Annotated in this window: 98 protein-coding genes and 4 pseudogenes (2 of these 102 running past the window's edge); 15 read left to right on the forward strand and 87 right to left on the reverse strand. The window is 38.9% G+C overall.

The features are described 5' to 3' along the window. The 23 genes from mutM to OZ002_RS02450 form a co-directional block, all read right to left on the reverse strand. Nucleotides 1–581 carry the 5' portion of a DNA-formamidopyrimidine glycosylase gene (gene mutM / locus OZ002_RS02340; protein ID WP_002300666.1) on the reverse strand. It extends 256 nt beyond the left edge of the window, so 581 of the gene's 837 nt are visible here — the first part of the coding sequence; its start codon is at nucleotides 579–581; its stop codon lies beyond the left edge, outside the window. Nucleotides 582–625: 44 nt separating this feature from the next. Next, nucleotides 626–3,271, reverse strand: a complete 2,646-nt coding sequence (gene polA / locus OZ002_RS02345) for a DNA polymerase I (protein ID WP_002331404.1) — start codon at nucleotides 3,269–3,271, stop codon at nucleotides 626–628. Between the two features lie 125 nt (nucleotides 3,272–3,396). Continuing rightward, on the reverse strand, nucleotides 3,397–4,080 hold the full coding sequence (locus tag OZ002_RS02350; protein WP_002324016.1) for a Bax inhibitor-1/YccA family protein: 684 nt from the start codon (nucleotides 4,078–4,080) through the stop codon (nucleotides 3,397–3,399). Further along, nucleotides 4,073–4,558 (reverse strand): MaoC/PaaZ C-terminal domain-containing protein, encoded by a 486-nt coding sequence (locus OZ002_RS02355; RefSeq protein WP_002296398.1) that lies wholly within the window; start codon nucleotides 4,556–4,558, stop codon nucleotides 4,073–4,075. Before OZ002_RS02355 ends, OZ002_RS02350 begins: the two co-directional genes overlap by 8 nt. Before the next feature lie 427 nt (nucleotides 4,559–4,985). Next, nucleotides 4,986–6,320: a UDP-N-acetylmuramate--L-alanine ligase gene (gene murC / locus OZ002_RS02360; RefSeq protein WP_002291978.1), complete on the reverse strand. Its 1,335-nt coding sequence runs from the start codon at nucleotides 6,318–6,320 to the stop codon at nucleotides 4,986–4,988. 130 nt (nucleotides 6,321–6,450) lie between these two features. After that, on the reverse strand, nucleotides 6,451–7,212 hold the full coding sequence (locus tag OZ002_RS02365; protein ID WP_156248978.1) for a YdcF family protein: 762 nt from the start codon (nucleotides 7,210–7,212) through the stop codon (nucleotides 6,451–6,453). 15 nt (nucleotides 7,213–7,227) lie between these two features. Then, on the reverse strand, nucleotides 7,228–7,710 hold the full coding sequence (locus OZ002_RS02370) for a SprT family protein (RefSeq protein ID WP_002331406.1): 483 nt from the start codon (nucleotides 7,708–7,710) through the stop codon (nucleotides 7,228–7,230). A gap of 19 nt (nucleotides 7,711–7,729) precedes the next feature. After that, the gene (locus OZ002_RS02375; protein WP_325082836.1) at nucleotides 7,730–9,910 is read right to left on the reverse strand and encodes a Tex family protein; all 2,181 of its coding nucleotides are present in this window, start codon (nucleotides 9,908–9,910) and stop codon (nucleotides 7,730–7,732) included. A 143-nt stretch (nucleotides 9,911–10,053) separates the two neighbouring features. Beyond that, nucleotides 10,054–10,785 carry a metallophosphoesterase family protein gene (locus OZ002_RS02380; RefSeq protein WP_002331408.1) on the reverse strand — a complete coding sequence of 244 codons (732 nt, stop codon included), beginning with the start codon at nucleotides 10,783–10,785 and terminating at the stop codon, nucleotides 10,054–10,056. A gap of 68 nt (nucleotides 10,786–10,853) precedes the next feature. Next, complete coding sequence (gene trhO / locus OZ002_RS02385) at nucleotides 10,854–11,795, reverse strand: oxygen-dependent tRNA uridine(34) hydroxylase TrhO (RefSeq protein WP_002331409.1); 942 nt, start codon at nucleotides 11,793–11,795, stop codon at nucleotides 10,854–10,856. 180 nt (nucleotides 11,796–11,975) lie between these two features. Further along, nucleotides 11,976–12,344, reverse strand: coding sequence for a VOC family protein (locus tag OZ002_RS02390; protein WP_002331411.1), 369 nt, complete (start codon nucleotides 12,342–12,344; stop codon nucleotides 11,976–11,978). A gap of 610 nt (nucleotides 12,345–12,954) precedes the next feature. Beyond that, nucleotides 12,955–14,346: an L-cystine transporter gene (locus OZ002_RS02395; RefSeq protein WP_002295194.1), complete on the reverse strand. Its 1,392-nt coding sequence runs from the start codon at nucleotides 14,344–14,346 to the stop codon at nucleotides 12,955–12,957. Between the two features lie 212 nt (nucleotides 14,347–14,558). Beyond that, complete coding sequence (locus tag OZ002_RS02400) at nucleotides 14,559–14,945, reverse strand: DUF1149 family protein (protein ID WP_002291995.1); 387 nt, start codon at nucleotides 14,943–14,945, stop codon at nucleotides 14,559–14,561. Between the two features lie 55 nt (nucleotides 14,946–15,000). Beyond that, complete coding sequence (locus OZ002_RS02405; protein ID WP_002331413.1) at nucleotides 15,001–15,624, reverse strand: HAD-IA family hydrolase; 624 nt, start codon at nucleotides 15,622–15,624, stop codon at nucleotides 15,001–15,003. Between the two features lie 62 nt (nucleotides 15,625–15,686). After that, nucleotides 15,687–16,355, reverse strand: a complete 669-nt coding sequence (locus OZ002_RS02410; RefSeq protein ID WP_002331414.1) for a 2,3-bisphosphoglycerate-dependent phosphoglycerate mutase — start codon at nucleotides 16,353–16,355, stop codon at nucleotides 15,687–15,689. Between the two features lie 11 nt (nucleotides 16,356–16,366). After that, nucleotides 16,367–16,807 carry a hypothetical protein gene (locus tag OZ002_RS02415; RefSeq protein WP_002324957.1) on the reverse strand — a complete coding sequence of 147 codons (441 nt, stop codon included), beginning with the start codon at nucleotides 16,805–16,807 and terminating at the stop codon, nucleotides 16,367–16,369. Nucleotides 16,808–16,865: 58 nt separating this feature from the next. Beyond that, the gene (locus OZ002_RS02420; RefSeq protein ID WP_002331416.1) at nucleotides 16,866–17,537 is read right to left on the reverse strand and encodes a hypothetical protein; all 672 of its coding nucleotides are present in this window, start codon (nucleotides 17,535–17,537) and stop codon (nucleotides 16,866–16,868) included. A gap of 184 nt (nucleotides 17,538–17,721) precedes the next feature. Beyond that, entirely contained in the window at nucleotides 17,722–18,120 is a 399-nt protein-coding gene (locus tag OZ002_RS02425) for a P-II family nitrogen regulator (RefSeq protein WP_002331417.1), read from the reverse strand. Beyond that, nucleotides 18,117–18,890 (reverse strand): DUF1538 domain-containing protein, encoded by a 774-nt coding sequence (locus OZ002_RS02430; RefSeq protein WP_016628238.1) that lies wholly within the window; start codon nucleotides 18,888–18,890, stop codon nucleotides 18,117–18,119. Before OZ002_RS02430 ends, OZ002_RS02425 begins: the two co-directional genes overlap by 4 nt. Beyond that, the gene (locus OZ002_RS02435) at nucleotides 18,887–19,570 is read right to left on the reverse strand and encodes a DUF1538 domain-containing protein (protein ID WP_002292009.1); all 684 of its coding nucleotides are present in this window, start codon (nucleotides 19,568–19,570) and stop codon (nucleotides 18,887–18,889) included. Before OZ002_RS02435 ends, OZ002_RS02430 begins: the two co-directional genes overlap by 4 nt. A 166-nt stretch (nucleotides 19,571–19,736) precedes the next feature. Continuing rightward, the gene (locus tag OZ002_RS02440; protein WP_002289130.1) at nucleotides 19,737–20,624 is read right to left on the reverse strand and encodes a carbohydrate ABC transporter permease; all 888 of its coding nucleotides are present in this window, start codon (nucleotides 20,622–20,624) and stop codon (nucleotides 19,737–19,739) included. Next, on the reverse strand, nucleotides 20,621–21,490 hold the full coding sequence (locus tag OZ002_RS02445) for a carbohydrate ABC transporter permease (RefSeq protein ID WP_086294114.1): 870 nt from the start codon (nucleotides 21,488–21,490) through the stop codon (nucleotides 20,621–20,623). The genes OZ002_RS02440 and OZ002_RS02445 overlap by 4 nt, the downstream gene beginning before the upstream one ends. Before the next feature lie 137 nt (nucleotides 21,491–21,627). Continuing rightward, nucleotides 21,628–22,914, reverse strand: coding sequence for an ABC transporter substrate-binding protein (locus OZ002_RS02450; protein ID WP_061605185.1), 1,287 nt, complete (start codon nucleotides 22,912–22,914; stop codon nucleotides 21,628–21,630). A 273-nt stretch (nucleotides 22,915–23,187) separates the two neighbouring features. On the opposite strand from OZ002_RS02450, the gene OZ002_RS02455 reads away from it, so the two are divergent. Both OZ002_RS02455 and OZ002_RS02460 read left to right on the forward strand, forming a co-directional pair. After that, entirely contained in the window at nucleotides 23,188–24,696 is a 1,509-nt protein-coding gene (locus OZ002_RS02455; RefSeq protein ID WP_002331422.1) for a response regulator transcription factor, read from the forward strand. After that, nucleotides 24,693–26,429, forward strand: coding sequence for a cache domain-containing sensor histidine kinase (locus tag OZ002_RS02460; protein ID WP_058140184.1), 1,737 nt, complete (start codon nucleotides 24,693–24,695; stop codon nucleotides 26,427–26,429). Before OZ002_RS02455 ends, OZ002_RS02460 begins: the two co-directional genes overlap by 4 nt. Nucleotides 26,430–26,491: 62 nt before the next feature. Here OZ002_RS02460 and pheA read toward each other — a convergent pair whose 3' ends face one another. The 10 genes from pheA to OZ002_RS02510 all read right to left on the reverse strand — a co-directional run bounded on the left by pheA (nucleotide 26,492) and on the right by OZ002_RS02510 (nucleotide 39,270). Further along, the gene (gene pheA / locus OZ002_RS02465) at nucleotides 26,492–27,328 is read right to left on the reverse strand and encodes a prephenate dehydratase (protein WP_081156643.1); all 837 of its coding nucleotides are present in this window, start codon (nucleotides 27,326–27,328) and stop codon (nucleotides 26,492–26,494) included. After that, nucleotides 27,325–27,834, reverse strand: coding sequence for a shikimate kinase (locus OZ002_RS02470; RefSeq protein ID WP_156248977.1), 510 nt, complete (start codon nucleotides 27,832–27,834; stop codon nucleotides 27,325–27,327). The genes pheA and OZ002_RS02470 overlap by 4 nt, the downstream gene beginning before the upstream one ends. Then, nucleotides 27,827–29,122, reverse strand: coding sequence for a 3-phosphoshikimate 1-carboxyvinyltransferase (aroA, locus tag OZ002_RS02475; protein ID WP_220723360.1), 1,296 nt, complete (start codon nucleotides 29,120–29,122; stop codon nucleotides 27,827–27,829). Before aroA ends, OZ002_RS02470 begins: the two co-directional genes overlap by 8 nt. Before the next feature lie 12 nt (nucleotides 29,123–29,134). Next, on the reverse strand, nucleotides 29,135–30,226 hold the full coding sequence (locus OZ002_RS02480; RefSeq protein WP_002338786.1) for a prephenate dehydrogenase: 1,092 nt from the start codon (nucleotides 30,224–30,226) through the stop codon (nucleotides 29,135–29,137). A gap of 16 nt (nucleotides 30,227–30,242) precedes the next feature. Next, nucleotides 30,243–31,409 carry a chorismate synthase gene (gene aroC / locus OZ002_RS02485; protein ID WP_049141764.1) on the reverse strand — a complete coding sequence of 389 codons (1,167 nt, stop codon included), beginning with the start codon at nucleotides 31,407–31,409 and terminating at the stop codon, nucleotides 30,243–30,245. 1 nt (nucleotide 31,410) lies between these two features. Next, the gene (gene aroB, locus OZ002_RS02490) at nucleotides 31,411–32,475 is read right to left on the reverse strand and encodes a 3-dehydroquinate synthase (protein WP_002331428.1); all 1,065 of its coding nucleotides are present in this window, start codon (nucleotides 32,473–32,475) and stop codon (nucleotides 31,411–31,413) included. Between the two features lie 32 nt (nucleotides 32,476–32,507). Then, entirely contained in the window at nucleotides 32,508–33,530 is a 1,023-nt protein-coding gene (aroF, locus tag OZ002_RS02495; protein ID WP_002331429.1) for a 3-deoxy-7-phosphoheptulonate synthase, read from the reverse strand. A 658-nt stretch (nucleotides 33,531–34,188) separates the two neighbouring features. Next, entirely contained in the window at nucleotides 34,189–35,163 is a 975-nt protein-coding gene (locus OZ002_RS02500) for a beta-galactosidase small subunit (RefSeq protein WP_002289516.1), read from the reverse strand. Next, nucleotides 35,144–37,027: a glycoside hydrolase family 2 TIM barrel-domain containing protein gene (locus tag OZ002_RS02505; RefSeq protein WP_002331430.1), complete on the reverse strand. Its 1,884-nt coding sequence runs from the start codon at nucleotides 37,025–37,027 to the stop codon at nucleotides 35,144–35,146. The genes OZ002_RS02500 and OZ002_RS02505 overlap by 20 nt, the downstream gene beginning before the upstream one ends. Before the next feature lie 17 nt (nucleotides 37,028–37,044). Further along, nucleotides 37,045–39,270 carry an alpha-galactosidase gene (locus OZ002_RS02510; protein ID WP_156248974.1) on the reverse strand — a complete coding sequence of 742 codons (2,226 nt, stop codon included), beginning with the start codon at nucleotides 39,268–39,270 and terminating at the stop codon, nucleotides 37,045–37,047. 113 nt (nucleotides 39,271–39,383) lie between these two features. On the opposite strand from OZ002_RS02510, the gene OZ002_RS02515 reads away from it, so the two are divergent. Beyond that, entirely contained in the window at nucleotides 39,384–40,418 is a 1,035-nt protein-coding gene (locus OZ002_RS02515; protein ID WP_002331432.1) for a LacI family DNA-binding transcriptional regulator, read from the forward strand. A 67-nt stretch (nucleotides 40,419–40,485) separates the two neighbouring features. On the opposite strand, the gene OZ002_RS02520 is transcribed toward OZ002_RS02515, so the two are convergent. From OZ002_RS02520 to pcrA, 10 genes are all read right to left on the reverse strand, one after another. After that, entirely contained in the window at nucleotides 40,486–41,499 is a 1,014-nt protein-coding gene (locus OZ002_RS02520; RefSeq protein ID WP_002331433.1) for an alpha/beta hydrolase, read from the reverse strand. A gap of 77 nt (nucleotides 41,500–41,576) precedes the next feature. After that, nucleotides 41,577–41,765 carry a hypothetical protein gene (locus OZ002_RS02525; protein WP_002288466.1) on the reverse strand — a complete coding sequence of 63 codons (189 nt, stop codon included), beginning with the start codon at nucleotides 41,763–41,765 and terminating at the stop codon, nucleotides 41,577–41,579. A 440-nt stretch (nucleotides 41,766–42,205) separates the two neighbouring features. Further along, nucleotides 42,206–42,334: a 30S ribosomal protein S9 gene (locus OZ002_RS02530; protein WP_002295229.1), complete on the reverse strand. Its 129-nt coding sequence runs from the start codon at nucleotides 42,332–42,334 to the stop codon at nucleotides 42,206–42,208. 2 nt (nucleotides 42,335–42,336) lie between these two features. Continuing rightward, the gene (gene rlmD / locus OZ002_RS02535) at nucleotides 42,337–43,710 is read right to left on the reverse strand and encodes a 23S rRNA (uracil(1939)-C(5))-methyltransferase RlmD (protein WP_002331434.1); all 1,374 of its coding nucleotides are present in this window, start codon (nucleotides 43,708–43,710) and stop codon (nucleotides 42,337–42,339) included. A gap of 110 nt (nucleotides 43,711–43,820) precedes the next feature. Then, nucleotides 43,821–44,876, reverse strand: a complete 1,056-nt coding sequence (locus OZ002_RS02540; RefSeq protein ID WP_002331435.1) for a diacylglycerol kinase — start codon at nucleotides 44,874–44,876, stop codon at nucleotides 43,821–43,823. 9 nt (nucleotides 44,877–44,885) lie between these two features. Continuing rightward, the gene (gene gatB / locus OZ002_RS02545; RefSeq protein WP_002288473.1) at nucleotides 44,886–46,316 is read right to left on the reverse strand and encodes an Asp-tRNA(Asn)/Glu-tRNA(Gln) amidotransferase subunit GatB; all 1,431 of its coding nucleotides are present in this window, start codon (nucleotides 46,314–46,316) and stop codon (nucleotides 44,886–44,888) included. Continuing rightward, complete coding sequence (gene gatA / locus OZ002_RS02550; RefSeq protein WP_002331436.1) at nucleotides 46,313–47,785, reverse strand: Asp-tRNA(Asn)/Glu-tRNA(Gln) amidotransferase subunit GatA; 1,473 nt, start codon at nucleotides 47,783–47,785, stop codon at nucleotides 46,313–46,315. The genes gatB and gatA overlap by 4 nt, the downstream gene beginning before the upstream one ends. Beyond that, on the reverse strand, nucleotides 47,785–48,090 hold the full coding sequence (gene gatC, locus OZ002_RS02555) for an Asp-tRNA(Asn)/Glu-tRNA(Gln) amidotransferase subunit GatC (RefSeq protein ID WP_002288477.1): 306 nt from the start codon (nucleotides 48,088–48,090) through the stop codon (nucleotides 47,785–47,787). The genes gatA and gatC overlap by 1 nt, the downstream gene beginning before the upstream one ends. A gap of 105 nt (nucleotides 48,091–48,195) precedes the next feature. After that, nucleotides 48,196–50,232 (reverse strand): NAD-dependent DNA ligase LigA, encoded by a 2,037-nt coding sequence (gene ligA / locus OZ002_RS02560; RefSeq protein ID WP_002323115.1) that lies wholly within the window; start codon nucleotides 50,230–50,232, stop codon nucleotides 48,196–48,198. A 16-nt stretch (nucleotides 50,233–50,248) separates the two neighbouring features. Next, the gene (pcrA, locus tag OZ002_RS02565) at nucleotides 50,249–52,483 is read right to left on the reverse strand and encodes a DNA helicase PcrA (protein WP_002319708.1); all 2,235 of its coding nucleotides are present in this window, start codon (nucleotides 52,481–52,483) and stop codon (nucleotides 50,249–50,251) included. 154 nt (nucleotides 52,484–52,637) lie between these two features. Between pcrA and OZ002_RS02570 the strand changes: the two genes are divergently transcribed. Beyond that, on the forward strand, nucleotides 52,638–54,197 hold the full coding sequence (locus OZ002_RS02570; protein ID WP_002331437.1) for a ClC family H(+)/Cl(-) exchange transporter: 1,560 nt from the start codon (nucleotides 52,638–52,640) through the stop codon (nucleotides 54,195–54,197). A gap of 110 nt (nucleotides 54,198–54,307) precedes the next feature. Here the strand turns inward: OZ002_RS02570 and OZ002_RS02575 are convergent, their stop codons facing one another. The 5 genes from OZ002_RS02575 to OZ002_RS02595 all read right to left on the reverse strand — a co-directional run bounded on the left by OZ002_RS02575 (nucleotide 54,308) and on the right by OZ002_RS02595 (nucleotide 59,627). Continuing rightward, complete coding sequence (locus tag OZ002_RS02575) at nucleotides 54,308–56,239, reverse strand: PTS fructose transporter subunit IIABC (protein ID WP_002323114.1); 1,932 nt, start codon at nucleotides 56,237–56,239, stop codon at nucleotides 54,308–54,310. Between the two features lie 17 nt (nucleotides 56,240–56,256). Then, nucleotides 56,257–57,171, reverse strand: coding sequence for a 1-phosphofructokinase (gene pfkB / locus OZ002_RS02580; protein ID WP_002288484.1), 915 nt, complete (start codon nucleotides 57,169–57,171; stop codon nucleotides 56,257–56,259). Beyond that, entirely contained in the window at nucleotides 57,168–57,920 is a 753-nt protein-coding gene (locus tag OZ002_RS02585; RefSeq protein WP_002288485.1) for a DeoR/GlpR family DNA-binding transcription regulator, read from the reverse strand. The genes pfkB and OZ002_RS02585 overlap by 4 nt, the downstream gene beginning before the upstream one ends. A 158-nt stretch (nucleotides 57,921–58,078) precedes the next feature. Beyond that, nucleotides 58,079–58,288, reverse strand: a complete 210-nt coding sequence (locus tag OZ002_RS02590) for a hypothetical protein (protein WP_002294422.1) — start codon at nucleotides 58,286–58,288, stop codon at nucleotides 58,079–58,081. 10 nt (nucleotides 58,289–58,298) lie between these two features. Beyond that, nucleotides 58,299–59,627 carry a hypothetical protein gene (locus OZ002_RS02595; protein WP_325082842.1) on the reverse strand — a complete coding sequence of 443 codons (1,329 nt, stop codon included), beginning with the start codon at nucleotides 59,625–59,627 and terminating at the stop codon, nucleotides 58,299–58,301. A 135-nt stretch (nucleotides 59,628–59,762) separates the two neighbouring features. Here OZ002_RS02595 and OZ002_RS02600 point away from each other — a divergent pair, with 135 nt between their 5' ends. After that, nucleotides 59,763–59,918 carry an SPJ_0845 family protein gene (locus OZ002_RS02600; RefSeq protein ID WP_049141742.1) on the forward strand — a complete coding sequence of 52 codons (156 nt, stop codon included), beginning with the start codon at nucleotides 59,763–59,765 and terminating at the stop codon, nucleotides 59,916–59,918. A 73-nt stretch (nucleotides 59,919–59,991) separates the two neighbouring features. Here the strand turns inward: OZ002_RS02600 and yihA are convergent, their stop codons facing one another. The 7 genes from yihA to OZ002_RS02635 form a co-directional block, all read right to left on the reverse strand. After that, the gene (gene yihA / locus OZ002_RS02605) at nucleotides 59,992–60,579 is read right to left on the reverse strand and encodes a ribosome biogenesis GTP-binding protein YihA/YsxC (protein ID WP_002288491.1); all 588 of its coding nucleotides are present in this window, start codon (nucleotides 60,577–60,579) and stop codon (nucleotides 59,992–59,994) included. Nucleotides 60,580–60,661: 82 nt separating this feature from the next. Beyond that, a complete protein-coding gene (gene clpX, locus OZ002_RS02610) occupies nucleotides 60,662–61,912 on the reverse strand; it encodes an ATP-dependent Clp protease ATP-binding subunit ClpX (protein WP_002294425.1) in 1,251 nt (416 codons plus the stop codon). Nucleotides 61,913–62,158: 246 nt separating this feature from the next. Next, nucleotides 62,159–63,448: a trigger factor gene (gene tig, locus OZ002_RS02615; protein ID WP_002292069.1), complete on the reverse strand. Its 1,290-nt coding sequence runs from the start codon at nucleotides 63,446–63,448 to the stop codon at nucleotides 62,159–62,161. A gap of 153 nt (nucleotides 63,449–63,601) precedes the next feature. Beyond that, the gene (locus OZ002_RS02620; RefSeq protein WP_220723365.1) at nucleotides 63,602–64,534 is read right to left on the reverse strand and encodes a hypothetical protein; all 933 of its coding nucleotides are present in this window, start codon (nucleotides 64,532–64,534) and stop codon (nucleotides 63,602–63,604) included. Nucleotides 64,535–64,689: 155 nt separating this feature from the next. Continuing rightward, nucleotides 64,690–65,349, reverse strand: coding sequence for an RDD family protein (locus OZ002_RS02625; RefSeq protein WP_002294427.1), 660 nt, complete (start codon nucleotides 65,347–65,349; stop codon nucleotides 64,690–64,692). A 2-nt stretch (nucleotides 65,350–65,351) separates the two neighbouring features. After that, entirely contained in the window at nucleotides 65,352–66,377 is a 1,026-nt protein-coding gene (gene sppA / locus OZ002_RS02630; RefSeq protein ID WP_002324980.1) for a signal peptide peptidase SppA, read from the reverse strand. 12 nt (nucleotides 66,378–66,389) lie between these two features. Then, entirely contained in the window at nucleotides 66,390–66,680 is a 291-nt protein-coding gene (locus tag OZ002_RS02635; protein ID WP_002287827.1) for a hypothetical protein, read from the reverse strand. A 408-nt stretch (nucleotides 66,681–67,088) separates the two neighbouring features. Here OZ002_RS02635 and glmS point away from each other — a divergent pair, with 408 nt between their 5' ends. Continuing rightward, nucleotides 67,089–68,894, forward strand: coding sequence for a glutamine--fructose-6-phosphate transaminase (isomerizing) (gene glmS / locus OZ002_RS02640; protein WP_156248973.1), 1,806 nt, complete (start codon nucleotides 67,089–67,091; stop codon nucleotides 68,892–68,894). A 71-nt stretch (nucleotides 68,895–68,965) separates the two neighbouring features. On the opposite strand, the gene glmM is transcribed toward glmS, so the two are convergent. The 4 genes from glmM to nifJ form a co-directional block, all read right to left on the reverse strand. Further along, a complete protein-coding gene (gene glmM, locus OZ002_RS02645) occupies nucleotides 68,966–70,321 on the reverse strand; it encodes a phosphoglucosamine mutase (protein WP_002287824.1) in 1,356 nt (451 codons plus the stop codon). A 23-nt stretch (nucleotides 70,322–70,344) separates the two neighbouring features. Further along, nucleotides 70,345–71,514 (reverse strand): CdaR family protein, encoded by a 1,170-nt coding sequence (locus tag OZ002_RS02650; protein ID WP_058140210.1) that lies wholly within the window; start codon nucleotides 71,512–71,514, stop codon nucleotides 70,345–70,347. After that, on the reverse strand, nucleotides 71,511–72,398 hold the full coding sequence (gene cdaA, locus OZ002_RS02655) for a diadenylate cyclase CdaA (RefSeq protein ID WP_002287821.1): 888 nt from the start codon (nucleotides 72,396–72,398) through the stop codon (nucleotides 71,511–71,513). The genes OZ002_RS02650 and cdaA overlap by 4 nt, the downstream gene beginning before the upstream one ends. Nucleotides 72,399–72,586: 188 nt before the next feature. Beyond that, nucleotides 72,587–76,279, reverse strand: a complete 3,693-nt coding sequence (gene nifJ / locus OZ002_RS02660; RefSeq protein WP_156248972.1) for a pyruvate:ferredoxin (flavodoxin) oxidoreductase — start codon at nucleotides 76,277–76,279, stop codon at nucleotides 72,587–72,589. A 198-nt stretch (nucleotides 76,280–76,477) separates the two neighbouring features. Between nifJ and OZ002_RS02665 the strand changes: the two genes are divergently transcribed. After that, a complete protein-coding gene (locus OZ002_RS02665) occupies nucleotides 76,478–76,999 on the forward strand; it encodes a DsbA family protein (RefSeq protein ID WP_002306480.1) in 522 nt (173 codons plus the stop codon). 698 nt (nucleotides 77,000–77,697) lie between these two features. On the opposite strand, the gene OZ002_RS02670 is transcribed toward OZ002_RS02665, so the two are convergent. The 14 genes and pseudogenes from OZ002_RS02670 to uvrB all read right to left on the reverse strand — a co-directional run bounded on the left by OZ002_RS02670 (nucleotide 77,698) and on the right by uvrB (nucleotide 93,165). Then, a complete protein-coding gene (locus OZ002_RS02670; protein WP_010728316.1) occupies nucleotides 77,698–78,255 on the reverse strand; it encodes a hypothetical protein in 558 nt (185 codons plus the stop codon). A gap of 178 nt (nucleotides 78,256–78,433) precedes the next feature. Next, complete coding sequence (locus tag OZ002_RS02675; RefSeq protein WP_049142552.1) at nucleotides 78,434–79,045, reverse strand: hypothetical protein; 612 nt, start codon at nucleotides 79,043–79,045, stop codon at nucleotides 78,434–78,436. 112 nt (nucleotides 79,046–79,157) lie between these two features. Then, nucleotides 79,158–79,415 (reverse strand): annotated as a pseudogene (locus OZ002_RS02680) (hypothetical protein). A gap of 595 nt (nucleotides 79,416–80,010) precedes the next feature. Beyond that, nucleotides 80,011–80,289: a hypothetical protein gene (locus OZ002_RS02685; RefSeq protein WP_025476782.1), complete on the reverse strand. Its 279-nt coding sequence runs from the start codon at nucleotides 80,287–80,289 to the stop codon at nucleotides 80,011–80,013. Between the two features lie 36 nt (nucleotides 80,290–80,325). After that, a pseudogene (locus OZ002_RS02690) lies at nucleotides 80,326–80,574 on the reverse strand (hypothetical protein); the annotation flags it as partial. A 470-nt stretch (nucleotides 80,575–81,044) separates the two neighbouring features. Then, a complete protein-coding gene (locus OZ002_RS02695) occupies nucleotides 81,045–81,719 on the reverse strand; it encodes a DUF443 family protein (RefSeq protein WP_096573300.1) in 675 nt (224 codons plus the stop codon). A gap of 186 nt (nucleotides 81,720–81,905) precedes the next feature. Further along, nucleotides 81,906–82,556 (reverse strand): hypothetical protein, encoded by a 651-nt coding sequence (locus tag OZ002_RS02700; protein WP_049142550.1) that lies wholly within the window; start codon nucleotides 82,554–82,556, stop codon nucleotides 81,906–81,908. 542 nt (nucleotides 82,557–83,098) lie between these two features. Continuing rightward, entirely contained in the window at nucleotides 83,099–84,034 is a 936-nt protein-coding gene (gene whiA / locus OZ002_RS02705) for a DNA-binding protein WhiA (RefSeq protein WP_002289698.1), read from the reverse strand. 33 nt (nucleotides 84,035–84,067) lie between these two features. Continuing rightward, on the reverse strand, nucleotides 84,068–85,066 hold the full coding sequence (locus OZ002_RS02710) for a gluconeogenesis factor YvcK family protein (protein WP_002306471.1): 999 nt from the start codon (nucleotides 85,064–85,066) through the stop codon (nucleotides 84,068–84,070). Then, on the reverse strand, nucleotides 85,063–85,947 hold the full coding sequence (rapZ, locus tag OZ002_RS02715) for an RNase adapter RapZ (RefSeq protein WP_002289695.1): 885 nt from the start codon (nucleotides 85,945–85,947) through the stop codon (nucleotides 85,063–85,065). The genes OZ002_RS02710 and rapZ overlap by 4 nt, the downstream gene beginning before the upstream one ends. A 134-nt stretch (nucleotides 85,948–86,081) precedes the next feature. Continuing rightward, entirely contained in the window at nucleotides 86,082–86,813 is a 732-nt protein-coding gene (locus tag OZ002_RS02720) for an aspartate racemase (RefSeq protein WP_156248969.1), read from the reverse strand. 3 nt (nucleotides 86,814–86,816) lie between these two features. After that, entirely contained in the window at nucleotides 86,817–88,082 is a 1,266-nt protein-coding gene (locus OZ002_RS02725; protein WP_002331455.1) for a D-aspartate ligase, read from the reverse strand. Nucleotides 88,083–88,344: 262 nt separating this feature from the next. Continuing rightward, the gene (gene uvrA, locus OZ002_RS02730; protein ID WP_002331456.1) at nucleotides 88,345–91,161 is read right to left on the reverse strand and encodes an excinuclease ABC subunit UvrA; all 2,817 of its coding nucleotides are present in this window, start codon (nucleotides 91,159–91,161) and stop codon (nucleotides 88,345–88,347) included. Between the two features lie 9 nt (nucleotides 91,162–91,170). Beyond that, complete coding sequence (gene uvrB / locus OZ002_RS02735) at nucleotides 91,171–93,165, reverse strand: excinuclease ABC subunit UvrB (RefSeq protein ID WP_325082844.1); 1,995 nt, start codon at nucleotides 93,163–93,165, stop codon at nucleotides 91,171–91,173. A 258-nt stretch (nucleotides 93,166–93,423) separates the two neighbouring features. Between uvrB and OZ002_RS02740 the strand changes: the two genes are divergently transcribed. Continuing rightward, complete coding sequence (locus tag OZ002_RS02740) at nucleotides 93,424–94,926, forward strand: amino acid ABC transporter substrate-binding protein/permease (RefSeq protein ID WP_002331457.1); 1,503 nt, start codon at nucleotides 93,424–93,426, stop codon at nucleotides 94,924–94,926. 1 nt (nucleotide 94,927) lies between these two features. Then, complete coding sequence (locus tag OZ002_RS02745) at nucleotides 94,928–95,665, forward strand: amino acid ABC transporter ATP-binding protein (RefSeq protein WP_002292113.1); 738 nt, start codon at nucleotides 94,928–94,930, stop codon at nucleotides 95,663–95,665. A 44-nt stretch (nucleotides 95,666–95,709) separates the two neighbouring features. On the opposite strand, the gene OZ002_RS02750 is transcribed toward OZ002_RS02745, so the two are convergent. Then, entirely contained in the window at nucleotides 95,710–95,883 is a 174-nt protein-coding gene (locus OZ002_RS02750; RefSeq protein WP_002296523.1) for a hypothetical protein, read from the reverse strand. Between the two features lie 11 nt (nucleotides 95,884–95,894). Here OZ002_RS02750 and OZ002_RS02755 point away from each other — a divergent pair. Next, a pseudogene (locus OZ002_RS02755) lies at nucleotides 95,895–96,523 on the forward strand (PucR family transcriptional regulator). Between the two features lie 81 nt (nucleotides 96,524–96,604). Here the strand turns inward: OZ002_RS02755 and dnaJ are convergent. The 6 genes from dnaJ to OZ002_RS02785 all read right to left on the reverse strand — a co-directional run bounded on the left by dnaJ (nucleotide 96,605) and on the right by OZ002_RS02785 (nucleotide 103,145). Next, on the reverse strand, nucleotides 96,605–97,771 hold the full coding sequence (gene dnaJ / locus OZ002_RS02760; RefSeq protein ID WP_002289374.1) for a molecular chaperone DnaJ: 1,167 nt from the start codon (nucleotides 97,769–97,771) through the stop codon (nucleotides 96,605–96,607). Nucleotides 97,772–97,921: 150 nt separating this feature from the next. Beyond that, nucleotides 97,922–99,751 carry a molecular chaperone DnaK gene (gene dnaK, locus OZ002_RS02765; RefSeq protein WP_002292134.1) on the reverse strand — a complete coding sequence of 610 codons (1,830 nt, stop codon included), beginning with the start codon at nucleotides 99,749–99,751 and terminating at the stop codon, nucleotides 97,922–97,924. A 50-nt stretch (nucleotides 99,752–99,801) separates the two neighbouring features. Further along, nucleotides 99,802–100,365: a nucleotide exchange factor GrpE gene (gene grpE, locus OZ002_RS02770; protein WP_002296525.1), complete on the reverse strand. Its 564-nt coding sequence runs from the start codon at nucleotides 100,363–100,365 to the stop codon at nucleotides 99,802–99,804. A gap of 93 nt (nucleotides 100,366–100,458) precedes the next feature. After that, on the reverse strand, nucleotides 100,459–101,502 hold the full coding sequence (hrcA, locus tag OZ002_RS02775; protein WP_002289532.1) for a heat-inducible transcriptional repressor HrcA: 1,044 nt from the start codon (nucleotides 101,500–101,502) through the stop codon (nucleotides 100,459–100,461). 233 nt (nucleotides 101,503–101,735) lie between these two features. Next, complete coding sequence (gene hemW, locus OZ002_RS02780; RefSeq protein WP_325082845.1) at nucleotides 101,736–102,902, reverse strand: radical SAM family heme chaperone HemW; 1,167 nt, start codon at nucleotides 102,900–102,902, stop codon at nucleotides 101,736–101,738. A 15-nt stretch (nucleotides 102,903–102,917) separates the two neighbouring features. Next, the gene (locus OZ002_RS02785) at nucleotides 102,918–103,145 is read right to left on the reverse strand and encodes a hypothetical protein (RefSeq protein WP_002331459.1); all 228 of its coding nucleotides are present in this window, start codon (nucleotides 103,143–103,145) and stop codon (nucleotides 102,918–102,920) included. A gap of 483 nt (nucleotides 103,146–103,628) precedes the next feature. On the opposite strand from OZ002_RS02785, the gene OZ002_RS02790 reads away from it, so the two are divergent. Together OZ002_RS02790 and OZ002_RS02795 are read left to right on the forward strand one after the other, a co-directional pair. Beyond that, nucleotides 103,629–104,219, forward strand: a complete 591-nt coding sequence (locus OZ002_RS02790; protein ID WP_156248968.1) for a type 1 glutamine amidotransferase family protein — start codon at nucleotides 103,629–103,631, stop codon at nucleotides 104,217–104,219. Between the two features lie 189 nt (nucleotides 104,220–104,408). Beyond that, nucleotides 104,409–105,122, forward strand: a complete 714-nt coding sequence (locus tag OZ002_RS02795) for a hypothetical protein (protein WP_002323966.1) — start codon at nucleotides 104,409–104,411, stop codon at nucleotides 105,120–105,122. A 114-nt stretch (nucleotides 105,123–105,236) separates the two neighbouring features. On the opposite strand, the gene OZ002_RS02800 is transcribed toward OZ002_RS02795, so the two are convergent. Both OZ002_RS02800 and OZ002_RS02805 read right to left on the reverse strand, forming a co-directional pair. Beyond that, on the reverse strand, nucleotides 105,237–106,247 hold the full coding sequence (locus OZ002_RS02800; protein WP_125179151.1) for a S66 family peptidase: 1,011 nt from the start codon (nucleotides 106,245–106,247) through the stop codon (nucleotides 105,237–105,239). A gap of 36 nt (nucleotides 106,248–106,283) precedes the next feature. After that, nucleotides 106,284–106,766, reverse strand: a complete 483-nt coding sequence (locus OZ002_RS02805) for a YbaK/EbsC family protein (protein WP_002294466.1) — start codon at nucleotides 106,764–106,766, stop codon at nucleotides 106,284–106,286. A gap of 149 nt (nucleotides 106,767–106,915) precedes the next feature. On the opposite strand from OZ002_RS02805, the gene OZ002_RS02810 reads away from it, so the two are divergent. Beyond that, complete coding sequence (locus OZ002_RS02810) at nucleotides 106,916–107,284, forward strand: iron chaperone (RefSeq protein WP_002294467.1); 369 nt, start codon at nucleotides 106,916–106,918, stop codon at nucleotides 107,282–107,284. Between the two features lie 464 nt (nucleotides 107,285–107,748). Beyond that, nucleotides 107,749–108,201, forward strand: a complete 453-nt coding sequence (locus tag OZ002_RS02815; RefSeq protein ID WP_002296526.1) for a helix-turn-helix domain-containing protein — start codon at nucleotides 107,749–107,751, stop codon at nucleotides 108,199–108,201. Between the two features lie 123 nt (nucleotides 108,202–108,324). Here OZ002_RS02815 and OZ002_RS02820 read toward each other — a convergent pair whose 3' ends face one another. The 5 genes from OZ002_RS02820 to OZ002_RS02840 all read right to left on the reverse strand — a co-directional run bounded on the left by OZ002_RS02820 (nucleotide 108,325) and on the right by OZ002_RS02840 (nucleotide 114,925). After that, on the reverse strand, nucleotides 108,325–109,176 hold the full coding sequence (locus OZ002_RS02820; RefSeq protein ID WP_104844527.1) for a GRP family sugar transporter: 852 nt from the start codon (nucleotides 109,174–109,176) through the stop codon (nucleotides 108,325–108,327). A gap of 12 nt (nucleotides 109,177–109,188) precedes the next feature. Beyond that, on the reverse strand, nucleotides 109,189–109,974 hold the full coding sequence (locus OZ002_RS02825) for a glucose-1-dehydrogenase (protein ID WP_002331464.1): 786 nt from the start codon (nucleotides 109,972–109,974) through the stop codon (nucleotides 109,189–109,191). A gap of 351 nt (nucleotides 109,975–110,325) precedes the next feature. Further along, nucleotides 110,326–111,267 carry a riboflavin biosynthesis protein RibF gene (gene ribF / locus OZ002_RS02830; protein WP_002288521.1) on the reverse strand — a complete coding sequence of 314 codons (942 nt, stop codon included), beginning with the start codon at nucleotides 111,265–111,267 and terminating at the stop codon, nucleotides 110,326–110,328. A gap of 3 nt (nucleotides 111,268–111,270) precedes the next feature. Further along, nucleotides 111,271–112,194, reverse strand: coding sequence for a tRNA pseudouridine(55) synthase TruB (gene truB, locus OZ002_RS02835; protein ID WP_002331466.1), 924 nt, complete (start codon nucleotides 112,192–112,194; stop codon nucleotides 111,271–111,273). Nucleotides 112,195–112,561: 367 nt separating this feature from the next. Then, nucleotides 112,562–114,925, reverse strand: coding sequence for a phosphoketolase family protein (locus OZ002_RS02840; protein ID WP_220723255.1), 2,364 nt, complete (start codon nucleotides 114,923–114,925; stop codon nucleotides 112,562–112,564). Nucleotides 114,926–115,089: 164 nt separating this feature from the next. Here OZ002_RS02840 and OZ002_RS02845 point away from each other — a divergent pair. Further along, nucleotides 115,090–115,343: pseudogene (locus OZ002_RS02845) on the forward strand (carbohydrate ABC transporter permease) (its annotated part continues 203 nt past the right edge of the window); the annotation flags it as partial.

Here is a 115,343-nt window from a genome sequence, read left to right on the forward strand (position 1 = left end):
AGTGTGTTCGCCGGTTGTTCTGGATGGATCTTCGCTTCCCATAATGCTTCATCTACATAAATATTACCTAGACCAGTCACTAGACGTTGGTCTAGCAGCAATGGCTTGATTGCTTTGTGGGACTTTTTCAGTCCATTTGCAAAATCTGCTAATAAGAAGCTATCTGGCAAAGGCTCAGGTCCCAATTTCATGATTCCTCGGTAAGTTGCACTTGCTCCTTTTTCGACGATTGTCATACGACCAAATTTTCGTACATCGTTGTAGCGAAGTTGGCTTCCATCCTCAAAAAAGAAAAGTACATGCGTATGTTTATCGATTGGTGTATTTTCTTTCGTAAATTGATATTTTCCTTCCATTCGCAAGTGTGAGATCAGTTCATAATGATCGAGATGAAAAATTAAAAACTTCCCTCTACGTCCAATGGATTGGATGGTTTCGCCAACAAGAGAAGCCTCAAAGATGGGCGTCTCTGGTTGCTCGATGATCTTAGGCCACAAGACTTGCACTTTCTGAATCGTTTTTCCTACTACTAACCGTTCCAATCCTTTACGAACGGTTTCTACTTCTGGTAATTCTGGCATTTTTTCTTTTCACCTTCATTATATTGCTCTGTCTTAAACAATGTTTATTTTGCTTCGTACCACGTTTTTCCCCAACTGCTGTCAGTGATCAGTGGTACATGAAGAGAAACAGCTTGTTCCATAACTTCCTTCACCAATTTATCTAATGATTCAAGTTCTTTTTCAGGTACCTCGAAGACAAGTTCATCATGAACTTGTAACAGCATCGTAGCTTGAAGACCTGTTTCTTTTAATCGTTTATCCAATTCGATCATCGCGATTTTCAAAACATCAGCAGCACTTCCTTGAATTGGTGTATTGATAGCTGTTCGTTCCGCAAAAGAACGGATATTGTAATTTCTTGAATTGATGTCTGGCAAATATCGACGGCGGTGATACAGTGTTTCAACGTAGCCTTGATCTTTTGCTTCGCGTACGATTCTTTCCATATATTCTTTGACACCTGGGTATTTTTCAAAGTACGTATCGATGTATTGCTGTGCTGCTTTTCGGCTGATGCCTAAATTTTGTGAAAGTCCGTAATCAGAGATGCCATACACGATACCAAAATTCACTGCTTTTGCCTGCCGACGCATATTTGGTGTGACATCCTCTGCCTTTTCGATTCCAAATACGCGCATCGCTGTGCTGGCATGGATATCTTGACCTTCTAGGAAGGCAGCTTTCAAATGTTCATCATTTGAGATATGCGCAAGTACGCGTAACTCGATTTGTGAATAGTCAGAAGAATAAATCAACCAGTCTTTTTCTCTAGGAACAAATGCCTGACGTATCTTTCTCCCTTCATCTAATCGAATCGGGATGTTCTGCAAATTAGGATCAACAGAGCTTAATCGTCCTGTTTGGGTCAATGTCTGGACATAACGGGTATGCACTTTTCCATCTGATTGGATCACTTTCAGCAGTCCCTCGACATAGGTAGATTGAATTTTTGCAATTTGACGATAGGTGAGGATATCCTCTACGATTGGTGCTTGTTCACGAAGCTGTTCCAGTACATCTACAGCTGTGGAATATCCAGTTTTTGTTTTTTTGATAACGGGTAATCCCATTTTTTCAAATAAGATCACTCCTAATTGCTTTGGTGAATTCAAATTGAATTCTTCGCCGGCTTCTTCGTAGATTTTTTGTTCGATCTCTCTTAAGCGAGCAGAGAACTCGCCCTTCATTTCTTGTAAGCGAGTCGCATCTACTTTGATCCCGCTTATTTCCATCTCTGCCAAAATGATAGACAATGGCAGTTCCATTTTCCGGAAAAGATCTTCTTGGTTTTTATCTGCCAGTTCTTGGCTCAATTTTGGTGTCAACGCATTGATTGCAGCTACTTTTCGCGCTAAATGAGCAAAAAAGAGTTCCTCTTCTTCTGGTAAACCTTTTTTCGCCCCTTTGCCGTATACAGCTTCATCTGATTGGATATCGTTGTATCCGTAATGAGCAGCTATTCCTTCGATATCTGTGCTTTTTTCATTCGTATCGAGAAGGTATGCACCTAGCAAGACATCAAAATCGATTCCTTTCGTTTTTCCAGTATAGCGGTTTAAAGCAACATAAGTTCGTTTCGCATCATATACTTTTTTCAGCCGAGTCGGATCAGTGATCCAAGAATGGAACGCTCGGTTTTCGAATACAGATAGATCGTTCGTGACATAAATTTTCTTTTCTGTCCCCCACGCTACTCCGACGATTTCCTCTGTATGATAATTGTCGCCCATCATTTCCACGTACAACGCCATATCCGTAGTAAACATTTCCTCTTTGAATTCATGAATGACTTCAAACAAAATATCATCCATTTTTACTTCTTCTTCTACGATATTCAATTTAGAAAGGAACTGATTGAAATCCATTTCTTTATAAAACGGAACGAGTTTATCGAGATTTTTCCCTTCATACTTCAATGAGTCGATAGAGACATCCACAGGGGCTGAAGTATTGATGGTCGCCAATTTTTTCGATAAGAAAGCCTGCTCTTTGTCATTTATCAGATTTTCTTTCATTTTACTTTGCTTCATTTCATCGATATGTTCATAAATTCCTTCGACTGAGCCATATTGTTTCAATAGCTTGATAGCTGTTTTTTCACCGATTTTAGTCACACCGGGGATATTGTCAGAGGCATCTCCGGCTAGTCCCTTCATGTCAATAATCTGTTTTGGCGTCAACCCATCATATTTTTCCGCTACATGTTCTGGTGTATAGCTTTCGATATCGCTGACACCTTTTACAGTGATATCCACTTTTACTTCTTTACTAGCTAATTGAGTCAAATCCCGATCACCTGAAAGCACGACGACATCAAATTGATCTTTGTCTACTTTTTCTGCCAAAGTACCGATAATATCATCTGCTTCATAATTGGGCAATTCGTAATACTGTACCCCTAGTCCTGTCAACAAATCACGTATATATGGCATTTGTTCTTTGAATTCGCCAGGTGTTTTGGATCTTCCACCTTTGTACTCCGCATACATTTCTGTCCGAAAAGTCGTTTTTCCTGCATCGAACGCAACCAGAACATGAGTCGGTTGCTCTTTTTGCATAACATTTTCAAACATCGTATTGAATGCATAGATTGCATTTGTATGAAGACCGTTTCTATTTTTGAAACGTTCAAGAGAATTGTGAAGCGCAAAGAATGCGCGAAAAGCCACACTGTTCCCATCAACGAGTAATAATTTATTTTTTGTCATCTTCTTAACTCCTTACTGTAAAGTTCTTATTCATTCTAACAAAGAATCCTGCGGAATGCGAAAAGAAAAAGCGGGACCATACCAAATAATTCGGTATAGCCCCAACTGATGAATTTTTTTCTTTTTTAGTTGTTCCGTCCAAAGATTCTCAGAAACGCCAAGAACAAGTTGATAAAGTCCAAATACAGCTTCAATGCCATGAATACAGCAATTCCACTATGTGCTGTTCCGTTTGTCTGGACATAGATATTACGGATGCTTTGGTTATCATAAGCTGTAATCCCTGCAAAGATGACGACTAACAGTAGGGAGATGAACAGCTCAACTGCGCTACTTCTCAAAATGAAGATGTTCAAGACTAGTGCAATGATTACTCCGATTAAAGCTGCCTGTCCTGCTCTTCCAACCCCGCTAAGATCTCTTTTTGTTGTTACTCCGACAACAGACATCCCCATGAACATCAAGGTAGCTGTCAAGAAAGCTTGCGTTACTGTTCCAATATCGTAGTATGCAAGAGTAACTGCTAATGTTATGCCATTCAAAAGAGAGTAGGCAATAAATCCACCGATTGCTAAGCTCGGATTCTTTTGTGCTTTTACGCCTAGAACCATTACTAAAATCAGTTCAACGATCCACAGACCCACAAAGCCTAATGGAAAATTATTGATAAAAGTTGCTAATTGCAAAGGGAATACCCAAAGAGCCAAGTAAGAAGTGGCTGCACTAAGGGCAAGTCCCATACCTAAAAATCCATAAACTTTTGCATAAAAACGATTGATACCTGACATTGATGTACTTGGATTATTCATTCAATTCACCTTCACTTTCGATTGCTATTTCCAATTCAGGAACTTGTGGCGGTTGGACCATAACGACAGCATCCAACACACGATCTTCGTTCGTATTTTCCGCTTCTACAGAAATCGTCACCACATCCTTCATCTTATCTACTTTTATGACCTCAAACTGAAAAGTCAGTGTTTCATAATGGAAAACCGGTTCAATAAAATTGACAGAAAAATTGACAACATGTGATCCTGGTCCAGGAAGATGCTTTGAAATTGCACTTGTGATGATCCCCATCAGCATCACTGATGGAACGATTGGCTGTTGATATTCTGTTTTTTGTGCAAAGTCATGTTGGATATACAAAGGATTTGCATCATTCGTCAATCCCAAATACAGCAAAAGCTGGTTATCTTCAATAGATTCTGTTAAGGATAACGAGTCGCCTTCCTCGATTTCATTTATTGTTTTTCCTAGTTTTCTCGGCTTACCTATGTTCAAGATAGAAACCCTCCAGTTTATTTTTAATCATACATTATTGTACCAAAAGTAGCGTAAAAGGCAAGTTCTGCTCCCTTGATTTAACAGATTCCTATAGTTTACAGAGGTCGTGAAAAAGCTGTCCTGCATCAAGTAATAAGAACAGCCAAGAAAAAACAGCTTCTCATGTTTTTGATTTGGTTGGGCTTATTACCGCAGATGCAAGCTTTTGAACACCGTTTATCTGAGGTCGTGAAAAAGCTGCCCTGCATCAAGTAATAAGAACAGCCAAGAAAAACAGCTTCTCATGTTTTTGATTTGATTGGGCTTATTACCGCAGATGCAAGCTTTTGAACACCGTTTATCATAAGTTGCAAAAAAGGGAGCTTGGCAAGATTTTTGCCACTCCCCCTCTTTCTATTTTTATAAGGACACTGCAGTAATTGTATTACAGTACATTTTTCGTCGTGCTGCTTAAAAGTTTTTCATACGCTTGTTCAAATTTTTGAACATCTCCAGCACCCATGAAGATTACTACTGCATCATGATAATCTAACAATGGAGATACATTATTTTCTTTGATGACTTCTCCACCTTTTTTGATTTTCGCTCCAAGGTCTTCGATCTTAACATTTCCTTGTTCTTCCCGAGCCGAACCAAAAATATCGCATAAGTAAACTTTATCAGCTAAATCAAGTGCTTCTGCAAATTCATCCATCAATGCAATCGTACGCGTAAACGTATGGGGTTGGAAAACTGCAATTATTTCTTTATCTGGATATTTTTGGCGTGCGCCATCAATCGTTGCTTTGATCTCTGCAGGGTGATGCGCATAATCATCGACTACGGTCATGTCTGCTACGATCTTTTCACTGAATCGACGTTTTACTCCTGGGAAAGTCAGCATTTCTTCTGCCACTTCTTTCAGATCCAGTTTTTCGAAATAAGCTACTGCAATAACACCTAAAGCATTTAAGATATTGTGTTTACCGAATGCTGGTACAGTGAAGTGCCCAACAAATTCATCCCCATGATAGACATCAAAAGCAGAACCAGAAGTTGTGCGTTCGATGTTTCGTGCTTGGATATCATCGTTTTCTGTGACACCATAATAATAAATCGGCACATCTGCTTCTAATTTGCGTAAATAAGCATCGTCACCATACGCAAAAATAGCTTTTTTCACTTGTCCAGCCATTGTTTGGAAAGCTGTAAATACATCGTCGATACTTGTATAATAATCCGGATGATCAAAATCGATATTGGTCATGATTGCATAGTCTGGTGAATAGGCAAGGAAATGACGGCGATATTCACAGGCCTCAAATGAAAAGAATTCCGCTTGCGGATCACCATGTCCTGTTCCATCTCCAATTAGATAACTTGTTGGACGGACACCACTCAATACATGAGAGAGCAGTCCAGTCGTACTTGTTTTTCCGTGAGAGCCTGTTACAGCGATACTCGTATAGTTTTGGATAAAATGACCAATAAAGTCGTGATAGCGAATCACTTCCAAACCTAATTCTTTTGCTCGCTGGATTTCTTCATGTGAATCAGGAAATGCATTTCCTGCAATGATCGTCATCCCTGGTTTTACATTATCTGCGTTAAATGGCAGAATCGTGATATTTGCTTTTTCTAAATCTCTTTGTGTAAAGAAATATTTTTCAATGTCTGATCCTTGGACATTTAGACCTTGTTCATGTAAAACAAGAGCCAAGGAGCTCATTCCTGAACCTTTGATACCAACAAAATGATACAATTTATTTTGATTTTCCATTTGAATCCTCTTCTCTTATCTAGCGTCCATTCTTTTAGCTATTACATTCAACACGCTCCTCATTATCTTATAAACGATTGAAAATTTCAACCAAATTTATTTGGAAAGGAGGATTCGCTGGCTAAAATGGTCAAGTACGGGAAAAATCCGTTTTTATTGACTCTTTAATTCTGGTGTAAGAAGACCAAACTTCCTCTGATATATCAATGTGAGGAATAAAATCTTTTCCTTTCGGACCATAGCCGTTCTCATCGTCATGGAGTCGTTCCATTTCTCCTAATACTAGCGCATGGAAATATTCCTTAGGCCATTGATGATTCAGTTCTTTTGCTGTAAAGATGATCTCTTCAGAAAAGTGAAGGATTTCCGGCACAAATGGCACAGCATTCGCGAAAATAGTTTGTTCATTTTGCCATACTTTCTCAAAAGTTGCTCGAGTCCTGCGTTGCAGTGTCGGATCATTCATCAATAGGACTTTTTCTGGTACAGCATCTAAGGAATGAAGAATCTCCAGTGAAAAAGTGGCGTTCTCTCCAGAATTTGTAGACTTCGATTCTATCAGGAAAGCCTTATCGGGCAAATCATAGACTTCTTTTAGATACTGACGACAGATTTCACTTTCACTCATGCCTTCTTCAAAATGAAATCCTTGCTTTTCAAAATTCTCATAAAGGATCCTAGTCGCATGCCCCACACCGCCGACCAAAAATAAACGTTCTACTTGACCATTTACATACATTCGTGCTGCTTTATCAGCTAAGATAGGAAGACAGTTTCCAGCTAAAATAAGTGTAGGTGCCGTCAGTTCCTCAAAATTTCCCTCTTCAGGTGCGACTAAAAAATTTAATAGCTGATTCCAGTCTTTTAGATTCCTCTGCTCACTTTTTTCCAAAGGCCTTCCATCCTTTCATCTGATTTTTTGTGCTTCATTAAAGTCTTCTCTTTTTGTCTCAATCCATTTGATTTCCCCATGACATCTTCCACAACGATATTTGCGTACATCGATTCTTCTCTTGCGGTAGATCGTGGCAGAACAATCTTGGCATCGATAATACTCCATCTTTATCTGTTTCTTCGTCAAGGCTGGTGCATAGCGCAACCCTCCTGTTTTTTTCAAAAGATACTTGAAATCCATATCTTTATGCTGATACCCTCTTCCAGCTAGATGAAGATGATAATGGCAAAGTTCATGCTTGATGATTCCTGCAATCGTCTCTTCGTCTGACTCTTCAAATAGCTTCGCATTAAAATCTAAATGATGATCATTTAAATGATAGCGCCCGCCAGTTGTACGTAAGCGTGGATTGAACATTGCTTGGTGCTTGAAAGGAAGCTGGAAGCTTTTTAATGATATCTCTTCTACTAACTGCTGCAGTTCTTCTTGTGTCAATTTTTGTTACTCCTCATTGTTACTCTTCATAAGGGGAAAGCATCGTCAAACTGATTCTGCCTTTTTTCGTATCGACTTGTTCTATCCAAACTGTTACGATATCTCCTACTGACACGACATCTGTAGGATGCTTGACGAATTTTTTGCTGAGTTTCGATATATGGACAAGTCCGTCTTGCTTCACACCGATATCAACAAATGCGCCGAAGTCAATGACATTACGGACCGTTCCAGTCAATTCCATCCCTGGTTTCAAGTCTTCCATACTCAATACATCTGTACGTAATAAGGGCGCTGGCATCTCATCACGCATATCTCGTCCAGGTTGTGTCAGCCCAGCTAAAATATCGGTTAACGTTTCTTCTCCGACTGATAGGCTTTCAGCCAGTTTCTCTACGGATAATCGTGTCAATTTTTCTACTGCTTCTTCTGTACCAAGCTCTTTTTCTGAAAGTTGGACTGAAGTTAATATTTCTTTTGCGATAGAATAACTTTCGGGATGGATACCTGTGTTGTCCAAAATGTTTTTCCCACCAGGGACTCGCAAGAATCCGATTGCTTGTTCATATGCTTTTGGTCCTAAGCGTGGCACTTTTTTCAATTGAGTTCGTGCGGTGAATTCTCCGTTTTCTTCACGATAAATGACAATGTTTTGGGCAGTTGTTTTATTCAATCCTGATATATGCTGCAAGAGCTGCGGGCTTGCTGTATTCACATCCACACCTACTTGGTTAACCGCTGTTTCCACAACAAAATCCAATTGTTCAGCCAAACGTTTTTGAGAAACGTCATGTTGGTACTGGCCTACTCCGACAGCTTTAGGATCGATTTTGACTAATTCAGCTAAAGGATCTTGCAGGCGACGGGCAATAGAAACAGCACTTCTTTCTTCAACTTGTAGATGCGGAAATTCTTTTCGTGCAATTTCGCTAGCGGAGTAAACAGAAGCGCCTGCTTCGTTGACGATAGCGTAATAGGTTTTATGGTCGGCGTATTTCAACTGCTCAGCCACAAAAAGTTCAGATTCCCGACTGGCTGTACCATTTCCGATAGCTACCATATCTACTTGATATTTATTAATTAATTGGATAAAAGCTGGTCCAGCAGCTTCTCTTTTTGCTTTCGCTGCAGGTTTATGAGGATAAATAACTTCGATTGCTAAAACTTTCCCTGTCGCATCTACGACTGCTAGTTTACATCCAGTACGATAAGCCGGATCAAATCCCAGGACAACTTTACCTTTTAGTGGCGGTTGCAACAAAAGATTACGGAGGTTTTCGCCGAAAATAGCGATTGCTTGCTCATCTGCCTTTTCAGTCAATTCATTGCGCAGTTCTCGCTCGATTGCTGGCTGAATAAAGCGTTTATAACTATCCTGATAGGCTTCTCTGACGAATGAAGAAGAAGGAGAGGCAGGATTTTTGACTATTTGGCGATCCAAGTAAGCTAAAATTGCTGCTTCATCTACTTGAAGGAATACTTTCAGAATATCTTCTTTTTCTCCACGATTAGTAGCTAATATTCGATGAGAAACCATTTTATGGACGGGTTCTGCAAAGTCATAATACATTTCATATACGCCTTTTTCATCTGCTTGCTCATCCTTGACATTGCTGACATACATACCTTTGTTATACGTATAAGACCGAATCCAAGTCCGAAATTTTGCATTATCGCTGACTTGTTCAGCAATAATCTCATGAGCACCGTGCAACGCTTCTTCGGCAGAAGAGACTTCTTTTTCTTTGTCAATATATTTTTCTGCTTCAGATTGCACCTCTCCATCTGTAAGCTGCATCAGCCACTTCGCGAGTGGTTCAAGTCCTTTTTCTTTAGCAATCGTTGCTTTTGTCCGTCGTTTTTGTTTGTATGGACGATACAAATCTTCCACTTGTTGCATTTTCACGGCTTGGGTGATTTCTGCTTCTAACTCGGGGGTCAGTTTCCCTTGTTCATCGATTAGCCGAATCACTTCAGTTTTACGTTTTTCTAAGTTTTCAAGATATGCATACCGCTCTTCGATTTCACGAATCTGGACTTCATCAAGACTTCCAGTCATTTCTTTTCGGTAACGCGCGATAAAAGGAACAGTGTTTCCTTCATTTAACAAATTAAGTACAGTAGTCAACTGCTTAGGACGATAGTCTGAAAGCTCTTTTTGTACAAGCTGAATGATCGTCTGGTTCAAATTTTCCGTCATTAAAATGCCTCTTTTCTGCTAAAAATTGCTTCTTTATTCTATCATACTTTTTATCGTGGGTTAAACTACTGAAAGAAACAATATTCTCTATACAAATAAAAAGAGCCGCAACAAAGTCACAGCTCCTTCATTCTTTCCATTAGTCAGATTCCATGCCATGGTCCTTCGTTGTTCTGATATTCAATGTCTTGAAGAATACCTTCCTTGTCAAAAACAACCCCATGCAATGACCCTCCAAATACAGCTCCACCATCCATGCCGATTTTATGATCATGGATCCAGAGGTCTGTTGTCTGCATATCTCCATGGAGCATTGGTGTAATCGTATGTCCAAATACGATTGTCTTACCTGTATTGTTTTTCCCTTCATGAAATGGTTCCCTTATCCAAATAAAGTCTCTTGGACTTGTCTTACGCCAGTCTTTCTTTGTCAAATCCACACCGGCATGGACAAAAAGATAATTTTCCCATTCATAATACAAGGGGCGCTGGACTAAAAATTTAATCAGTTCTGAATATCTCGATTGGATCATCATCGAGATTTCAGTTGGGGAGTATTCCTCCGATGCCCCTGGGTGAAGCAGGCTTTCAAACGTTTCTTTTCCACCATTTCTCATATAAGGCGCATACCAGTCCTCCGGTGATTGCAGAAATTGCAAAAAATATTCTTCATGGTTTCCCCGGAGGTAAATGGCTCCTGTTTCTTCGACTAATTGCTTTCCTAATAAAAAACATTCTTTTGTACGAGGACCTCGATCATTAAGATCCCCTAATAAAACAAGCTGATGGATCTTTGGATCATAATAGTGAATAAGTTTTTCAAAAAGCTCATATTTGCCATGGACATCCCCAATAGCATAAATCAATGATTTCATGTGGATCACCATCCTCAACGCTAGTATAGCGCATATTGGAAATGGTCGACAATCAAAACTATTGTTTTCTATTTAATTAAAGCTGTAAACCGCAGTTCTGCTTCTTCTGGAGAGATTCCATGGTCTTGAACATAGCGATTGCGCGGATGTTTCGCACACTCTATGCTACATGCTCCTAAATGTTTTTCTTCATTTTCAATGGAAGCAAGAATCTGACGATTGCACTCAGGATTGCTACAATTGATATATCGTTCACATGGTGTTCCGTCAAACCAGTCGCGACCGACGATTTGTTTATCTACTTGGTTGATATCGACAGCGATCCGTTCATCAAACACATACATCTTGCCATCCCATAATTCCCCTTTAACTTCAGGATCCTTACCATAAGTAGCAATACCGCCATGAAGCTGTCCGACATCTTTGAATCCTTCACGGACAAGCCAACCAGAAAACTTCTCGCAACGAATGCCACCAGTACAGTAGGTCACTACCCGTTTTTCCATAAATTCTTCTTTGTGCTCGCGGATCCAGTCTGGAAGCTCTCGAAAACTGCGTATATCTGGGCGTACAGCCCCTCGAAAATGTCCCAAGTCATATTCATAATCATTTCGTGCATCAATCACCACTGTCTGTTCATCTAAAATAGCTTCTTTAAATTCTTGCGGTGAAAGATAGGCACCTGTCACTTGGTTTGGATCAATGTCCTCTTCTAGCTTTAAACTTACAAGCTCTGGACGGTATCTTACAAACATCTTCTTAAAGGCATGTCCTTCGCTTGGATCGATCTTGAACATCGTATCAGCAAATCGAGGATCAGCTTTCATTGCTTCCATATAGGCAGTCGTGTTTTCAATAGTTCCAGACACGGTACCATTTATTCCTTCTTCAGCTACTAGAATACGACCTTTAAGATCCAAAGATTTGCAAAAGGCTAAATGATTTTTGGCAAATTCCTCTGGTTCTTCTATTTTTGTATAATTGTAATAAAGCAGTACTTGATAATCCATGTATTTCTTCCTTCCTTCTTTTCGTTCCTAAACAGTATAAAGAAGGCGTTCGCATTTGACGATTTATTTGCTTGTGTATAATTACGCATGGAAAGTTTTTTTGTTTACATAATATTATTATCTGAATTAAAAAGACTTCGCTTTCCTGTTTCGCACAGAAAAACAAAGTCTTTATTTCTATTATTTACCTGTAACCGCAAAGTAGTTGCCATCGGGATCAGCAAAGTTAAAGACATATTCTTCTCCAAGCTGTACCATATCACCTAATGTGACTGATTGCGTCTGCATTTTTTTATATAGTCCAAAGATATCTTTACTGTAAAACATCAAAGATGGGGCACTAGTAGCTGTGCCAGGTGAATGGGACTCAACAAATGCTCGATCATATAACAGAAATGAGGTTTGACTATCTTCAACTCCTACTTCAATTACAAGCGTCCCATCCATTTCTTGACGATCTTTTTCTGCAAAGCCAATTGCTCTCCAAAACGTTGCATTTTTTTCTACATCGTCCACATAAAGCATGATTTTTATTTCATTCGTAAACATCTGTTTCCTCCTAATCGATCTGTTCTAACATTCTCAACTTTGTCAGTTTACCATAGGAAAATGGGAAAATCTACGAAAGCTCTCAACAGAATCGTCCTACTTAAATACGCTTTTCTTTAATAATAAATAAGTTGGTTGTTTTTGTTATTCACGCTTTCACTTTTCGGAATAAATAATATGTGTTTATATGGAATAAATAAAAAAAGAGGTCGTGACTAAAAACAAGTCACAACCTCTGGTAAACGGTGTTCTCCTGACAACTCCTCGGTCACAAGACACAATATTCAACAAACATGAGAAGCTATTTTTTGAAATTGCTCTTTGTGACTCAGAGTGAAACGGCAGGCTCACGACCTCTTTCTTAAACGGTGTTCAAAAGCTTGCATCTGCGGTAATAAGCTCAACCAAACGTAAAATATGAGGAACTATTTTTGTTTGGCTGTTCTTATTACTTGATGCAGGGCAGCTTTTTCACAACCTCTTATTCACGGTGTTTCAGAAGTAGCTTCTCGGAAATAAGCCGAAATTTCACAAAAATTTGAGAAGCTATTTTTAGGAAACTTCTTCTTATTTCTTAAAGCTGACCACTTCTATCACAACCTCTTTTTGACTATGCATTCACATCGATCACTTTAGAATCATCATTGATGACATCGCGATCTAAATCTTTGATGCGTGCACTTGTCACGATACCAGCTACCATGCTACCGCTGACGTTTACTGCTGTGCGTGCCATATCGATTAATGGTTCAACAGAGATAACTAACCCAACGATTGCTACTGGCAAGTTCATTGCCCCTAAAACGATCAGTGAAGCAAATGTTGCGCCCCCACCGACTCCAGCTACACCAAAAGAACTGATTGTTACAATTGCCACAAGCATCAAAATAAATTCCAAACTAAAGACATTCACTCCAGCTGCTGGTGCGACGATCGTTGCCAACATAGCTGGATAAACGCCAGCACAGCCGTTTTGTCCAATAGACAAACCAAAACTTGCTGAGAAATTAGCTGTTGCATCATCTACTCCTAAAGCTTTTGTCTGAGTCTCGATATTCAATGGCAAAGCTCCAGCACTTGAACGTGAAGTAAACGCAAAGCTCAATACCGGAAAGGCTTTTTTGAAATAGTTGATTGGATTGACTTTTGCACCAATCAAAATCAGTGAGTGGACAATCAAAACAGCAAGCAATGCTACGTAAGAAGCAACGACAAATTTACCTAAATTGACGATAGCTGCAAAATCACTTGTTGCCAAAACGTTTGTCATCAAAGCAAATACTCCATAAGGTGTCAAACGCAAAACAAGCGTCACGATCCGCATAATGATTTTATACAAACTGTCGACTAAATCTGAAAAGAATGCTGCTTCTTTTGGCGCTTTTCTTTTCACACCTAGATAAGCGATACCGACAAAGGCTGCAAAAATAACGACTCCAATCGTACTTGTTGCACGACTACCTGCTAAATCAGCAAATACGTTTTTAGGGATAAAGGATAAAATCTGCTGTGGAATCGATAAGTTTTCAACTGTTTCCTGACGTGTTGCCAGTTCAGAGATTCGTGCTGTTTCTGCAGCTCCTTGTGTGAATTTAGCTCCTTGGAGTCCGAACAGCATTGTTGAACCAATTCCGATCAATGCTGCAATAGCTGTTGTTCCAAGTAAAGAAGTCAATACAGTCGCACTAATTTTCCCTAGCTTTTCAGAAACTTTCATTTTTGTGAATGCACCAATGATCGAAATAAACACTAAAGGCATAACTAGCATTTGCAAGAATGATACATATCCTTGACCTACAATCCCGATCCATTCCATGGATTGAGTAACGACTTTGTCGTCTACACCAAAGATCAATTGAAGCAGACCGCCAAAGACGATACCAACTCCTAATGCTGTAAAGACGCGTGTTGAAAATTTTGTATGGCGCTTTTGCATACGATAGAACACATATAATAATGCCGCAAAAACTAGAACCACTAAAACTGTGATGAGTGTTGTCATTTTTCTCCTCCTCATATTATTAATGACAAGTCCATCGAAGGAAGTAAAGGTTCCCGAGAATGATTCTTCAACCATCCTCCTGAAAAAATTTTTTTCAGTGACTTTTATATTTTAGACGATTTTTATCGAAATGACATTCTTTTTGCTTACAATTAGTAATAAAAAAACATACCTGTGATAGCTTTAATCTATCGCAGGTATGTTTTTACTGTCTATTCTTGTTTTTCTGATTGAAAATTCAATTTTACTCCAGGCTGATCTAAGGCGATCTCTGTCACCTCATAAGACATCCGGCGTACGATATCGAATAACGGTGCTACTAGCTCGTCCACTTCTTCTTGTGTGACATCATTTTGACCTTCAATTTTCCGATTGAGGATATGATTGATCTGACTCACACTTCCAGATAAAACATATGTATCAAACACTAAACGGAACTCTAAGCGTGCTCCTACGATGCTATGTTCTTTCGGATAGTTTTCGATCGTTTCTTTTAAAGGCGAGAAGCCCACTTTCAAATCTGTTTCTACTTCTTGGTTCGGCAATCTCATATCATAATGAAATGCTTCTACAACTTCTTTTTGTCTTCTGATTTCCATATAATTTTATCACTCCTTTATGAAAATTATAACATATCTCCTTTGAAAGGGGATACTACTTTTTAATGATGCTCTGCAAGGTAAGGGTTTCATTCAGATTTCCTACCACATAATCTGCCGGGATCTCACCCAGAAAATGATCGATGTCGTAAAGACAAGTAGCGACTCCTGCATTTTTCCCTGCTTCGATATCTAAACGACGATCGCCGATCATCATCGTGTCTGTTCTTTCTAAATGAAAAGTATCGATCAAATAATTTAAAGATGCTGGATCAGGTTTACGAGGAAAGTCCTGATCGATCCCTACTACTTCCTCAATCAGATGTGCCAATCGATGTTCTTTTAACAGGCCCCATGTTGATTCTGTCAAACGATGGGTCAAGATGAAATGACGACCGCCGTTGTCTTTTAGCATTTCCAGTACTTGTTTCGTTTCTGGAAATGGACGGGAAACTTCCGTGCTTTCTTTTTCATATCGGTGAAATAATTCATTAAACTCTTTGGCATTCAAGTTTGATTCATTGATCAAATAACTAGTAGAATATTTTTTCATTTTGAAGTAGATTTCTTTTTTGTCCATACTGATACCAAAATCTTTTAGTGCTTGCCATGCACCATCTACCATTGCGGGATACGTATCAAACAATGTACCATCAAAGTCCCATATATAATTTTTCATGTTCCTTTTGTTCCATTCCTTTGCTTCTTTTTTCTATCTCTCACTTTAGATAAAGGTGTTCTTTAAAGTATTTTTTTGTCCAGAATTGTCAAATCATCTGCTAATGTATACTGGATTGGTTGTGCATTTGGGATATCGATCGTATCCATTTGATCTTCAGGAACATCTTCTAAATATTTTGTCAGTGCTCGGATGCTATTACCATGACCCACAACTAGTAAATCTTGCCGATCTTTTAGTTTTGGTGCTAGATGATCTTGCCATAAGGGAATGATCCGATTCACTGTCATTTCCAGACTTTCTCCGTATGGGATCAAATGCGGGTCCAAGTGATCATATCTGCGGTCAAATCTATTTTCTACGGTTAACGGCGGAACTTCCGTATATCCTCTGCGCCATTTTTTTACTTGATCTTTTCCGTATATTTCTTTCATCTTATCTTTGTTTTTACCCACAAGATCCCCATAATGCCGTTCATTTAGACGCCATGTTTTTATTATAGGAAGCCATAACTGACCCATTTCTTCTAGTGCGACTTGTCCGGTAAGAATCGCACGTTTCAAAACAGAGGTATAAACGGCATCGAATTGAAGGCCAGCTTCAAGCATTTTTTGACCGGCTACTGCTGCTTGTTCTTTTCCTTTTTCTGTTAAGGCGACATCTAGCCATCCTGTCCAGTAATTTTCAAAATTTGCTTCGCTTTCGCCATGACGTAATAATACTAATTTCATTCTTTTCTCCCTTAAACATTCGTTTCGAATTTTATACCACATGTTTTGCATGTCACGCGTATTCGTCCTTTTCCTTTAGGTGCACGCTGCTTTTGATGACAATTCGGGCACTCAAAAAAAGTATAACTTTTTCGATCCATTTTAGCTTGCTTTTTGTTTGTTATCTGATGATATTTTTCTTTGACTCTATCAAGATATTTCAAATAACGTTGATTCTCATTTAGTCTGGGGTAGATTTTTTTTGATAGGAAACGAAATATCATCCATCCGAAAAAGACGATGAACAACAATTGTCCGATTCTATAGGGCAACCAACGACTTAGCAAACTAAAGACAAGCGCAGCAATCAATAGACCGCGATTCAACTGATCAAATTTCGCATATCTTCCCTGCATAAGTTTGTGATAGTTCTGCTGAAATCGTATTAGCCTTTCTAACCATGTTTGCATCATATTATCTCCTCCATCATCTAATATTTATTATGACAAAAAAATCCAAAAAGAAAAAGCCTTAATTGGCCTTTTCCATTGCAACTTGGTGAAGGACATTCCGATTTCTGGTAAAGTCAATCACAATCACTTTCTTTTTATCTTCTCTGTTGACTACTCGAAATGTGTCCGTCAATGGAAGAAATAGCTTCTTAGATGGTAGCTGTTGTATACGTATAAAACGATGGATCATCGTAATCAATTGAGGAAATTGAATAGACGTGTGAAGCAGACCTGGATATTTTTTCAACAGCTGTGTCGTTTTGATCAGATTCCGTTTTTTACTGATCACTTTTAAAAAGCTTTTTAGAATCTTTTGCTGACGTCTAAAAATAGAAAAAGAATTTTCGTCATCTATTTGATAACGCATTTGTTTTTGCAGTTCTGCTGCAGTCAGATGGATCTTCCCATCGTTTGTATCGATCATTAAACCTTCTGGAAACAGTTCAACCACTGCTCGATCCCAAGATTCAAGAGAAAGCTCGATATAATCTTTTACTGGTAATTCCAATTCTACCTTAAAAAAGTGCAAAACAGCCGACAGCCCTTCTGCTTGATAGATTTCTCCTAATGTTAGCCCCTCTAGATGGAACTCTGGTGAAAAATGCAGCAATGTTTTATTTTCCTGCAATTGAACATATAGAAATGTAGATCGCTCAATCAGAGTATCTTTTAAAACAACTAAAAAATTCATTTTTCTCCCCCTTTTTTCATCATTTTTAAAATAGCATATTTTGAAAAGAAAGTCTGATGCTTAGAGTAGAATTTCATAAAAATTTACTATTTCATAAGTATTCACGAGAAAAATACAAACAAAAAAGCGGAAATAACGCTCATCCGCCTTCTTGTTTATGTTTATTTCCTCTTCAAACGCTTGTCTATGATTCAGACTTTTCTCTATCTTTATTTTCATCTAAAAGTTCTTGCATTCCGATAATTTCTCGATATTGATGAATCTTAGTGATACCAATGACTTTGTCTACATCAATACTAAAACAAATACCATTACCTGGAATATCGATGTTGATGCCTTGACCAATCGCATCCATTACTTTATTCGTCAAACTATCGGGTACTAATGTCAACACAATATCTTTTTCTGGCGAAATGTCCAAACCTAAAAATTTCCCTGAATCATGTACACCAGAACCTCTTCCATGTAAGATCGTTCCGCCTGCTGCACCTGCTTCTTTTGAAAAGTCGATAACATCTTCGCCCGTTCCTCCGTCAACGATCGTCACAATCATGTGAAGATTTAATGCTACAAGATCTTTCATTTGCTTTCCCCCAATTTTTGCAATCTTTCTTTTTCGATTCTGTCTTTTTCATCTTTTCGTTTATAAATATATCCTAGTACTAAAGTGGATAATATTGGTGTCAATGCAATCATTGCAACCACACCAAACCCGTCAATGATCGGATCTCTTCCCTCAATTTGTGCAGCGATCGCCACGCTCATTGATAAAATAAATGTCGAACACATCGGACCCGTTGCTACTCCACCGTTGTCAAAAGCCATTGCTAAAAAGATCTTGTCCACTTTTCGTCCTAAAATAAATGCTAGCCCATATCCTGGGATCAAGAAATAATAAAGAGAGAATCCGACGAGCAAACGCCACATAGACAACCCTACTGCTGCGCCAATCCCAATCGAAATCACCATCAGCATGACTTTCGACCGGATCCTTCCTTCACTCAATTCTTCAACCTGTTTGACCATTACATGAATCGCCGGCTCAGCAAACCCTACTAAGAACCCCATTAAAAAGCCAAGGGGAACCAATATATAATTATAGGGCAATCCAGCGATCGTACTGCCTAAATGCTGTCCTACCGGTACATAAGCCATATTGACTCCGTGCAGGAAAAGGATCAACCCAATAGTCGTTATCAAGAAACCTTTCATAATGTCAAAGAAACGCTTTTTGCGCATACGAAAACTAATGATATTCATTAAAACAAATAGGATTACGATAGGTGCCACTGCCAAAATGACTTCCATGGTAACGATTTCGATTCCATCTATCACTTGCTGCCAGAAACTCATTGGAAGATCACCCCCAAAATCATCACGGCAAGAATCGGCCCTAACGAAGCAATACCGACCATTCCAAAACTGTCATTTTCATTTTTCTTTTGTTTGATCATGCTAGTCATCCCTCCGGCAAGGGCCAAAATAAACGGAACAGTTACTGGACCAGTAGTTACTCCGCCCGAATCAAAAGCAATCGGCATAAATTCGGAACTGGTGAAAAATGAGGCGATCAAAACGCCTATGTAGCCTATAGCCATCAATTGATAATAGGATAGCTTGAATACGACCCGAAGTAGCGCAAAGGCTAAAAATACTCCAGTGCCGACGCTGACGATCCCAATCAGCAACACTCTGCCAATCTCTCCGTCAGATATATCATATACTTGTTGTCCCAAAACTTGCACGGAAGGTTCAGCAATCGTGATCACGATCCCGATAGCAAATCCCAAACTGACCAAAACAGCCAAACTTTTCTTTTTGATCATATATTTCCCTACTAGATCTCCGACTTCCATCATAGAATAATCTGCTCCAAACAAAAAGAGCGTCATTCCGATCATCATGATTGCCGCACCAACCAGAAATGAAGCGAGGTCTTCTCCTTCTAACGGTGCAAAAACAAACGTTAAAATGACAATCAGGACAGTCATCGGCAATATAGCAGCAATCACTTCTTTAAAATTTTTTAGCATGTATCCTCCTCCTTTACTTTTTAAGTTTACCTTAAAATGAAAGAGTTTTCGAGCACAAACTTAAAACGTTATCATTTAATTTTTCTCAACATAAAATAACACGCGTCCCAAAAGTATCTTTTTACTTGGAAAAATGACTTTGAAGGAACGCGCTTATTGTGTTTTTTTATTTTACAGAGCCGATCATTCCTTGAACGAATTGCTTTTGCAAAACAAAAAATACGATGGCAGTTGGTAAAGTAGCGATGACTAATCCAGCCATGATCATTCCATAGTCTGGTGTATAGGAAGCACCCATAGCAGATAAAACAAGCGGAACCGTCCGTTTATCAGGAGATTGCAAAGCTACTAAGGGCCATAAATAATTGTTCCAGCTACTCATGAATGTGATGATTGCAGCCGCGGCATAGGTATTTTTAGCCGTCGGCATATACACTCTAAAAAAAATACTTAGTTCTTTTAGACCATCTAATCGAGCGGCTTCTACTAGATCTTTTGGAAAAGATTTAACATTTTGTCGAAAGAAGAAGATCAAAAAAGCAGTGCTAACAGATGGCAGGATGACAACCAAGAAACTGTTGATTCCCAAAACCGTTCCGTTCAATTGTGAAAACATTCGATACAAAGGGATCATCAATGCCGCAAAAGGAACCATCATCGATAGCAGTAGAATATTGAAAATTAGGTCTTTTCGTTTACTTTGATAAATCTCAAATCCATATCCTGCCATTGACGAAATCAGTAATGCAAACACAGTGGTCACCAAAGCGATCATCGCTGAATTCCAAAGGGAACGAGTAAAATTCAGCTCATTGGAAAACAAATTTTGAAAATTGATGATCAAGTTACTGCCAATCTTTATTTTTCCCGATGTGATATCCACGGGTGTATTCGTCATTCCCAAAACCATCCAGACAAAAGGGAAAATGGAAATAAATGATAGGATGCTTAATGCTGTATACTTTAATACTGACCCAATTGTCGAACGAAGTTCTAATGCTTGTTTTTTGACGTTGGGGCGTTCGATTGTTTCTTTTTCTACCATATTTTTCATCGACTTTCTCCTCCTACTTTCGTTTGGATTATCGACAATATCACAATAAAGGAAACAATAACAAAGGAAACTGCTGCCGCATATCCAAAATTAGGCGTGAATTTATAACTCAAATTATAGATGTATTGAGATAGGGTGGTCGTTGCATTTGCTGGTCCCCCGCCAGTAATATTTTGTACTTCATCAAAAAGCTGCAATGTCCCGATCGTCGAAGTAATGGAAGTAAACAAAATGATTGGTTTTAAATTTGGGATCGTCACTTTGATAAACTGCTGCCATTTAGAAGCACCGTCAATAGATGCTGCTTCATAAATCTCCGAATCAATATTTTGCATGCCTGAAAGGAAAAAAATCATATTGTATCCAGTCCAACGCCAAGTGATCGAAAGAATGATCAGAACTCTCGCCCAAATTGGATGAGTCAACCAGCCAATCGGTGTGTCAATCATACCAATGCCCAACAACAAGTTGTTTACAAGGCCAGATTGAGAAAATAGACTTTTCATGATCAGAGAATAACTGACCATCGAAGTGATACATGGAAGAAAGATAGCGGTTCGAAACAACCCTTTATATTTCAGCTTTTTATCATTTAAAAGGTTGGAAATAAAAAGTGCTAGAAACAGCATGATTGGTACTTGAACTAGTAAATACAGGAACGTATTGAAAAAAGCTCTTTTAAAAGTAGCATCTGTCAGCATCCGCTGATAATTACCTAATCCGTTAAATGTCATATTGACAGGGGGACCACTTTGAAAAGACGTGATCAAAGCCAAAACCATCGGAATAAAAACCATGATCGATATCAAAATGACTGGCAAGATTAAAAAAGCATGCCCGTTTTTGAATAAATCTTTCTGCTTCATTCTTTTCCCTCCAATTTCTATCATTGATTATTTAATTGAAAAGACAAGAAAGACAACGTCTGTAAGGCAGCCGCCATCTTTTTTGTCTTTTCGGTTGTTTGATGAAAAAGCGAAGAAATTTGCTTTTTTATCACCAATCAATTAGCCAACTGTGCTTCTACTTGTTTTTGTGTATCTGCTAGTACCTTGTCTGTCTCTTCTCCATTGATGATTCGATGAAGAGCTTCGGCTACGACTGCTTCAATTGCATAGGTCTCATGTCCGTAATTCACTTCTGGAATTTCTGATGTCCATTTGGAAAAATCATCAAAGACCTTTTGGCCACTGTAAAATTCTGAAGTTTCTTGATAAGCTTCTTGTTCATTTGCACTAAGCATCGTAGACACCAGTCCGATTTCTTTCGCAAGAGTGCCCATCAGTTCTTCATTCGATGCAAACGTTGCTTCGAGGAAATCTTTCGCTGATTCTTCTCCAGCTACTCCTTTGAGCACATACCAGCCAGCTCCGCCAAGGTTAGAAGCTTGCGCTTTTTGTAAATTTTCTGGCAGTGCAGGTATTGGCGCAATCTTCCATTTTCCAGATTGGTCTTCTGCTCCTTGGATCGTTGAAGAATACCAAGCGCCAGTTGGGCTAGAAGCTACTGCTCCTGATTGTATCGCAGTTACTCCAGCATTCCAGTCAGAAGTTTGTTCGACTAAGTCTTCTTTCAAAAGAGTGGCAAATAATTCAAGACCATACTTTAAAGATGCATTGTCTTGGATCGTGACTGTCTCCCCATCTTTGGACGTATACCATTCTCCCGCCTGTTGCATAATCATTCTTACTCGACCAAGATCAGAAGGATTGACTTCAGCGATTTTCTTTCCTGTCTTTTCTTTGACATCTCGCGCTACTTGAATATACTCGTCCCACTTCAGATTCTCCATATCCTCTTCTGTATAGCCTGCTTCAGCCATCAGATCCGTACGATAGAAGTTTGCTGTTACGCCCGAATCGAAAGGAACACCGTATATTTTTTCTCCTACTTTGTTTACCGCAAATTTATACGGTGCAAAATGATCTTCCTTTACAATAGCAGACAAATCAGCGAATGCATCTGGATAAGAAGTCAAATAGCCTTGTATCCTATAATCTTCAATCAAGACGATATTGGGCAATCCTTCTGTATTCCCGCTTGCTAAAGCGGTGTTCAGTTTCTGAACGATATCATCCTGAGACATCGTAACAACTTCTATCTCTGTTTCTTCATTCTCATAAATTTTTTTTGCTTCATTCACTGCTTTGATATTGAATGTCTCATCCCACGCCCAGACAGTGACTTTTTCTTCGTTGTCTGCTGTGCTACTAGCACTTCCGCATCCTGTTAAGAAACCTGATGCTGCCGCTAAACAAACGACTCCAGCAATTAACTTTCTGATGTTCATTTTTATCCGCTCCTTTTCCATCCATTAGTTGTTTATGTTTGCTACATTCATCATACCAAAATTTGAAAACGGTTTCTTTGTTATCCAGATACTTCAAAAATTTCTCCTAAAATAATAAAAAAATACAAATCAACTATGACAAAAGGAATAATCTTAGCATCTAGACCAAAGATCGAAAGGGCGGAGGTTTCTTTAAAATAAAAATATCCTTGCATTTTCTCCTAGAAATAAGTATTTTTAAATTACAAGACTATTCTTAAGGCGGGTAAAAAAATGCCAATACGCGTAATTCTTATCGATGATGAACAGACGATTTTAGACGGAATGAAACAGTTGATCAATTGGTCTGAGCACGGGTTTCAATTAATAGGAACTTTTTCCAGCCCATTGAAAGCGCTTGACTTTTCTTTGGCACATGCAATCGATATCGTGGTCACAGATGTAATGATGCCTGAATTAAATGGAATCGAATTATCGCGGCTATTAAAACAGCAACAACCTGAAACACAGATTCTTATCCTCTCTAGCTATGATGAATTTGATATGGTTAAAGATTCTTTTAAAGAAGGCGTCGCTGATTATCTTTTAAAGCCTCGATTGAGTCCTGATTTTTTTCTCAATTCCTTAACTGCCGTTTCACAAAAAATCAAAAAAAAGCCCAACAAAAGCCCAATCACCAATCGTTATGAGCAGATCTGCGAGAATCTTTCACAGCAGATTGCTGGACAAACTCGTCCATTGCTTGACCCTCTTCTTTTTGAACACACCCTGTTTTTTCTGTTATATACCGAAAAACGGCCATTCAGTTTAAAACAAGGCTCTAAACAAAAACAGTCGATCACCCATTCATTGATGGATAGCGACGATTCGTTTACTATTTATCCTGTTTCTACCTTTTCGGAAGAATCCGGCTATGTAATCAATACTGATTCCAAAGATACACTTAGGAAGTTTGTTCAAAAGTTTCGTCAAGAAGTTTTTCCAGGTGATTTTTTTGTTGTTTCTGATTCTTTTGCAATCCAAGATATCAATGAAATATTCCAAGAGATCAGAAATTGCACCAAAGGACAACGTTTCTATCATAAGGGAAAGAACCTTGCTTATCAGCATGAACTTCTTCCGTTATTAACCAACCACGAGCAGCAAGCAAGTAGTTATTTAACAAAAATCGTTCATAAAGACTACGCTTTAGCTATCAAAGAACTTGAGAATTTCTTCACGACGATATTGGAACAGCCTATTGATCCAGCTTATTTGAAACATGAGGCAATCAATCGTTTCTATGCATTACTCAACGCTTTGGCTGACGAGCATGTTGGGAATGAAGAACTTTCTTTGCTCAAGATCGCCCTTCCTTCTTTATTAGCCGATGCTGAGTATTTCGAAGATTTTTCTATTCTTGTCAAAGAAACACTTGAGAAACTCACCCACTTTTCTGCAAATGCAAAAAAAGACAATTTCGATATCTTGACTTTGATCTACGAGTTCGTCCAGGAAAATTATGAGAAAGAAATCAATTTACAACTTCTATCCGAAAAATATCATTTTTCATATAGCTATCTTTCAGCCATCTTTACTGAAAAATTTGGCATCAACTTTTCAAAATATCTAAAAAAAGTCCGTATCAGTAAAGCCAAGCTCTTTTTAACGGAAACACGGCTTACTTTGACGGAAATCTGTGAGAAAGTCGGCTATACCGAACTGGGTTATTTCTCCAGAGTTTTTAAAGAAGAGACAGGAATGACACCTTCTCAATACCGTAAAGGAACTTTTGTAAAATGAGAAAAAAAATCAAAGAGCATGAACTCTTTACCAAACTTCTGTTCATTTTGTTCATCGGTCTTTTTCTGCAAGCCATCGTCATCTCTTTGTTTATTTATCATCGATCAAGGGATGCCTATATCCAGCTGTTCAATCAATCGAATGATGTGGTACTAAAAAAGATTCAATCTGAATTTGAAAGTTTGAATGATACAATCGAGAATACATTAGCCGCTTTTGATTCTAATCCAGCTGTCGAAAGCTATTTTTCCAATGATCCAGCCCAACATATGGAACAGCTTCAGCAACTAAGAACAATCCAAAAAATGAATGACTCTCTTTCAAAAATCCATCCAATGATCGATTACGATGTATTGATCTTTGGAGAAAATGGAAGAACTTTTGTCGGAAACGACATGCTCACTGCCGTATCTGCCGATTCTTTTTTTCAATCTGCGATTGCTCAGAGAGTGAATGAACGTGCTGCTGATACACAAATGCTTTTTGCACACCACGGATTGACTCTTCGCGATAAGAAAGCACCCAGCGTCTTCTTTGTCAAAAAACTGAAAAATACATTGAATCACGTTTACGGATATGCTGTTTTATCGATCTCATCCAAGCAACTAGCGAATCTTTTTCAATCTGTAGTAAATCCTGAGATATCGAAGATCTCCTTCATGAACGAAGAACAGACGATCATCGCATCAAATGAAGAAAATACACTTGGGAGCCGATCAATGATTTTCAAAAAACTAACAGTAGGTGAAACAACGATTTCAAATGGACAGCAGTTGACCCGTCTTCCTTTGTACCGCCAGGATTGTACATTACTCAGTCAAGTCGATCTTCATTCTTTGTCTAACCAAATGGGCGTGATTTTTCCGATTATTTTGTATAATATCGTGACACTTGCTTTTGCTGGCTCATTGGTATTTATGTATTTGGATCGACACACAAAATCGATCTACCGCTTGATTGATTCGCTAAAATGGCTAGAGGAAGATGGCTTAAAAGCTACTGTTCCTGTACAAGGAAGCCATGAAGTCCAATTGCTAGGGAATACGATCAATCAATTGCTAAGTAATGCGCAGCATCATTATGAACAGACGATCCAAGACGAAAAGAAGAAACGTTCGCTTGAAATCCAAACTATGCAAGCACAGATACAGCCCCATTTTATTTATAATACGCTGACTAGCTTGAAATTTTTGATTTGGCAGAAAAAAACAGATGAAGCAGTTCAAGGAATCGACAGTTTCATTACTTTACTAAGAAGTACGATTGGGAAAAAAGAAGAAGTGATTCCAGTCAAGGAAGAAATCAAAAGCGTACAAAGTTACATCGATCTTTTGAGTATGCGATATGGCGAAAGAATCTCGGCTAAAATAATGATTCCTGATGAACTGCAGTCATTATCTATGCCGAATATGATCCTTCAACCAATTATCGAAAACGCCTATCTTCATGCTTTTCACAATAAAACGCAAGGATTCATCACGGTGTACGGCAAAACAAAAAATCAGCTTCTTTTATTCGAAGTGATTGATAACGGCGATGGCTTCGATACTGAAAATACCAAACAAAAAAATGATCATTTTTCAGGAATCGGCATCAGCCATGTAGATGAGCGGATACGCCTAATGTATGGCGATGCATATGGCTTAACGATCCAATCAGTGATTGGGACAGGAACGACTGTAACGATTTGTCTACCGCTTCTTCCTAAAAATCAATCAGAATATCAAAAATAAAGAATAGCCAAGCGCTGATTTTTTTATTTTAAGTTAAATAAATCAATCAGTATTCTTGACTTTCATCTACGCGTCTCTTCTACTGTCAGCACTGGATAACAGCCCAATATTTGACTTTCTCCTCCGAGCATCTTGATTTCTTGGAGCGCATTCTCTACTAATGTCATTGGGCGGTCCAACAACAAATCGATCACGAAAAAATATTCTCCCAAGCTAGTTTTCAATGGTCGGGATTCAATCTTACTTAAGTTGATTTCCCGCCAGCCAAAAGCTGCCAGCATTTTATGAAGCATCCCTGGCCGATTAGCAGGTAGTGTCAAGATGACACTCATTTTTACTGGAGCTGACTGCTGGCTGGTCATCTTTCGGGCACCTACGATCCAAAAACGTGTCTGGTTCAACTCATTATCTTGGATATTCTCAGCTAAGATCTCCAATCCAACATGCTGTGCTGTTTCTAATGAAGCAATCGCTGCTGCGTCTTCTTTCGGATGTTCTGCTACATACATTGCTGCAGCAGTTGTTGATTCTGTTGCTACTAAAGGAACATTAGGATAATGCGTTTCTAAAAACTGTTGTGATTGTGCTAGTGCTTGTGGATGTGAAAGGATTTTTGTAATCTTTGTTGCTGGATTGCCTAAAAGCTGCTGCTTGATAGGAAGAACGATTTCACTTTTAACTTCGACTTCTGGATGTTTGGAAAGAAGATCGATTGTGTGATGAACAGATCCTTCCAATGAATTCTCTACAGGAACGACAGCCAGATCGACTTGTTTGCGAAACAAAGCGCGCAAACAAGCAGGGATGGAAGCATACGCAGTCAATTGTTCTGTAGGAAATAGCTGACAAGCCGCCTGATAAGTGAATGAACTTTCTGGCCCTAGATAGCTGACGTTCATATGCTTTTGATCCTTTCTATAATGGTATCGATGATCTTTTCTGGTGTTTGATTGGTCGTGTTGATTCGATGTGTCGCACTTTCTTCATACCAAGAAAGTCGTTGTGCCAATAATGCTTTTATTTCTTCTCTTGTTTTTCCAAGAGCTAAAGGTCGAATAGACGTTTCATCTTGTTGGATACGATCAACTAGACAGTCCGCTTCTGCCTCTAAGTAAAGAACAATCGGCTGTGTTTTTAAAAAACGCCGATTTTCTGCACTTTGGACAATCCCTCCACCAGTCGCGATAATTTTGTCTTCATTTGACAGATTTCTTAAAATATCTGACTCCACTTTTCGAAAGCTTTTTTCACCGTAATAGTGAAAATATTCGGCAATCGACAATTGGATATGTTCCTCAATCTTTGTATCTAAATCTACATACTCTTTTTGTAAACGTTGAGCTAACCCTTTACCGATTGTTGTTTTTCCAGCGCCCATGAAACCAATCAGCAAAATGCTAGCCATGAGCTTCTCCTCCTGACACAAGTTCTGCTAAATCGTCAAAAAATGCCGGATAAGAGATTGAAACAGCTTCAGCTCCTTCTAGTTCGCAAGGTCCATCAGCTATCAAAGCAGCTACTTGCAGCATCATACCGATTCGATGATCGCCTCTGCTGGACACTTTTGCGCCATGCAGAGGTGTCGGCCCATGGATGATCAGACCGTCTGCTGTCGCTTTTATCTTTGCTCCCATTTTCTGTAATTCTTCTGCCACCGCATCAATTCTGTTGGTTTCTTTTACTTTTAATTCTTCTGCGTCTTTGATGATCGTGATTCCTTCTGCTTGAGTAGCCACTAAAGCTAGAATGGGCAATTCATCAATCAGACGTGGAATGATTTCTCCACCAATCGTTGCTTTCTTCAAATGACTCGTCTTGACACTTAAATCAGCCGATTGGTTCTGTTCATTGTGATTCGTCTGGGTAATCGCTGCGCCCATCTCCTCCAACACATCTAAGATACCGGTTCTTGTTGGATTGACCCCGACATTTTTTAACAACAGTTGGCTTTCCGGAACAAGAAGCCCTGCTGCTAGAAAGAAAGCAGCCGATGAAATATCGCCTGGAACAGTTATCTGTTGACCAGTTAATTTTTGTGGTCCTGTTACCGTGATTGTTTTACCTTCTACTGAGATCCTTCCGCCAAATTGACGAATCATTTCTTCCGTATGGTTACGGGAACGTTCTTTCTCAACGATTACGGATGTACCTTCTGCTTGTAGTGCCGCAAACAGCAAAGCAGATTTGACTTGCGCACTGGCTACAGGCATATTGTATCGGATAGGTGATAAAGAGTTGGTTCCTGTCACAGTGATTGGTAGATACTGCTCATTCTCTTTTCCTTGCAAGTCAGCGCCCATCTCGCGTAAAGGTTCCATCACTCGCCCCATTGGACGTTTAGACAACGAAGCATCCCCGAACAGAGTAGTCGTAAAAGGCTGTCCAGCCAAAATACCCATCAATAAACGTATGGTCGTACCGGAGTTTCCCATGTCGATTGATTCGGTTGGTTGGACAAATGAGTGGCTACCGCGACCATGAATCTTGATCATCTCTTCCTCTTCTTCGATTTCAACGCCTAATTGCTGGAAGGCATGTAAAGTACTCAGACAATCTGCTGCGCGCAAAAAATTTTGTATAGTCGTCGTTCCTTCCGCAATTGCCCCAAACATGATGCTGCGATGAGAAATTGATTTGTCTGCTGGTATCCTAACAGTTCCTCTTAATCCATGTATTTGTTGTAATAATTGCATTTATCCAGCCTCCTATTTGATCCAGCAATGATAACTGGTATTAGACATAATGATTCTTTTTGCTTGTAACAAATCCTGTTGGTTTTTAAAACTGATTTGCAGTATTCCTAAAATATCTTCCCTGGTCTCTTGGATCTTCAAATTAATCAAAGAAACTCCCGCTTTTCCGATCAGTCCAGTTACTTCTGCAATCACGCCAGGTTCATCTGGCACATCGATAAATAAATCAAAAAAGGCGGGAATCGCGCCTTGCTTATGGATAGGCAACTGGTCTCGACTTTCTTTTGCTCGATTGAAAAAAGAAAAGATTTCCGATTGGTTCTCAGTCATGATCCATTCTGCTATTTGTGCCATTTCTTGCTGCCAATCCGCCAATCGTTCCAATAATATCTGCTTATTGCTCAACAAAATATCTGTCCACATAACAGGATCCGAGGAAGCGATCCTAGTGATATCTCGAAAGCCTCCTGCTGCCAGTTGTTTGGCTCGCGGATACTCTTGATTGAATTGTTCTGCCTGATTGACTAAGCCAGCTGCCAGAATATGTGGAAAATGACTTAGCATTCCTGTTATACGGTCATGTTCTCTTGCTGTAAGAGTTACATATTTTGCTTTGGTTCCGCAAAATAGTTCTTGCAGTTTTTCAACATCTTTTTTCGTCTTCTCCAAAGGTGTAAAGATGTAATAGGCATTTTCAAATAGTTTAGCATCTGCTGCCTGTATACCTGATTTATGAGAACCAGCCATTGGATGTCCACCGACAAACCGAAGATTTTTCTGCTCAGCGGATGTCACGACTTGCTGCTTCGTACTGCTGACATCCGTAATGATGACGTGATCAGACAAGTTGATTCTTTCAAGGACATCAAGATAAGCTAAGGTTGTACGGACGGGAACGGCTAATAAGATAACGTCTGCTTGTTCTGCACCTGTTTCAAAATCATTTGCAACGTAATCAACGATCTGCTGTTCTACTGCTTGCTCACGGGTTTTTGACTGACTATCCCAACCAACTACTATCAGTTCTGGATTGGTCTGACGAATACAAAGTGCCATAGAAGCACCAATCAGTCCAAGCCCCACGATAAAAACATGTTGTGCCATCTTATTTGCCCCCTTTTTAATAATGTTTCAAGTAGTCACGGTACTCCTTCACTGCAACTTTCAACTCAACAAGCGAATCACTTGGGAATTTTGACAATAGCTCTGTCGCTACCACAGTGGCTACAACATTTTCCGCAACGACGCTAGCTGCAGGAACTGCTGTACTATCCGAACGTTCTACACTTGCTTTGTAAGGTTCTTTTGTATCGATATCAACACTTTGAAGTGGCTTGTACAATGTAGGGATGGGTTTCATGACCCCGCGAATGACAAGTGGTTCGCCATTGGTCATTCCGCCTTCGAAGCCGCCTAGATTATTGGTACGTCGGAAATAGCCTCTTTCTTCTTCCCATAGGATCTCATCCATCACTTCTGAGCCTGGTAATGAACCAGAAGTGAATCCGACCCCAAATTCTACGCCTTTAAAAGCATTGATACTAACCACAGCTTGTGCAATTTTGGCATCTAGCTTCGTGTCCCATTGTACGTAGCTTCCTAATCCAGCTGGAACACCTCCAACGAGCACTTCTACAATTCCTCCGATCGTATCTCCATTTTTCTTTGTCTGATCGATCAAATCTTTTATTCTTTGCTCAACTGCTGGATCAACAACTCGTACTTCTGACGCTTCAGAAATTTCTTTGATTTCTTGAATCGAGATATTTCCAGGTATTTCTGCTTGGATTCCACCAAGACAAATCACGTGTCCTGCTACGATGATGTCAAGTTCTTCCAGAATTTTCTTGGCAATTGCGCCGATTGCTACACGCATGGTCGTCTCTCTTGCAGAGGACCGTTCAAGCACATTCCGAAGATCTCGATGATGGTATTTCATACCGCCTACCAAATCCGCGTGTCCTGGACGCGGACGTGCAACTCGCCGCAGTGATTGGTCTTTTTCAGGCACTTCTGCTACAGACATGACAGTTGTCCAATTTTTCCAATCTTTATTTTCTACCACTAAAGTGACAGGTGAACCAATTGTTTTGCCGTGACGGATGCCAGACGTAATCCGAACACGATCTTTTTCGATCTTCATCCTTCCTCCTCTGCCGTAACCAGCTTGTCTGCGAGCGAGTTCATAATTGATTTCTTCTTCTGACAGAGGTAATCCTGCTGGTAGTCCTTCAATAATCGCTGTTAATTCTGGTCCATGGGATTCTCCCGCAGTCATATAACGCATCTTACAGTCCTCCTAAGTAATCTTTGAATGTCTCTGTGGGAACAGGAACGATTTTTGCTTGCCCAATCTTTTCTAGTAAGATGATATTCAATTGGCTTCCTCTTGCTTTCTTATCATGGGTTATCGCGTGGAATAATTCATCTGGATGACTTAGATCGTACGTAATCGGCAGATGGAATTTTTGAAGTATCCTTTCTAAAGCAGCTGTCGATCCAGTTGGAGACAAGCCGATTTTTTCTGCATGAGAAGTGATGGCTACCATTCCAATAGCTACTCCTTCTCCATGACTGACTACCCCATATCCTGCTGTATTTTCAATTGCATGGCCAATTGTATGACCAAAATTTAAAATAAGTCGATTTCCTTGGTCAAAGACATCTTCTTCCACTACTTTTCGTTTGATTTCCAACGTAGCAGTAATGATTGGAACAGCATGTTCCAGAAGATCTTTTTCGTCTTTCAGCTCGTTCAGCTGTTTCCAAAGCGTTGCATCTGCTATAGCTGCTGATTTGATGATTTCAGCGATTCCTTCTCGTAAACGACGTACCGGCAAAGTTTTTAGAACCTCAGGATCAATCAATACACCAGCTGGCTGACTAAATGTTCCGACAAGGTTTTTCGCTTTGTTTGTATTGACTGCTGTCTTCCCGCCAATACTAGAATCTACTTGTGCAAGTAGCGTAGTCGGAATTTGAACGAAATGGATCCCACGCATGAACGTCGAGGCCACGAATGCGGCTAGATCACCCACCATTCCTCCACCAAGTGCAATTATCCCATCGCTGCGGGTAAAATCATTATCTGCTAAAAAATCGTATAACTCAGCTGCTTGTTCTAAAGATTTACTGGTCTCACCCGCCGGTACGATTGAAAGGACTGGTTCAAAATTAGCTTGTCTCAATTGGAACATGATTTTTTCTGCATATAGTGGAGCAACGTTTGTATCAGTGATCACAGCTACTTTTTGAGGTCTCCAAATCGTTTGAAGCCATGATCCAGCCTGTTCTAGTGCGCCTTTTTCAATATGAATATCGTATTTTTGGTTATCAACATGTACAGTAAGCATTCGTTTCACTTCTTTCTTTTAAAAAGCTGGAATTAATCGAGTGTCTGAATCTTTTCCATTGCTTCTTTCATGATCGTAACTTCTTTCATCATGCGTGAGTAAGTCTTTTCATTCAACGATTGGGGACCGTCTGACCAAGCATTTGCAGGATCAGGATGGATCTCTACGATCATGCCATCTGCTCCGCTTGCCACACCCGCACGAGCCATTGGTGGTACAAGTTCCCAAATTCCTGTACCATGACTTGGATCAACAATCACAGGGAAATGAGTTAATTTTTTCATCAATGGGACAGCACTTAAATCAAACGTATTACGTGTCGCTGTTTCGTAAGTCCGAATCCCACGTTCGATAAAAATGACAGGAGATTTGTCTTCGACTGCAATGTATTCTGCAGCATTAAGCCATTCATTGATCGTACCGGAAATTCCACGTTTCAATCCAACAGGTTTACCTGTTTTACCGACAGCAGATAGCAGTTTAAAATTTTGCATATTACGTGCGCCAATCTGTAGGATATCGCTGTACTCAGCCACCATGTCGATATGCCCTTCATCCATCACTTCAGTAATCACTTTCATTCCAAATTCATCAGCCGCTTGACGGATGTATTTCAATCCTTCTTCTTCTAAACCTTGGAAAGCATATGGAGAAGTACGTGGTTTGAAGGCACCACCTCGCAGAATTTTTGCGCCCCCGGCTTTGGCCATTCGCGCACATTCTCTGATTTGGTCTAATCCTTCGATAGAACAAGGACCAGCCATCGTCACGAAACTGCCGTCACCAATTTTTACTCCGTCTACATCCACGACTGTATTGCCAGGATGGAATTCTCGAGAAGTCAATTTGTATGTGTTTAAAATACGCACAGCATTTTCTACTCCTTCATAGCGTGTAAATGCTCCTTCTTGTAAACTTCGCGTATCACCTTTTAGTCCAATCACTACTCGTTCTGTTCCTTGATCGATTGAGACTTTGAATCCTTCTTTTTCGATATGATCGACGACTTTTTTTATTTGTTCTTCCGTTGCTTCTTTTTTCATAATTACTATCATTGTTTTTCCCGCTTTCTTTTGTTTACTTATCTATCTTGGCTGATTTTCTCTACTTTTTCAAGGTGGTTTTACATTAATTCCTACTAAATGACCGTGTCCTGTTGTTCTCATTTTCGCTCCTTCTTTCCTACTTATGACCCAGATAATCAACAAAAAAAGATGTCCCTGTAGGAAATTGCCTCTACAGTGAACATCTTCAACGAGCCTTAAAAAGCGCTGCAAAAATATAAAATAGCCACTATAGATGAATTTCTCTACGTGGCTGTAAGTCGTGTTTAAAAATCTTTAGCCATCATAGATACAAACCTGGTTTGTTTGTACCCACGAAGTTATGAATACAAACCTATCTAAAATAGCTAAAGTAATACGTATTCAGTTTTGTAAGTTTTCTAGATTTCATAAAAAATCGCTCCAAACTGATGTAAGAATTGTACCTAGTATAGACATAAAAAAATCGACTGTCAATCATTTTTATGAAACTTTTTTTAATTTTCTGATAGTTAACTTTGTTTTTCAGAAAAATAACAATTGGTTTTATTGAAGAAAATAGTCATGAACAAAAGTATCTGAGAACTTTTTTACTCTCTTGTTCATGACATATAGAATAAAGCAGCTTTGTCTTGTAAACTCCGTTTTTCAAATAATAATCTAAAGATTGCTACTGAATAATAAAGCCGATTTCATGGTCCTCTTCGCTGCTGATTCGGTAAGGTGACTCAACATCCGCTCCCCAGCTATTGATACCCCCGACTCCTCTTACTTTTGCAAAAATCGTAAGAACCGTTCGTCTTTCTGGCGGTAGTTCTTCTATATGTGTTGCCTGTTCCAGTTCTTCTGCTTTGAATGGTAAAGCGGAAAAAGCAAATGGCGTATCCTGCTGTTCAAATCGCAACGAAAAATCTTCTTGATCTTTATCCGTATTATCCAACGTTTGATTTCTTGTTAGTTCTACCCATTTCGTTTCCATATGCATGCCGCATTCTTGGGGAACAAGGTATGGGGAAACGGGGAGTCCTGCCACTTTATAAATACCTTCGACACCACCAGCCATCCGATCCGGATATGTTTCCCCTGATAGGCCTTCATACTCAAAAAATTTTGCTTTCGTTGGCATAATGAACCTTAAACCCAATGCGGGTAATTCCGGTAATCCTTTTTGTCCATAATAATGCATATTGACAAGCATTTTACCCTCTCCAGCGATTTGGTAGGAAATTGTCACTTGGGTTTTTGGTACTGTGTTGATTTCCAGTGTAAAAATGATTTCAACCGTTTCAGCGTATTCATTACTTGAATATTGATTATTTACTGGAGCAATCGGCAAATCGATCTTTTTATTGTCCACCAGTACTTCTATTTCTTTGACTTTTGGATACAATCCGGCTCCTAACCACATACCGGATTTAAATCCAAATCCGCTACCTCTGTCATTATCGGTCGTTGCTCGCCAAAAAACTGGAAGTGTTTCCCGGTATAGCCATTCTTTTCCGTTTTTATTGAGCGATTCCAGTCCGCCTCTTGTATAAGAAAAAATATAATGCGTATTTCCCGATTTGACACCTAATGTACAGTCGCCGAAGACGATTGCAACTTTTTCCGTATCCATATGACTTTTATTTACTGTATTTTTCATAATAATATCTTACCTCCTGCATGGCGGGTTTTTCTTGTCCATCTGCAAAAACGATTCCATTCCCTGAGAATTCATAGTCACTTGGTTTATCGTCAAAGTCACCGCCATAGCGCATCACTTCTCTACCAGTGATTGGATCAGTCACTTGGATCGCCTGATCTTTAAAATCCCATATATAGCCTCCTTGGTACATTTCATAACGATCAAGCAACGTCATGTAAGAATCCATTCCACCTAACGAATTCCCCATGTCATGCATGTATTCACATAAGATGAACGGTTTTTCCGCTTTATTTTCAAGGTAGTCAATGATCTCTTCTGGTGGCGCATACATGCAGCTTTTTACATCTGAAATCGAATCTTCGAATGCTGGATTTGGAAAATTCCCTTCATAATGGACAAGTCGATCGGGGTCTACTTTTTTGAAGTAATCGTTCATTTGTCGAATGTTTTCTTCCGCATAAGATTCATTTCCAAGAGACCAAAAAAGAATACTTGGATGGTTTTTTAATGTTTCGAAATTCGTTTTTGCTCGATCAAGAACAGCCGCCTGCCACTGAGGTACTGCACCTGGTACGTTGTAAGAAGGCTCAAATGCGCCCATTTTTTGCCATGAGCCATGGGATTCGAGGTTCGTTTCCGCCATCACATGGATCCCTGCTTGGTCGCATAAATAATACCAAGTGATCTGGTTGGGGTAATGAGATGTCCGTACGCCGTTGATCTTTGCATTTTTTATGATAGCCAAATCTTTTTCCATATCTTCTATAGTGATGGCGCGTCCTTTTTTCGGATGCCACTCATGTCGATTTACCCCGTTGATAATCATCCGTTTTCCATTGAAGTATATGATTTTATCTTTGATTTCGATTTTACGAAAACCGAAGGAATACTCAATATATTCTGTTACTCTTTTTTCTTCGTCTATCGTCTCCAATTCAAGCTTATATAAATTGGGCTGAAAATGCCCCCACAGTGCCACATTTTCAAATCCATCGATGCGAATCGTCATTTGCTCTTTTAACGGATATTGCTGTTGATAGATTTCCTTCCCATCAGGATCTAGTATCGCTACATTCAGCTGACTGTTTTTGGCTACTTGCTCAAAAGACAAATCTACTTCAAGTTTGCCATTTTGACATTTGTCATCTAAGCGAGGTTTGATCCAAAGATCTTCTAAATGGTTTTGTCCTCGAGCAACTAAGAAGACATCTCTGAAGATCCCAAAAAATCGGAAAAAGTCCTGATCTTCCAAGAATGCAGCTGTACTTCTTTTGTAAACCTCCACAGCTAGAATATTTTCTTCTTCCAAATAAGATGTTAAATCAAATTCAGACGGAGTGAACGAATCTTCGGCATACCCGATAAAATGACCATTCAACCAAATAAACATTGCTTGTTCTACACCAGCAAAATGAATCGAGATTTGTTTTCCCTTTAGACCTTCTTCTAATCGAAAAGTCGTCAAATACGAACCAACCGGATTGTCTTTAGCAGCTGAAAAGATCCCTTCCGCCTCTTTCTCAGGGCTTGTCGTGAAAGGGGGACGGCGAAATACATGTCCCTCCCACGGATACATCGTATTGATGTAATGGATCTTGTCATAATTTGCTAATTCAATATGACTAGGAACAGTGATTTCATCAAAAGAACAGGCATCAAAATCTTTTTTATAAAATGTTTTTGGTCGTACCGAAGGATTTGGCGAATAACAAAAACGCCATGATCCATTTAAAGACTGTTTAAGGGAGGATGTGGTTTCTACTTCTTCCCTTGTTGCATAGCAAACATGATCGCTATGTGCATTTGATTGGTTCACTCTAAAAACTTGTGGATCATCTAACCATTTTATATTTGCTTTCATACTTTTTTCCTTCTCTCTCATAACTTTTTGAAATGAAGCAGTTCTGTTTGGAAATCACCTTGAAAATCGGGGAAGTAAAGTCCAACTGTCATCAATTCGGCCCCCGAAAATATCCGCTTCGAGGTCTGTTCCTGATAAAGTGCCTCATCATCTAACCCCATCAGATATACTTCATGGAATGCTGGTTGAGCTGAAGCTAGTATCCTCCCTAAAAACACAATAGCTTCATCTTGTTTAGGAGACACAAACATCCATGCGGCAATATTTTCTTCAAAAGGACTCGCCAAACGATAATAATGGCCATACTGGATCACCGGACGAATCGTTTGATAGGATATAATTTGGTCTTTGACTTGCTTTTTTTCTTCAGGAGACAGCTTTGTCAAATCCAGTTCATAACCAAAAACAGCGCTCATAGCTGTTTCTCCTCTTGTTTTCAACGAAGTAGATCTGTCGGTCTGATGATTTGGTACAGCTGATACATGAGCTGTGATGGACGAAATCGGATAAGCAAGGCTTGTTCCATATTGGATTTTCATACGCTCCACTGCATCCGTGTTATCACTTGTCCATGACTGCGGCATATAATAAATAAACCCGGCATCAAACCGTCCACCTCCACCAGAACAGCCTTCCCATAAGATTTCCGGATAATCAGTTGTCAAATGTTCAAGTAGTTCATAAAGCCCGAGCATATAACGATGCGCTACTTCTCCTTGTCTCTGTGGGTCAAGGGTAATCGAATAGGCATCTGAAAGCGAACGGTTCATATCCCATTTGATGTAGTCAAGAGGAATCGTATCTAAAATCTTTCTCATTTGTTTCTCAATCGTCTGCCGAACATCTAACCTTGTAAAATCCAGTACATGTTGTGATCTGGAAGCAGAAGGCATTCTACCTGGCTCCTGCATAAGAAAATCAGAATGTGTTCGATACAGTTCAGAATCAACCGAGATCATTTCAGGTTCAAACCATAAACCAAATTTCAACCCTTTGCTATGAGCATAATCTGCTATTTCACGTAATCCATTTGTCAACTTGCCTTCATACTCGAACCAGTCTCCTAATGAAGAATTGTCCGTATCTCTTTTTCCAAACCAGCCATCATCTAATACGAACATTTCGATGCCTAGCTCCTTTGCTTCATCAATGATCGCCTTGATTTTTTCACTATTGAAGTCAAAGTAAGTGGCTTCCCAGTTATTGACCAGAATCGGCCGTTCAGCAAATTGATGACGACCTCTTGCGATTCTTTCACGTAGCAACTCATGGTGGATCTGACTCATTTTGTTCAATCCCTGACTTGAGTAAGAAAGGATCATTTCAGGTGTTTGAAAAGACTGGCCTGCATTCAATTCCCACGAAAAACGATGGCTGTTGATCCCACCGACGACTCTCAATTGATTGATTTGATCTTTTTCAAGTTCGAAAGAATGGTTGCCGGAATAAACAAATTGAAGTCCGATCGCTTCTCCAGTATTTTCTGTCGTATGATGATGAACTAAAGCAATAAAGTTATTCATATGGTGACTGCTCGTTCCTCGACGGCTTTCAAATACTTTTGTTCCAGATAAAACAGATTGCCGTGAAATCTGTCTTTCATTGACATGTGCTCCTGGCAAAGCAATGACTTCATCAAATCGCCTAGTATGGGCAAAGTCTAGCTGGAAACTAGCTGCTTTTTCTAGTTTGATTGTTTCTCCGGTTTCATTTCTTATCTTTACAGATCGTGTGATCACTGCCCTATCAGTAAATATGGTATAGAACAAATCGAAATAAATCGCTGTTTCTCTATCCTTAAGTGAAATCACCAACGTTTGTGCCTCTGACTTGTCCATCACATAAGTTTGAGGCAAGCCTTCGATCTCTGGCTTCCCATCTGTAATATAATGGCTGTCATATCTCAGATCCAGTAAGTCTGACCCATTCTTGCGCTGAATGATCGATGCGGGCGTTCGAAAGTCCATGCTGCCATGAGAAGAGTATTCTTGCGGTAGTGTATCTTTCGACAGAGACCGGTCAGGATTTAAGGGAACATTTCCTGAAAATCCACGATCTCTTCGGGGATAATTTTTATTGTCTTTGTACTGCTTGACTGGTTTGCCAAAATAAATATGCGCCAATACATTGCTCTCTTCTATCTTTATCAGATAAGAAAGAAATGTATTTCGTAAATGGAAGACTCGGCTCTTTTCATCAAATAAGATGAAATTTTTTTCTGTTTTTCTATGCGTAATATCCATCATTTCACTCCCATCAAAACGGAAACCGTTTACTTTTTTTTATAATTCCTGTATACTGTTTACTAAACAATTTTGTCAATAAAAATTTTTATTTTTTTGAGGAGTGTGTAAAAATGGTTGGAATTAGAGATGTCGCACGAAAGGCAAATGTCTCTCCTGCTACAGTTTCCCGCGTGTTGAATAACGATCAGACGATCCATGTGGCTCAGGCTACTCGGCAACGGATAGTAGAGGCAGCTGCTGCGTTGGATTATGACATCAGTACTCGTAAATATATCAAAAAGAGAATGCCTTCGATTGGTGTGATCTCTACGATCGGCAAAGCGAGCGAAGAACAGGATATCTATTACAAACATTTGCGAGTAGGAATGGAAGAAGAAGCTCGACGTCTGCATTTAGGGATGAATCGAATCTATAATCTATCTGATAATCCTAAACAATGGGAAGATCTAGATCAGTTAGGTGCGGTGATCGTTGTTGGGACTGTTACGAAAGAATCGATTACCGCCTTGTTAAAACAAAACATGCAAATAGTCGTCGTGGATAACCCTGACATCCAGCAAGAGGTCGATATGGTGTATGCAGATCTTGAACGGATGACTAAAACCGTACTGGAATTGTTCTTAGAAAATGGTCATAAAAGAATAGCCTATATCGGGGGATATAAAGTCGATATGGATGAATTCGGTGGGAAGCAGATTTCTATAAATGAAAAGAGGATGCGTGCCTATCAGCATTTTATGATCGATCATCACTTAGAAAAATATATGTCTTATCATCTAGGTGGCTGGACAGAAAAACAAGGTGAGGTACTTGCGACTGATCTATTAGAAAATGAATCCCCTCTTCCTACTGCCATTCTTGTCGGGAGCGATCCAATGGCAATCGGTGTCTATCGGGCATTGAAGCAAAAAAACATCCAAATTGGAGAAGAGATTGTTGTAGCAAGCTTCGATAATATCGAGACAATTGCAAATCTCTCCCCTGGCTTGACCAGTGTTCAAATCAATGCGAAATCAATTGGGCAAGCAGCTGTTCGAATGGCATTGGAGCGAATTGACGGTATACGGGACGAACCAATCATTTTGACTTATCCTGCACGATTGATTGTTAGGGAAAGTTTTATCCCAAGAACAAAAAGGTATTGAAAGAGAGGTTGTGAAAAAGCCGCTTAGTTTCTTCATACTCAAAACTAAACGGCAGGATCACAGCCTCTTACTTATACTTATTCACAAAATACAATGTCTGCTGGTAACAATTTTGCGATTCTTTTAACGTGTAATCAAATTGGTATTCATGAGTAATCTCTTTTTTTGTATCTGTATAAAACAAGGATTGTACGGGTACTTTTAATTCTGTCAATCGGTTTTCTAATGCTTGACCTTGTTCTTGGAATGAGTAAGCATTTCCGTCAGTTATATACGTTGGCGGAAATTCCTTAGAAACATGGTCAGCCACACTGGCTTCTTTCAATTGCTCACTCGTTTTCCAATCTTTTGTTCCAATCAACGACCACGCAACGGTTTTGACGAAAAACTTCATAAATCGATCATCCGAATGCTGCTGTGCTGTTAGCTTCAAATCAACAGGTCCGCAATAAGAAATGGTTCCTTTCAGACTATCTTTTGGAAGTAGCTGTTTGATTTTCATTTGTTTAGCATACGCATCATTCGTTTGTATAGCTGCATATTGCAATGCGATTTGTGAACCTGCACTATCTCCACCAAAAAATAATTGTTCCATGTCTAGCAATTTGTCGTCTTTTTCTTCAGCTAATAAATCTTTGATCAGTTCATTCACTTGAAGAACTTGATTAGGGTATTCTGAATCAGGCGCTAATTCATAATTCATCGCAACCACTGCGATGTTGGCGTCTGAAACTAATTTTGTCGCAAATTCTTTGACACCCGATTTATCTCCGCCGACGAATCCTCCACCATGTACCCAAAATAGAACAGGAACAGGCCCCTTGCTGTTTTTTGGATAGTAGATGTCATAAGTATTCTCTTTATACTTGGACTCATACGTCAAATCTGTTTTTTTCGCCACGTTTTTTTCTGCTTGATCGAACGTTTTTTTATCAGTGATTTGAACAGTATTTGAAAACATATGGTTGATCAAGAATGCTCCAGGTCTGGGGGAAAGCTGGAAGGCAAGAAAGATTGCAAACGCGATCCCAAGAATGATTCCGAAGAACCATCCGATAAATTTAAGAATTTTCTTTTTCATAAGGCTCCCTCAGTAGTTAGTATTAAGCATTCTGATTATACCATAGTGTTATTTCCTATCAAGCTCTCCTAGATGATTTAATGATTTTCCCCAAACTTCTTCTGCAATGCTTTTGACAAAAGAAATTTTTTCCATTGTTCTTCAAACAAAACATTTTCTTCTTCTGTTGAAGCAAATCCACATTGAGGACTTAAGCACAAACGATCCAAAGGCAGATATCGTGTCGCTTCGTAGATCCGGTCAATCACTTGCTGGTGCTCTTCCATTTCGCCATTTTTCGTTGCAGTCAAAATCTAAGACAACTAATTTATCTTCAGAGAGTTTCTCTAAAAGAACAAAACTCCCAGCACGTTCACTATCGTATTCTAAATAATAGGCACGGACATTTTCTTGAGTAAAATAATGGGTCTGCTACGTCGTCATAACCCCCTGATGCCGCCCAAATCGAATAATAATTTCCGCGTCAAATATGTATATTTAGTGTTGAATCATTTGAGAATATGAAAATAAAAATCTTTTTGATCAATCAGTTAATCAAATTGAAATAACGAAAAATCTGAGACAGAATGACGTTCATTCTGACCCAGATTTGATTTTGCACAACTCATCAGTCCTTATTGGCAAATCGCCAAAATAATGTAGACTAACTAAAAAGACTAAGAAACAATAACAAAAGTTAACGCTCCTTAGTCTTTCTTTAGCACGTCTATTTATTAAAGATTTTAGGGCCTTTTCTCATGTTTTTACGATCATTCTTAGGTGTTTCCATTTGTTTGGATCGGCCTCCACCTTGTTTCTTTTTGATCAATTCTTTCATTTTTTCTTTTTGGTCCATTTTTATTCTCCTTTAACGAATGAAGCGACTAATTCGATATGATGGGTTTGCGGGAAAAGATCTACAGGCTGAACTTTCTTCACAACATAACCTGCTTCTGCAAATAACTTAGCATCTCTTGCAAAAGTTGCTGGATTACAAGAGATATAGACGATTCGTTCTGGTGACATTTCGATTGCTGATTCAATAAAATGATGATCTAATCCTTTACGTGGAGGGTCTACTACGATCACAGATGGTTTGACCCCTTTTTCTTGCCATTTTTTCATGACTTTTTCTGCTTTTCCGACTTCATAATGAACATTTTCGATTTTATTATTTAAGGCATTGAACTGTGCATCTTCAATTGCTTCTGGAATAACTTCCATCCCATATACCTTATCTACTCTGTCAGCTAGAGACAATCCGATTGTACCTATTCCTGAATAAGCATCGATCACAATGTCTTTTTTATCCAACTCGGCAAATTCGATGGCTGTTTGGTACAAATACTCTGCTTGTTGAGTATTTACTTGATAAAATGACTTCGCTGAGATTCGATAGGTTTTTCCTAATAGCTGATCTTCGATATAGTCTCTGCCATATAAAACTTTTTCTTTGTCTCCTAAAATCACATTTGTTTTTTCTTCATTGATATTTTGGATGACCGAAACCACTTCTGGCAATTCTTCATGAATGGCTTCAGCAATTTCCTTGGATTTAAAGAATTTTTCTTTACGAGTAACTAAAACGACCATCATTTCATGGGAATAATGACCACGACGGATAATGATGTGACGAAGCTGTCCTTCATTTTTTTCTTCATTATATCCTCGTACTTGGAACCGTTGCAAGATATCTCTGACTACTTTGATTGCTTGATCGATGACAGGATCTTGGATATAAAAATCTTCGATAGGGACTAGATCATGGCTATTCTTTTTGTAAAAACCGGTGACTAACTGTCCATCGATACGGCGAACAGGGATCTGTGCTTTATTACGGTAACCAAATGGTTCTGCCATTCCGACCGTTGGAAGTACAGGAACTTCTGGCATCTTAGCAATCTTCGCCATTACATGCTCTACTTGTTTTTGTTTGAAGACAAGCTGTTGTTCATACTTCAAATGGGCTAAAGGTGCGATACCTGTGCGAAGTAATGCATTGTTTTCTACAGGCTGACGATCAGGTGATTGTGTAATAAATGTTTCGACTTTTCCATATCCAAACTTATTGCCTGCTTTTACTACTAGTATTTCTACTTCTTCTCCAGGGAGTGCATTTTCGATAAATAATGGATAACCATCGATTTTTGCTACCCCCATTCCTTCATAACTCAAGTCGACGATTTCGACTGTATATCGTTCGTTTTTCTTTACTATTTGCTGTTCTGTCATATTTTGCTCCTTTAAGCCTATTTTTCAATCCTACTGAACTCTACTATAAATCAGCTAATTACACAACTAAAACCGGCACTGACCTTACTACGTTCAGCACCGGCTTTTGATTAATTCTTTTGATTAGGTGTTTCGTCTGCTATTTTTCCGTCACCGTCGATATCTTCATCCGTTAAACGTTCGACTTCTTTTACAAATTCTTTGCTAACAACCTCTAATTCTTCTTCATCTGTGCCTGTGATTGCTTCATCAGGAATCTGATCGGTATTGGCAAAGAACTCAATATGCTGATGAAGATTTCGGAAATGCATCGGTGCTTCCCCTCCATATTCACCATCTAAGTTGATCATTACTGGTCGATTGATATCATCTTCTGTTTCGACGAACAAACTGCTTGTTTTGGTATAGATTACTCTTGGATCATCGACATGACGACCGCCATTCAGCATGAGTGCCGCAATATGCAAGATCTCAAAGATATTTGCTGTCTTCACAATGATTAAAGAAAACTTCCCATCATCCAATTTGGCATCTGGCGCGATCTGTTCGAATCCTCCAACAGAGTTCGTCAGCCCTAGGAAAAACATCGAAGCATTTCCGATATATTCCCCTTCATCATACTTCAAGCGCATTTTGATGGGCTTTACTCGAGGGAGCATCTCTGCTCCTTTTGCAAGATAAGCAAGATAACCAAAAATACTCTTTAGTTCTGATGGAACTTCATAAGTCAATTCTGTCAAATAGCCACCTGCAGCGATATTGATGAAGTAACTGTTATCAGAAAGGCCGATGTCCATTTTTACGGTTTGGTGTTTTTTTATCACTTCTGCTGCTGCTTTAATATTATCTCTAGGAATTTTTAATGCTCGAGCATAGTCGTTCGTTGTACCAGCTGGGATGATGGCCATTTTAGGACGGTGTTCAAGCGGAGCGATTCCATTAACCACTTCGTTGATTGTGCCATCGCCACCAGCTGCCACTACTAGATCAAAACCTAGTTCTGCGACTCTACGTGCTTCATTCTTGGCTGAATCTGGTTCTGGTGTAGTTGCATAGGCGCTGGCTTCAAATCCTGCTTCTTCTAATGCCTGTAGGATATCCGCCAAATTTTTTTTCAATAATTCTTTTCCCGAGGTGGGGTTATAAATTACGCGTGCTTTTTTCATTTTCAGCCTCTATCGTTTCGCTAATTCATCTTTAAGTAGCTTATTCACGACACCAGGATTTGCTTGTCCTTTAGTTGCTTTCATGATTTGACCGACTAGGAAGCCAACCGCACGATCTTTTCCATTTTTGAAATCATCGACAGATTGTTGGTTGTTATCCAAAATTTCATTAATGATTGGCAGTAGTTTGTTCGGATCAGATAATTGCACCCAACCATTTTTTTCAACTACTTCTTGGGCTTCTCCGCCATTTGTGATCAATTCACGGAAGACTTTTTTGGCAATTTTTGAGCTGATCGTTCCATCGGCGATCAAACGAATCATTCCTGCTAAGTTCTCAGGTGTCAATTTTGTCTCAGCTAATTCCAGTTTCTCACTGTTCAAGTAAGCAGAAACTTCACCCATCAACCAGTTAGATGCTTGCTTGGCATCTGCACCATTTTCCAAAACAGCTTCAAAGAAATCAGACATTTCTTTTGTAAGTGTCAATACCATTGCGTCATACTCTGGAAGACCAAACTCACGGATATAGCGTTCGCGACGAGAAGCTGGCATCTCAGGCAAACTAGCTTTTACTTTTTGAATCCATTCGTCATCGATCACGAATTTCGGGATATCAGGCTCTGGGAAGTAACGATAATCACTAGACCCTTCTTTGACACGCATCAAAACTGTTTTATTCGTTGTTTCGTCAAAACGGCGTGTTTCTTGTTGGATTTCTCCTCCTGAAAGAAGAACTTTTGCTTGACGTTTTTCTTCAAAAGCTAAACCTTTTTTCACGAAAGATAAAGAGTTCAAGTTTTTCAATTCTGCTTTCGTACCGAACTCTTCTTGTCCATAAGGGCGAAGAGAAATATTGGCATCACAGCGCATAGAGCCTTCTTCCATTTTCACATCGCTGACTTCTGTAAATTGGATAATTGAACGCAATGCTTCTAGATAAGCGTATGCTTCTTCTGGTGAACGCATATCAGCTTCAGAAACGATTTCGATCAAAGGCGTGCCTTGTCGGTTCAAATCAACGTAAGAATAACCGCCAATACCATGCATGTTTTTTCCAGCATCTTCTTCTAAATGGACACGTTCGATCCGGATTTTTTTCTTTTTACCTTCTACTTCGATTTCGATCCATCCGTCATGACCGATTGGTTGATCAAATTGGGAAATTTGATATGCTTTTGGATTATCTGGGTAAAAGTAATTTTTCCGGTCAAAATGAGTATCTTTAGAGATTTCACAGTTTAATGCCAAAGCTGCTTTCATCCCGAATTCCAGCGCAGCTTTATTCATTACTGGCAGCACGCCTGGATAACCCCAGTCGATCACGTTTGTATTGCTGTTTGGTTCTGCACCAAAATGAGCTGGCGCTGGAGAGAAAATTTTTGAGTTGGTTTTTAACTCGACGTGGACTTCTAGTCCAATGACTGTTTCAAAATTCATTCGTCTTTCCCTCCTAAAATAGCTGGTTGTTGTGTGTGGAATTCTGTTGCTTGTTCAAACGCATATGCCGCTTGATACATCGTTTTTTCATCAAAATAATTACCGATGATCTGCAATCCAACTGGTAATCCTTCTGATAAACCTGCCGGTACAGACATACCTGGAAGTCCAGCCAAGTTGACAGGGATCGTTAAGATGTCACTCATGTACATTGTGATTGGATCGTTAATGTTCTCACCGATTCCGAATGCAACTGTTGGTGAAGATGGCCCGATGATCAAGTCATAATCTGCAAAGACTTTTTCAAAATCTCGTTTGATCAATGTACGGACTTGTCCTGCTTTTTTGAAGTAAGCGTCATAATAACCCGCGCTTAAGGAGAATGTCCCTAACATGATACGGCGTTTTACTTCTTCACCGAATCCTTCTGAACGTGAGTTGACATATACATCATCTAATGATTTCACATTTTCAGAGCGATAACCGTAGCGGATACCATCGAATCGTTGCAAGTTGGAACTTGCTTCTGATGAGGCAATGATATAATAAACAGCCACACCGTATTTTGAATGAGGCAAGCTGACTTCTTCCACAACAGCACCTAATGAACGGAATGTTTCTGCTGCTTTCAATACAGCTTCTTTTACGCCAGGGGCCACACCTTCGCCTAAGTATTCTTTAGGTAAAGCAATCTTCATTCCTTTGATGTCGCCTGTCAGTCCCTCTGCAAAATCAGGAACTGAAACGCCTGAAGAAGTACCGTCTTTTTCGTCATAACCGCTGATAGCTGTCAATGCTAATGCATTATCTTTCACCGTACGGGTCATTGGTCCGATTTGGTCAAGAGATGAAGCAAAGGCAATCAAACCAAAACGTGAGACACGGCCATAAGTAGGTTTCATCCCTACGATGCCGTTAAAAGCTGCTGGTTGGCGGATACTTCCCCCAGTATCACTACCTAAAGAAACTGGAATTTGTCCAGCTGCAACTGCTGCTGCAGAACCACCAGAAGAGCCACCAGGTACTTTTGTTGGGTCCCAAGCATTTTTTGTTTTCTTGAAATAAGAAGTTTCTGTACTTCCACCCATAGCAAATTCATCCATGTTTAGCTTACCAACAGGGATCATATCTGCTTGATAGATTTTATCCATGACCGTTGCATCATAAATTGGTTCAAAATTGTAAAGGATCTTAGATGCAGCGGTTGTCAAGATATCTTTTGTTACGATATTATCCTTGATACCAATTGGAATACCAGCAAGGACGTTGCTTTCATCAATCCCTTTTTCATCTAAAGCTTTTGCCTGTTCCAATGCTTTTTCTTCGTTCAATGTAATGAATGCTTCGACCTCAGGCTCTGTTTCTTTGATTCGTTCAAATGTTGCTTTTGTCAAATCCTGTACAGTGATTTCTTTCGATACAAGCATATGATGCAGTTCTTCTAGAGAACGATTGTGTAATTCTGTCATTATGCGCCAGCCTCCCCATTATCGATGATTGCGGGTACTTTGATAAAGCCGTCTTCTGTTTCCGGCACATTTTTCAATAATTCATCGCGGTTCCATCCAGCTTGCGCCCGATCTTGTCGCATCACGTTTACTGTTTCAACCACATTCGACGTAAATGGAACACCTTCTGTATCTACTTCTTCCAGCATTTCAACCATATCGATGATTTTACCTAATTGGTCGGTAAAACTTGCAAGTTCTTCATCTGCGAACGCAAGTTTTGCTAATTTGGCAACGTGTTTCACTTGTTCTTCACTAATCGCCATACTACCCCTTCTTTCTAAACGAGTTAAAAACTTTGCTCTCTATTTTAACACAAGAGTGCCGTGTCTGAAATTGTTTATTGAAATTTGTCTGAAAAAACTCATTTTTCATTCTTCTACTGAGCGACTTTTAGCCAATGCATCTGCCATTTGATCTTCTGTCCAAACTTCGATTCCTAATTCTTGTGCTTTGGTCAGCTTGCTGCCAGCATCTTCTCCTGCTACCACGATATCCGTTTTTTTCGATACGCTACCAGTCACTTTCCCGCCAAGATTTTCGATCGTCTCTTTTGCTTCTTCACGAGTAAATCGTGTTAGTTTACCAGTAAGGACTACTGTTTTTTCTTTAAAAGGAGACTCGACTTCTTGCAATTGGGCATTTCGAAGCCCTTTGTATTCGAAATTGACGCCTGCTTGTTTTAATTCATTCATCAATTCATGGACTTCTTCGTTACTGAAATAAGTGACTACACTGTCGGCAATTATATCACCGATCGTATCAAGCGCAATGATCGACTCATAGTCACTTTTACTCAATGTTTCTAGATCACCGAAATGTTCTGCTAAAATTTTTGCTGCTTTCGCTCCGACATGTCGGATTCCTAACCCGAAAATCAACCGCTCGACCGAATTATCTTTGCTGTTGTCGATTGCTGTCAAAATATTATTTGCTGATTTTTCTTTTATTTTGTCCAACGTCAATAACTCTTCTTCTGTCAATTTGTAAAGATCAGCAACATCTGCTACTAGTTTTTTATCATACATCTGTTCAAGTACGCGCGGCCCCAACCCATCGATATTCATCGCATTTCTTGAAACAAAGTGGTTCAAACCTTCTTTCATTTGAGCAGGGCATTTAGGATTGATGCACCGTAAGGCTACTTCTTCATCCAAATGGACAAGTTCACTTCCACAAACTGGACAATGTGTAGGCAATTGGTATTCTTCGCTGTCTTTAGGTCGTTTATCTAACACGACTTGCGAAACTTCTGGGATGATGTCTCCCGCTTTATAAATCAGAACTGTATCTTTCAAGCGGATATCCTTCAACTTAATATAATCACCGTTATGCAGGCTGGCACGGCTTACTGTCGTTCCTGCTACTCGGACTGGTGTCATGATAGCTGTTGGCGTTACTACCCCTGTTCGACCGACTGTCCATTCGATGTTTTCGATTAGCGTTTCAACTTCTTCTGGCGGAAACTTGTAAGCTGCTGCCCATCTCGGTGCTTTGACAGTAAAACCAAGTTGATCTTGTAGCGAGAATTCATTCACTTTGATGACGATTCCATCGATTTCATAGGGCAAATCCACACGTTTGTCATGATATTCTTCAATGTATGACCACACTTCATCAATCGAATGACATAGACGTTTTTCCCGATTCGTGTGGAATCCAATTTTTTCTAGCTCTTCTAGCGCATCATACTGAGTTTTTGCTTGCATAGGACCGAAATCAGCTACTGTGTATAAAAAAGTGTCCAGATTTCTTTTCGCTGTGATTTTAGAATCTAACTGACGCAAAGAACCAGCTGCGGCGTTCCGAGGATTCGCAAAGATATCTTTTCCCTCTGCTTCTCTGTCTTGGTTCAATTGGACAAATGACCGTTTTGGCATGAAACATTCGCCTCTTACTTCGATGTTCATTGGTTCTTTTAATTTGATTGGGACCGACCGGACAGTTTTTAGGTTTTCAGTGATGTTTTCTCCTACAGTTCCATCCCCGCGAGTCGCACCTCTCACGAAATTTCCATCTTCATAACGCAAAGAAACGGAAAGTCCATCTATTTTTAGTTCACAGCAATAGTCAACTACACGTCCCACTGCTTTTTGTACACGTTGATCAAAAGCTATCAGCTCTTCTTTGCTGAAAACGTCGTTCAAACTGTAAAGCGGAATATCATGAGTGACTTTTTCAAAACCTTCTAATACTTTTCCGCCTACTCGTTGAGTGGGAGAATCAGACGTGATCAAATCAGGATATTGTTCCTCGATTGCTACTAATTCTGCGTATTCTTTATCATAAACATAGTCTTCCACTGTTGGTTTATCTTCTACGTAGTATTCGCGAGACCATTGGTTCAGTCTTGTACGAAGTTCTTCTGCCCGTTTAGCAGCTTCGTCAATCGTCATTTCATGTTCCATCATTTACCCTCCACTACTAAGCTTTTTCAATTGGCGCAAAGGCAGCCAAAAGACGTTTTACTCCTTGACTTGGGAAAGCCACATCTAGTTCTAGATCCTTCGACGTCCCGCTTACTCGGACGACTGTTCCTAGACCCCATTTTTTGTGTTTGACTTTATCTCCAGGTTTCCAGCTGTTATTTTCCCCTCCAGTAGCACTTTTAGAGGGAACAACCGCTGTCTCTGGCTGTTTATAGCTATATGCTGTTTTTTTAGCGAATACAGGTGTTTTTTTAGGCGTAGGACGCATGCCTTCGATTTCCAGTAACTCCTGATCGATTTCTTCTACAAAACGAGAAGGTCGGTTATATTGCGTCCGTCCATATAATGTTCTGGAGAAAGCATTTGTTAAATACAACGCTTCTTCTGCTCGCGTGATCCCCACATATGCGAGACGGCGTTCTTCTTCCAGTTCGCTTTCTTCCATCAATGCTCGAGATAAAGGAAAAACCCCCTCTTCTAGACCAATCAGGAATACAACTGGGAATTCTAATCCTTTGGCTGCATGCAAAGTCATCAATGTCACTTGGGAAGCATCTTCTTCTAAATTGTCAATATCGGAAACAAGTGCCAGATCATTTAAGAAGACCGTTAGTTTTTCTTCTGGTGCATCAGCGTCTTCTTCATTTTGCTGTTCGAATTGTTTGTCGAATTCTTGTGTGACCGTTAAAAATTCCTCCAAGTTTTCGATGCGTGCTTGTGCTTCTAATGTATTTTGGATTTTTAAGTCTTCTAGATATCCGCTACGATCCAAAACCTCTTTCGTCAATTCTGTCACTGTCAAGTATGGGATCATCTGAGTGACTTCTTGGATCATCTCTCCAAATGCACCTAATTGCTGTCCTGCTTTTCCACCGATATTTGCCAGATCCACATTTTGCGCTGCTTCAAGCAGTGGCCATTCATGAAGAGAAGCAAAACTGCGTAGTTTTTCGATAGATCCTGGTCCGATGCCTCGTTTGGGCGAATTAACGATACGCTCAAAACTGATTGAATCTTGAGGATTTGCCAGCACATTCAAATACGCTAAAATATCTTTGATTTCTTTACGATCGTAGAACTTGTGCCCTCCAACCATTTTATAAGGAATATTTGCTTTCAACAGAGTTTCTTCCATTACACGAGATTGTGCGTTCGTCCGGTACAAGATGGCAAAGTCGCCGTAATTCCGATGATTGCTTCGAATCTCTTCTTGCATCCGGTCTACGATAAAACGGGTTTCGTCTCGTTCATTATCTGCACGGTAGTAAGTGATCTTGTTTCCTTCTTTGTTTTCTGTCCACAAGTTTTTTGGTTTTCGATTGCTATTGTTTTCAATGACTTGGTTTGCTGCGCTAAGGATGTTTTTCGTGGAGCGATAGTTTTGTTCTAGCAAAATTACTGCAGCATCTGGATAATCTTTTTCAAAATCCAAGATGTTCTGCATATCTGCACCGCGCCAGCCGTAAATACTTTGATCTGCATCTCCCACGACGCACAGGTTCCTAAATCTACCTGCCAATAAATTGACTAGCGTATACTGTGCGTGATTTGTATCTTGGTACTCATCTACATGAATATAATGGAATTTGTTTTGATAATATGTGAGTGAATCAGGATGTTCTTCAAATAATCGAATCGTATTCATGATCAGGTCGTCAAAGTCCATACATTGATTATATTGAAGCTCTTTTTGGTAAGCAGCATAACATTTTGCCGCAATCTCTTCGTAATAACTGCCTTGCATTTTTGCAAAATCCTGAGGGGTCTGCAGGCTGTTTTTTGCTTGAGAGATTGTTCCTAATATACTTCGAGGATCATATTTTTTCGGATCAATGTTCAGTTCTTTTAGTATCCGTTTCATCAAGGTCAGCTGTTCAGAAGAATCGATGATTGTAAAGTTCCGGTTATACCCGATAAAATCAACATCTCTTCTTAAAATACGCACACACATCGAGTGAAAAGTCGATACCCAGACATCTTCGCCTCCAGATGCGAGAATCGCATTGACACGTTCTTTCATTTCTTTTGCAGCCTTATTGGTAAAAGTAATCGCTAGGATGTTCCAAGGATTGACTTCTTTTTCCTCAATCAAATAGGCAATGCGGTGTGTCAGCACTCTCGTCTTTCCACTTCCTGCACCTGCCATTAGCAGTAATGGTCCGTCAGTGTGAAGAACAGCTTCTTTCTGACGGGGGTTCATCCCGTTTAATAATTCAGCTTTGGATGACATTAACAACATCCTTTCTTTTATCAATCTTGTTAATTATAGCATTTTCTTGGCTTTCATTAAACTAGCTAGTTCAAAATCATTTGTTTCTTTTTATGGATTTTTCCTTGTCAATTCGTTGATTTCGCGCTAAATTAAAAGAAAGCGAGGCGTTTGAATGGAAAAAAAAGGAAAAATCAAGAAATTAGATAAGACTCAGATATATTTTATTCTAAAAGGAATATTTGTTGGACTGCTGACAGGAATCGTCGTTAGCCTGTTTCGATTATCTATCGAAAAGCTAAGCGATTTAGTTCGAAGTATCTATGAAATGAGTCGGGAACAGCCGATTTACTTAATTGGCCTAGCTATTTGTTGCATCCTTGCAGCATTTTTCGTGGGTTATCTGGTCAAAAATGAACCGGATATCAAGGGAAGCGGGATTCCACAAGTAGAGGGACAGCTTCGCGGGGAATTATCAATGAACTGGTTCTCTGTTTTATGGAAAAAGTTCATTGGCGGTGTACTTTCAGTTGGTGCGGGCCTTTTTCTAGGTAGAGAAGGACCTTCTATACAGCTTGGCGCATCCATTGGACAAGGAGCTGGACAATTGTTTCGGAGTCCATCTTCAGAAGAAAAGATTTTAATTTCTAGCGGTGCAAGTAGCGGACTTGCAGCAGCATTCAATGCTCCTATCGCAGGATTACTCTTTGTTTTAGAAGAAATCCATCACTCCTTTTCTCCACTTGTTTGGCTGACATCATTTGCTTCAGCAATCACTGCTAACTTCGTCTCTCTTTACTTTTTCGGCTTGAGACCTGTTTTATATCTAGGTGACCTTCCTTCTTTGCCGTTGAAATATTATGGTTCCTTAGTGATCTTAGGAGTACTTCTAGGCGTCTTAGGTTTTATTTATCAGAAGGTCTTGCTAGCTTTGCCAAAATTTTACAACCGATTGCCTTTACCAGCTTATTTTCACGGGTTCGTTCCTTTCTTGCTGATTTTGCCAATTGGTTATTTATGGCCTAATACTCTAGGCGGAGGCAATCAAATCGTTTTAGCTTTTGGACATGCTTCCTTGCCAATCATTATGATTATCGGTTTGTTTGTTCTTCGATTCGTTTTTTCCATGATTTCTTACGGTGGGGGTCTTCCAGGGGGGATTTTCCTTCCGATATTGACATTGGGGGCTTTAATCGGTAGCTTTTATGGAAACATTATGGTTGATTTCGGGATGGATCCAATCTACATCAAGGATTTTGTCGTTATTGCCATGGCTGGTTATTTCACAGCGATTGGAAAAGCACCGCTGACAGCAATTATTTTAGTGACAGAAATGGTTGGCTCTCTTAATCATCTGATGCCTTTAGGATTGGCTGCTCTTGTTGCTTATATCGTCAATGACCTTCTCGGCGGTAATCCAATTTACGAATCATTATTGGAACGTCTACTTGGAAATACTCAGACCGCCTCACTAAAAGGTGCAAGGACAACTTTTGATTTTCCAGTAACGGCAGAGAGTTCTTTAGACGGATTAATGGTACGAGACTTCAATTGGCCTAAAAATATGCTGCTAATCTCTATACGCAGAGGAAATCAGGAAATCTTGACTCACGGTGATACGATCATGAATGTAGGAGATATTTTGGTTATCTTGACTGATGAAGCAAACTTGCCAAGAATCAAGCAGGAAATCGAGGCTAAATCTTCTATCACAAATTTGAAGCAATCATTTTAACGAACATGGAAAAACTATTTTACAACAACTATTCATCTACACTACTTAATTCTATATGATTCTATAAAAAAAGAAGAGGCTGGGAAAACCCAGCCTCTTCTTTTTTATTTCTATGCTTCTGCTGCTGCAGGAGCTTTTCTCAATAACCCATAAATCACACCAGATACGACTGCTCCGATAGCTATAAACACCAAATACATGACCGGGTGACTCAGTAAGAATACAACGAAAATCCCGCCGTGAGGAGCCAGTAATTTGATCCCGAAAGCTCCGACTAATCCGCCAGTTAAAGCAGAACCAATAATAAAACTTGGAATGGCACGAATCGGATCAGCTGCTGCAAATGGAATCGATCCTTCCGTGACAAACGATAGTCCCATCACGATGTTCGTCAAACCAGCATCTTGATCTGTTTTGCTGAATTTATTCTTAAACAAACGTGTAGCAACGAAAATTGCCAATGGAGGTACCATTCCTCCAGCCATAACAGAAGCCATCACGACACTTCCGCCAGTTGCAACAGTCGTAGCTAAAGTTGCTGTACCAAACACATAAGCGGCTTTGTTGATTGGACCGCCTAAATCTGCCGCCATCATTCCAGCTAATAATGCACCAAGTAAAGCAGCATTCGAACCACTCATACTTGTCAAGAAACCGTTCAATGCATCATTGATTGCTTTCATAGGGACATTGACCAGCAACATCAAGAAACCAGTAATCAGTAAGCCAAACACTGGATAAAAGAGGATCGTTTTAATTCCATCCAATGATTTTGGTAAGTTCTTGAATAATTTACGTAAAAATACGATGACATAACCAGCTAAGAATCCACCAATCAGTGCACCTAAGAATCCTGCACCGCCTGTATTAGCTAATGCACCAGCAGCAAATCCAACGATCAAACCAGGGCGGTCACCGATACTTGAAGCAATAAATCCTGCTAATACCGGCAGCATGAAACCAAATGCAGCTTGTCCGATTTGGTTGAACCAGCTAGCAGCTTGATTGTAATTCCCTAGATTTGATAATTGATCATGTGGCACGCCAATAAATTGGTCGATCATGAAAGAAAGCGCAATAGCGATTCCTCCACCAATAACGAAAGGTAACATGTGTGATACGCCGTTCATCAAATCTTTGTAAATTCTTTGTCCGATAGTACCATCCGCATTTCCTTCTTCTGAACTGCTTTCTTTTCCATCACCATGGAATACTGGTGCAGTACCACTAAGGGCTAGATTGATCAGCTCTTCTGGTTTACGGATACCATCACTGACAGGACGATTGATTAGTTCTTTTCCGTCAAAGCGATTCATCTCTACTTTTTTGTCTGCTGCAACGATTACACCTTCTGCACGGGCGATGTCTTCAGCAGTCAATCGGTTTTTGATTCCTTCTGAACCGTTCGTTTCGACTTTGATCTCCACACCCATTTCTTTCGCTTTTTTCTTCAGAGCATCTTCTGCCATGTAAGTGTGAGCGATCCCTGTTGGACAAGCTGTAACGGCAACAACGAATTTTCTTTCTGGATGAGCAGAAGCTTCTGCAGCTTGTGTTTCTTGTTCTGCTTTTTCTTCTGCTTCTTTTTGCTCTTCAGCTGTTTGGAACAAGTCTTGGACTTCTTCTGGTGTATTTGCTTCTTTTAATTTTCCTACGAAATCTGCATCAATCAGCAATCGAGATAGTGCTGCTAATGCTTGCAAATGTGTGTCGTTTGCGCCTTCTGGAGCTGCGATCATGAAAAACAGATAAGTTGGCTGTCCGTCTAAGGCTTCATAATCTACTCCTTTTTGGCTTTTTGCGAATAAAACTGTTGCTTCTTTAACTGCACTGTTTTTCGCGTGAGGCATGGCGATTCCATCACCAAGACCTGTAGAAGTTTGTGCTTCGCGGGCTAGAATTCCTTCTTTATATGTTTCGATATCGGAAATCCGGCCGGCATCAAACATTTTTTGGACCATTTCATCGATTGCGCCTTTTTTATCAGTCGCTTGCAAATCCATGATCATCGCTTCTTTGACCATTAAATCCTTGATATTCATGATTATCCTCCTTGAAACTAATCAATTTTTGTGATTTCAACTTCTGGCAGCAACTCATCAATCAATTCGCGAGCTGCCAAGTCATCAGAAAAAGCTGTTGCGCTTCCGCAAGCAACTCCCCATTTAAAGGCTTCGATTGGATCTTTCGTACGGCTGTAAGCCCCAATAAAGCCGGCAATCATTGAATCCCCTGCACCTACTGAATTTTTCAATGGGCGAACTAATACATTCGTTTTATAAGTTCCTTGTTCCGTGAAGAGCAAAGCACCGTCTCCAGCCATTGAGATCAGCACATTCTGTGCCCCTTCAGCTAGTAATTTTTTCCCATACGGAATGATTTCTTCTACAGATTGGAAGGTTGTGTTGTAAAGCTCAGCTAATTCGTGATTGTTTGGTTTGATCAACAATGGTTTCTTAACAAGTGCATTTTTTAGGTCATCACCTGTTGTATCAATCACGAAATCTGCACCTTTTTCTCGAATGATATCAATCAGTTCTTGATAAAATCCTTTTCGCAGGCTAGCTGGCGCGCTTCCTGACAATACGACGATATCTCCTTGTCCTACTGTTCCTAATGCTTGCTTCAACTCATCGATTTCTTCATCTGAAATAGATGGGCCTAAGCCATTGATCTCAGTTTCAGTGTCTGATTTTAGTTTGATATTGATTCTTGTATCTTCTTTTACGGTTGTGAACAAAGACTGGATTTGTTCTTTTTCAAGCCACTTCGAAATAAATTCGCCAGTGAACCCTCCTAAAAACCCTAGTGCTGTAGATTGAGAATCGATCCGTTTCAAAATACGGGAAACATTGATCCCTTTTCCTCCAGGTAACTTGAAGTCTTCCTTCATTCGGTTCAAATCGCCTAGTTTTAACCCATCTACGCGTACGATATAATCAATTGATGGATTAAGTGTTACTGTGTAAATCATTGTATTGCCTCCTTAATTGTTGTCTTTTCACGGAATTCATTAACGAATTCTAATGGACAACGCTCGGTTATGATCGTGGCTGCTTCCAAAGGTGCAACAGAGGTGAAGGACAACTGGTTGAATTTGGTATGATCAATCAATACAAATGTCTCTTCGGAATTTTTCATGGCTAAACGTTTAACAGCTGCCTCTTCTGGATCCGGAGTCGTGAATCCTTGTTCAAGATGGGCACCGTTCATTCCCATAAATGCTTTATTAAAATGAAAATTTTTTAGTTGTTCTATCGCATTAGATCCTAAAACAGCATTAGTTGCCAGCTTTATCGTTCCACCTAAAATAATGGTAGCAAGCTCCAAATCAACTAAATTTGCCGCATGTTGAACGGAATTTGTCACTACTGTGATCTGTTTTCCTTGCAGAAAAGGAATCATTTCTAACGTAGTAGAGCCAGCGTCTAAATAAATGACATCTTCGTCATTAATGGTTTCAGCTGCCGATTTGGCGATTTGCTGTTTTTCGTGAACGTTTTTGAGTGATTTTTCACTCATATTCTGCTCAAAATTCAATAATTGCTCTTTCTTAGCTCCGCCATGAACTCTTTCTAGAAACCCACTATTCTCCAGCTCTTGTAAATCACGTCTTATCGTTGATTCAGAAGCATTCAAAAGGTTTACAAGATCTTGTGATTTCACGATTTTCTGCTGTTCAAGCAAGTCTAGGATTTTTTGTCTGCGTTCCTCTGTAAGCATTTTCACGATCACCTCAATACAAATAATAGCATATTTTTTTTCTACTCGCAATATAAATCAGTCAAAAACGTTCATGAAAATTATAAATCAGTCAAAAAAAAATAAAAAACCAGTCAAAAAGACTGGTTTTTTATTTTTTTGTCTATCATCAAGCCGTTTTATCGTTTTTTATTTTCGCTTCTTGTTTTTTTCATATAAACAGAAGCAGGTTTTCTTTCCTTATGAAGAAGATAATAATAAAGTCCCATCCCGCCAAACATGACCAAAAAACCGATGACTGATCGAATAGGAAAATTAGGAACAAAAAAGAGACAGACGGATAATAATGATGCCGGAACCATTATTCGATAATAGAGTTGTTTATCCATTTTCTTCACCTCATATTTTTTGTAAAGTAATCAATTGTTCTAATTCTCGGTAATCTAAAAATTGCACACGCAGATGCTGCTCACCTTTCTTGACATCGAATTGGATACTTCGCCGCTTTTTCTTTATTCGTTTGAAGGTAACATCAGAGAGTCTATGTTTGATTTCCTTTAACGGTAATTCTGACAGGGATTCTGAAGGAACATAGATTCTTAAGGATAAAAGATACTCTTGATATTTTTCATCTGTTACCTCTACTTCTAGATATTCCCTAATATAATAACAATAAGCTTCGATTCCATTATCCAAAGCAACAGTCGGATCGATAACTTTATAGCACATCATGCGCGAGCGATTCTCGTCAACCCAAGGAAAATACGCCTGAGCATTTAGTGTTCCGCGAACACGCCTTTCTTTATAATCTCCTTGTTGAATATCATAACTTTTTGTTACAAAAAATGAAGCATTCTTTTTAGGAACAGGTTGCATTTGTGCATTCTGATACTGGACAGATTGGATCGTAAAGTCAGTGTAAATGTATTCAACGAATGGCGGTTTCAATAAACCGACACCATTGTCCCAAGCAAGATGATCAAACCCAAGCTGGTCCCTAAAATAGGATTGAAACATTTGATTGTTTGGCTTTTGCCAGTTAAAGGGGTCTCGATAAAGCTGGATACATATGACTTCGTTTTCTAATTCCTTCACTTTTTCTACTTGTTGGATGTCGAGAAAAATCGGTTTAGGGATGATTTGATGATAATAGCGACTATAATACATTTCCCAACACGAAGTGAAACATAAACCTTGGTAAAAAAGATCGTATCCTGGAAATTGGTTGCAATCGACTACTACTTCCCCGTTTTGTTGTTTCATTTTAGGTAAATGTTCGATTTCATCCTTTTTCTCAAACAATAGCCGTTGAGAGATCTGTTTTGTATTGTGATAGATAAACTCGCTATAAGCTCGCATATAGGCGAACACCCCATGAGCAATCATTTTTTTCTGAATGAAGTCTCGAATCAAAAATTGCTTTTCTTTGAAAACAGAGATAGACAATACATTTTTTATCAATAATTGATTATCTTCCAAGCGAAAACTACATTCGTTCTCGTCATTTCCTACAACTAACCAACTTTCGTCTCTTACCGATGCTAGCATTATTTTTTCTTGAAGCTTTCGAAGATCATACGGATCCGCTTGTTGTGTGAAAGAGCGGATAAATGTTGGCTGGATCAACAGACGTGTCAAAATAGCCCAATCGCTTATTTCCTGTTTTTTTTCTTCTTCATTTAAGTCTGTGAGCTGGATAGTCATCAATAATTTATCTTCGCCAATCATTTTCTCACCTCTTTCAAATCTTTTTATAATTTAATTATAACCAATGATAAAGAAAAACTAAAACTTTATGTCTTAGAAACCAATTTGGACGATTACATGATAGACTAAGTAAAAAGAAACAAAGAGGTGTTTACAATGGGGTTGAAATTTGAACGTACAGATAATTTAGATAAACTTTTCGAATCATTTGCTGTCGATCCGGAAAAAACAGTTGCACCAAAAGAAGATATCGATCGATTTCTAAAACCACAGCCACAAAATGAAAAGAAAAAAGACAAGAAACAAAAGTAAGTTAAGCTCAAAAAAAGACTTACCAGCCAAACTTTTATGAAAGAGTTTGACTGGTAAGTCTTTTTTATTCTTTTTATGATTCAATTGCTTGTTCGATTGCTGCCCACGCTTCTTCTTTTCCCTGTTTTGTAACGGAAGAAAAGAGAATAAACGTGTCATTGCGATCAAAATCCAACGCTTTTTTGATTTCGCTCTCATGCTTGTTCCATTTACCACGAGGGATCTTATCTGCCTTAGTGGCAACAACAATTACAGGGATATCATAATACTTCAAAAATTGATACATCTGGATATCTTCTTGAGAAGGCTTATGACGCAAATCTACTAAAGAAACGACCGCACGTAGCTGGTCTCTAGTCGTTAAATATGTCTCGATCATCTTTCCCCATTTTGCTCGCTCAGTTTTGGATACTTTTGCATACCCGTATCCCGGAACATCGACAAAATGTAATGCGTTCTCGATCAAATAAAAATTCAATGTCTGGGTCTTTCCTGGCTTACCGGAAGTACGGGCTAAATTCTTTCGATCAATCAATGTGTTGATAAAAGAAGATTTCCCTACATTTGATCGTCCTGCCAGAGCTATTTCTGGCAATTGTGTATCTGGATATTGTTTTGGTGCCACTGCACTTATGATAATTTCAGCTTGATGGACTTTCATGGTCTCACTCCTTAACAAGGTGATGAATAAAGCAAGCGGCTGTCGCAAAAGCCAAAATGACTTTTACGGCAGCCTCTTTTCATCAACCCGCTTTTTTCTCTGAATCTTTATAGATTACTGTTGGCTCACCAGACAATTCAGCTGCTTCTTTTGTGATAATCACTTTTTCGATGTTTTCATTTGAAGGAATATCAAACATCACATCCATCATGATTTCTTCAATGATGGAACGAAGTCCTCGAGCACCGGTATTGCGTTCGATTGCTTTTTTCGCAATGGCTCTCAACGCTTCAGGTTCGAATTCAAGTTCGGTATTATCTAGAGAAAGAAGTTTCTGATATTGTTTGACTAGCGCATTTTTCGGCTCAGTCAAGATCCGTACCAGATCATCTGTTGTCAATTTCTCTAAAGCTGCCATAACAGGTAATCGTCCGATAAACTCAGGGATCAATCCGAATTTTAGTAAATCTTCAGGAATGATATGCTGCATGACACTTTCGTCTTCAGAAAGTTTTTGGTTTTGTGTACCAAATCCAATCGTCTTTTCGCCCATACGATTCTTCACAATCGTTTCGATGCCATCAAATGCACCACCTACGATGAACAATATGTTCGTCGTATCAATCTGAATAAATTCTTGATGTGGATGTTTACGTCCGCCCTGAGGTGGCACGCTTGCAACAGTTCCTTCTAGAATTTTCAGCAAGGCTTGTTGGACACCTTCGCCGGAAACGTCACGAGTAATAGATACATTTTCGCTTTTACGCGCAATTTTATCGATCTCATCAATATAGATAATCCCTTTTTCTGCACGTTCCACATTGTAATCAGCAGATTGAAGCAATTTAAGCAAAATGTTTTCTACATCTTCCCCCACATAACCAGCTTCTGTCAAACTTGTCGCATCTGCGATTGCAAAAGGTACATTCAATGTTTTTGCTAATGTTTGTGCTAAAAATGTTTTACCAGACCCTGTAGGTCCGATCAAGCAGATATTGCTTTTTTGCAGTTCAACATCATCTGTGTTTTCTTGTGCTTGCTGATTGACACGTTTATAGTGATTGTATACGGCAACAGCTAACGAGCGTTTTGCGCGATCTTGTCCAATCACGTAGTTATTCAATACTTCAAGAATTTCTAGTGGTTTAGGGACTTCAGTGAATTCGCGTACAGCTTCTTCATAAAATTCTTCATCAATGATTTCTTTACATAGGTCGATACATTCATTACAGATGTAGACCCCTGGACCAGCTACGATCTTTTTCACTTCTTCTTGGGTTTTCCCGCAAAAAGAACAGCGTACGGTCTCATTGCTACTTGGATTGTCATACATGGTCTTCACCCCTTAACTTGCAAAAAGTATGCAAGAAACTATCAAAGACTTTACAGTCTTTTACTATCATAACATAGTTTAGTAAAAAGAAAAAGTGTTTAACAAAGGATCAACTGACCTATACCTTTGCATTTTTTACTCTTAACAAAAAATAAGGAACTGTGACAAAATCGTGTCACAGTCCCTTATTTCGAATAAACAATTTTCTAGAAGCAGCTTCTTCAGAAATGATTTATTACTTGATTTCTATTCTTTCGCTTCTGTCGCTGTACCTGTGATCAATTCGATTGCTTTTTTCATTGTCACATCATGTTCCAGCATATCTTCTGTCAACACGCGTTTGATTTGTTCGATTGGCATGTTGTATGTTTCTGATAATTCTTGGATTTCTGCATTGATTTCTTCTTCTGTTGCTTGAAGATTTTCAGCAGCTGCAATTGCTTCGATCACAAGATTTGTTCTTGTGCGCATTTCTGCTTCACCTTCGAATTGTTTATGCAAGTCTTCTTCTGTAGAACCAGTTAATTGATAGTACATTTCAGGAGAGATACCTTGACGTTGCATGTTGTTCAAGAATTCGTCCATTGAACGATGTACTTCATCATGAACCATCACGTGTGGCAATTCAACGATTTCTGCGTTTTCAACAGCCATACGGATCGCTGCTTCATCTTTTGCATCGTCCGCTGCTTTTTCTTTTGTTTCTACTAATTCTTTGCGATATTTTTCTTTCAATTCGTCTAATGTTGATACTTCGTCATCAACATCTTTTGCGAATTCGTCATCTAATTCAGGCACTTCTTTTGCTTTTACTTCATGGATTGTCACTTTGAAGACTGCTTCTTTTCCAGCAAGATCTTCTGCTTGATAATCTTCTGGGAAAGTTACATTTACATCTAGACTTTCACCTGATTTATGACCAACTAATTGATCTTCAAATCCTGGAATGAATGAGCCTGAACCTAATTCAAGTGAGTAATTTTCGCCTTTTCCGCCATCAAACGCTTCGCCATCTACAAAGCCTTCGAAGTCGATTACTACTGTATCGCCATTTTCAGCTGCAGCATCTTCTTTGATAACTAATTCAGCTTGTGCTTCTTGTTCACGTTTGATACGTGCATCCACGTCTGCATCTGTTACTTCACGGTCTTGTTTTTCAACAACTAGATCTTTATATTGTCCTAATTTTACTTCTGGTTTCACTGTTACTTCAGCAGTGATTACCCAGTCTTGACCTTTTTCCATGCTTTCAACATCGATTTTTGGTTGAGAAACAGGATCGATGCCAGCTTCTTTGACAGCAGCTTCATAAGCTTCTGGTAATACAGCATTCAATGCATCTTCATATAAAGCTTCTTCACCGTACATACGGTTGAATACTTGACGAGAAACTTTCCCTTTACGGAATCCAGGTACGTTCAAGCTTTTTTTCACTTTATTAAACGCAGTTGTTAATCCTTTTTGGATTTCGTCTTGCGCAATCGTAAATTTTAAAACACCATCATTCGTGCCTTTTTTTTCAAATGTTGCAGTCATTTAATTCCCTCCGAGTTTAGAAATTCATTTTATACATCAAAAACGTTTCATGCATACCTTTAAATAGTACACTAACCCTTTCAAATTGTAAACATATTGAATGGATAGAATCCTTGTTTTTCATAACATTTTTATCTTTTTCACTGATAAAATCTAATGGAAGAAGATCATTTGCTGCAAAATTTTTTCTCTTTTTTTTAAAAAATCTTGTTTTTCATCTTCTGTACCTTCATACATCGTTTTTCCTGTACACGCCTCTACAGTCAGTTGAAACCAGCGCTTCGGGTCTTCGATGTATGTATCATAGACAGGATAAACAATTGCAGATTGCAACGTGAATTCTTCTTTTAACACGGAACTAAGCAGCGCATCTTCATTATCGTAACGATCTGAAAATACACATAATTGCTGGTAACTTGCCTGCTGCTGCGGCTTTGGCAGATCTTTTGGTATGACTTTGACTAACTTTTCTTCAATCGTCAAATAGAAAACAGGATGGCATTCGTTCAATTGCCTAAGTGTCTCCAGTAATTTTGCCCTTGCTAAAATATGGACCTCTGGCGATACAATAAGTTTACTCGCTGTTTGGACAAACTCATGATAAGGAAGCTGTTCGATCTCATCAATAGACGCAAGCTGACGTGCAGGTTCCAACGAAGGAAGTTCCTCCGATTTATTGTGGAGTGCCTTGATCTTCTGCCTCTCCATTTGTCCGGATAATTCTTCTGCAAATTGGATTTTTTCAATGACCCGCTGCTCGAAAGCTTCATAAAAATCTGTACTTGCTATCAATTTTCTAGCATATAAAAAATCTTGTGTACTGATTAACAAGTCAAAATAAAATTCAGCAAACTCCTCATTTTGAAGATACTGTTTTTCATGCAAGAGTGCTTGCTTCAATGCTTCTTTTTTCTCGTCCAACTCGTAAAGACAAAAAACAAGCAGGCTATTAGCCTCAAAGCTTTCTTTCAACTCGTAAGCTCGTTGAAATAATTCTTTTGCCTGCTGATATTGCTGGTTTGCTAGTGCTTGTTGTGCCACTCGCATTAAATTCTCATATTTTTCTGGAAAATCAATCGGCTTCACGCAGTGTCCTCCTCTTGCTCATGTTCAGCTCATGTTCAATAGTAGCAAAACAAAAAAAGCATGACAATTAAAAATAACTGAAGCACCCTCTAAAAGCTAGATTTTAGATCTGACTTTAGAAGGTGCTTTCAACTGTTACTGCTTTTTATTGCTCATCAGCTGTTGACTTCCTGGTTGAATGCTTTGATCAGATTGATCGTAACAACACTTGTATTAGTGAAAAAATCGCCCAGATGTTGCTTTTTCTGATTAAAGATTGCTGGAAGATACCCTAACATTAGCAAAGGAAATTTTAGAATGAACCGGCAAGCACCTTCTCTAACTAAAACGGTTGACCAGCTAAGTTCTTCTTCATCAAAGCTGATGACTCGAATACCAAAGATCATTTTCCCAATCGTTTGGCCATGATTGAATTTCGTCAATAAAATAAAATACGCTAGATAAATAAGTAAGGCTGTGAATCCGTAGAGACTCAGATAAGAATCTGAAAAATTAAGCCAACCTAGATTTTTGGCAATACCAAGTGTTAAACGCGTAATAGCTCCGATACACAAAAGATCGACCAAGAAGGCAAACATTCGGATAAAAAAACCTGCATAGAAATACTTAGGAAAATCATTTGCTTTTGGCGGTTCATTTCTTGTGTCCGTATACTTTTTCCATTTACGTTGTTTCTTTTTGATTTCTTCGGGCGTCAAAGGCTCTCTTTCAAAAGAGCTCAGTACCTTTTGGGAAAAGTTGGAGTCAGGTCCTACAGCAGGCTGCTGTTGCTTATCTTTTTCTTGTTCCTTATTTTCATTTGAAAGCTCTGACATGCTTACTCACCTCCGTAATAATACATTGCTTTTGGTGATTCCGCTGTCCCTAGATTCTCAAGAACGGATAAGATCTGACTAGTCTCAGAAGGCTTCAATCCCTGGAATTCTGCTAGTTTACTTCCTAACCATGTACTAGCAAACCCAGATGGCGTGGAAGAATATTCTACTAGTTCCGCATCTTCAAGCTGTTGTTCCTTTCGCATAGCTTTTAAAGCATCTTCAGGAAATCCCAATTCATCGACTAAACCTACTTCTTTTGCTTGGACACCATCATAAATCCTTCCATCAGCAATTTTTTTGACTTCTTCTTCAGATTTATTCCGTCCCTCGCTGACGATTGCTACAAAACGACTATATGCGCTGTCGATATATGCTTGAAGCACCGCTTCTTCTTCTTTTGTCTCTGGTCGCGTTCCTGAACCCATGTCTTTCAACGCTCCGCTTTTAACTGTTGTATCTTCCACACCCAGTTTTTCTAGAAGTCCTGAATAATTCAATCCTGACATGATCACACCAATTGAGCCGGTCACTGTTTCTTCTGTTGCAAAGATTTTATCTGCTTGAGCAGAAATATAGTAGCCACCGCTAGCTGCCATGTTTTTCATGCTGACATACATTGGGATATCATGTTCTTTACGAATCGTATCCAATTTCTTAGCGATTTCCGCACTTTCGTAGACACCGCCACCAGGAGAATTTACTTCTAAAAAGATACCTTTGACTGTTGGATCTTCTTCAATCGCCTTCAGTTGTTCCATAAAATTTTTATGATTGTAACCTTCAGAAGCAAATAAACCTGAAGACCCTCCCGCAGCAATCGTTCCATCTACTGATAATTTTACGATTTTTTGCGTACTGTCTCCCTCTTCCAACACATTTGGAGCTAGTTCTTCATCCCCATATAACCAACTGTTCAATCCCTCAATTTGATCGTTTTCCTGAGGCTTAGTCAAACTAGCTGAAACTAACGAAACCACAAATAATCCTGCAGCAATCAGAACTGCTGCCCAACGTCTTTTATTCATTCTTTCTCCTTTCTAATACAAGTTTTTTATGACGATCACAGTTTCTGACTGCTCAGAAGTGTCGAACCGCTCTGCTTTTTCTTCCCGCGCATACCCGGAAAACGACTCTTTTGTCAATTCATCTTCTACCGTAAACTCACGAGCTTGAGCAACTTCCAAGGCATCAGGTGCTATTTCTTGGATGCTATCCCAGCCAGTATCTAAAAATATTTTCGTATCATCTGATACACCAGCTGATGCTTCGAATTTGGACAATTGTTTTTTTAACATTCCCAGTGTCATGATCTCAATTTTTGAATCCATTTTTACTCCTCCTCTATCCGATTACTTTCTATTGTACCGAACTCCTGAAAAAGATGATAGATAAAAACCCATTATTTTTTGACATAAAAAGAGCATTTGACAAAGCATTTGATATATACCAATTTATTTTTTATTCTTTTTTTGTTGACAAGAACATTCGCAAAAGGTTATGATTTTAAATGTTTCCAGATAAAAAACAAAAAGGAGGATAGTTATACCTTTTAGGATAGCGCCAGGTCTGTGTAAACAGATGACGAGGAGAGGGTTTATCGAAAGATTCGGCGGATGGCCCTAGGGACTGCACTCTACAGAAAATTCACAAAAAGTATCTGCAAAGATAAAACAAAAGGATTTTCCTGCAGCTGGAAGCATTCATACGAATTCATTATAGAAAGTAGGATGTTTTTTATGTGCGGAATTGTTGGAATGATTGGATTAAAAAATGTAACACCAGGATTGATTGACGGTCTAGAAAAATTAGAATACCGTGGTTATGATTCAGCTGGTATCTTTGTCTCAGATGGCACAACTGATTATCTGGTCAAAGCACAAGGCAGAATTCAAAATTTGAAAAACAAAATAAATATTGATACTACAGGAAATATAGGTATTGGTCATACACGTTGGGCAACTCACGGGCAACCTTCTGAAGAAAACGCCCATCCACATACTTCCCAAAGTGGACGCTTCGTGCTCGTTCACAATGGCGTAATCGAAAACTTTGAAGAACTTAAAATTGCTTATTTAGCAAATGACCACTTTATTGGTGAGACCGATACTGAGATTATCGCTCATCTAATTGAAACTTTCGCGAAGGATACTACAACGCAAGAGGCGTTTTTAAAAGCTTTGCGGGTCATCAAAGGTTCTTACGCTTTCGCTTTGATTGATCGGACAGCACCTGATGTTATTTACGTCGCTAAAAATAAAAGTCCACTATTAATCGGACTCGGCGATGGATTCAATGTGATTGCCAGCGATGCAATGGCTATGCTTGCTCATACGAAGGAATTCGTTGAGATTGAAGATGAAGAGATGGTTACCATCACATCAGAAAAAGTTATTATTCAAAATTTTGCAGGTGACATCGTAGAACGTTCTTCATTCGAAGCACAAGTAGATTCTTCAGATATCGAGAAAGGTACCTATCCTTTTTATATGCTGAAAGAAATCGACGAACAGCCTATTATCATGCGTCGTATCGCTCAAAAATACGTAACAGAAGACAATCGTGTCTCTCTTGATCAAAAGCTGGTCGATACATTGTCTGATAGCGATCGAATCTATATCATTGCTTGCGGAACTAGTTACCATGCGGGGTTAGCAGGTAAACAGACTTTGGAAAAATTGACACAGATCCCTGTTGAGGTTCATTTAGCCAGTGAATTTGGCTATAACACACCTCTTCTTTCAAAAAAACCATTCTTTATTTTCTTGAGTCAAAGTGGCGAAACAGCAGACAGCCGCCAAGTGCTGGTAAAAATCAACCGTCTCGGCTACCCTTCACTTACGATTACAAATGTTGCTGGTTCTACTCTTTCGCGGGAAGCATCCTTTACACTGCTATTGCATGCTGGACCCGAAATCGCAGTAGCATCAACGAAAGCTTATACTGCACAAATAGCTGTACTAACTTTATTAGCCAAAGCTATCGGTGATAAAAAAGAATTTGAAACTTCTCTTGTATTCGATATCACTCATGAATTGAGTTTAGTTGCTAATGCGATGGAATCGGTCATCGCCCAAAAAGATTATTTAGAAGAGTTGGCAAAAGTATATCTCAGCGATACAAGAAATGCCTTTTACATTGGACGTGGCGCTGACTACAACGTTTCTCTTGAAGCTGCTTTGAAATTGAAAGAAATCAGTTATATCCAGGCAGAAGGTTTTGCCGCTGGCGAATTGAAACATGGAACGATTGCTTTGATCGAAGAAGGAACACCAGTGATCGGAATCATCAGTGAAGAAGTGACTGGTGCGCATACTCGAGGAAACCTGAAAGAAGTCGAAAGCCGTGGCGCTAAAACACTAGTTATTGTCTCAGAGGGATTAGAAAAGGAAAGTGACCAGCTGGTGCTACCAACTGTCCACCCTTATCTAACTACTCTAACCACAGTCGTACCGACACAATTACTTGCATATTACGCAACGCTATTACGGGGATTCGACGTTGACAAACCACGTAATTTAGCGAAATCAGTGACAGTAGAATAATAAAAGAACAAGGACCAGTGTCAGATGTCTGACACTGGTCCTTGTTCTTTTATTTTTTATGAAAATATCTCTTAATCCAGTCCGATTTCTTCTTTGACTACTGCCGCGATTTTATCGACATAGTAATTAACTTTCTCATCAGTAGGCGCTTCTGCCATCACTCGAAGTAATGGTTCTGTACCGGAAGGACGAACTAGGATTCTTCCTTCTGATCCCATTTCAGCTTCTGCCTCTTCAATCACTTTTTTGATTGCCGGAACATCCATCGCACCGTTTTTATCACTTACGCGGATATTCACTAATTTTTGCGGATAGATTGTTACCTCTGCTGCAAGCTCTGATAATTTCTTACCTGTCTGCTTCATGATATTCAGTAACTGAATTCCTGAAAGCATCCCATCTCCAGTTGTATTAAAATCTAAGAAAATCATGTGCCCAGACTGCTCGCCGCCAAAGTTATAATCGTTTTTGCGCATTTCTTCTACAACGTAACGATCACCAACTTGTGTAACGACATCTTTCAAACCGATTCCTTCCACCGCTTTGTGGAATCCTAAGTTACTCATGACAGTCGTAACGATCGTATCTTTTTTCAATCGATTTTTTTCTGCCAAGTATTTAGCACAGATAAACATGATTTTATCACCGTCGACAATGTTTCCAAGTTCATCCACCGCAATAATACGATCGCCATCGCCATCGAAAGCTAGTCCAGCATCTGCTCCTTTTTCAACGACCATCTCAGCTAAACGTTCTGGATGGGTAGAGCCTACGCCGTCATTGATATTTAACCCGTCTGGATTTGTGCCCATGGTATAAAAATCTGTTTCAAGATCGGCAAACAAACGATTAACACTTGTTGAAGTTGCTCCGTTTGCTGCATCGACACAAATGGTCAAACCGGAAAGGTCACCGTTGATCGTTTGTACAAGGAATTGAGAATATTTCAATAAGCCTTCTGGAAATTCCTCTACAGTTCCCAATCCTTCAGCTGATGGACGAGGCAATTCATCCACTTCAGCATCTAATAATGCTTCAATTTCTAGCTCTTGGTCATCTACTAGTTTAAAACCATCTGCACCGAAAAATTTGATTCCATTATCTTGTGCTGGATTATGAGAAGCAGAAATCATGACCCCTGCGCTTGCTTTTTGCAAACGTGTCAGATAAGCAACACCTGGTGTAGAGATCACACCTAGCTGGAACACTTCGATACCCACCGATAAAAGTCCTGAAATCAGCGCTTCTTCTAACATTTGACCTGAGATTCTTGTATCCCGCCCTACTAACACGCGTGGGCGTTTTCCTTCTTCTTCATGCTGGCTTAGGACATAACCTCCGCACCGTCCCAGCTTAAATGCAAGTTCTGGCGTAAGTTCCTTGTTGGCTTCACCGCGTACGCCGTCTGTTCCAAAATATTTACCCATAGTTGTAAAATTACTCCTTTAACTTAATTTTCTGAGGAATTTGTTCTGCTCATTTGTGTTGATTCGCTTGTTTCTGATGTTTCTTCTGTACTTGTGGTCGAGTTGCTTGTCCCAGATTCCGAACTGGAAGAAATGGTTGTTGTCGATGGTTCCGTTCCTGAATCAGCAGATGAAATACTTCTACTCGTACTTGTATTTTCTTGTGTCCGACTGCTCGTCGAAGCAGAGCTACTGCTTGACGTTTGCAACACGGGTGTAATCTCCACACTAACTGATTCGGGCTTGATACTTAACCCCTCTTCTACTGGTATTTCAATTTTACGAGTTGTTCGATGATTGATACCTGAGACATTGATCGGTACAGCAATACTGTCACCGATCGATGCAAGCAAATCGCTAGAGCCGCTTACTTCTGCTTCCAGTTTTGAAAAACTGAAATCATAGCTTTCTACCCCGGCAGCTGGTGTTCCTTGCTGTATCCCATAAAGTCGTACCGACTTGCTTGGCTTGATCGAATCAGCTTTCACTGTTACTTGCACTGGATCAGAGACGATACTTAATACTTCCCCCGCTGCATTCAGCGCCTGTATTGGGACCTCACTATTAATCCCATCATCTGTGACCATCGAAGCGTCCACATCAGCTACTACTCGTTTGATTTCTGCCAATGTTTTGTCACCTGTAGTGATAGAGACTTTTTTAGGACTAACGGAAGTATCATCAAGTTCATATCCAGATGGTGTGAACGTTGAAGGAATCAATGTTTCCACATCGAAATCTTTTATTACCTTTTTCTCAACCGTTACTGTGATAGTCGATGGTTCGATCTTTGCTGTGACAGCACTGCTCAAATTTTGAATTTTTAGCGGAACTTCATGTGTTCCTTCGCCCAGCTTAGTGATATCTGCTGTGACGCGGAACATCCGTGTATCTTCGTTTGCCTCTGCATTCAACTGAACTCGGTTTGCACTGGAAAGTTTGACAGTCACTGCATTTTCATATCCATGGATATAGTAGCGCTTTGAATCATAAGAAATCTTGATCGGCACCCCAGTAACTGTTTGATTATACGCTTCATTTCCAGAAAGCGTATTTGGAACGGACTGGCCATTTGCATTGAAGTACAGCGCAATACTGAACAGCAATGCAATAAAACTGTAAAGAATGCTTGTCCGTTTCTCTTTTGAGATCATTTGCGATCCCCTCCCTTAGTCATACCGTCTAGGAAAGATTGAATCACGTTTTTCTTGTTTTTTGTTTTCTCTTCAGCAATCAGTTCTCTACGCAAGATTGCCAAATATTCTTGCTGGGATAAGCCAGCCATCAGTTCATTATCTAACGTGATGCTGACGTCCCCGGTTTCTTCAGAGACAACGATGGTAATCGCGTCGCTGACTTCGCTTATACCGACAGCTGCCCGGTGTCGAGTCCCGAATTCTTTAGGGATCAACATACTTTCTGATAGAGGAAGATAGGCGCTTGCTACTGCGATCTTTCCTTCTTTTACAATAACTGCACCGTCATGCAGCGGTGTATTAGGAATAAAGATATTGATCAGCAGCTCCCCAGTGATATCTGCATCTAAAGCAATCCCTGTCTCAATATACTCATCTAATCCAGTATGACGTTCGATAGTAATTAGCGCACCGATTTTTCGCTTGGACATATATTGGATGGCTTTGTCAAAAGACAAGATCATCTTCTCATCTTCCTGCTGTTCGCTTTTTGATTGTTTGAAAAGCGAACTGCGTCCAAGATGTTCCAGTCCTCTCCGGATTTCCGGCTGAAAAATCACGATAGCAGCTATCACCCCGTACGTAATGACTTGGTTCATCAGCCAAGACAAGGTGTGCAGACCAATGATTTCCGCTACGATTCGGATAACAATAAAAATAGCTACACCTTTTAGAAGCTGAATCGCTTTTGTGCCTCGCAGCAGTTGGATCAGTTTGTATACAAGATACCAGACAACCAGAATATCAAGTATGTTCACCAAAAAATTCAGAGAGAACAAGTCACCGGAAAACATTTGCTGCCAATAGTCCAAATTAAAAAGTTCCCCGATTTGAAATGACATAAAAAGCCTCTCTTCTCTTTTGAGATTTCCTCTCTAGTATATCATATGTTTTAATTTTAGAGGCTGATCTGCTCGTATTTTTCTTGAGAAAAACGCATAATTTTCAAGAAAATTGCAAGTATGCGTTTTATTTTTCTCTGCAATAAATATTTTTAAACTTCAGAGAATTATTCATTATATTTTTTCTGTTATTTTTCCTTTTTTTCTTTTGTAGCTTGTTCCATTTTTTTACGTCGTTCTGCTCTGGCAGCTCTTCTAGCAGCTCTTCTTTCTTCTGCTTCAAGGTCCGTCGTTTTTTCTTTTCTAGTCTTAACGGGTACATCGATAGATTCCTCTGGTTCAAGTCGTTTCTTGATTTTTTCTAATTCTCCCGTCAGTGCAGCATAGTTGTAAAAACGAGTTTTAGCATCTTTGACAGTCTTTTCAAATAAAGCTTTTGCAAGATTTGGATTAGCATTTTCTAGCGAGGAAAAACGAACTTGTTTCCTCATGAAATTAGGCATAGTAGAAAAATCAGGTTTTTTGTAATCCAAAGTCATTGGGTTCTTGTTTTTTTCGACCATTGCAGGGTTATATCGATATAATGACCAATAACCAGAAGAAACAGCTTCTTTTGCTTCTTTAAGCGATTCTTTCATTCCGCCAAGCAAGCCATGTGTGATACAAGGCGTATAGGCAATGATTAAAGAAGGTCCAGGATACTTTTCTGCTTCTTCAAATGCCTTTATCGTCTGCATTTGATTGGCACCTGAAGCAATTTGCGCCACATAAACATTTCCATATGTCATCGCCATCATTCCTAGATCTTTCTTTGAAGCATACTTTCCACTAGCCGAAAATTTAGCGATTGCCGAAGCTGGTGTTGCTTTTGAGGTTTGACCGCCAGTATTGGAATAGACTTCGTTATCCAAAACAAGAATATTCACGTCTGCTCCGCTGGCAAGTACATGATCGATCCCGCCAAAACCAATGTCGTAAGCCCATCCGTCTCCACCAATCATCCATTGGCTGTTTTTTACGAATAGATCCTTTCTCTTGTATATATCCTCCAGTTCAGGGACAATTGATCGTTCGCTTTCGATCGCAGCTTGCAGTTTTGCTGCTCTTTGCTGCGTTCCTTCACTCTCAAACATGTGTACCAACCAGTCTTCCATCAATTCTCGTAGTTCTTCTGATACTTTTGGCAATACTTCTTTGATTGAACTTGCCAAAGCCTCGCGACGAGTCTGTGCCGCTAGAAGCATACCATAACCAAATTCAGCATTATCTTCCAATAAAGAATTTGACCATGCAGGCCCTTGACCACATTCATTGGTCGTATAAGGAGAAGCAGGAGAAGCACCGCCCCAAATAGAAGAACAGCCTGTCGCATTCGCGATCATCATTCGATCACCGAACATTTGTGTCAATAATTTTACATAAGGTGTTTCGCCACAGCCTGAGCAAGCGCCCGAGAATTCAAGAAGCGGTTGATTGAATTGTGTAGACAAGACAGTATTCTTTCCTTTGACTGGATTTGCTTTTTGTCTTAATGTCATTGCAAAAGCCCAATTCACAGCTTGTTCTTTCTGTTCTTCATAAGGCTTCATCACTAAAGCTTTTTCTTTTGCGGGACAAGCCTCTACACACAGACCACAACCTGTACAGTCTTCCACTGAAACTTGGATACGGTATTTTACGCCGTCTGCGCCTCGCATTTCTCTCACGATAAATCCTTCTGGCGCTTCTTCCATTTCCTCTTCATCTGCTAAAAATGGACGGATGGCAGCATGAGGACAAACAAAGGCACATTCATTACACATCGTACAGCGATCACTAATCCACTCAGGTACTTCTAAAGCGACGCCCCGCTTTTCCATAGAAGCCGTTCCTAAAGGCATTTCGCCAGTTGTCATTCCATTTGCTACAAGTGTACCAACAGAGAGTTGATTTCCTTCCTGTGCATTCACTGGTTCAAGTATTTCTTGTACATAACCAGTGTTCCTTTTATTGATTTTTTCAGGCATCTCCAACGTTCTCCAATGGTCTGGGATCGCGACTTGATGAAGCAGTTCGGTCGTCCGATCGATTGCTTGTATGTTTTTTTCTACGATAGCCATTGATTTATGTCCATAGCTTTTCAGGGCTTCTTCTTTTAGCAGCGGAATCACCTCATCAAAAGGAATGATGTCAGCTAATTTAAAAAAAGCCGTTTCCATTGCCGTATTGATCCGGCGTCCCAAACCGACTTCTTGGGCCAATCTCATGGCATTGATCGTATAGAATCTAATGTTATTTTCAGCCAAGTAACATTTTAATTTTAAGGGCAGATGCGTTTCTAATTGTTCGTCGCTCCAAAGAGTGTTCAATAAAAAAATGCCACCTGGCTTCAATCCTTTGACCAAGTCATAGCTATGCAGGTAAGCTGGTGTGTGACAGGCAACAAGGTCCGCATGCTCGACAAGATACGCTGAACGTATCGGCGTATCTCCAAAACGAAGATGAGAGACAGTCAGACCGCCAGATTTTTTCGAATCATAATAAAAATAGCCTTGCGCATATTTATCGGTGTGATCTCCAATAATCTTGATAGCTGATTTATTTGCTCCAACTGTTCCGTCAGATCCAAATCCCCAAAACTTGGCCTGGAATGTTTGCGGTTCTGTCAAATCCAGACTTTCCTTTGGTTCCAAAGATTGATAAGTCACATCATCCACGATCCCTATGGTAAACCGTTTTTTGCGTATGCTTGGGTCTTTTTTCAATTCATCAAAAACTGCTGAGATTTGGTCGGGAGTCACATCTTTAGACCCCAATCCGTAGCGACCACCAATAACAGCCGGGCGAAGTTCAGGATCATATAACGCACTTTGAACGTCTAATAAGAGAGGTTCTCCACCTGCCCCTGGTTCTTTACTTCGATCAAGAACAGCAATTGTTTTTACTGTATGAGGCAACTTTTGCACGAATGTTTCCACTGGAAAAGGACGATAAAGATGGATATTCAAAAAACCTGTTTTCCGTCCGTTTGCATTCAAGTAATCAATCGTTTGTTCAATCGTCTGTGCAACTGATCCCATAGAAACAATGACTTCTTCCGCATCGTCTGCTCCGTAATAAGTCACCAAGTCATAAGAAGTTCCTCGTAATCGGTTGATCTCTTTCATATATTTTTGAACGATTTCAGGTAATTTATCATAATAGGGGTTGATCGTTTCCCGTTGTTGAAAATGGATGTCTGGATTCTGGTTCGTACCACTAACAGTCGGATGATTGGGATTCATCCCTCGTTTACGAAATGAAGCTAATTTCTCCTGATTGATCAGAGGAGCTAATTCTTCATATTCCAAAACTTCGATTTTTTGAATCTCGTGACTCGTACGGAATCCATCAAAGAAATTCAAAAAAGGGACTTCTCCTTCAATAGAAGCAAGATGGGCAACAGGTGCTAAATCCATCACTTCTTGTACACTGCTTTCAGCTAACATAGCAAATCCTGTTTGTCTTGCAGCCATCACGTCTCCGTGATCTCCGAAAATATTCAACGCATTTGTCGTCACTGCCCGACTAGCAACGTGGAAAACACTTGGCAGTAGTTCCCCAGCAATCTTGTACATATTCGGTATCATCAAAAGCAGCCCTTGTGAAGCGGTATATGTAGTTGTCAGTGCACCAGTTTTCAATGATCCATGGACCACACCAGCTGCTCCTGCTTCGGATTGCATTTCTACTACTTTTACTGGTTGACCGAATACATTTTCTTTTCCTGCTGCTGACCATTGATCTACTAATTCAGCCATGGTCGAACTGGGTGTTATTGGATATATTGCAGCAATCTCGGTAAATGCATAAGAAATATATGCGGCTGCCGTATTGCCATCCATTGTTTTCATTTTTCGCATGATTCATCATCCTTGTTCATATTCTCTCTTATTATCTGTTCCATTATAACGTAAAACATTCCATTTTTTTCTTTTATTTATAAAAATATTTTACATATATCTATTTGAATTGGTCATCTAATTTTTAGACAAACAGTCTAAATCGTTGCCTTTTTTTGTCAGACATGTATAAACTATAAGCGAAAGAGGTGTTTTAACATGGATATATCAGTGATTGATGCAACGAAAACAAATACACAAAAAGGAATCCTTTATGGTTCATCGAATGCTCCTAAAAAAATGGTCGAATTCATCAACTTAGCTTGTCCGTATTGCCGACAATGGTTTGAAGAATCTTATGATCTATTAGAAGAAGCAGTCCAAAGCGGGCAATTGCAGCGAGTAATCAAATTGTTCGATAAAGAAAAAGAAAGCTTGCAGCGAGGAAACGTGATGCACCGGTATCTCACAATCAGCGATGGTCAAAAAGCGATCAAAGAGATCAAACAAATATTCGATACTCAAGACGAGTGGAAACATCTTTCTCTCCAAGAAGTAGCGGATTTTGCAGTAGATAAACTAAAGCTGACAGAACAAAAAGACGAACAGCTGAGCCAAGCTGTCATCAACGAAGCTGAGCAAGCACATATTCGATTTGTTCCGACTGTCATCTTGGGTAAAGAAATCTTTGATGAATCTATTTCAATAGAGGAATTAAAAGAATTGATCCAAACAAAATAAAAAAATAAGGAGCGTGGGACAAAAGTAAAGAACACTTTTGTCTCACGCTCTAAACACGTATAAACGGCGGAAGCAGAAGCAACTCCTTCTTATTTCTTGGAGTTAAACGCTTCTGTCCCAGCCTCCTTATTCCGAATAAATGGTGTCCAAAAGCTTGCATCTGCCAGATTATCTCATTTCTTATGACAAGCTAAGCAAATTATCTCCACCAAATAATTTATTCATATTTTTGACTTGCGCATACTAACTAATTCTTAAATTTTCATACAAAATTTCTCAATTTCCCTTAACGAGTAATATTTATGTACGGTGATTCTCACTAGTATCCCAATCACTTTTTAAGTTATCCCGATTTCAATTCTACTTCAAAAATAGTTGCTTTTATGTATGCTGTTAGTTGATTAGATGGTCATTTGTTGAGCTAGGTCGTTTATTTTAAACAAGTTGTTTCTTTAGCTTATACCTATCTCGTCTACCAAACGCAAGATGGCAAACACAAATGCATACGCATCTGTATTTGCCACTTTGATTCGTATAAAGCTAACAACTATTAACTCCTCTCAGCTAATAGTTGCTCTCTTTTTTATTCAGATTCATTTTTGCTGATCACAGCCTAGTATTTCAATGGTTTTGAACACTAAACCAAATTGTTCCATTACAACATTCACTGGCTGATGAAATGGATTAGTAGATTTCGATTATTCAAAGCGATTTTCTATTGGTGGATCGTGTTCCCAACTAATAAGACGGATTCCAAACCTATCGTACAGATCTTCTAAACCACTTATAAATTTTGCACCTATTTCAGGTGTTTTATTGCGTGGATATTCTATTGTTACGCCATTAAATGGATACCAATTAGGATTAGGCTCTCTTTTTTTCTGTACATCTCCCATAAAATAGTTAGCACTTTCTGGGACATAATATATTCTTCGACCATCCTCTAATTCATCTAATAAGATATTTCGTGATCGTTTATCACTCGCTAAATGTAGACGCCACGTGCGATACCATGCCATGCTACCTGCATCTGCAGAAAATCCATCAAATAATGCAACAATTGTATCTTCTATCACAATCCTTTCCCCATCTACTTCATATTCTAATCTAAAATCAAACTCCCCTCGGGTAATTTCTGGTCTTGGTGGCTTAGGACCCAATATTATTCTACTTAAAACCGCATTCGTTCCCAGATGAAACACAGCTATAACAACAATAATAATTAATATTTTGTTTCTATTTGATAAATTTCTCATTATTCGCACATCACCTCTACATTCTCACATATTAGTTCGTAATACTCCTTTAATATCAAAATATCTACTGGTCGTAATAATATTCGCTATGAATTCCTACTACTCGTATAAGAAAGGCCAAATCATCAGCTTTTACTTGCTGATGATTTGGCTTGTTTCTATTTATCGTAATTGTTTTCTAATCACCAAAATTGTTAACAATCGGTTCAGATATTACCCAGTTGATTAAGGTAATTCCGTATTGTGTCAAAACTTCTTGCGCTTCTCCGAAATTAAGTACAGTTCTTATGTATCCACTTTCTCCTAATATAAAGTCTACCTCTCTTCTAAAACCTTCCTCGAGATTTCTAAGGGCTATATGTGGTTTTAATGACATTGATTGTACATTTTCCCCCATATAATATTGCGCACTTCCTCGACTAAAATAGATTCCTAGATCGTCCCCAAAAGGTAGATCTTCTCTACCACTAGCTAATCTACTTCTCCATCTTCGTTCTCTTTTCATAGAACCTGCGCTGAACTCACATCCGTTAAACTCAGCTATGACAGTATCTTCAATTATGTTAATCTGTCCATCTAATTCGTATTCAATCCTAAATGGAAATTCTCCATAGGTGATTTCCGGTTCGGGTATTTTAGGCGAGATTAATGCAAAGAAAGGAAATATTAAGCTTGGTAACATCAAAAACACTCCTCCTATAATCACAATTCCCGATGCAATCCAAAATATAATTTGTACAATTCTCATTGATCCATTGTATTCCATTTTATTCCCCCTATTACTATTCATATCCGCCTATCTATATCGATCTTCCAATGCAGACATAATTGCTTCCATACCTTGATTTTTTACCGAGTTACCTATGCGAGATATCATTCTCCACTAAGGTGCATCATATTGTCTATCTAACATGATTAATTCTCCAATAGGTGTATACTCCTCCAAAAACAACATTTAATGCATCTCCTTCGACAACATAAGCTACCATGTTTGCTGTATATGTGTTTGAGTCTAATTCATAAGCAGATAAATTTACTGTCGCTGGATTAAATATAATCGCATTCGTATTTATAGCTACTTAATTTGCTGCTTCAGCACCACCTTTTGAATGTCCGATCATTGTGATTTCAATAGTAGGATTTACGTGGACAGCCCTCACCGTTTACCCTGACCATTATAGAAATCGCTTACTTTTTTGAACTACGCAACAAAGGATACAATGCTCCTAACTTCACTGTCTCCATTTTTGTCCACTAAGGAATATAAAAAATAGGCATTAGTTCATTTAATTCGGTCACAACACATTACCTTTTAAATCATTATACTGTATCTCATACATTATTATCAATAAACTATTATAAAAATGCAAAAAATGCTTTATCAATCTATTTTGTAATTGGTCATAATATCATTGAAATCAACCCTGTATCGATTTTTCCTATGAATCTCGTCTCTTTGTGATTGACGAAAAAGAGGCAAGACAGACACTGGAATGGTAATTTTACCCACTATTTTGCTCCAACTATTTGTAATCGTACCCACTTTTGAAATACCAAGATGATCATTTTAATTGATATGCTGATTTCCAAGCAAAACCCCAAGAAATTAAATGCTCTATCGCATCTAGCTTCTTGGGTTTTGCTTATATAAATTCCAACATTTAAATTTTTTATGCTGTTCGGTCTCAGAAATGCCGTTTTTGCTTATATCACAATATCAAGATGTCAAATTATTCGTGTTGCCGATGACTTTGATTAATTTTTTTCAAATTGTTTATTAAGACTAATGCTGTCTTTTTGCAGATACCAATGTTCGAACTTTTTAACATTATCATATGATCCTGCAAGTTTTAACTTCTTACCATTAGATGTTATCAAAGTTATAATTAACCTTGCCTTTTTCCCATTAGGATCTTTTATTTTATGAATTTTCTGCAGGTAATCTCTCCTAATGGCAACTATTTTTACCTCATCAGTGCTGATAAACCATTGATCATCCACATACATACTGCCTGTTATGTTGTGTTTTTCCATTTCTTCCGAGAACGAAAAGTTTAAGGCTCGTTCTTGCTTCCAAAGTTGAATGAGTCCATGGATTGGACTTAGTGTGAGAATTGAGAACAACAATAAGAATCCATATCCTCCCGCAAACATCCCTAAGGCTATACTGTCTCTCCATCCATAAGTAGGATTAGAAGAGAAAAGAGTCACCGTTTGTAATAATATGAAAAGGAATAATCCAGCACAAACACCAAAGATAACAACTCCAAACATTGAATTTTTATACAATGACCATTTATTTATAGGCTTTTCTTTCATTTTACTTCCCCCTACTGTTCTGTTCACACGGAATGAATTCAAAGTTCATAAGCCCTCCTCTTTAACGGGCAATTAAAATGGCTTTTTCAAAGCGATTCAGATTCATTGGGTTGAACTATTACTCAATAATGACGAAGCCATTTTTCATAATCTGTATCAAATCTCCTCTTTGATCATATGAATACGACTTGCTAACTATACTTTAAACAAGCTTGTTTTAAGCGGTTACAGGCGGGTTGTAATCTCTATTCATCTCATTAGCAAATAACTTGCCGAAAAGTCTACTGAAATTAAAGCAGATAGTGGAAGAATTATTTAGCCAGGATAGACACTATTTGTGAAACACATGTCTTTACTTTTGAAATTCTATGATGAAAAGCCTTGGAATACAGTAGCTCTTAATTGGTAATACTTTTTCCATTATAAATAACCTCTTTTCATTTTATATTTATCCCCTCTAAAAATAATATCTAATCTAATATTTTAAACTTATATTTCCCTCGCTGTGCTAATAGAGCATTACTAAATAAATAGAAACTAGAAAAAAGCATTACGCCTGCCAGAATAAACCAATTATTTGAAACTATAAACGCCACCATAGAAGAAACAGAAAACAGTATAAGCATTATAAAAATTATCAACAACCTTGATCCTTCTTTTATAGATTCAGGAAACAGTATAATTTTAGTACTAGACAAATTGTTTACACCGATTAGTGTTAAAATATCTTTATTCTTCTTGCTAACATAACCCTTTATGCACAAAAGAACAGCTATACTTAAAGTAACAAATAAATAACGAATCTCAATAGAAAAATCACTATAAATACTCTCTAGGATAGGACCGACAATTGAAGAAGTCACTACCGCAAATGCTGGACCTATCCAAGCAACATTAGAATGTTCTTTCTCTCTTTTCCTTTGTAAATCTTTGTTGAGTATTAATCTATTTATTTCTTCTGCAGGCAAGTTAATTTTCATAACCTTATGGGGGATTATCCAATTGAAAATTGGAAAAAGGTAGCCTCCCCAAAAAGTATAGTGATCCGTGTCAATCAGATAATAACCTGATTTTGATTCCAGAATAACATATCTCAAAGCCGAACGAAAATTTTTCATGAATATCCATATTCTCACTGTTTCCACACCTAATTCCCCCAATTCCAATTAAATGGATTTATAGCATCACCAATTATGTTAACTGACTGACCAACCTCATTGATAAAATTGATGCCCCTATCCCATGTTTCAACAATGCTATATATCTATCAAACAAAAAATGGAAAACTAAATACTCGCGCACATAAATTTTACATTCTGTTTTTTATAAGACTAATAATAATCATTGAAAAAATTTCTTATCGGTGGCGCATATTCCCAATTGATTAATGTGATCCCATATTCTGCAAGTATTTTACGAGCTTCTTCTAAGTCATAGTGAGAAAAATGCATAAAACCTGCAATACGATCACGGACTGTGAGCTGTGGCTTGCTTTCACCATCATTCATAAAATATCCAGCAGAGCCACTACTTAAAGTGATTGTTACATCTTCACTTTCTATTATTAAGAATTCATAATGAAATGCTTTCAACTCTCCACTATTATTTAAAAGTTTTATACTCCAACTTCGTCTAGGTTGAGTTGTCACATTCCCTCTAAAACTTCCTATAAATTCTGCAATCACCGTATCTTCAATCAAAATTCTTTCCTCATTTATTTCATATTCAAGACTAAACGGAAATTCTCCATATGTAATCTCTGGCAATGGTGGTGCTGTAGTTCTCCAAATAAATACAATAACTGTGAATAGAAAAAATCCAACGATCGATATAAATGTTATGAGACCTGCTCGAAGTAAAACCCGATATAATAAAAATGCTGTATTTCGCTTTACTATATCTAGAAAAATAAAAAGTACTGCAATCATAATGATAGTAAAAGTTGTAAAAAAGCACACTTTTTGCCCTCCCTTTATAAACATCAATTCTCAAATTCTAAACCAAATCTTGATAGTTCAAGTTCAGGTATAACGTATACCAACCATACATCCCAATTACTATTTATGAACTTATGATTATCACTGAATAAATCACTCCATCCCCTTGTTAAAACTTCTACATTAATTACACCTGGTTGTTTTCGACTAGCTAATCCAATGAACTTATCAACCATCCTTATCCACCAACCACAAGAATCTTGACCAGAAGCAAGAAAAACAGTTCTCAAGGTTGATCGAGCAGTTCCTTCCAGTTTTTAATTAATCTCCAGTCATAGATAAATACTTGATCCTATCTATATCAGGACTTCTATATTAAGCAAAAGTTTATGTATAAAACTAAAATCTTCATTCAGTTGTCTCCCCGCTTTTTATACGATTGTATTAAAAAACAATAGAAGCCTTTCAAAATTATGTTACACCAGTAAAGTTGGAATTATAGTTTGACGGAAGAAAAGCAAGTATAGCTTTTAAAAAAAACTGATACATTCGCATCTCCTGCTTCATGTATCAGTTTTTTCTTTGGATTAAACTGCTTCTTCACGCAGTTTTTCCGCAAATTCATTTATTTTGCGAATTCGGTGATTAATTCCCGATTTTGATATTGCACCTGAGGGAATCATTTCCCCTAATTCTTTCAAGCTGACCTCTGGATGTTGAAGCCGAAGTTCTGCGATTTCCTGAAGTTTTTCAGGAAGGGCATGTAGACCGACCTTTGCTTCGATCAATTCGATGTTTTCGATTTGTTTAGAAGCCGCATCAATCGTCTTGTTCAGATTTGCTGTCTCACAATTGACTAGACGATTGACCGAATTTCTCATATCCCGTACGATTCGAACATCTTCAAATCGGAGCATTGAGTTGGTTGCACCAATCAATGTTAAGAAATCAGCAATTTTTTCTGCTCCTTTTAAATACGAAATATAGCCATTGCGCCGTTCAAGCGTTCGAGCATGTAGACCGTAATAATTTAACATATCGCAAATGTCTTGGTTATGCTGTTCATAAATAGAAAATATTTCCAAATGATAACGGCTCGTTTCCGGATTATTGACTGAACCTGAGGCCATAAAAGCACCACGTAAGTAAGAACGCATTTTTTGCGAATTTCCCATAATCTCGTCCGAAACGTGTCCATTGAACATCATACCATCCATGATATCAAGATCCATCAACACATCTTTTGTGCCTTGCTTCAACCGGACGATATAGACATTGTTCTTTTTTAATTTCATTTTTTTACGAACGAGTAGCTCACTTCGTACCTGATAATGATCTTTCAAAAGAGAATAGATACGTCTGGCAATTGCAGCATTTTCTGTTTGGACGTTCAAAATAAACTGCTGGTTCACAATACCTAAAGAGCCGTTCATTCGCAGCAAAGCAGCTAATTCCGCTTTCGCATGTTCTCGATGAACTTCCAAACCAGTTAGTTCTTTCTTCACATCTGCAGCAAATGACATCCTATTCTCCTCCTTTCTCCAACAATAAATTGCTTAATATTTTGAACCGAAAACTAAACGGAACAATTCTTCTACTACTTTGTCTCCATCGTGGAAGACACCACCATCTTTCAATTCTAAAAAGTCGGTGGAAATCACTCGACATCCTTCATTTCTCAATCCGTTGAAGTCGTGTGCGACTTGTACTAGATACTCATCATAGATCTCTGGGTCCATATAATCTTCAGGCACTTTTTCCGTATTGACCAATACTGTATCGATAAAAGGCTGATTCAAATGCTTGTGTAAAACACGTATATGATCGGCATCTGTGAAATGTTCCGTTTCCCCTTTTTGAGTCATGATATTACAGATATAGACGGTTTCAGCAGTTGTCTTGAGCATTGCTTCGCCGATTTCTGGTATCACTAAATTTGGAAGGATACTGGTGAATAAACTTCCGGGTCCCAAAACGACCATGTCGGCGTCCATAATTGCTGAAACGACTTTTCGAGCCGCTTTGGCTTCACTTTTATCATTTGTGTTGCAGACATACACACGGTCAATGGTTTTACGGTCGATCGCGATTTTAGATTCTCCTACTGCAGTCGTTCCGTCTTTAAAAACAGCATGCAAGGTCAAAGGAGTTTCTGAAGAAGGATAAACATGTCCATCTACATGCATCATTTTTGCTAATAATTGAATCGCCTCATAAGTGCTTCCCCGCATCTCGGAAACTGCGGCAATGATCAGATTACCGATCGTATGATTGGCTAAAAACTGATCTTCCTTTTTGAAACGGTATTGGAAAATATCTTCATAGAATTGTGGCATATCCGATAACGCCACTAAGACATTTCTCAAGTCACCAGGAGGAGCCATAGCGATCGATTCTCTGATTGCACCGCTGCTTCCACCATCATCTGCAACAGTCACTACTGCTGTGATATCTGCTCCTTGATTTCGTAAACTTTTCAGGATAACTGGCAGACCAGTGCCACCGCCGACCACTACGATCTTTGGTTTTCTTATCCGGTAGGTTTTCATTTTCACGACCGGTTCACCGTCTCTTTCCTTTTATCCTTGTCCCGATGTGTCACATTGACTTTATAGTTTTTCCCTAAAGCATTTGCCAAACGTTCAGTCAATGCCACAGAACGGTGTTGACCGCCTGTACAGCCGATTGCAACTGTCAAGCTGCTTTTTCCTTCTTTAATGTATCCAGGCAATACAGTTTCCAGAAGATCCAAAAATTTATGGTAGAATGATTGCGTTTCATCAAAGGACATCACATAATCATAGACTGGCTGATCTTTTCCGGTCAATGGTCTTAGTTCCGGGATATAATGAGGGTTGGGCAAAAAACGCACATCCATCACAATATCCGAATCGATCGGCAACCCGTATTTAAAACCAAATGATACAAATTCGATCCGAAATCCTTGGTCTCCCTTTGATTTGAATGACTCATTGATTTTTTCACGTAATTGTCGTGGCGTCAATGTTGTCGTATCAATGATCACGGAAGCTTGGGCTTTCAAGTCGTCTAGTATCGCCCGTTCTTTACGTATCCCTTCAGTGATCAAACCGTCCATCGCCATTGGATGTGCTCGTCTTGTTTCTTTGTAGCGAGCCACTAGTTCTTCGTCTGAAGCATCTAAAAATAAGATAGAAGTGTCGATGAAGTTCGTATTTTCGATTTCGATCAGCATGTTTTGGATTTCTTCAAAGAAGGAACGAGAACGCAAATCCACTCCTAAAGCCATTTTTGTGACTTTACCTGATTCTTTGATCAATTCCCAGAATTTTGGAATCAATCGAGGCGGCATATTATCGATACAAAAATAACCCATATCTTCAAAACTTTGGATAGCTACTGTTTTCCCTGCACCGCTCATACCTGTTATGATGACTAATTGCAAATTATCTGTCATATTTACGAACCCCTCTCACATTGTGCATAATAAAATTATATCATTCCGGGCGTATCATTACCAGTTTTCTTTTTCTTTTACAAAAAAATTTGGACCAAATATCTTTTAGGATATTTGCCCCAAATCTAATTTTTTTACTTTTCCGATGCTGTATCCAATGCCTCGCTTCTTTCAGCTAATGCACGTTCGATCGTTCGATCCGCTAAAATAGATTGAGCATCGATCACTGGGTAATGATTATCTTCAGCAAATTCATGCATCAAAGATAATTCTGTGCAACCTAGGATGACTTTTTCACAGTTTAGGCGCTCTACCGCTTCCTCTAAGATTTCGTAATAGAGCTCTTGATTCAAATAATCCGATTCCTTGATCTCATGATAGATCAGGTAATTGATTTTTTCTTGAAGCGCAGTATCAGGAATCACTGTTTCGAAACCAAGATTTTTGACTTCGCGTTCATAGATTCCAGCTTTCATACTTCCTTCTGTTCCTAGAATCGCTACTCTCCCTGTCGTATGCTGACGGACAAGTTCATTTGCTGTTTCTCTTGGCATATGCAGGATAGGAATATCCGTTGCCGCTTGTAATTCTTCAAAAAAGTAGTGTGCGGTGTTACAAGTCAACACAATGAAGTTTGGTCGCAATAAATTTTGTTTCTCAATATCATCCAGCAGAAACGGCATTGGATTTTCTTCTGATCGATCTAAAATATAAGCTGTACGATCAGGAACTGTTGCATGATTGAATAAGACATAATTCAAATATTCTTGATCTTTTGTAGCTTTCGTTCGGTGGTTGATCAAGCGAACAAAACTTTCTGTCGCCATCGTGCCCATTCCGCCTAAAATACTGAAAAAATTCTCCATGAACTAGCCTTCTTTCACATGAAAATACTTTTTGAATCTTGGAATATAGTTATGGAACATATATTTCATCAACAACCAGCGCTTAATTGACCGGTCTTTTTCATAAAATACAGTAGTACCGTAACGATTTTCTTTGATCATTTGCTCAGCTAGTTTTTTGTCTTCATTTTCCCTAGCATATTCTAAAAAGATTTTTTTGGGCACACCCATCCATAATCTTGCTTTATCTGATTGATTCGTTCCATAGGTCGTTTCAACAAAGGGTTTGTTGAACACTCGATCTTCTGTGACAAAACGAGCCAGATTCAAGCCGTTCAATGTCACAAAGAAACTGCTACGACCTTGTCTCAAATTGATTTCAAATAATTTATATTCTCCATCTCTAGGATCATACTTCATATCGAAATTGGCAAAGCCGGTATATTCGATTTTTTCCAAAAATGCTTTAATGGTTTGATAGATTTTTTCGTTATAATCTGGCATGATCACAACGTAATTACCAATCGATGCTGGTGTAGGATCTTCTAACAGTGGATGACCAAGACACATCATCCGAACTTGATGATCTTCATCTACATAAGCATTTAGCACACGCATATTACTATCATCACCCGGGATAAAATCTTGTACAATCATTTCACTAGTATAACCGGCTTCGTATATCCGGCCTAAAATTAAATCGAACTCTTCTCTAGTCTCTAAAATAAAAGCTTTTTTTCTTCCTTCAAATTGGACAGAAAGATACTCCACACTGTTTGCAGGTTTCAAAGCAACTGGGAATTCAAAAGGCAATTCCTGTTCCAAATGTCCATTTACTAACATTTCTTCTCTGACGATCAATGTTTTAGGATACGGAAGATCATATTCTTCACAAACTTCATAAAAGCTTACTTTATTGATCAGTCTTTCAAATAAAGAATAATCAATATATGGACAGATAAAATATTCTGACAGCTCTTGTTTATGTTGGGAGATCAATTCTGCATATCCATCACCACAAGCAATCAAAAGATATTTTTTACTCTTATCAGAATATCTTTCTTTTGCCAAACGAAGCATCGTCTCGATAAATACAGGGTCTTTATCAAATCCTGGAATAACTTCTACATTGACAATTTTACTGTAGCGGGTAGGGGCTAACTGATCCGAAGCATATGCTTGGCAGATTTTGCCGTATGCTTCATTAAAAGAACGTGCCATACCATAAACGTTCATGTCGCTTCCTAATAATATAGGGATAAATTCTTCATTTTCAATACTGTTCATCATTATCTCTCACTTACTCATAATCTCTTGTTTTTCTTTTCCAACTACACAAGGAATATCATACCATAAAGAAAAAAGCAATCAAAGGAAACTCCTCCGATTGCTCAATTCTTTTTTGAACGGATTGAACTTATAGGAAGTTTTTATCTATACCAATCAGTGTAGAAAGAACTACCATGTAATGATTCTAGAACACTGATATTAATAAAACAAGCAAAAATTCATTTTTTTATGTTTTTTTAACTATCTCAGCTATCTATCCTCTTTATACCATTATTTTTTTCAAATAGTGACCTGTATAACTTTCTTTTACGTTAATGATTTCTTCTGGTGTTCCAGTCGCAAGGATCGTTCCTCCACCTTCTCCACCTTCTGGTCCTAAATCAATGATATAATCTGCTGTTTTGATTACATCTAGATTGTGTTCAATCACTAAAACTGTATTACCAGCATCTACTAATCTTTGTAATACATGCAACAAGCGGGCGATGTCATCGCTATGAAGTCCTGTCGTTGGTTCATCTAGTATATAGAAATTCTTTCCATTAGAGATTTTGTGCAATTCACTGGCAAGTTTCATCCGTTGTGCCTCACCACCGGACAATGTCGTTGCTGGTTGCCCCATCGTCACATAACCTAAGCCAACATCAACAATCGTTTGCAGTTTGCGATGAATCTTTGGAATGTGCTTGAAGAATTCTACAGCATCTTCTACTGTCATTTCCAAAATATCAGCAATGCTTTTTCCTTTGTAATGCACTTCTAATGTTTCAGAGTTATATCGTTTGCCATGACATACTTCACAAGGAACATAGACATCAGGCAAAAAGTGCATTTCGATCTTAATAATTCCATCCCCGCGACAAGCTTCACAACGACCGCCTTTTACGTTGAAACTAAAACGCCCTTTCTTATAACCCCGCATTTTTGCCTCGTTCGTTTGAGCAAATAACCCACGGATATCATCAAATACACTTGTATAAGTCGCTGGATTACTTCTCGGCGTCCGGCCGATTGGGCTTTGATCGATATCGATGATCTTTTCGATACTTTCGTAGCCGGAAATTGTCTTGAATTTACCTGGCTTAGCAGAATTCTTATTTAATTTTTGCGCTAACGATTTCTTTAAGATACTATTGACCAATGTACTCTTTCCAGAACCAGACACACCTGTGACTGCTACAAATTCTCCTAATGGAAATTCAACACTAATATTTTTCAGATTGTTTTCTGAAGCACCAGTGATCTTGATTGCTTTCCCATTACCTTTACGGCGTTCTTTTGGTACAGGGATTGATTTTTTCCCTGAAAGATATTTCCCTGTCAAAGAATTTTCATCATTAGCTACTTCTTCAGGAGTGCCTGCAGCCACGATTTGTCCGCCTTGTTCTCCGGCCCCAGGTCCGACGTCAATCAGATAATCTGCTGCCCACATCGTATCTTCATCATGTTCGACTACAACGAGGGTGTTGCCAAGATCACGCATTTTCTTTAATGAGCCAATCAGTCGATCGTTGTCGCGTTGATGCAATCCGATCGATGGTTCATCTAAAATATACAAAACTCCAGAAAGATTCGATCCAATTTGTGTAGCCAATCTGATTCGCTGCGCTTCTCCCCCAGATAATGTTCCGGAAGCGCGACTCAAAGTTAGATAGTCTAGTCCCACATTTTCCAAGAATGAAAGTCTGTCATTTACTTCTTTTAAAATCGGTTTGGCAATTACTTTCTCTTGTTCAGATAACGTTAAGTTTGAGAAGAAATCTACTGCTTTTTGAATAGACAACTCATTTGTTTGCCCGATATTCGTTCCATTGATTTGAACAGATAGAGCTTGGGGATTCAATCGATAACCTTTACATGTCTGACAAGTTAATTCTGTCATATAAAGACGCATTTGCTCACGCGTGAAATCACTGTTCGTATCATGATAACGACGCTCGATATTCTTCAATACCCCTTCGAAAGTCGTTTCTACATCGCGAACGCCACCAAAATCATTTTCATAATGGAAATGGAAAAGATCATCTGTCCCATTCAAGATGATCTCCTGATGCTCTTCCGGTAATTCTTCGAATGGTGTATCTAAATCGATACCGAAACTTTCACAAGCCTGCGCTAACATTTGAGGATAATACTGAGAGCTGATTGGATTCCATGGAACGACAGCACCTTGACTAAGTGTCTTCGTTCTATCTGGAATCACTAAATCTTGATCAACTTCTAATTTGACACCTAAACCATCACAGTCTGGACAAGCTCCAAAAGGCGCATTGAATGAGAACAGTCTTGGTTCTAGTTCGCCAACAGTAAATCCGCAATAAGGACAGGCATAGTGTTCGCTAAACAACATTTCTTCTTCACCGATCACGTCAACCAGAGCATAGCCGTCTGCTAATCGCAGGGCCGCCTCTAAAGAATCAAATAGGCGAGAACGAATCCCTTCTTTCACAATGATCCGGTCGATGACGATCGCGATATCATGTTTTTTGTTTTTCTCCAGCTCAGGCACTTCACTTAAATCATAGATCTCACCATCGACTCGAACGCGGACGTATCCCTCTTTTTGGATTCGTTCGAATATTTTTTTATGTTGTCCTTTTTTCTTTACCACGATCGGTGCCAACACTTGGATCTTTGTGCGCTCAGGCAAAGCCATTACTTGATCTGCCATTTGATCTACTGATTGACTGGTAATCTCGATATGATCGTTGGGACAAATCGGATGTCCTACACGTGCAAACAACAAGCGTAAATAGTCATTGATTTCCGTCACAGTACCTACTGTCGACCGAGGATTTTTACTTGTTGTTTTCTGATCAATAGAAATCGCCGGACTCAATCCGTCGATGCTATCTACGTCCGGCTTATCCATTTGTCCTAAAAACTGACGAGCATAAGCAGAAAGGCTCTCTACGTATCTCCGCTGCCCTTCAGCGTACAGCGTATCAAATGCTAGGGAACTTTTTCCAGAACCGGACAAACCTGTAACGACCACGAATTTATCTCGTGGAATCGTTACATCTATATTTTTCAAGTTATGGGCACGTGCACCGTGAATCGTAATTTTATCGTTAGCCATGTTGTCCTCCTACTTTGAAGCTTGTAATTCTAAAATCATATCTCGCACATTAGCGGCTGTTTCAAAATCCAATGCTTTCGCCGCATCTTTCATTTCTTTTTCTAATTTCATCAATAACGTATCTTTTTCTTCTTTCGTCATTTCTTCATACGAGACTTGTACCGCTTCTTTTGTATCATCTTCCGATTCTTTCGTAATAGAAATCAAATCTCGGATTTCTTTAATGATCGTTTTTGGAACGATCCCATGTTCTTCATTGTACTTCTGCTGAATCGTACGGCGTCTTGATGTTTCATCCATCGCTAGACGCATAGAATCTGTTACTTTGTCTGCGTACATGATTACTTTACCTTCTTCATTCCGAGCAGCTCGTCCAATCGTTTGGACTAAGGAACGTTCACTACGTAAAAAGCCTTCTTTATCCGCATCCAAGATAGCAACAAGGGAAACTTCAGGTACGTCTAATCCTTCACGAAGCAAATTGATTCCAACTAACACATCAAATTCACCTAATCGAAGATCTCGAATGATTTCTGTTCGTTCCAGCGTTTTGATATCACTATGCAAATATTTGACTTTGATCCCTAATTCTTTGAAATAATCTGTGAGGTCTTCTGCCATTTTTTTCGTCAATGTCGTTACAAACACCCGCTGGTCTTTTTCGACTCGTTCATTTATTTCGCCTACTAAATCATCGATTTGTCCCATGATTGGACGGACTTCGATCACTGGGTCAAGCAGCCCTGTCGGACGGATGATTTGTTGGATAACGGTATCTGTTTGTTCATGTTCATATGGTCCTGGCGTCGCAGAGACATAAATGATCTGATTGACATGTTTTTCAAACTCTTCTAACCGAAGTGGCCGATTGTCTAAAGCAGATGGCAAACGAAAACCGTAATCTACTAGCATCTGTTTTCTCGCTCGGTCACCATTATACATTCCTCTGATTTGAGGCATGGTTACGTGCGATTCGTCCGCCACGATCAAAAAATCTTCAGGAAAGAAATCCAATAGCGTATAAGGCGGTTCACCTTCTTTACGTCCGTCCATATGCCGAGAATAATTTTCAATTCCCGACGTGTAGCCCATTTCTAACATCATTTCAATATCGTAATTGGTTCGCTGTTCTAAACGTTGAGCTTCCAGAAGTTTGTTTTCATTTCGCAAGACAGTTAAACGCTGTTCTAATTCCGCTTTGATATTCGCTACGGCATGCTCCATATGTTCATCGTTCGTCACAAAGTGAGTCGCCGGGAAGATTGCTACGTGTTCCGTTTCTCCTAAAACTTCACCTGTCAGTGCATTGACTTCTCGGATACGTTCGACCTCATCTCCAAAAAACTCCACACGTAAGGCACGTTCATCTCTTGAAGCCGGAAAAATCTCCACGACATCACCGCGCACTCGAAAACGACCGCGCTGAAAATCTATATCATTTCTTTCGAATTGGATACTGACTAAGTCACGAATCAGCTGATTGCGATCTAGTTCTGCTCCCTGTCGAATTGAAACTACTTGTTTTTGGTACTCAAAAGGCGAGCCTAATCCAAAAATACATGAAACGGATGCAATGACGATCACATCATTTCTTTCTAATAATGAACTAGTAGCCGAATGTCGTAATTTGTCGATCTCATCATTTACACTTGAATCTTTTTCGATATACGTATCGCTTGAAGGCACATAAGCTTCAGGCTGATAATAATCATAATAAGAAACAAAATATTCAACAGCATTGTTAGGGAAAAATTCCTTGAATTCCCCGTACAGCTGACCAGCCAATGTTTTGTTATGGGCAATAATCAGTGTTGGTTTATTCACTTTCTCAATAAGATTGGAAATCGTATATGTTTTCCCTGTTCCAGTCGCACCTAATAAGATTTGTGCTTTTTTCCCGCCGACTACGCCATCCACTAATTGGTTAATCGCTTCAGGCTGATCACCAGCCGGTTGGTATTTCGAGACAAGCTCAAAGTGTCGGGAGGTATCTCTCTCAATCATTCTTCGTCCTCCTTTTCATTCATTCCTTTTCATTTTACGACCAATAAAAAGAAAAGGAAAGCAAAGGCATTCCTTACTAAAAAATTATACCACACCGAACATACTTTCGCTACTTTTTTATCTTATTATACATGTTACGTTTTATAACATAAAATGTTAGAAACTCGCATTTTTTTCATTTTTTCGAGCTTACAGTCTTGTCTGATTCAGCACTTTTCGCCTATAATAATAAAATATTGGAAATTTAGGAGGTTGATTATGAAAAGAAAGCATTTATTTCACTCATTTGTTTTCTTAATGACAGGACTTGTGACACTTGCGTTTGGTCATGTTGCACAAGCTGACAACACTACAACGGCAGAGTCAAGCACAAGCGAGACAATGCAAAAAATAGAGCCCAAAAAAGACGTATACGTAATTGCCAGTGACTCTGCTTTTGCTCCATTTGAATTTCAAAACGCAAAGGGCGAGTACGAAGGCATCGATGTAAAATTGATGGAAAACATCGCCAAACTGCAAGGATTTAACATCCGAATGGACTACCGTGGTTTCTCTGCTGCTTTGCAAGCTTTGGAATCAGGACAAGCAGACGGAATGATTGCCGGAATGACTGTAACAGATGAACGAAAGAAAAGCTATGATTTTTCTGATTCTTACTTTGATAGCGGGATCCAATTAGCTGTCAAAAAAGGAGATACTTCGATCAAGTCTTATGAAGATTTGAAAGGAAAAACAGTCGGAGCAAAAGTTGGTACCGAAAGTGCTGAATTTTTAAGCGACCATGAATCTGAATATGGCTATTCTATCAAATATTTTGATGCTGCTGATCAATTGTACGACGGGTTAAAAGTTGGCGCAATCGATGCAATGATGGATGATTATCCGGTAATCGGTTATGCGATCAAACAAGGACAAGAATTGGAAACACCGATCAAAAAAGAATCTGGCGGAAAATATGCATTTGCCGTTAAAAAAGGACAAAATCCTGAGCTTCTTAATATGTTCAATGAAGGATTGAAAGAATTAAAAAGAACAGGCGAATACGATAAGATTATTAAAGAATATGTAGCGGATGGTTCAGAAACTTCCAGTGAGTCTTCCACTGCTGATGAATCAACATTTCTTGGACTTATCCAAAACAACTATCAAGCATTGTTGAAAGGACTTTGGAGAACAATTCTCCTAACTTTGATCTCCTTTGCTTTGGCTATAGTAATCGGTGTGATTTTTGGATTATTCAGTGTAGCACCAATACGCGCTCTTCGCACACTTGCTAGTATTTATGTCGATATCATCCGAGGAATTCCAATGATGGTTCTTGCGTTCTTTATTTTCTTTGGGTTGCCTGGTATCGTTGGATTTACGATTCCTGACTTCCTTGCTGGTGTTATCACCTTGACTCTTAACGCAAGTGCTTATATCGCAGAGATTGTTCGAGGCGGGATCAACGCCGTTCCTGTCGGACAAATGGAAGCTTCCAGAAGTTTAGGTCTTTCTTATAATCGGACAATGCAAAAAATCATTTTGCCGCAAGCGATACGCATCATGATCCCATCATTCGTCAATCAGTTCGTTATCTCATTAAAAGACACAACGATCATTTCCGCAATCGGTGTAGTCGAATTGCTGCAAACTGGTAAGATCATTGTTGCACGTACAACACAAAGTACGTATGTTTACTTGATCATTGCGATCATGTACTTGATTTTGATCACAGCATTGACAAAATTAGCAAAAGTTTTAGAAAAGAAGGTGAAGTAAGATGGCAGAAAAAATCTTAGTTGAGCATTTAGTCAAAAAATACGGCGATAACACAGTATTAAACGACATCAATGTATCCATCAACGAAGGAGATGTCGTCTGTATCATTGGCCCTTCAGGTTCAGGAAAAAGTACATTCTTGCGTTGCTTGAATCGTTTAGAAGAACCTTCTGACGGTGAAATTATTATTGACGGCGCCCACTTGATGGATAAAAGCACAGATATCAACTTGGTGAGACAACATATCGGAATGGTATTCCAACACTTTAACCTATTCCCTCATCTTTCTATTTTGGAAAACATCATTTTAGCACCGATGGACCTGAAGAAAGAATCTAGAGAAGAAGCAGAGAAAAAAGCAATCAAATTACTGCAGACAGTTGGTCTAGAAGATAAAAAAGATATGTATCCTGAAATGCTTTCTGGTGGACAAAAACAGCGTGTGGCTATTGCTCGTGCTCTAGCGATGAACCCTGACATCATGCTTTTTGATGAGCCTACTTCTGCACTCGATCCTGAAATGGTCGGTGATGTCTTGAACGTCATGAAAAAGTTAGCAGAACAAGGTATGACGATGGTTATCGTTACGCACGAAATGGGGTTCGCTAAAGAAGTGGCCAATCGCGTCATGTTCATTGACGACGGAAACTTTTTAGAAGACGGAACGCCTCAACAAATCTTTGAAAATCCGCAAAATGAACGGACAAAAGATTTCTTGAATAAAGTATTAAATATTTAATAAAAACCAAAAATGCACGGTCGCCATGAAGAGACCGTGTATTTTTATCTTCTTATTTTCTCACCTAATCGTATCAGCCGCATCGCTTGTTTTCCTGCACAAACAAGCAATCGCTCTACCTGTTCCATCGCATAAGAAAGTACCATCGGTTCATTGATGATATCAAGTACATAGTCGATACCACCCTCACTTAATTGAGCTTGATTTTTCTTCTCCATATTATGTAGTTGTGGGACAACTTTCTGACAACCAGCAATTGTGTCAAGAACGGATCAATCCTTTATTGGAGTTGCTCGAAAGGATCTTCTCTTATTACGGACAGGCTTTGTTCACTGTACATAGACAACAAATCATTATCCTAGTCAATCGGATTTCCAGAGCCTCATTGCTATCATTGCTTGATAAAATCCAGACAAAGTTTAATAAAATGTATCAGTTACAGCTAAACTTTGGAATTGGGTCGCTTTGTTATACAGAGCAAGAGACACCGCAATCTTTCCTTCATGCCCAACACGCTGTGAACGGATAACTTTCCATCAATCTGTGAACGAGATCCGCTTTTTTGAAGATTTAGACCTCGGGATCATTTTACCAGCAATCCCGTCAGATCAACGAACATTATATGTAAAACGTATTTTGAAAAGCCCGACAGAAGAAGAAGTACATTTGTTCAAGAAGACTTTGGCATGCTTCAGTAAAAATAACGGAAGCATCAAAAATTGCTCAGAAGAATTATTTATTCATAAAAACACCTTGCAATATCGATTGAACAAGTTCCATTCTCTCACTGGTTATACCCCTAGAAACTATGACGATTATCATATTCTAAAGCTGGCTTTTTTGTTGGTACAAACATGACAACTACAAAAAAACCAGGCGAACATATGATTGTTCGTCTGGTTTTTAATTATTAATGACTTAGCGTTTTTACTAGAAAAACTACTTCCGCTTTTTCCCGCCAAAAGCATCTTTAAACTTATCGAAGAAACCGTCTTCTTGCTGTTCTTCAACTTTGATGCCGCCAGCTTCAGCGAATGCACGTAATGCTTCTCTTTGTTGTTCATTTAGATTTTTCGGTGTGATCAGTTTTACTTTGACATGTTGGTCGCCTGTTGCACCACCACGTAACTTCGGAGCGCCTTTTCCACGTAAACGGAAGTTCGTACCTGTCTGTGTTCCAGCAGGGATCTTCAATTTCACATCTCCATGGACAGTTGGTACTTGGACTTCATCCCCCAAAGCTGCTTGTACAAAACTTAAAGGCAATTCATAGTAAATTTCAGAACCTTCACGATCAAAGATATCACTTTCTTCTACACGGAAGACCACATACAAATCACCAAATGGTCCGCCGTTTTCTCCAGCTTCTCCTTGACCAGCTAAACGCATTTGTTGTCCTTCTTCTACACCAGCTGGTACATTCACTTTAACTGAATGTGCTTTCTTCTCATGTCCTGAGCCATGACAGGTTGGACAAGGTTCTTTGATTTCTTTCCCTGTCCCATGACAAACATCACAAGTTTGACGGCTCATCACTCGTCCAAGTGGTGTTTGGCGTTCTACATTGATCGTACCTGCACCATGACATTTATGACAAGTAGTTGGTTGTGTGCCTGGTTTTGCACCGTTCCCACCACAAGTATGACAGATTTCTTCCCGATTATACTTGATTTCTTTTTCTACACCAAAAATCGCTTCTTCAAAAGACAAGTCGACCGTATATTGCAAATCAGCACCTTGACGAGGCGCATTTGGATCGACTGACCGACCGCCTCCTCCAAAGAAAGAGTCGAAGATATCTTCAAAACCACCGAAGCCGCCACCAGAGAAGCCGCCGAATCCACCAAATCCGCCACCAGCTCCACCAGCACCGTAATTTGGATCTGTGCCTGCATGCCCGTATTGGTCATATGCAGCGCGTTTTTGCGGGTCACTTAAAATCTCATATGCTTCTGATACTTCTTTGAATTTTTCTTCCGCATCAGGTTCTTTATTGATGTCAGGATGGTATTTTTTCGAAAGCTTACGATAAGCTTTCTTTATTTCATCTTCTGATGCTCCTTTTGAGAGCCCTAAGACTTCATAATAATCACGTTTTGTTGCCATAGGCTTTCCTCCTATTGGTTCTCATCATTTTCACGTCGCTTGTTATCATATCATATTTTGTTTGAAACAAAAACCGATACTTCAAACTATTTTTCAAAAGAAAAAGCCAAAGTAGCAACTTTGGCCTTCTCTCGAAATTCAGTGAACTGATTATTTATCGTCGCCATCGACTTCTTCAAAATCAGCATCAACGACATCATCTGCTCCGCCTTGAGCTGCTTCTGGGTTTTCTTGAGCTTGTTGTTGTGCCGCTTGTTCGTATAGTTTAACAGTCAAGTTTTGAACGATTTCGTTCAATGCATCGCGTTTAGTTTTCATTTCTTCGATGTTGTTTGCTTCAACAGCGGCTTTCAATTCATCGCGAGCTGTTTCTGCTTTTTTCACTTCTTCTTCGTCCACTTTGCCTTCTAATTCTTTCAATGTTTTGTCCACAGAAAATAGCAATGCATCTACATCATTACGTAGGTCAACTTCCTCTTTACGAGCTTTATCTGCTTCTGCATTTGCTTCTGCATCTTTTACCATACGTTCGATTTCTTCGTCTGTTAGACCTGAAGAAGATTTGATCGTGATTTTTTGTTCTTTTTGTGTACCTAGATCTTTCGCAGATACATTTACAATCCCGTTTTTATCAATATCGAATGTTACTTCGATTTGTGGAATACCACGAGGAGCTGCTGGAATATCTGTCAATTGGAATCTTCCTAGAGTTTTGTTGTCAGCAGCCATTGGGCGTTCACCTTGTAATACATGGATGTCTACTGCTGGTTGATTATCTGCCGCAGTTGAGAATACTTGTGATTTACTTGTTGGAATCGTTGTATTGCGGTCAATCAATTTAGTGAACACTCCACCCATTGTTTCGATACCTAATGACAATGGTGTAACGTCAAGTAAAACAACATCTTTCACATCACCAGTGATCACGCCACCTTGGATAGCAGCACCCATAGCAACTACTTCATCAGGGTTAACTGATTTGTTTGGTTCTTTTCCTGTTTCTTTACGTACTGCTTCTACAACTGCAGGGATACGAGTAGATCCACCGACTAAAATAACTTCGTCGATTTCTGATTGTGATAGACCTGCATCTTTTAGCGCTTGACGTACTGGTACTTTTGTACGTTCTACTAAGTCAGCTGTTAATTCATCAAATTTTGCACGTGTCAATGTCATTTCCAAATGCAATGGTCCAGATTCTCCTGCTGTGATAAATGGCAAGCTGATTTGTGTGCTTGATACGCCAGATAAATCTTTTTTCGCTTTTTCAGCAGCGTCTTTCAAGCGTTGTAAAGCCATTTTGTCTTGAGACAAGTCAATGCTGTTTTCTTTTTTGAATTCTGCTACCATGTAGTCGATGATTTTGTTATCAAAGTCGTCCCCACCTAGATGGTTGTCGCCAGCTGTTGACAATACATCAAAGACACCGTCTCCTAGTTCAAGGATAGATACGTCAAAAGTACCGCCACCAAGGTCGAATACTAAGATTTTTTCGTCGCGATCTGTTTTATCTAAACCATAGGCAAGAGCAGCTGCAGTTGGTTCATTGACGATGCGTTCTACTTCTAGACCAGCGATCTTACCAGCATCTTTTGTTGCTTGACGTTGTGCATCATTAAAGTAAGCTGGCACAGTGATAACTGCTTTTTCGACTTTTTCACCTAAATAGTCTTCTGCGAATCCTTTGATATATTGAAGGATCATTGCTGAGATTTCTTGTGGTGTATATGATTTACCTTCTACATCTACTTTGTAACCTGCTTCACCGATATGGCGTTTGATTGATGAAATCGTATTTGGGTTTGTCACAGCTTGACGTTTTGCAACTTCCCCTACTTGGATTTCTCCATTTTTGAATGATACAACAGAAGGTGTTGTACGGTTTCCTTCTGGGTTAGCGATGATTTTTGCTTCGTTTCCTTCCAATACTGCTACTGCAGAGTTAGTCGTACCTAAGTCAATACCGATAATTTTACTCATAATTAACGTCTCCTTCTTTAATTGAAAGTGTAAGTTTTATATCCGCACAATTATTGTGCAACAATGACCATAGTTGGTCTTAACACGCGATCATGTAATTTGTAGCCTTCTTGTAGTACTTCTACAATCGTATCGGCTGGTGTATCTTCAGTCGCTGGAACAGTTTGTACTGCTTGATGAAGATTAGGATCAAAGGCTTCTCCTTTAGCAGGGATTTTTTCAATTCCTTCTTCTTCCAGTGCGTTACGCAAACTTTCCAAGACCATTTCCACGCCTTTTTTCAAACCTGCCCCTTGATCATCTGACACTTCTGTGGCTAATGCACGTTCCAGGTTGTCAATTGATGGAAGTAATTTTTTGGCTAAATCTTGTGAACGGTATTTTTGTAATTGCTCACGCTCATTTTTTCCTCGATTTGCCATATTTGCGATTTCAGCACGAGCCCGCAAGTATTTATCTTCCATTTCTTCTAACTCAGCTTTTAATTTCGCTGTTTCGAATTCTTCCGCTTCAGCTTCTGAAATACCCGAATCTTCTGCAGCTTCGACATCGATTTCCGGTTCTGGCTGAGCATCTGTCATTTCTTTATCTAGTTCTTCTTGATTTTCTTTCACGATACAGTCTTCCTTTCATTATTCAGTCAGCTGTTTGATTGCTCTTACTAAGAAAGAGAGAACGATCAGCTGCAAATAGCTTCGTTATTCACATTACGAGTTTGACAAGTCAAGCGAACGGTAGTAATCAGCAAGTTTAGCTGCTAGTTCTCTTCGATAAACATCGACTAGACCGAACATCCGAGAATAAGGCATACTAGTAGGCCCTAACAAGGCTATTGTACCTCTTCCATGACCATCTATCTCGTAACTTGCTTGAATCATACTCATATTCTGCAATAAATCATTGCCTAATTCAGCACCAATCTTGATATGAATATTGCTATCCATCGGAGTGATCATTTGTGTAAGTCCGTCTGAGTCTTTCATAAAAGAAAACATCGATTTGAACTGATCAAGATCTTGACGGGGCTCATAATCCAAGAGATTCATTTGTCCACTGACATAAACCTTATCTTCAAAAACATGACCAAGAACGGTGTCAAATAACTGAGACATCCCTTCTGTCGTTTGGAAATATTTATGAAGAATCATCGGAATCTCCGTACGAAGTTTATGGTACACCGTCATCAGAGGATCTCCGACTAGACGGTCGTTTACAATCTGTACCATTTTTTCTAGTTCCTGACTTCCCATATATTCGGGAAGAGTGAAGACTTGGCTTTCTACATTCCCCATATCTGTTACGACGATAGCAATAATCTGTCGATTATTCAAGGGTACGATACGAAAGCCAGTCAGTCGGCGGTCTTTTATTTCAGGTCCCAATGAAAAAGTCGTATAGCTTGTCAGCTCAGATAATATCTCAGCAGATTGCTTAATAATCTCATTGATTTCATGAAATTCTCTGCCTAGAGACTGACGAATCAGCAGCAAATCATCTTCTGCTACGCGAGCAGGTTTTAACAAATGATCCACGTAATAACGATAGCCTAAAGCAGATGGAATCCGCCCAGAAGAAGAGTGAGTCTTCAACAGCAATCCTTCATCTTCTAATGCTTTCATATCATTGCGAATCGTTGCTGAGCTGGCCTTGACTCCCTCAGACATCAATGTTTTGGAACCAACGGGCACGCCACTACTCGTATAGTGTTGGATGATCAGACGTAAAATGTCGTTTTGTCGCTTTGTTAACATCTTCCTCACCTCTCATTAGCACTCATATATTCTAAGTGCTAATCCACTTATAAATATAGCAAGAAGCCCTTCTCCTGTCAAGAGAAAGACTCCATTTTTTAGCACTCTAAACACAAGAGTGCTAATTCTAAATAATTGATGTAAATCCAGTTATATCAACGTTTCAATAGTCCTTTATTGTATTTTTGAACTTTTTTTATTTAAATTCAGATAAAAAACAAATATTCTTTAAACTATTTTTCAAACAAAAAGCGCTCAAACACATTGTTCCCCAAAAAGGTCCCTCTTGGTGTCAAATAAACACGGTCTTCTTCATTAACAAGTAACCCTTCTTGCTCTAATTCCCTTAGCACATCACCGTACACCGATTCAATTGTTTTTTGATAGCGATCATAGAAATGTTTTTTAGTAATCCCTGTTTTTTTTCTTAGTCCTAAGAACATTTCTTCTTCTATTTGATTTTTTCGTGTCAATTTTTCTTCTTCCAATACCGGGCGTTCATTTGCTCGTAATGGGCGTAAATAGTGTTGGATTGGTCCTTTGTTGCGGTAACGAATATCTCCAAGATAACCGCTAGCACCAGCTCCAAACCCAAAATAGCGGTCATTGTTCCAGTACATGAGGTTATGTTGAGATTCATGTCCGGAGAGCCCAAAGTTACTTATTTCATATTGGTGACGTCCATGCTTTTCCATTGCTTCAATCGTCTCTTCAAACATTCTGGTTTCCGTTTCCTGATCAGGCAGTTCGAGTCTACCTTGTCGTACCCAGTTCATGAACATTGTTTTGTTTTCAAGGATCAATGAGTACAAAGAATAATGAGGCAGATCCAAAGCCAAAGCTTTTTCCAAAGTATCCCGATATCCTTCTAGTGTTTGTCCCGGTAATGCATAAATCAAATCGATGCTTACATTGGTAAAATTTTCTGCTTCTAAAAATTGCATTGTTTGATACACATCTTCTGCAGTATGTTTACGTCCAATTTTTTTCAATAAGCGATTGTCAAATGTCTGCACTCCCATGGATAAACGATTGACGCCATAGTTTTTCATCACTTGAAGTTTTTCACGGGTCAAATCACCAGGATTCGCTTCTACAGTAAACTCATTACCATTTTGAAAAGGCAGGATCTCTCTAGCACCTGATAATAGTCGATCAAGTTGTTTAGCAGATAAAGAAGTTGGTGTTCCGCCTCCTACATAAAGTGTTTCCAAATTCGCTGTAGGATGACTTTCCAGCATTATTTTCATTTCATTCAGCAGCATTTCCACATACTCATCTACTGGCTGCCCTTCTAAAAAAACTTTATTAAAGTCACAGTAATAGCAGATATGCTCGCAAAATGGGATATGAATGTACGCAGAAACCTTGTTTTCTGCGGGATTTATTGTTTCTATCATTGAAATTCTTTCTCCTTACGTCGAAAAGTCGTGCCTGTTTTCGACCTTCTTAAAATCGCGTTCAAGCACCAACTCATTGAAATAAGCCGCATATTTAGAATCAAGGAAACCTAGCTCTAAAAATGCTTGCTTATTGTCATCGGAGCTACACGGTGCTTTTACAGCCTCTCGATAAACGGTAATCGCAAAGCTGACCTTCGGCATTAACTCAAAATCTGCAAAAATATGAAAAGCTATTTTCACAGATTCCTCCTTAAGTGCTCAGGTCACAACGCTTTGCTTACAACCTCTCATATACGCATACTAAACGTATTTGGCGAACAAATCCACTAAAAAATCCAAGAATCGACTTCTTGGATGATTTTTTCTTTCATTAAACTGGTTACCTAGTTATATATTTCTAGGGTTGTTTTCATGTCTGAGTGCCCGATATGATTTATTTTTCGTTTCTATAATTACTTTTTGCCTTCCAGTTTCTTTTAATATTGTACTCAAGCAAGTGGGAATTGGTTCTTTTGTCATCCATGTATGCAAAATGTTATAATGCTGGTAAACAAAAATGATTACCTGTCATTTTTATTTAGTTCGTATTTAATTAAGTTGACTGTCTGTATACTCTGTCTAAAACTTAAGAATTGTTGTTTTCGCTGTCGCTATCCAAATTTAATGAATGTCTGTATGTTAAAACTGTTGTCCTTGTCATAGATAGTAAAGGAGAGCTTGAAAATGAAAACTGCGATTACGTTTCTATTAGAGGAATATGCCGATTGGGAAGAGGCTTATATTACTAGCACACTAAACCAAAATGAGAAATGGCAAAACAAAACTGCTTCTATCCAATCAGAGGTCACTTCCATTGGAGGATTAAAAACAAAAATCGATTACTTAATCGAACAAATACCTGAAAAAGTTGACCTTTTTATTATGATCGGTGGCAATTCATGGGACATAAAAAATCATCATTTATATCAAATAATCGATAAATTGTTAAAAACAGACGTACCAGTAGCTGCTATTTGTGGGGCAGTTGATTATTTAGCTCAGAGCGGATTATTGCAAGGTTACAAACACACCGGAAATGCGCAATTTTCTTGGTTAGAATCGGAAAATTATCAGAATAAAGAAGATTTTATAGAACAACAAGCTGTGAAAGATCGTAATTTGATTACTGCGAATGGAACAGCTCCTATAGAATTCACAGACTTGATTCTTCAAGCAGTCCATTTTGAAACAGAAGAAATAAGACAAAAAACGATTCGTCTATACAAACTCGGATTCTATGATTACTATAAAAAGTACGGAGATCCTTTCTCCTAATCATTCTCTTCAATTAAATACTCCTTATCAATAGTGTGACAAGTAATTTTACTGATGATTATTTGTCACACTTTTTCTGACATTTATCAAAGAAGATACACTCTATTTATATTCATAGACAAGGTTTTACGGATTCAAAAATTCAGGATTATGCTATACTGGTATTAAAAAAATAATGAGGTATTTTATATGAAAAAGTTAGGTTTTATTTTATTGTTGGTCTCTTTATTCCTTGTAGGATGTACGTCTCCTAGTAAAGAAAATAGTGATCCATCTGCGACCACAGACAAAAGTTCAATCAGGCAAACCAGTTCAGCTGAAAAATCAAGTACTCAGAAATCAGCTTCTACTGAAACGAATACATCTTCAACAAGCAGTAAAGTCTCAGAACCCAATACTTCTTCTACATCTAGTAGTACAGTTGAGACAAATATTTCTTCTTCAACAATAGACACAACCTCCTCACAGTCTTCTCAGTCAATAGATCCGTTAGCAGGATATTCTGATCTACAAATTGAGTACGCACGTGTTTGGCTAGCTATTAGAGGTAATACTTTTAGAGATACATCGGGTGATTTCGAATTACATGTTATTCATTATCCTGCAGGAACACCTATCGCCCCTTATGATGCAGGGAGTGCAGTCTATCCGAAAGATGTGGTTATGCTCACTGGGAAATACAGTTACCAGGGAGTTTTAGTGTATTCAAGTAACCATGACGGGACAATCACTAGTTATCCAGTTCCTTCACATTGGCAAATGCCTGCAGATCAAACATCTTATCCAGCGTTCATTAGAGAAACAACTCAAGAAATCATTGATAATGCATCTGTAGTAGCTATTCCTACAGGAAATCCAAATGATGTGAAACAGCTGATCAATGTGATAGTTATGGATAATTAAAATTTCTAATAGATCATACAAAAAGAAGCTGGCAAAATACTGTCAGCTTCTTTCATTTTCTTTTCTATTTAGATTTGTTGGTCTTTGATAAACTCCAAGGCAGGAAAAAATTTTTTAAATAAACGTTTGCAAAACAGTCGCTTTTCTATCTTCTACCGCTACTTCTGCATAGGCACCATTAATCAATGTCAGTTGTGGCGGTACATGACCACAATCAATATCATACAAGATCGGTAGTTTTAATTCCTTTGACAGATCTTCGTATACATCCTTCATTTTATAATCTAACAAATCCTCTGCCGCACTTCTACCGAACATGATCCCCGAGCTGCCATCAAACCAGCCTGCCAGTTTCATCTGAACAAGTGATCTTCTTAAATCAACTGACGATAGCTCACAGTTTTCTAGAAACCACAAGATCGGCTTTCCATCATTATACTTTCTTTTAAAAGATTGGACATCTCCATAAGGGGTACCGATTAAATGCCTGATCGTATCAATACAGCCACCTAATAATCGTCCCTTCATCCTTACTGCATCTCCGCTGATTGATTGCCAATTTGTTGGTTCAGTGAGATGGAAAACAGAAGATGATGAATGCTCATGGGGCCACACTTTTTGATACTTTTCAGAAGATTGCTGTAGAATCGATTCTCCTTCTCTTGTTTTCAGTACACTTTCCCACATTGCTGTCGTTTCATCCAAGTACTCTCCTCTTAAATCAATAAGGTTAGTTCCATGTGCAGTGGCTATCCCTGTTTTTAATGTGACAGCAAGTAGCAACGTACTAATATCTGAATAACCTACTATCCATTTTGGTTGTAGAGCATCAAAATCGACAAAATCGAGAATCTCAATCAATAATTCTCCTCCCCAAGGCGGAAAGATCATTTGGATATTTTCATCTTGCATCATTTGATTGAATTCATCTGCTCGTTTTCTTGCTGGACCTGATTTTTCCTTATCTTGCGTCCAAAGCGTCTTTCCAGTAACTACTTGGAAAGATTTTTCTTCCATTCTCTTTAAAGCTGATTCGAGTAACGAATGGTGTTCCTCTGATACGCCTGAGGATGGTGCAGTAACCCCAATCGTTGCATTTCTTTCTAATAATGGATAACTTATCATGTTGCTTCACCTCCAAGTATGCACTATTTTACTTGGTTAATTGTTTTTTTCGTTTGCCGGCATCAAAAATATCGGCATCTCAAGTAGCTGGATGATTTTGTTTAAGTCAACCGTTTGGATGACCATCGTTTGATCTGGTCTACCTGGTGCAAAAACAAGTTTTTCATTTGATAAGAGCTCTTCATCAATAATAATCGGAATCTGTTTTTCATAACCAAACGGAGAAACAGCGCCCTGCTTTTGTCCCGTTTGTTCTTCCATGCGTTCTGATGAAACAATAGAAAGCCTTTTACCGACGATCTTCCCTAATGCTTTGAAATCCGTTTGTTTCGTAGTAAAAGTCAGATATACGTAGTTATTATCTTTTTTATCTTTTAAGAATAAGCTTTTGGTCTCTGTACCTGTAAATCCTTGTTCTTTCTTTATTACCAAAGCATCTTCATTTGTATAAATGGCTCGATGATGATACAACTCAAAATATATATTTTCGTGTAAGAATTTCTTTGCCAAGTCAATCATTTTTATGTCTCTTTTCTATTTTATTATTTGAGACATCTTATCATATAAATATAGCGGTTACAACATTACTTGTGTTTTGTTCGTTTTTTATACATAACTATTGTTTTTCTGGTAAAATAAATCAAACCACTTAATGGAGGCGTTTTAGAATGGAAAAATTTCAGCCGATCATCAATCAGATCAAAGAAAAAGAACATCAACAAAAGATCAAAGACCTTTTTGCTAAGATAACAGAAACGTATCCCCAGCTAGACACAACTGTAAAATGGAACCAACCTATGTTTACTGACCATGGTACCTTTATTATTGCATTTAGTTTTGCTAAAAATCATTTTTCTATCGCACCGGAAAAAGCAGCGATTCGTGCCCTTGAAAAAAATATCCAAGAAGCAGGCTACGTATATACGGATAACGTCATCAAAGTTCCTTGGAAAAGTGTAATCAACTGGGAATTGATTGAACAATTGATTTCATTTAATATTGAAGATAAAAAAGGTCATGATAAATTTTGGCGATAAAGCTTTATACGAATAAACCTTTTACTGGCGAGGAAACTATTCATCATCTTATACAGGTTTTGTTCAATCCTATCCTTTTTATCATCCCTGGTTAAACACTTAATTGACAAAGTATCTGCTATTTTTATAAGGAGTCTTTCTTGTGCTGAAAAAAATCACTGATTGAATGGCTTTGAATTTTCCACTTAGTAAAATTATTTTTTCAGCAATTTTCCTGCAAAACTTTTGAATAAGGAAAAAATACGAGAAAATATCAGTGATCTTTCATAATACTGCCCATTATTTTCAGGTATATTTAAATATAATATCACTTTAGGAGAGAACGAATTTCTTTAGAGAAATAAAAGTTAGAATTTTCTGACTTGATTTTTACAATGACCTTAATTAAAATCGTTCTTTCTACATTTCGTGATTAAGCAAATATCAACTAAGTCAGTAGAACCATTCACATAGGAGGGTGAACATTGAAAGATTTTTACTCAGTAAATGAATTAGCCGAACAATTAGGTGTTACTACACGTTCTATCAGAAATTATCTTCATGAAGGAAAACTAAAAGGAACAAAGGTTGGCGGGCAATGGAAATTTTCTGAACGTAATCTTTTTGAGTTCCTATACGGAGACCAAGCAGAGGAAGCAGCAAAAGAAATGCAGCGATTCATGCTAAATGCACCAATCACGATGCGTTTCAACCTTCAATATCGTGATTTTACAGCAATCAATCAATTCCGAGAACAATTAGTCCAGTACCATAACGATGTTTACGCAAATAAAAAAGACCGTCTTTTACAATACGATCTTTATAAAGACAATCATGCGGAGATACTAATCGGTGGTAACTTCAATTATGTCGTAAACTTTAGTCAATGGATCAATGAAAAATTATTGATCCAGACAGATATTTCCCTTGTATCTTAAACAATTAAAAAGCGCTAGAAATTCCAGAGATGTTGGAAATTCTAGCGCTATTTTTTTATAAGTACTTACTGTTTGGTTCAAACAAATATTTTTTTAATAAATGAGATTTTACCATCTTTATCCTCAAATAAAGACCGTGACCATGCTTCCTACTACGATCAGCAATAATCCGATAATCGTTAATTTTTTTTCTTTTGGTGTCTTATTTTCATGCAGGATGTACATACCGCCTAATGTAGAGATAACTACGTTTAGCTGTGTAATGATATATGCAGTAGCAACCCCATTTTCATTTGCTGAAAAAATATAAGCCAATGCTGACACACTAAAGATGGCTCCAACGATCGTTGCTTTCCAACTCTTGTCTTCAGAAAATGCGGTTGGTTTACGGAAAATCACATAAATCACTGCCCCTAAAAAGACACCGATCATTTGCGGAAAGAAAATGGAAAGTCCGCTTGCATCAACTAGTTTAGGCAATGCACTGTATACCCAATAACCAATACTTGTTGATGCTAATAGACTAATTCCTTTTGTGATACCGCCTTTTTTTCCAGGATCATCACTGATTGCCGTTAAAGCAGAACCAAATACAAGAAGAATGATTGCTGCTGCTCCAATGATTTTCCCCATACTTCCAGACCATTCTCCAAAAGCGAAGACACCAATCAACGAGGTTCCGACTAACTGTAATGCAGTCGAAATTGGCATCGTTTTAGAAACACCAATCAAGTTGAAAGATGTATACTGTCCTGTTTGTCCAATAACCCAAAATGCACCAGAAAGTAAACTAATCAAAAATGTCGTCACTGAAATACCAGCTGGAGAAGCGAATAATTGAATGAGTAAGCCGACAAGCACCGCTCCAATACCAGTTCCTAATATCTCATTTGTTGGTCTGCCACCAATCTTTTTCAAAATCAGTGGCTGGATCCCCCAGCCAACTGCCGGGATCAATGCAATCAATAAACCCATTTTTATTCACCCTTATCCTTTTCCACCTTGGAAAGAAGGATATAAAGTCATCCCACCATCTGCAAATAGTGTAATACCTGTAACATAACTGGATTCGTCTGAAGCCAACCATGCAGCTGTCGCTGCTATTTCTTTTGGTTCACCTACGCGTCCTAGTGGGATCATACTTTCCAAGAGTTCTTTTTGTTCAGGATCATCAAATTTTGCCGCATTAATAGGTGTACGGATAGCACCAGGGCCTATACTATTGATTCTGATTCCCTTCGGTGCATACTCCATTGCTACCGTTTCGGTAAATAATTTTACCCCGCCTTTTGAAGCAGCGTAATGAGCAAAAGTTGGCCATGGGATCTGTTCATGAACAGAAGACATATTGATGATATTTCCTTTTTTATTATTCTCTGTAAAGTAATTTAAAGCCGCTTTCGTTCCGATAAAAACGCCAGTCAAATTGACTTTTAACACTCTTTCCCAATCTTCAAGGCTAAGTTCATGGGTTGGATGCTGATTTTCCATCCCAGCATTATTAACCCAAACGTCCAGTGTCCCAAAATTTTCTAAAGCCGTATCAAGTAAACGCTGTATTCCTTTTTCAGAACTGACATCTGCTTGTACAGAGACTGCTTTTCCGCCTGCCTCTTCGATTGCTTTGACTGCTTTTTCTGCTCCTTCTTTATCCGAGTTATAGTTGACAACTACATTCATTTTTTCTTTCCCGAATCGTTGAGCAATCGCTGTTCCAATCCCCTTTGAGCCACCAGTTACTACTGCGACTTTGTTTTCTAATTCCTTGTACATAGTACCCACTCCTTTTTCATACCTAAACCTGTTATTACGGATAACTTTTATTTCCGTCTTAAAGTGAGTGTACACCAAGATATATAGTCTAAAGCAAATGATACGCTCTGGCAATCGTTTTCATGAATTGCTAGTGTCCTTTTATTTCTATAAAGAAAGAGGTTGTGACAGAAGTGGTCAGCTTCAAGAAATTTCGGCTTATTTCCGAAGAAGCTACTTCTGAAAAACCATTTATTTGGAAAAAAAGGCTGTGACAAGACTTTTGTCGCAGCCCCTTTCCTGGGCTTATTTATCACCCATTTTATTGTAATTGCTAGTTATACATAAACAAGAGATTTTATGCATAATGTTTTATTGCTGAGAAAAATATTCAGCTGTTGCTTGTTCATCCTCTTTGAGTTGTTCAATCAATTCCTCTACACTAGAAAATTTCACTTGATCTCTTAAAAATTGATTCCAGCGTACTGCGACATGTTCACCATAGATATCTTGATTAAAGTCCAAAATATACAATTCTACAGTCAGCTCCCGTCCTTCACCGAATGTATCATTATGTCCAATTGAACCCATGGCTGGATACCAAGTTTCCCCAATTTTTATTTCCGATACATAAACACCTTCTTTAGGCAAATGAACTGTGCTCTTTACTTTGACATTTGCTGTAGGGAATCCTAGTAGTCTGCCTCGTGCATCGCCATGGACAACTACCCCTTCTACCTCATATGTGCAACCTAATAGTTTTGCTGCTTCTTTTACTTGTCCGCTGTCTAGTAATCCTCGAATACGGGTAGAGCTGATTTTTTCACCTTGTTCTTCTTCTTTAGAAACTGTGACGATTTTGAATCTTCCTTTGGCATATTCAGGAAAATGAGCGACATCTGCAATGTCTTTTGGTCCATACGTATAATCAAAACCGGAAACAGCATATTTTGCATGTAACCCTACGATGTATTGATCAACAAATTCCTGCGGTGCTAAATGAGCAAAAGAAGAAGTAAAATCAACTTCATATAAATAATCTATACCCAAAGCGGCCATTTTTTCTTCTTTTTGCTTAAGGCTAGTCAAATATTTCACGCTGCTAGGATCGATCTTTTTAAAGACAATAGATGGATGCTGATTGAAAGTCATCAATGCTAATTTCAATCCTTCTTTTTGTGCAATTTCCATACCTGTCTTTATGACTTTCTGGTGTCCGATATGCACGCCGTCGAAAAATCCCAGCACTAAAACGACATCGTCTTCTGGAATTTGTTCTGATTGGTAAGGATGTCTGATCTTGATGATATTCATTCGTTATTCCTCATTTCTCAATACTTTACTAGGTTTTAATTTGTTTTTTTCTTTCGGGTTTGGCTGATAGATACTGACAACTTTTCCTTTATAAAACAAAGCAATTTCTTCTGACGGCATTTCTGGGAGCGCAAATACAGTATAATTAAGTCTCATACCGTTTTTTACTTTCTGCCATACTTTATCAGTAATATCTACTCGTTTGAACCGTTCCACTCCTTTTTCTATTGGCAGCAAACAATCATCGATTGTCCCATTTTTCACAGCTTGAGCTACTTCTTCTAATGTCAGAGCATCCTTCTGGGACATACCGGCACTTGCTGTTCGGGTCAGATCAGACATGTGCGCAGGGTAACCAAGTTTCTTGCCTGTATCTACAGCTAATGTGCGGACATAGGTTCCTTTCCCGCATTCTACTTCGAAGCGCCAAGAAATGGTTCCTGTCACTTCGTCTCTTGTCAATTCACTTGTCCGGATAAAACGGTAAATCTGAGCCTTTCTAACAGGCCGCTCCACTGTTTCATTATTGCGGGCATATTCATATAACCGCTTACCGTTGACTTTTACCGCTGAGTACATTGGTGGTATCTGGGTGATCTCACCAATAAATGAAGCCATCACTTCATCTATTTTTTCTTCAGATAAAGACATATCTACTGGTTTTGTTTCTACCCGTTCTCCGGATCGATCTTCCGTCGTTGTACTGAAACCTAGAGTTATCTCGCCTACATAGATTTTCCCAGAATCTGTCAAATATTCGATAACTTTTGTGGCTTTTCCAATACAAATGGGCAACACACCGTCTACGTCTGGGTCAAGCGTACCCCCATGTCCGATTTTTTTCGTATGTAAGATTTTTCTTAATTTGAATACGCAATCATGACTTGTCATTCCGCGTTCTTTCCATAAAGGTAATAACCCGTCCATGTCTTTTCTCCATTTCATTTTTGATTTAACTGAATTATTATAACACATTGCATCAATTACTGACGAATTTGACATCATAATGAACGGTTTTTATTTTTCGGCAATAAAAACGTAACAAAATTCATGCTCACGTAAATAGAAATCATGTTATGCTTTTTTAAAGGAGGGAATAGAATGGAAGATTTTTTCTTTGCACCATTTGATTGGATTTATGGGTGGCTTACAGGTAAATAGTTTGGTTTTCACTTCCCAAAAACGAAAAAAAAGACTGGCCATTCTTCCAGTCTTTTTTCCGTTTTTTTTATTTATTTTTTCAGTTTCTTAATCAATGTAAAAAATTCTGTTTTGCGGGATCGATTTTATCATTTTATTGGTCAAGTTTTTTCCATTTCCAATCCAATACTTCTGGCAGATCAATACCATTTTCACGAATATAGTTTTGATGTTCTTGTAATTTCTGATCCATTTTTTTCGCAAAATCTTCTGCTTGACTTCCTTTGATTTTTAAAGCTGCGTCTTTTGCCAAATGATAACGATCAAGTTCATTTACTACACGCATGTCAAATGGTGTCGTGATATCTCCATTTTCTTTGTAGCCATGAATCATTAAATGATGGTTATGACGATCAAAGAAAATCGTGCGGACCAATGTTTCATAACCGTGGAAAGCAAATAAGATCGGTTTGTCTTTTGTAAAATATTGATCAAATTCTTCATCGCTCAACCCACGCGGATCTTGACTTGGATGACGTAATTTCAATAAATCTACGACATTGATGAACCGAATTTTTAGTTTTGGGAATTCTTCCAGCAGCAAAGTTACAGCTGCTAATGCTTCTAAGTTAGATTCCGTTCCTGCAGCAGCAATGACCAATTCAGGTTCCTCCTCTTTTGCTGTCGAAGCCCAATCAATGATTTTCAAGCCTTCATTCACTAAGACGGCTGCTTCTTCTGCTGAGTAAAATTGAGCACGCGGATGTTTGGAAGAGATGATCAAATTGATTTTTTCTGACGAGCGGAATGCTTTATCCATGACTGCGAGCAATGTATTTGCATCCGCAGGCAGATATTCACGGATGAACTCCGCCTTCTTTTCTGCCAAATGTGTCAATATTCCTGGATCTTGGTGGCTATATCCATTGTGATCTTGCTGGAAGACTGTTGAGCTTGCAATGAGATTCAGCGAAGGATAATCCTTTCGCCAAGAAAGGTCATGTGATTTCCGCATCCATTTGAAGTGCTGAGTCAACATAGAGTCAACCACTCGCAAGAATGATTCGTAACTTGCAAAAAAACCATGCCGTCCAGTCAGAACGTACCCTTCTAAGAACCCTTCATCTTGGTGTTCCGATAATTGACTGTCGATGACGCGACCAGATGGCGAAAGCCATTCATCATTTTCTGATTCGATTTTTTCCATCCATTGGCGATTTGTCGTTTTGAAAACTTGATTCAATCGGTTTGATTTTGTTTCATCTGGTCCAAATATACGGAAATTTTCTGGATTTTTCTCAATGATCTCGCGAACGAATTTACCAAGTTCGGTCATATCTTCTGCTTTAACGGAGCCTGGTTTTTCAAATTGCAAAGTATATTTTTTCCAATCTGGCATAATAAGCGGTCTTGGATCGATTCCACCATTGGTGATAGGATTTTTTGCCATTCTTTGGTCACCAGTAGGCGCGATTTCTCTGATTTCTTCTAAAATACGTCCTTGTGCATCAAATAATTTTTCTGGTTCATAGGATTTCAGCCAACGGAGTAAAGCATCTGCATGATCCATATGTTCTTGATCTACAGGAATCGGTACTTGGTGTGCTCGGAAGGTGCCTTCAATTGGTTCCCCGTCCCATTCTTTTGGACCGGTCCATCCTTTTGGTGTGCGTACGATCAATACTGGCCATTTTGGCATCACGACATCTGTTGCTGTCTTCAGGCGAGCTTCTTTTTGGATGGATTTAATTTTCTCGATTGCTTGATCCATTTTTTCAGCCATAACAGGATTTAATTTTTCTGAATCATTTCCTTCAATAAAGAAAGGTTCCCAGCCAAGTCCGTTAAAGTAATTTGCTAATTCTCCATCTGATTTACGTGCCAAGATCGTTGGGTTGGCTATTTTTGCACCATTTAAATGAAGGATCGGTAAAACAGCTCCATCTATCACTGGATTGATAAAGACATTTGAGAACCAGCTTCCAGCTAAAGGACCGGTTTCTGCTTCACCATCACCAATCACGACAGCAGAGATTACTTCAGGATTGTCTAATACAGCTCCTACTGCATGTGAAAGAGAGTATCCAAGCTCTCCGCCTTCATGGATAGAACCTGGTGTTTCTGGTGCTGCATGAGAAGCAATGCCTCCAGGAAATGAAAATCGTTTGAATAATTTTTGCATTCCTGTCTCATCTTCCGTTACTTCTGGATAGATCTCTGTGTAACTTCCATCTAAATAAGCATTCGATACCATGACTTGTCCGCCGTGTCCTGGCCCTTCAATATAAAACATGTTCAAATCATATTTATTGATGACTCGGTTCAAATGGACATAAATAAAATTTTGGCCAGGAATCGTTCCCCAATGACCGATTGGATGTTTTTTGACATCTTCTGGTTTCAATGTACGTCTCAGTAAGGGGTTATCTTTAAGATAAAGTTGCCCAACAGAAAGATAATTAGCAGCACGCCACCAAGCCGTCATTTTATCAAAGTATTCTTTACTAGAATAATCCATACATAACACTCCTTTTCATTATTACTCTTATTCTAGCGCAGATACTCCCAATTGAAACCTAATAAGTACTTCTGTTCATTTGTTTGGATTTTATATCTAGCCAAATGAACAGGTATAAAAAACCACGAAATTTTTCCTTTCGCTGACGTTTTTTACATTGATCCAAAAAACTTGTCGTTATCACAATGGCTGTTCCGCAGTTCATTTCGCTCCTCATCATGCATAATTTGCTGAATGACGCTGGGCCAGTTAACACATTGTTAGAAAACTGGGGCTGGATCGAGCAATTCCTTTCCTGATTGATCCGTTTTATGTAAAAGTCTCTGTTATCTTTGTCAATATGTGAATTGGTATCCCAGCTACTATGCTAATTTCTACAGGGATTATCCAAAATTTGGATCGTGACCAAATCGAAGCG

It is taken from the genome of Enterococcus sp. E4-150 (assembly GCF_035726465.1).
Taxonomy (GTDB): domain Bacteria; phylum Bacillota; class Bacilli; order Lactobacillales; family Enterococcaceae; genus Enterococcus_B; species Enterococcus_B faecium.

Excerpts from the sequence above, each read along its gene's own strand:
- polA (WP_002331404.1), bottom strand. The coding sequence starts at position 3,271 with ATGACAAAAAATAAATTATTACTCGTTGATGGGAACAGTGTGGCTTTT.
- OZ002_RS02350 (WP_002324016.1), bottom strand. The coding sequence starts at position 4,080 with ATGAATAATCCAAGTACATCAATGTCAGGTATCAATCGTTTTTATGCA.
- murC (WP_002291978.1), bottom strand. The coding sequence starts at position 6,320 with ATGGAAAATCAAAATAAATTGTATCATTTTGTTGGTATCAAAGGTTCA.
- OZ002_RS02375 (WP_325082836.1), bottom strand. The coding sequence starts at position 9,910 with ATGACGGAAAATTTGAACCAGACGATCATTCAGCTTGTACAAAAAGAG.
- OZ002_RS02380 (WP_002331408.1), bottom strand. The coding sequence starts at position 10,785 with ATGAAATCATTGATTTATGCTATTGGGGATGTCCATGGCAAATATGAG.
- trhO (WP_002331409.1), bottom strand. The coding sequence starts at position 11,795 with ATGGATTATCAAGTACTGCTTTATTACAATTATACAAAAATAGAAGAA.
- OZ002_RS02390 (WP_002331411.1), bottom strand. The coding sequence starts at position 12,344 with ATGTTTACGAATGAAATAAAAATCATGCTTTATGTGGACGATGTAGAA.
- OZ002_RS02395 (WP_002295194.1), bottom strand. The coding sequence starts at position 14,346 with ATGACAACACTCATCACAGTTTTAGTGGTTCTAGTTTTTGCGGCATTA.
- OZ002_RS02400 (WP_002291995.1), bottom strand. The coding sequence starts at position 14,945 with ATGGAAATCAGAAGACAAAAAGAAGTTGTAGAAGCATTTCATTATGAT.
- OZ002_RS02405 (WP_002331413.1), bottom strand. The coding sequence starts at position 15,624 with ATGAAAAATTATATATGGGACTTTGATGGTACATTGTTTGATACGTAT.
- OZ002_RS02410 (WP_002331414.1), bottom strand. The coding sequence starts at position 16,355 with ATGAAATTAGTATTATTACGTCATGGCGAAAGCGAAGCAAATTTTGAA.
- OZ002_RS02415 (WP_002324957.1), bottom strand. The coding sequence starts at position 16,807 with ATGATGCAAACATGGTTAGAAAGGCTAATACGATTTCAGCAGAACTAT.
- OZ002_RS02420 (WP_002331416.1), bottom strand. The coding sequence starts at position 17,537 with ATGAATTTTTTAGTTGTTTTAAAAGATACTCTGATTGAGCGATCTACA.
- OZ002_RS02425 (WP_002331417.1), bottom strand. The coding sequence starts at position 18,120 with ATGAAAGATCTTGTAGCATTAAATCTTCACATGATTGTGACGATCGTT.
- OZ002_RS02430 (WP_016628238.1), bottom strand. The coding sequence starts at position 18,890 with ATGAGTTTCTGGCAGCAAGTGATAGATGGAATCGAAATCGTTACCATG.
- OZ002_RS02435 (WP_002292009.1), bottom strand. The coding sequence starts at position 19,570 with ATGCTAAAAAATTTTAAAGAAGTGATTGCTGCTATATTGCCGATGACT.
- OZ002_RS02440 (WP_002289130.1), bottom strand. The coding sequence starts at position 20,624 with ATGAAAAATATGGTAGAAAAAGAAACAATCGAACGCCCCAACGTCAAA.
- OZ002_RS02445 (WP_086294114.1), bottom strand. The coding sequence starts at position 21,490 with ATGAAGCAGAAAGATTTATTCAAAAACGGGCATGCTTTTTTAATCTTG.
- OZ002_RS02450 (WP_061605185.1), bottom strand. The coding sequence starts at position 22,914 with ATGAACATCAGAAAGTTAATTGCTGGAGTCGTTTGTTTAGCGGCAGCA.
- OZ002_RS02455 (WP_002331422.1), top strand. The coding sequence starts at position 23,188 with ATGCCAATACGCGTAATTCTTATCGATGATGAACAGACGATTTTAGAC.
- OZ002_RS02460 (WP_058140184.1), top strand. The coding sequence starts at position 24,693 with ATGAGAAAAAAAATCAAAGAGCATGAACTCTTTACCAAACTTCTGTTC.
- pheA (WP_081156643.1), bottom strand. The coding sequence starts at position 27,328 with ATGAACGTCAGCTATCTAGGGCCAGAAAGTTCATTCACTTATCAGGCG.
- OZ002_RS02470 (WP_156248977.1), bottom strand. The coding sequence starts at position 27,834 with ATGGCTAGCATTTTGCTGATTGGTTTCATGGGCGCTGGAAAAACAACA.
- aroA (WP_220723360.1), bottom strand. The coding sequence starts at position 29,122 with ATGCAATTATTACAACAAATACATGGATTAAGAGGAACTGTTAGGATA.
- OZ002_RS02480 (WP_002338786.1), bottom strand. The coding sequence starts at position 30,226 with ATGGCACAACATGTTTTTATCGTGGGGCTTGGACTGATTGGTGCTTCT.
- aroC (WP_049141764.1), bottom strand. The coding sequence starts at position 31,409 with ATGCGTTATATGACTGCGGGAGAATCCCATGGACCAGAATTAACAGCG.
- aroB (WP_002331428.1), bottom strand. The coding sequence starts at position 32,475 with ATGCTTACTGTACATGTTGATAACCAAAAATACGATATTCATATTGAA.
- aroF (WP_002331429.1), bottom strand. The coding sequence starts at position 33,530 with ATGATAGTAATTATGAAAAAAGAAGCAACGGAAGAACAAATAAAAAAA.
- OZ002_RS02500 (WP_002289516.1), bottom strand. The coding sequence starts at position 35,163 with ATGAAAAATACAGTAAATAAAAGTCATATGGATACGGAAAAAGTTGCA.
- OZ002_RS02505 (WP_002331430.1), bottom strand. The coding sequence starts at position 37,027 with ATGAAAGCAAATATAAAATGGTTAGATGATCCACAAGTTTTTAGAGTG.
- OZ002_RS02510 (WP_156248974.1), bottom strand. The coding sequence starts at position 39,270 with ATGGATATTACGCATAGAAAAACAGAAAAAAATTTCATCTTATTTGAT.
- OZ002_RS02515 (WP_002331432.1), top strand. The coding sequence starts at position 39,384 with ATGGTTGGAATTAGAGATGTCGCACGAAAGGCAAATGTCTCTCCTGCT.
- OZ002_RS02520 (WP_002331433.1), bottom strand. The coding sequence starts at position 41,499 with ATGAAAAAGAAAATTCTTAAATTTATCGGATGGTTCTTCGGAATCATT.
- OZ002_RS02525 (WP_002288466.1), bottom strand. The coding sequence starts at position 41,765 with ATGGAAGAGCACCAGCAAGTGATTGACCGGATCTACGAAGCGACACGA.
- OZ002_RS02530 (WP_002295229.1), bottom strand. The coding sequence starts at position 42,334 with ATGGACCAAAAAGAAAAAATGAAAGAATTGATCAAAAAGAAACAAGGT.
- rlmD (WP_002331434.1), bottom strand. The coding sequence starts at position 43,710 with ATGACAGAACAGCAAATAGTAAAGAAAAACGAACGATATACAGTCGAA.
- OZ002_RS02540 (WP_002331435.1), bottom strand. The coding sequence starts at position 44,876 with ATGAAAAAAGCACGCGTAATTTATAACCCCACCTCGGGAAAAGAATTA.
- gatB (WP_002288473.1), bottom strand. The coding sequence starts at position 46,316 with ATGAATTTTGAAACAGTCATTGGACTAGAAGTCCACGTCGAGTTAAAA.
- gatA (WP_002331436.1), bottom strand. The coding sequence starts at position 47,785 with ATGACAGAATTACACAATCGTTCTCTAGAAGAACTGCATCATATGCTT.
- gatC (WP_002288477.1), bottom strand. The coding sequence starts at position 48,090 with ATGGCGATTAGTGAAGAACAAGTGAAACACGTTGCCAAATTAGCAAAA.
- ligA (WP_002323115.1), bottom strand. The coding sequence starts at position 50,232 with ATGGAACATGAAATGACGATTGACGAAGCTGCTAAACGGGCAGAAGAA.
- pcrA (WP_002319708.1), bottom strand. The coding sequence starts at position 52,483 with ATGTCATCCAAAGCTGAATTATTAAACGGGATGAACCCCCGTCAGAAA.
- OZ002_RS02570 (WP_002331437.1), top strand. The coding sequence starts at position 52,638 with ATGGAAAAAAAAGGAAAAATCAAGAAATTAGATAAGACTCAGATATAT.
- OZ002_RS02575 (WP_002323114.1), bottom strand. The coding sequence starts at position 56,239 with ATGAATATCAAGGATTTAATGGTCAAAGAAGCGATGATCATGGATTTG.
- pfkB (WP_002288484.1), bottom strand. The coding sequence starts at position 57,171 with ATGATTTACACAGTAACACTTAATCCATCAATTGATTATATCGTACGC.
- OZ002_RS02585 (WP_002288485.1), bottom strand. The coding sequence starts at position 57,920 with ATGCTTACAGAGGAACGCAGACAAAAAATCCTAGACTTGCTTGAACAG.
- OZ002_RS02590 (WP_002294422.1), bottom strand. The coding sequence starts at position 58,288 with ATGGATAAACAACTCTATTATCGAATAATGGTTCCGGCATCATTATTA.
- OZ002_RS02595 (WP_325082842.1), bottom strand. The coding sequence starts at position 59,627 with ATGATTGGCGAAGATAAATTATTGATGACTATCCAGCTCACAGACTTA.
- OZ002_RS02600 (WP_049141742.1), top strand. The coding sequence starts at position 59,763 with ATGGGGTTGAAATTTGAACGTACAGATAATTTAGATAAACTTTTCGAA.
- yihA (WP_002288491.1), bottom strand. The coding sequence starts at position 60,579 with ATGAAAGTCCATCAAGCTGAAATTATCATAAGTGCAGTGGCACCAAAA.
- clpX (WP_002294425.1), bottom strand. The coding sequence starts at position 61,912 with ATGTATGACAATCCAAGTAGCAATGAGACCGTACGCTGTTCTTTTTGC.
- tig (WP_002292069.1), bottom strand. The coding sequence starts at position 63,448 with ATGACTGCAACATTTGAAAAAAAAGGCACGAATGATGGTGTTTTAAAA.
- OZ002_RS02625 (WP_002294427.1), bottom strand. The coding sequence starts at position 65,349 with ATGTCAGAGCTTTCAAATGAAAATAAGGAACAAGAAAAAGATAAGCAA.
- sppA (WP_002324980.1), bottom strand. The coding sequence starts at position 66,377 with ATGAATAAAAGACGTTGGGCAGCAGTTCTGATTGCTGCAGGATTATTT.
- OZ002_RS02635 (WP_002287827.1), bottom strand. The coding sequence starts at position 66,680 with ATGGATTCAAAAATTGAGATCATGACACTGGGAATGTTAAAAAAACAA.
- glmS (WP_156248973.1), top strand. The coding sequence starts at position 67,089 with ATGTGCGGAATTGTTGGAATGATTGGATTAAAAAATGTAACACCAGGA.
- glmM (WP_002287824.1), bottom strand. The coding sequence starts at position 70,321 with ATGGGTAAATATTTTGGAACAGACGGCGTACGCGGTGAAGCCAACAAG.
- OZ002_RS02650 (WP_058140210.1), bottom strand. The coding sequence starts at position 71,514 with ATGATCTCAAAAGAGAAACGGACAAGCATTCTTTACAGTTTTATTGCA.
- cdaA (WP_002287821.1), bottom strand. The coding sequence starts at position 72,398 with ATGTCATTTCAAATCGGGGAACTTTTTAATTTGGACTATTGGCAGCAA.
- nifJ (WP_156248972.1), bottom strand. The coding sequence starts at position 76,279 with ATGCGAAAAATGAAAACAATGGATGGCAATACGGCAGCCGCATATATT.
- OZ002_RS02665 (WP_002306480.1), top strand. The coding sequence starts at position 76,478 with ATGGATATATCAGTGATTGATGCAACGAAAACAAATACACAAAAAGGA.
- OZ002_RS02670 (WP_010728316.1), bottom strand. The coding sequence starts at position 78,255 with ATGAGAAATTTATCAAATAGAAACAAAATATTAATTATTATTGTTGTT.
- OZ002_RS02675 (WP_049142552.1), bottom strand. The coding sequence starts at position 79,045 with ATGAATAGTAATAGGGGGAATAAAATGGAATACAATGGATCAATGAGA.
- OZ002_RS02685 (WP_025476782.1), bottom strand. The coding sequence starts at position 80,289 with ATGGAAAAACACAACATAACAGGCAGTATGTATGTGGATGATCAATGG.
- OZ002_RS02700 (WP_049142550.1), bottom strand. The coding sequence starts at position 82,556 with ATGTTTATAAAGGGAGGGCAAAAAGTGTGCTTTTTTACAACTTTTACT.
- whiA (WP_002289698.1), bottom strand. The coding sequence starts at position 84,034 with ATGTCATTTGCTGCAGATGTGAAGAAAGAACTAACTGGTTTGGAAGTT.
- rapZ (WP_002289695.1), bottom strand. The coding sequence starts at position 85,947 with ATGACAGATAATTTGCAATTAGTCATCATAACAGGTATGAGCGGTGCA.
- OZ002_RS02720 (WP_156248969.1), bottom strand. The coding sequence starts at position 86,813 with ATGGAGAATTTTTTCAGTATTTTAGGCGGAATGGGCACGATGGCGACA.
- OZ002_RS02725 (WP_002331455.1), bottom strand. The coding sequence starts at position 88,082 with ATGATGAACAGTATTGAAAATGAAGAATTTATCCCTATATTATTAGGA.
- uvrA (WP_002331456.1), bottom strand. The coding sequence starts at position 91,161 with ATGGCTAACGATAAAATTACGATTCACGGTGCACGTGCCCATAACTTG.
- uvrB (WP_325082844.1), bottom strand. The coding sequence starts at position 93,165 with ATGATTGAGAGAGATACCTCCCGACACTTTGAGCTTGTCTCGAAATAC.
- OZ002_RS02740 (WP_002331457.1), top strand. The coding sequence starts at position 93,424 with ATGAAAAGAAAGCATTTATTTCACTCATTTGTTTTCTTAATGACAGGA.
- OZ002_RS02745 (WP_002292113.1), top strand. The coding sequence starts at position 94,928 with ATGGCAGAAAAAATCTTAGTTGAGCATTTAGTCAAAAAATACGGCGAT.
- OZ002_RS02750 (WP_002296523.1), bottom strand. The coding sequence starts at position 95,883 with ATGGAGAAGAAAAATCAAGCTCAATTAAGTGAGGGTGGTATCGACTAT.
- dnaJ (WP_002289374.1), bottom strand. The coding sequence starts at position 97,771 with ATGGCAACAAAACGTGATTATTATGAAGTCTTAGGGCTCTCAAAAGGA.
- dnaK (WP_002292134.1), bottom strand. The coding sequence starts at position 99,751 with ATGAGTAAAATTATCGGTATTGACTTAGGTACGACTAACTCTGCAGTA.
- hrcA (WP_002289532.1), bottom strand. The coding sequence starts at position 101,502 with ATGTTAACAAAGCGACAAAACGACATTTTACGTCTGATCATCCAACAC.
- hemW (WP_325082845.1), bottom strand. The coding sequence starts at position 102,902 with ATGATAGAAACAATAAATCCCGCAGAAAACAAGGTTTCTGCGTACATT.
- OZ002_RS02790 (WP_156248968.1), top strand. The coding sequence starts at position 103,629 with ATGAAAACTGCGATTACGTTTCTATTAGAGGAATATGCCGATTGGGAA.
- OZ002_RS02795 (WP_002323966.1), top strand. The coding sequence starts at position 104,409 with ATGAAAAAGTTAGGTTTTATTTTATTGTTGGTCTCTTTATTCCTTGTA.
- OZ002_RS02800 (WP_125179151.1), bottom strand. The coding sequence starts at position 106,247 with ATGATAAGTTATCCATTATTAGAAAGAAATGCAACGATTGGGGTTACT.
- OZ002_RS02805 (WP_002294466.1), bottom strand. The coding sequence starts at position 106,766 with ATGATTGACTTGGCAAAGAAATTCTTACACGAAAATATATATTTTGAG.
- OZ002_RS02810 (WP_002294467.1), top strand. The coding sequence starts at position 106,916 with ATGGAAAAATTTCAGCCGATCATCAATCAGATCAAAGAAAAAGAACAT.
- OZ002_RS02820 (WP_104844527.1), bottom strand. The coding sequence starts at position 109,176 with ATGGGTTTATTGATTGCATTGATCCCGGCAGTTGGCTGGGGGATCCAG.
- OZ002_RS02825 (WP_002331464.1), bottom strand. The coding sequence starts at position 109,974 with ATGTACAAGGAATTAGAAAACAAAGTCGCAGTAGTAACTGGTGGCTCA.
- ribF (WP_002288521.1), bottom strand. The coding sequence starts at position 111,267 with ATGAATATCATCAAGATCAGACATCCTTACCAATCAGAACAAATTCCA.
- truB (WP_002331466.1), bottom strand. The coding sequence starts at position 112,194 with ATGGACGGGTTATTACCTTTATGGAAAGAACGCGGAATGACAAGTCAT.
- OZ002_RS02840 (WP_220723255.1), bottom strand. The coding sequence starts at position 114,925 with ATGGATTATTCTAGTAAAGAATACTTTGATAAAATGACGGCTTGGTGG.